The 115,343-nt window shown below is 69.2% G+C and carries 92 protein-coding genes and 1 pseudogene (2 of these 93 cut by a window edge); 55 read left to right on the forward strand and 38 right to left on the reverse strand.

Translation table 11 applies throughout. The features are described 5' to 3' along the window. Both ALI144C_RS19230 and ALI144C_RS19235 read left to right on the forward strand, forming a co-directional pair. Window positions 1-981, forward strand: the 3' portion of a protein-coding gene (locus ALI144C_RS19230) for an MFS transporter (RefSeq protein WP_168211292.1). The gene continues 249 nt to the left of window position 1, outside the view; 981 of the gene's 1,230 nt are visible here — the last part of the coding sequence; its start codon lies off the left edge, out of view; it ends in the stop codon at window positions 979-981. 2 nt (window positions 982-983) lie between these two features. Then, window positions 984-14,600: a hybrid non-ribosomal peptide synthetase/type I polyketide synthase gene (locus ALI144C_RS19235; RefSeq protein WP_076988504.1), complete on the forward strand. Its 13,617-nt coding sequence runs from the start codon at window positions 984-986 to the stop codon at window positions 14,598-14,600. Window positions 14,601-14,708: 108 nt separating this feature from the next. Here the strand turns inward: ALI144C_RS19235 and ALI144C_RS19240 are convergent, their stop codons facing one another. The 7 genes from ALI144C_RS19240 to ALI144C_RS19270 form a co-directional block, all read right to left on the reverse strand. After that, on the reverse strand, window positions 14,709-17,438 hold the full coding sequence (locus tag ALI144C_RS19240; protein ID WP_076988505.1) for a DUF5682 family protein: 2,730 nt from the start codon (window positions 17,436-17,438) through the stop codon (window positions 14,709-14,711). Then, entirely contained in the window at window positions 17,435-18,547 is a 1,113-nt protein-coding gene (locus tag ALI144C_RS19245; RefSeq protein WP_076988506.1) for an ATP-binding protein, read from the reverse strand. The genes ALI144C_RS19240 and ALI144C_RS19245 overlap by 4 nt, the downstream gene beginning before the upstream one ends. A gap of 20 nt (window positions 18,548-18,567) precedes the next feature. After that, a complete protein-coding gene (locus tag ALI144C_RS19250; protein ID WP_076988507.1) occupies window positions 18,568-19,929 on the reverse strand; it encodes a VWA domain-containing protein in 1,362 nt (453 codons plus the stop codon). Continuing rightward, the gene (locus ALI144C_RS19255) at window positions 19,926-21,341 is read right to left on the reverse strand and encodes a hypothetical protein (RefSeq protein ID WP_193441206.1); all 1,416 of its coding nucleotides are present in this window, start codon (window positions 21,339-21,341) and stop codon (window positions 19,926-19,928) included. Before ALI144C_RS19255 ends, ALI144C_RS19250 begins: the two co-directional genes overlap by 4 nt. Next, a complete protein-coding gene (locus ALI144C_RS19260) occupies window positions 21,311-21,817 on the reverse strand; it encodes a hypothetical protein (RefSeq protein ID WP_143230734.1) in 507 nt (168 codons plus the stop codon). Before ALI144C_RS19260 ends, ALI144C_RS19255 begins: the two co-directional genes overlap by 31 nt. A gap of 200 nt (window positions 21,818-22,017) precedes the next feature. Continuing rightward, entirely contained in the window at window positions 22,018-22,344 is a 327-nt protein-coding gene (locus tag ALI144C_RS19265; protein ID WP_237774221.1) for a TetR family transcriptional regulator C-terminal domain-containing protein, read from the reverse strand. Continuing rightward, a complete protein-coding gene (locus ALI144C_RS19270) occupies window positions 22,341-23,216 on the reverse strand; it encodes an alpha/beta fold hydrolase (RefSeq protein ID WP_076988508.1) in 876 nt (291 codons plus the stop codon). Before ALI144C_RS19270 ends, ALI144C_RS19265 begins: the two co-directional genes overlap by 4 nt. 104 nt (window positions 23,217-23,320) lie before the next feature. Between ALI144C_RS19270 and ALI144C_RS19275 the strand changes: the two genes are divergently transcribed. Further along, complete coding sequence (locus ALI144C_RS19275) at window positions 23,321-23,800, forward strand: CGNR zinc finger domain-containing protein (protein ID WP_076988509.1); 480 nt, start codon at window positions 23,321-23,323, stop codon at window positions 23,798-23,800. 80 nt (window positions 23,801-23,880) lie between these two features. Here the strand turns inward: ALI144C_RS19275 and ALI144C_RS19280 are convergent, their stop codons facing one another. From ALI144C_RS19280 to ALI144C_RS19295, 4 genes are all read right to left on the reverse strand, one after another. Then, window positions 23,881-24,978 (reverse strand): HAMP domain-containing sensor histidine kinase, encoded by a 1,098-nt coding sequence (locus ALI144C_RS19280; RefSeq protein ID WP_083753187.1) that lies wholly within the window; start codon window positions 24,976-24,978, stop codon window positions 23,881-23,883. Next, the gene (locus ALI144C_RS19285; RefSeq protein WP_076988511.1) at window positions 24,975-25,628 is read right to left on the reverse strand and encodes a response regulator transcription factor; all 654 of its coding nucleotides are present in this window, start codon (window positions 25,626-25,628) and stop codon (window positions 24,975-24,977) included. Before ALI144C_RS19285 ends, ALI144C_RS19280 begins: the two co-directional genes overlap by 4 nt. Window positions 25,629-25,671: 43 nt before the next feature. Next, window positions 25,672-27,066 (reverse strand): S41 family peptidase, encoded by a 1,395-nt coding sequence (locus ALI144C_RS19290; protein WP_143230735.1) that lies wholly within the window; start codon window positions 27,064-27,066, stop codon window positions 25,672-25,674. A gap of 125 nt (window positions 27,067-27,191) precedes the next feature. Beyond that, the gene (locus tag ALI144C_RS19295; protein WP_076988512.1) at window positions 27,192-27,746 is read right to left on the reverse strand and encodes a TetR/AcrR family transcriptional regulator; all 555 of its coding nucleotides are present in this window, start codon (window positions 27,744-27,746) and stop codon (window positions 27,192-27,194) included. Between the two features lie 82 nt (window positions 27,747-27,828). Here ALI144C_RS19295 and ALI144C_RS19300 point away from each other — a divergent pair, with 82 nt between their 5' ends. Then, window positions 27,829-28,782 carry an NADP-dependent oxidoreductase gene (locus tag ALI144C_RS19300; protein ID WP_076988723.1) on the forward strand — a complete coding sequence of 318 codons (954 nt, stop codon included), beginning with the start codon at window positions 27,829-27,831 and terminating at the stop codon, window positions 28,780-28,782. A gap of 136 nt (window positions 28,783-28,918) precedes the next feature. Further along, a complete protein-coding gene (locus ALI144C_RS19305) occupies window positions 28,919-29,743 on the forward strand; it encodes a DUF72 domain-containing protein (protein ID WP_076988513.1) in 825 nt (274 codons plus the stop codon). A gap of 53 nt (window positions 29,744-29,796) precedes the next feature. Here the strand turns inward: ALI144C_RS19305 and ALI144C_RS19310 are convergent, their stop codons facing one another. Continuing rightward, entirely contained in the window at window positions 29,797-31,212 is a 1,416-nt protein-coding gene (locus ALI144C_RS19310) for an amidase (RefSeq protein ID WP_076988514.1), read from the reverse strand. A gap of 362 nt (window positions 31,213-31,574) precedes the next feature. Between ALI144C_RS19310 and ALI144C_RS19315 the strand changes: the two genes are divergently transcribed. The 3 genes from ALI144C_RS19315 (at window position 31,575) to ALI144C_RS19325 (ending at window position 34,929) form a co-directional block, all read left to right on the forward strand. Next, window positions 31,575-32,318 carry a hypothetical protein gene (locus tag ALI144C_RS19315; RefSeq protein WP_076988515.1) on the forward strand — a complete coding sequence of 248 codons (744 nt, stop codon included), beginning with the start codon at window positions 31,575-31,577 and terminating at the stop codon, window positions 32,316-32,318. A gap of 898 nt (window positions 32,319-33,216) precedes the next feature. Continuing rightward, a complete protein-coding gene (locus tag ALI144C_RS19320; protein ID WP_237774222.1) occupies window positions 33,217-34,101 on the forward strand; it encodes a ParB/RepB/Spo0J family partition protein in 885 nt (294 codons plus the stop codon). Window positions 34,102-34,203: 102 nt separating this feature from the next. Then, window positions 34,204-34,929, forward strand: coding sequence for an SDR family NAD(P)-dependent oxidoreductase (locus tag ALI144C_RS19325; RefSeq protein ID WP_076988516.1), 726 nt, complete (start codon window positions 34,204-34,206; stop codon window positions 34,927-34,929). 61 nt (window positions 34,930-34,990) lie between these two features. Here ALI144C_RS19325 and ALI144C_RS53380 read toward each other — a convergent pair whose 3' ends face one another. Then, the gene (locus tag ALI144C_RS53380; RefSeq protein ID WP_202818994.1) at window positions 34,991-35,941 is read right to left on the reverse strand and encodes a nitroreductase/quinone reductase family protein; all 951 of its coding nucleotides are present in this window, start codon (window positions 35,939-35,941) and stop codon (window positions 34,991-34,993) included. A gap of 8 nt (window positions 35,942-35,949) precedes the next feature. Next, window positions 35,950-36,339, reverse strand: a complete 390-nt coding sequence (locus ALI144C_RS19340; protein WP_168211293.1) for a nuclear transport factor 2 family protein — start codon at window positions 36,337-36,339, stop codon at window positions 35,950-35,952. Between the two features lie 491 nt (window positions 36,340-36,830). Between ALI144C_RS19340 and ALI144C_RS19345 the strand changes: the two genes are divergently transcribed. Genes ALI144C_RS19345 through ALI144C_RS19405 form a run of 13 tightly spaced genes read left to right on the forward strand, consistent with a single transcriptional unit; the run spans window position 36,831 to window position 55,245 of the window. Beyond that, window positions 36,831-38,303, forward strand: coding sequence for a flavin-containing monooxygenase (locus tag ALI144C_RS19345; RefSeq protein ID WP_202818995.1), 1,473 nt, complete (start codon window positions 36,831-36,833; stop codon window positions 38,301-38,303). Further along, window positions 38,300-38,599, forward strand: coding sequence for an acyl carrier protein (locus ALI144C_RS19350; protein WP_076988518.1), 300 nt, complete (start codon window positions 38,300-38,302; stop codon window positions 38,597-38,599). The genes ALI144C_RS19345 and ALI144C_RS19350 overlap by 4 nt, the downstream gene beginning before the upstream one ends. Then, window positions 38,596-39,738 carry a 3-oxoacyl-[acyl-carrier-protein] synthase III C-terminal domain-containing protein gene (locus ALI144C_RS19355; RefSeq protein WP_076988519.1) on the forward strand — a complete coding sequence of 381 codons (1,143 nt, stop codon included), beginning with the start codon at window positions 38,596-38,598 and terminating at the stop codon, window positions 39,736-39,738. Before ALI144C_RS19350 ends, ALI144C_RS19355 begins: the two co-directional genes overlap by 4 nt. Further along, the gene (locus ALI144C_RS55575; protein WP_076988520.1) at window positions 39,735-40,673 is read left to right on the forward strand and encodes a hypothetical protein; all 939 of its coding nucleotides are present in this window, start codon (window positions 39,735-39,737) and stop codon (window positions 40,671-40,673) included. The genes ALI144C_RS19355 and ALI144C_RS55575 overlap by 4 nt, the downstream gene beginning before the upstream one ends. Next, the gene (locus ALI144C_RS55580; RefSeq protein ID WP_076988521.1) at window positions 40,670-42,319 is read left to right on the forward strand and encodes an FAD-dependent oxidoreductase; all 1,650 of its coding nucleotides are present in this window, start codon (window positions 40,670-40,672) and stop codon (window positions 42,317-42,319) included. Before ALI144C_RS55575 ends, ALI144C_RS55580 begins: the two co-directional genes overlap by 4 nt. Further along, a complete protein-coding gene (locus ALI144C_RS19370) occupies window positions 42,316-42,813 on the forward strand; it encodes an SCP2 sterol-binding domain-containing protein (protein WP_076988522.1) in 498 nt (165 codons plus the stop codon). Before ALI144C_RS55580 ends, ALI144C_RS19370 begins: the two co-directional genes overlap by 4 nt. Continuing rightward, the gene (gene fabF, locus ALI144C_RS19375) at window positions 42,810-44,042 is read left to right on the forward strand and encodes a beta-ketoacyl-ACP synthase II (RefSeq protein WP_076988523.1); all 1,233 of its coding nucleotides are present in this window, start codon (window positions 42,810-42,812) and stop codon (window positions 44,040-44,042) included. The genes ALI144C_RS19370 and fabF overlap by 4 nt, the downstream gene beginning before the upstream one ends. A gap of 6 nt (window positions 44,043-44,048) precedes the next feature. Next, a complete protein-coding gene (locus ALI144C_RS19380; RefSeq protein ID WP_076988524.1) occupies window positions 44,049-45,722 on the forward strand; it encodes an FAD-dependent monooxygenase in 1,674 nt (557 codons plus the stop codon). After that, window positions 45,722-46,309, forward strand: a complete 588-nt coding sequence (locus tag ALI144C_RS19385) for a cupin domain-containing protein (protein WP_143230737.1) — start codon at window positions 45,722-45,724, stop codon at window positions 46,307-46,309. Before ALI144C_RS19380 ends, ALI144C_RS19385 begins: the two co-directional genes overlap by 1 nt. Beyond that, window positions 46,306-47,736, forward strand: a complete 1,431-nt coding sequence (locus tag ALI144C_RS19390) for a cytochrome P450 (protein ID WP_143230738.1) — start codon at window positions 46,306-46,308, stop codon at window positions 47,734-47,736. Before ALI144C_RS19385 ends, ALI144C_RS19390 begins: the two co-directional genes overlap by 4 nt. A gap of 52 nt (window positions 47,737-47,788) precedes the next feature. Beyond that, window positions 47,789-49,204, forward strand: a complete 1,416-nt coding sequence (locus ALI144C_RS19395) for an ACP S-malonyltransferase (protein WP_076988526.1) — start codon at window positions 47,789-47,791, stop codon at window positions 49,202-49,204. A 22-nt stretch (window positions 49,205-49,226) separates the two neighbouring features. Beyond that, window positions 49,227-53,978 (forward strand): SDR family oxidoreductase, encoded by a 4,752-nt coding sequence (locus tag ALI144C_RS19400; RefSeq protein WP_076988527.1) that lies wholly within the window; start codon window positions 49,227-49,229, stop codon window positions 53,976-53,978. Between the two features lie 46 nt (window positions 53,979-54,024). Then, window positions 54,025-55,245: a cytochrome P450 family protein gene (locus ALI144C_RS19405; protein ID WP_076988528.1), complete on the forward strand. Its 1,221-nt coding sequence runs from the start codon at window positions 54,025-54,027 to the stop codon at window positions 55,243-55,245. A 21-nt stretch (window positions 55,246-55,266) separates the two neighbouring features. On the opposite strand, the gene ALI144C_RS19410 is transcribed toward ALI144C_RS19405, so the two are convergent. Then, complete coding sequence (locus ALI144C_RS19410) at window positions 55,267-56,415, reverse strand: MFS transporter (protein WP_076988727.1); 1,149 nt, start codon at window positions 56,413-56,415, stop codon at window positions 55,267-55,269. Between the two features lie 440 nt (window positions 56,416-56,855). On the opposite strand from ALI144C_RS19410, the gene ALI144C_RS19415 reads away from it, so the two are divergent. Further along, window positions 56,856-57,437 (forward strand): ClpP family protease, encoded by a 582-nt coding sequence (locus tag ALI144C_RS19415; protein WP_076988728.1) that lies wholly within the window; start codon window positions 56,856-56,858, stop codon window positions 57,435-57,437. Between the two features lie 167 nt (window positions 57,438-57,604). On the opposite strand, the gene ALI144C_RS19420 is transcribed toward ALI144C_RS19415, so the two are convergent. The 10 genes from ALI144C_RS19420 to ALI144C_RS19465 all read right to left on the reverse strand — a co-directional run bounded on the left by ALI144C_RS19420 (window position 57,605) and on the right by ALI144C_RS19465 (window position 70,126). Then, window positions 57,605-58,324 carry a hypothetical protein gene (locus ALI144C_RS19420; protein WP_237774223.1) on the reverse strand — a complete coding sequence of 240 codons (720 nt, stop codon included), beginning with the start codon at window positions 58,322-58,324 and terminating at the stop codon, window positions 57,605-57,607. 119 nt (window positions 58,325-58,443) lie between these two features. Beyond that, window positions 58,444-60,063: an amidohydrolase gene (locus tag ALI144C_RS19425; protein ID WP_076988529.1), complete on the reverse strand. Its 1,620-nt coding sequence runs from the start codon at window positions 60,061-60,063 to the stop codon at window positions 58,444-58,446. Continuing rightward, window positions 60,060-62,927 carry an aminotransferase class III-fold pyridoxal phosphate-dependent enzyme gene (locus tag ALI144C_RS19430; protein ID WP_076988530.1) on the reverse strand — a complete coding sequence of 956 codons (2,868 nt, stop codon included), beginning with the start codon at window positions 62,925-62,927 and terminating at the stop codon, window positions 60,060-60,062. Before ALI144C_RS19430 ends, ALI144C_RS19425 begins: the two co-directional genes overlap by 4 nt. Beyond that, window positions 62,927-63,991: an alcohol dehydrogenase catalytic domain-containing protein gene (locus ALI144C_RS19435; protein ID WP_076988531.1), complete on the reverse strand. Its 1,065-nt coding sequence runs from the start codon at window positions 63,989-63,991 to the stop codon at window positions 62,927-62,929. Before ALI144C_RS19435 ends, ALI144C_RS19430 begins: the two co-directional genes overlap by 1 nt. Before the next feature lie 16 nt (window positions 63,992-64,007). Then, the gene (locus ALI144C_RS19440) at window positions 64,008-65,039 is read right to left on the reverse strand and encodes an extracellular solute-binding protein (protein WP_076988532.1); all 1,032 of its coding nucleotides are present in this window, start codon (window positions 65,037-65,039) and stop codon (window positions 64,008-64,010) included. Between the two features lie 3 nt (window positions 65,040-65,042). Next, a complete protein-coding gene (locus ALI144C_RS19445) occupies window positions 65,043-66,059 on the reverse strand; it encodes an ABC transporter ATP-binding protein (protein WP_076988533.1) in 1,017 nt (338 codons plus the stop codon). Next, window positions 66,056-66,829: an ABC transporter permease gene (locus ALI144C_RS19450; RefSeq protein WP_076988534.1), complete on the reverse strand. Its 774-nt coding sequence runs from the start codon at window positions 66,827-66,829 to the stop codon at window positions 66,056-66,058. The genes ALI144C_RS19445 and ALI144C_RS19450 overlap by 4 nt, the downstream gene beginning before the upstream one ends. A gap of 13 nt (window positions 66,830-66,842) precedes the next feature. Then, a complete protein-coding gene (locus ALI144C_RS19455; protein ID WP_076988535.1) occupies window positions 66,843-67,703 on the reverse strand; it encodes an ABC transporter permease in 861 nt (286 codons plus the stop codon). A gap of 98 nt (window positions 67,704-67,801) precedes the next feature. Beyond that, window positions 67,802-68,824 (reverse strand): ABC transporter substrate-binding protein, encoded by a 1,023-nt coding sequence (locus ALI144C_RS19460; RefSeq protein ID WP_076988536.1) that lies wholly within the window; start codon window positions 68,822-68,824, stop codon window positions 67,802-67,804. A gap of 42 nt (window positions 68,825-68,866) precedes the next feature. Beyond that, on the reverse strand, window positions 68,867-70,126 hold the full coding sequence (locus tag ALI144C_RS19465) for an aminotransferase family protein (protein WP_076988537.1): 1,260 nt from the start codon (window positions 70,124-70,126) through the stop codon (window positions 68,867-68,869). A 251-nt stretch (window positions 70,127-70,377) separates the two neighbouring features. Here ALI144C_RS19465 and ALI144C_RS19470 point away from each other — a divergent pair, with 251 nt between their 5' ends. Further along, window positions 70,378-71,328 carry an alpha/beta fold hydrolase gene (locus ALI144C_RS19470; protein WP_083753198.1) on the forward strand — a complete coding sequence of 317 codons (951 nt, stop codon included), beginning with the start codon at window positions 70,378-70,380 and terminating at the stop codon, window positions 71,326-71,328. 1,250 nt (window positions 71,329-72,578) lie between these two features. Here the strand turns inward: ALI144C_RS19470 and ALI144C_RS19475 are convergent. After that, window positions 72,579-74,021, reverse strand: coding sequence for an NAD-dependent succinate-semialdehyde dehydrogenase (locus ALI144C_RS19475; RefSeq protein ID WP_076988538.1), 1,443 nt, complete (start codon window positions 74,019-74,021; stop codon window positions 72,579-72,581). A 145-nt stretch (window positions 74,022-74,166) separates the two neighbouring features. Here ALI144C_RS19475 and ALI144C_RS19480 point away from each other — a divergent pair, with 145 nt between their 5' ends. From ALI144C_RS19480 to ALI144C_RS19515, 8 genes are all read left to right on the forward strand, one after another. Next, entirely contained in the window at window positions 74,167-74,673 is a 507-nt protein-coding gene (locus tag ALI144C_RS19480; protein WP_076988539.1) for a MarR family winged helix-turn-helix transcriptional regulator, read from the forward strand. A 48-nt stretch (window positions 74,674-74,721) separates the two neighbouring features. After that, the gene (locus ALI144C_RS19485; protein ID WP_076988540.1) at window positions 74,722-75,657 is read left to right on the forward strand and encodes a hydroxymethylglutaryl-CoA lyase; all 936 of its coding nucleotides are present in this window, start codon (window positions 74,722-74,724) and stop codon (window positions 75,655-75,657) included. Then, complete coding sequence (locus ALI144C_RS19490) at window positions 75,647-76,384, forward strand: enoyl-CoA hydratase/isomerase family protein (protein WP_076988541.1); 738 nt, start codon at window positions 75,647-75,649, stop codon at window positions 76,382-76,384. The genes ALI144C_RS19485 and ALI144C_RS19490 overlap by 11 nt, the downstream gene beginning before the upstream one ends. 6 nt (window positions 76,385-76,390) lie before the next feature. Next, window positions 76,391-77,590, forward strand: a complete 1,200-nt coding sequence (locus tag ALI144C_RS19495; protein WP_076988542.1) for a CaiB/BaiF CoA transferase family protein — start codon at window positions 76,391-76,393, stop codon at window positions 77,588-77,590. Beyond that, window positions 77,587-78,381, forward strand: a complete 795-nt coding sequence (locus tag ALI144C_RS19500) for an enoyl-CoA hydratase/isomerase family protein (RefSeq protein ID WP_076988543.1) — start codon at window positions 77,587-77,589, stop codon at window positions 78,379-78,381. Before ALI144C_RS19495 ends, ALI144C_RS19500 begins: the two co-directional genes overlap by 4 nt. After that, on the forward strand, window positions 78,381-79,988 hold the full coding sequence (locus ALI144C_RS19505; protein WP_076988544.1) for an AMP-binding protein: 1,608 nt from the start codon (window positions 78,381-78,383) through the stop codon (window positions 79,986-79,988). The genes ALI144C_RS19500 and ALI144C_RS19505 overlap by 1 nt, the downstream gene beginning before the upstream one ends. Continuing rightward, window positions 79,985-80,953 carry an NAD(P)H-dependent flavin oxidoreductase gene (locus ALI144C_RS19510; RefSeq protein WP_076988545.1) on the forward strand — a complete coding sequence of 323 codons (969 nt, stop codon included), beginning with the start codon at window positions 79,985-79,987 and terminating at the stop codon, window positions 80,951-80,953. The genes ALI144C_RS19505 and ALI144C_RS19510 overlap by 4 nt, the downstream gene beginning before the upstream one ends. Before the next feature lie 229 nt (window positions 80,954-81,182). Next, window positions 81,183-81,491, forward strand: coding sequence for a DUF1540 domain-containing protein (locus ALI144C_RS19515; protein WP_076988546.1), 309 nt, complete (start codon window positions 81,183-81,185; stop codon window positions 81,489-81,491). A 49-nt stretch (window positions 81,492-81,540) separates the two neighbouring features. Here ALI144C_RS19515 and ALI144C_RS19520 read toward each other — a convergent pair whose 3' ends face one another. Next, entirely contained in the window at window positions 81,541-82,881 is a 1,341-nt protein-coding gene (locus tag ALI144C_RS19520) for a putative glycoside hydrolase (RefSeq protein ID WP_237774224.1), read from the reverse strand. A gap of 107 nt (window positions 82,882-82,988) precedes the next feature. On the opposite strand from ALI144C_RS19520, the gene ALI144C_RS19525 reads away from it, so the two are divergent. Beyond that, window positions 82,989-83,984, forward strand: a complete 996-nt coding sequence (locus tag ALI144C_RS19525) for a polysaccharide deacetylase family protein (RefSeq protein WP_237774225.1) — start codon at window positions 82,989-82,991, stop codon at window positions 83,982-83,984. Between the two features lie 155 nt (window positions 83,985-84,139). Next, window positions 84,140-84,472 (forward strand): hypothetical protein, encoded by a 333-nt coding sequence (locus ALI144C_RS19530; RefSeq protein ID WP_076988548.1) that lies wholly within the window; start codon window positions 84,140-84,142, stop codon window positions 84,470-84,472. Between the two features lie 123 nt (window positions 84,473-84,595). On the opposite strand, the gene ALI144C_RS19535 is transcribed toward ALI144C_RS19530, so the two are convergent. Next, window positions 84,596-84,847 carry a hypothetical protein gene (locus ALI144C_RS19535; protein ID WP_076988549.1) on the reverse strand — a complete coding sequence of 84 codons (252 nt, stop codon included), beginning with the start codon at window positions 84,845-84,847 and terminating at the stop codon, window positions 84,596-84,598. A gap of 180 nt (window positions 84,848-85,027) precedes the next feature. Here ALI144C_RS19535 and ALI144C_RS19540 point away from each other — a divergent pair, with 180 nt between their 5' ends. Next, entirely contained in the window at window positions 85,028-85,522 is a 495-nt protein-coding gene (locus tag ALI144C_RS19540) for a CAP domain-containing protein (protein ID WP_076988550.1), read from the forward strand. A gap of 4 nt (window positions 85,523-85,526) precedes the next feature. Here ALI144C_RS19540 and ALI144C_RS19545 read toward each other — a convergent pair whose 3' ends face one another. After that, on the reverse strand, window positions 85,527-86,237 hold the full coding sequence (locus tag ALI144C_RS19545) for a DUF5995 family protein (RefSeq protein ID WP_076988551.1): 711 nt from the start codon (window positions 86,235-86,237) through the stop codon (window positions 85,527-85,529). A 633-nt stretch (window positions 86,238-86,870) separates the two neighbouring features. Between ALI144C_RS19545 and ALI144C_RS19550 the strand changes: the two genes are divergently transcribed. After that, entirely contained in the window at window positions 86,871-87,392 is a 522-nt protein-coding gene (locus ALI144C_RS19550; RefSeq protein ID WP_076988552.1) for a MarR family winged helix-turn-helix transcriptional regulator, read from the forward strand. Window positions 87,393-87,491: 99 nt separating this feature from the next. Here ALI144C_RS19550 and ALI144C_RS19555 read toward each other — a convergent pair whose 3' ends face one another. Together ALI144C_RS19555 and ALI144C_RS19560 are read right to left on the reverse strand one after the other, a co-directional pair. Next, window positions 87,492-88,001 (reverse strand): DUF5994 family protein, encoded by a 510-nt coding sequence (locus ALI144C_RS19555; RefSeq protein ID WP_076988732.1) that lies wholly within the window; start codon window positions 87,999-88,001, stop codon window positions 87,492-87,494. A 331-nt stretch (window positions 88,002-88,332) separates the two neighbouring features. After that, window positions 88,333-88,767: a DUF5994 family protein gene (locus tag ALI144C_RS19560; RefSeq protein WP_143230739.1), complete on the reverse strand. Its 435-nt coding sequence runs from the start codon at window positions 88,765-88,767 to the stop codon at window positions 88,333-88,335. Window positions 88,768-88,998: 231 nt separating this feature from the next. Here ALI144C_RS19560 and ALI144C_RS19565 point away from each other — a divergent pair, with 231 nt between their 5' ends. Further along, complete coding sequence (locus tag ALI144C_RS19565; protein WP_083753200.1) at window positions 88,999-89,727, forward strand: DUF998 domain-containing protein; 729 nt, start codon at window positions 88,999-89,001, stop codon at window positions 89,725-89,727. Between the two features lie 38 nt (window positions 89,728-89,765). Here the strand turns inward: ALI144C_RS19565 and ALI144C_RS19570 are convergent, their stop codons facing one another. Then, window positions 89,766-90,104 (reverse strand): ArsR/SmtB family transcription factor, encoded by a 339-nt coding sequence (locus ALI144C_RS19570; protein ID WP_076988734.1) that lies wholly within the window; start codon window positions 90,102-90,104, stop codon window positions 89,766-89,768. Between the two features lie 145 nt (window positions 90,105-90,249). Between ALI144C_RS19570 and ALI144C_RS19575 the strand changes: the two genes are divergently transcribed. Continuing rightward, a complete protein-coding gene (locus ALI144C_RS19575; RefSeq protein WP_076988554.1) occupies window positions 90,250-91,389 on the forward strand; it encodes an FAD-dependent oxidoreductase in 1,140 nt (379 codons plus the stop codon). Here ALI144C_RS19575 and ALI144C_RS19580 read toward each other — a convergent pair. Both ALI144C_RS19580 and ALI144C_RS19585 read right to left on the reverse strand, forming a co-directional pair. Beyond that, a complete protein-coding gene (locus tag ALI144C_RS19580) occupies window positions 91,386-92,507 on the reverse strand; it encodes a glycosyltransferase (protein ID WP_076988555.1) in 1,122 nt (373 codons plus the stop codon). The two genes, ALI144C_RS19575 and ALI144C_RS19580, sit on opposite strands and share 4 nt — an antisense overlap. Before the next feature lie 43 nt (window positions 92,508-92,550). Further along, entirely contained in the window at window positions 92,551-93,495 is a 945-nt protein-coding gene (locus tag ALI144C_RS19585; protein WP_076988556.1) for a LysR family transcriptional regulator, read from the reverse strand. A gap of 119 nt (window positions 93,496-93,614) precedes the next feature. On the opposite strand from ALI144C_RS19585, the gene ALI144C_RS19590 reads away from it, so the two are divergent. Both ALI144C_RS19590 and ALI144C_RS19595 read left to right on the forward strand, forming a co-directional pair. Continuing rightward, complete coding sequence (locus ALI144C_RS19590) at window positions 93,615-94,487, forward strand: alpha/beta fold hydrolase (protein ID WP_076988735.1); 873 nt, start codon at window positions 93,615-93,617, stop codon at window positions 94,485-94,487. Beyond that, the gene (locus ALI144C_RS19595) at window positions 94,484-96,007 is read left to right on the forward strand and encodes an MFS transporter (protein WP_083753201.1); all 1,524 of its coding nucleotides are present in this window, start codon (window positions 94,484-94,486) and stop codon (window positions 96,005-96,007) included. Before ALI144C_RS19590 ends, ALI144C_RS19595 begins: the two co-directional genes overlap by 4 nt. Here the strand turns inward: ALI144C_RS19595 and ALI144C_RS54470 are convergent. Both ALI144C_RS54470 and ALI144C_RS19605 read right to left on the reverse strand, forming a co-directional pair. Continuing rightward, window positions 95,894-96,202, reverse strand: a pseudogene (locus ALI144C_RS54470) (PAAR domain-containing protein); the annotation flags it as partial. The gene ALI144C_RS19595 and the pseudogene ALI144C_RS54470 sit on opposite strands and share 114 nt — an antisense overlap. After that, the gene (locus ALI144C_RS19605) at window positions 96,199-96,804 is read right to left on the reverse strand and encodes a Pvc16 family protein (protein ID WP_076988558.1); all 606 of its coding nucleotides are present in this window, start codon (window positions 96,802-96,804) and stop codon (window positions 96,199-96,201) included. The gene ALI144C_RS19605 and the pseudogene ALI144C_RS54470, both read right to left, overlap by 4 nt. A gap of 168 nt (window positions 96,805-96,972) precedes the next feature. Between ALI144C_RS19605 and ALI144C_RS19610 the strand changes: the two genes are divergently transcribed. Genes ALI144C_RS19610 through ALI144C_RS19655 form a run of 11 tightly spaced genes read left to right on the forward strand, consistent with a single transcriptional unit; the run spans window position 96,973 to window position 106,936 of the window. Then, entirely contained in the window at window positions 96,973-98,502 is a 1,530-nt protein-coding gene (locus ALI144C_RS19610) for a phage tail sheath family protein (protein ID WP_076988559.1), read from the forward strand. Next, a complete protein-coding gene (locus ALI144C_RS19615; protein WP_076988560.1) occupies window positions 98,499-98,954 on the forward strand; it encodes a phage tail protein in 456 nt (151 codons plus the stop codon). Before ALI144C_RS19610 ends, ALI144C_RS19615 begins: the two co-directional genes overlap by 4 nt. Before the next feature lie 32 nt (window positions 98,955-98,986). Continuing rightward, window positions 98,987-99,451 (forward strand): phage tail protein, encoded by a 465-nt coding sequence (locus ALI144C_RS19620; protein WP_076988561.1) that lies wholly within the window; start codon window positions 98,987-98,989, stop codon window positions 99,449-99,451. Beyond that, window positions 99,451-99,852 carry a hypothetical protein gene (locus tag ALI144C_RS19625; RefSeq protein WP_076988562.1) on the forward strand — a complete coding sequence of 134 codons (402 nt, stop codon included), beginning with the start codon at window positions 99,451-99,453 and terminating at the stop codon, window positions 99,850-99,852. The genes ALI144C_RS19620 and ALI144C_RS19625 overlap by 1 nt, the downstream gene beginning before the upstream one ends. Further along, the gene (locus ALI144C_RS55585; protein WP_168211294.1) at window positions 99,849-100,007 is read left to right on the forward strand and encodes a hypothetical protein; all 159 of its coding nucleotides are present in this window, start codon (window positions 99,849-99,851) and stop codon (window positions 100,005-100,007) included. Before ALI144C_RS19625 ends, ALI144C_RS55585 begins: the two co-directional genes overlap by 4 nt. After that, window positions 100,007-101,149 (forward strand): hypothetical protein, encoded by a 1,143-nt coding sequence (locus ALI144C_RS19630; RefSeq protein ID WP_076988563.1) that lies wholly within the window; start codon window positions 100,007-100,009, stop codon window positions 101,147-101,149. The genes ALI144C_RS55585 and ALI144C_RS19630 overlap by 1 nt, the downstream gene beginning before the upstream one ends. A gap of 9 nt (window positions 101,150-101,158) precedes the next feature. Next, on the forward strand, window positions 101,159-101,641 hold the full coding sequence (locus tag ALI144C_RS19635) for a phage tail protein (RefSeq protein ID WP_076988564.1): 483 nt from the start codon (window positions 101,159-101,161) through the stop codon (window positions 101,639-101,641). A 4-nt stretch (window positions 101,642-101,645) separates the two neighbouring features. Next, a complete protein-coding gene (locus ALI144C_RS19640; protein ID WP_076988565.1) occupies window positions 101,646-102,731 on the forward strand; it encodes a phage tail protein in 1,086 nt (361 codons plus the stop codon). Further along, window positions 102,728-104,596: a VgrG-related protein gene (locus tag ALI144C_RS19645; protein WP_076988566.1), complete on the forward strand. Its 1,869-nt coding sequence runs from the start codon at window positions 102,728-102,730 to the stop codon at window positions 104,594-104,596. Before ALI144C_RS19640 ends, ALI144C_RS19645 begins: the two co-directional genes overlap by 4 nt. Before the next feature lie 9 nt (window positions 104,597-104,605). Beyond that, window positions 104,606-105,004, forward strand: coding sequence for a GPW/gp25 family protein (locus ALI144C_RS19650; RefSeq protein WP_076988567.1), 399 nt, complete (start codon window positions 104,606-104,608; stop codon window positions 105,002-105,004). Window positions 105,005-105,007: 3 nt separating this feature from the next. After that, a complete protein-coding gene (locus ALI144C_RS19655; protein ID WP_076988568.1) occupies window positions 105,008-106,936 on the forward strand; it encodes a putative baseplate assembly protein in 1,929 nt (642 codons plus the stop codon). A 165-nt stretch (window positions 106,937-107,101) separates the two neighbouring features. Here ALI144C_RS19655 and ALI144C_RS19660 read toward each other — a convergent pair whose 3' ends face one another. Beyond that, window positions 107,102-107,497, reverse strand: a complete 396-nt coding sequence (locus ALI144C_RS19660) for a hypothetical protein (protein WP_143230740.1) — start codon at window positions 107,495-107,497, stop codon at window positions 107,102-107,104. 242 nt (window positions 107,498-107,739) lie between these two features. Between ALI144C_RS19660 and ALI144C_RS19665 the strand changes: the two genes are divergently transcribed. The 5 genes from ALI144C_RS19665 (at window position 107,740) to ALI144C_RS19685 (ending at window position 114,311) form a co-directional block, all read left to right on the forward strand. Next, on the forward strand, window positions 107,740-108,636 hold the full coding sequence (locus ALI144C_RS19665; protein WP_168211295.1) for an NADase-type glycan-binding domain-containing protein: 897 nt from the start codon (window positions 107,740-107,742) through the stop codon (window positions 108,634-108,636). A gap of 10 nt (window positions 108,637-108,646) precedes the next feature. Further along, window positions 108,647-109,171 (forward strand): phage tail protein I, encoded by a 525-nt coding sequence (locus ALI144C_RS19670; protein ID WP_076988571.1) that lies wholly within the window; start codon window positions 108,647-108,649, stop codon window positions 109,169-109,171. A 76-nt stretch (window positions 109,172-109,247) separates the two neighbouring features. Further along, on the forward strand, window positions 109,248-110,528 hold the full coding sequence (locus tag ALI144C_RS19675) for a COG1470 family protein (protein WP_076988572.1): 1,281 nt from the start codon (window positions 109,248-109,250) through the stop codon (window positions 110,526-110,528). Between the two features lie 97 nt (window positions 110,529-110,625). Then, complete coding sequence (locus tag ALI144C_RS19680) at window positions 110,626-111,252, forward strand: helix-turn-helix transcriptional regulator (RefSeq protein WP_076988573.1); 627 nt, start codon at window positions 110,626-110,628, stop codon at window positions 111,250-111,252. Between the two features lie 272 nt (window positions 111,253-111,524). After that, window positions 111,525-114,311 carry a helix-turn-helix transcriptional regulator gene (locus ALI144C_RS19685; protein WP_076988574.1) on the forward strand — a complete coding sequence of 929 codons (2,787 nt, stop codon included), beginning with the start codon at window positions 111,525-111,527 and terminating at the stop codon, window positions 114,309-114,311. A gap of 52 nt (window positions 114,312-114,363) precedes the next feature. Here ALI144C_RS19685 and ALI144C_RS19690 read toward each other — a convergent pair whose 3' ends face one another. After that, a protein-coding gene (locus tag ALI144C_RS19690; RefSeq protein WP_076988575.1) for an ABC transporter ATP-binding protein crosses the window boundary here: on the reverse strand, window positions 114,364-115,343 show its 3' portion. The gene runs 130 nt beyond the window's last position; the window shows 980 of its 1,110 coding nt (coding positions 131-1,110); its start codon lies beyond the right edge, outside the window — the gene reads right to left on this strand; it ends in the stop codon at window positions 114,364-114,366.

Raw genomic sequence — 115,343 nt, forward strand, 5'->3', positions numbered from 1 at the left:
GTCGTGTTGCTGGTCTTCGCAGTCGTGTCCCACGCCGCTCGGCTGCAGATGTTGCCGGTGGTGGCGGTGTCGATCGGCCTGTTGTCGACCACCAGCACAGTCATGTTGCGCAGCAGTGTGCCTGACCTTGTCGGTGCGGAGCACCGGCAGCAGGCCAATGGCGCACTCGTGACCGGTCGGGCCGCCGCCATGGTTCTCGGGTTCGCCTCCGGTGGGGTGTTGGTGTCCTGGCTCGGCTACCAGGCGGCGTTCGCCGTCAACGCCGGCACGTTCGCTGTGTCCGCGCTCACGCTCATGGTGCTGGCGCTGCCGTTCGCCAAGCGCGATGTCGAAACAGGCGAGCACACGGGCTATCGCACGCGGTTGCGGCTCACCATGCTCGCTCTCGCAGCGGCGCCCGCTGTGCTGGCGATTGTGGTGATCAGGGCCGTTGACGCGTTCGGTTCGGCGTCACACCAGGTCGGCACCCCGATCTACGCCACCCAGATCCAGCCGGACAACCCGGCGAGCTTCGCCGGGAACTTCTACGCCGCGTGGGCGGTCGGCCTGTTCACCGCACACCTGTTGATGAAACGCCTGCACCGCGAGCCCGGTGAGGTGGGCGCCGAAAAGGCGTTCGTACTGGGGACCGCGCTGATGTCGGCGGCGTTCATCGTCTCGTTCGCCGCCATCCCGCAGCCATGGGTGCTGTTGATCATCGCGGTCGCCGGTGTGGCCGACGGAGTCACCGAGATCACCTACACCACCCGTGTTCAGGCGGAACCGGAACCGGCACGGGGTTACTTCTTCGGATTGACCGCGATGGCGGAGAACGCGGGCCTGGGCATAGGCATCGTCCTGGCGGGCGGGCTGTTGGAAACGTGGTCTCCGGTCGCGGTGGCCGGGTTGATGCACGGCCTGGTCGTCCTGCTGGCGCTGGGCTACCTGCTGCTGGTGCTGGCCCGGCGGAAACCGCGCGTCGACGAGTTGGCAGGGAGCTGACTGTGTCTCTCGACGAACACCCGATGGTGCTCGACGCGGCCGTATTCACCAGGATCGCCGACGACGGCCGCGAGTACCGCGTCGCCTACGTGGTACCGGAACACAACATCACACCCGAACGGGCACGACGCGCAGTTCACGCGCTGGCCGCCGCCGATCCGGATCCGTTGCCGCTGCTGGTTTCCATGGTGACCGCGATCCCGCGGGACGCCCGGGGCGAACCGGACGAGGAGGCGTTGCGCCGCCTGCCTGTGCCGGAGTCGGTCCACCCGCGCGCGGTTCCACTGCCGAATCCGGTGACCGGCCGACTGCACCTCGGGGACATGGTCGACCTGCCCAAGCCCTGGTCGGACGGCCCGTCGCAAAGCCTCACGGACACCTACACCGCCACGAGCGACGGCCCTTCCTCCCGGTGCCAAGGGGAAGCGTTGGCGATCCCCGACGGCGCGCCCGAAACCTTGGTCGACGCGTTGCTGATGGCCGCGCAGGCCGCGCCGGACAAGGGAGTCCGGGTCATCCAGGATGGGGCGGAAACGTTCCTGCCATACCCGAGCCTGCTCACGAAAGCACGGCACACCTTGGGTGGGCTCCGCGCGGCCGGGATGCGCCCCGGTGATCCCGTGATCCTGCACTCCCCCATGATCACTGAGCACATCATCGCGTTGTGGGCGTGCGTGCTTGGCGGCTTCCGTGCCGTAGCGGTAGCTCAGTCGCCCACATACGACACCCGCACGGCCGTCCTCGACAAGCTTGAACACGCCTGGCGGGACTTGTCCGAGCCGGTTGTGTTGTCCGGCGGTGCAACGGTGACCGCATTACGGGACTACGCCGCCGCACAAGGTCTTGCCGATCTGCGCGTGATCGACGTTGCCGAGTGCGCGGCGAGCGAACCGGTCGAGATCCACCAGCCGATGCCGGGCGACGTGGCCATGCTGCAACTCTCCTCCGGGAGCACCGGCCGGTCGAAGGTCATCCAGGTCACGCACCGGGGCCTGATCCGTTACGCCCAAGGCGCGCGTGCGGCCAGCCACATGAGCACCGGTGACGTGTTCGTCAACTGGCTGCCGCTGGATCACGTGGCCGGCGTGGTGATGTTCCATCTCGGTCCAGTCGTGCTCGGCTGCGACAACGTACACGTACCGACCTCGGCGGTACTCGCCGACCCGTTGCTGTGGCTCGATTTGCTGCACGACTTCGCGGCACAGCACAGCTGGTCGCCGAACTTCGGATTCGGCCTGGTGGCCGACGCGCTGGCGCGGCGACCGGGCCGGGACTGGGACCTGAGCGGACTGCGAACGCTGACCAACGCGGGCGAGCAGTGCACGCTGCCGGTGATGTCCCGCTTCGTCGACGCCGTCCGCGAATACGGCGTCGACGAGCACACGGTGGTGCTCGCGTGGGGCATGGCCGAAACGTGCACCGCGGCGACCTACCAGCACTTCGGCCCGGACGCGGTACAGCACGTGCGGCAGACCGAACCGGGTCAGGCGCTGGAACTGATCGACGAGCCTGTCGCAGGCTCGACGACGTTCCTCAGCATGGGGCGCCCGGCACCGGGCATGGAGTACCGGATCGCGGGCCCGGACGGCACGACCGAGCTCCCCGAGCTCCACATCGGACGGCTGCAGGCCCGATCGGAGCGGGTCACCCCTGGCTACTTCGACAACCCGGAGGCCAACGCCGAGGCCTTCCCGGACGGTGACTGGTTCGACACGGGCGATCTCGCGTTCGTCGCGCACGGCTCGGTGACGATCACCGGACGGGCCAAGGAGATCATCATCGTCAACGGCGTGCACTACCACTGCCACGAGATCGAGGACGTGGTCGGCGCGCTGGCCGGTGTGACGCCGAGTTTCGTCGCCGCGTTCGGCGTGCCGGGTCCCGAGGGGGTCGAGCGGCTCGCCGTGGTGTTCGTGCCGTCGGAACCGATTTCCGCCGAGGTGGTCGGGGGAGTCCGCCGCGCGCTCGCCGAGCGGTTCGGCCTCGCCTCGGTACTCCTGGTGGCCGTGGATCAGGATTCCTTCGACAAGACCACGAGTGGGAAGATCCAGCGCGTCGCGATGCGCGCGCGGTTGCAGCGCGGGGAGTTCGACCGCTGGCTGCGCGCGGTCGAACTCGCCGAATCCGGCCCGCACACCATGCCGGACGGCATCTACCGTCCACAATGGAAGGCACGCGCGTTCCGGCGCGGCCGCTCGGCCGGACCGGCACTGCTGGTGACCGAGCACTCCGACCTGGGTCGCGCGTTGCCCGACGGCACAGTCCGGAACTGGCAGGACGCGTTGACCGGCCCGCTGCCGGACCGGATCGTGCTGGCGCCGGGCCAGGAGGTGAGCACGTGCTCGGACAAGGCGCTCACCCTGGTCCACGGACTGGCCGAGCGCGGGTGGACCGGCGAGTTGATCACGGTCGGCCGGGGCCGGTACGCGATCGACGGCACCGAACCCGGCGGCTACGCGGCCGCGCTGACCGAGGCGATCTGCGAAGCCTTCGCACTGGAACACCGGGGAGTGCGGGCCTGGCACCTCGACTTGCCCGGCGGAGAACGGGATCCGGAACTCCTCGCCGACGCGCTCACCTGGTCGCACCGCGAACCCGTGGTGGCATGGCGGGACGTACCGTTGGTGCGCACGCTGACCAAGGTCACGCCGCAGCCGGGGCCGACCGCGCTGCCGCCTGGGTCGGCTTGGCTTGTCACCGGCGGATCAGGCGGTGTCGGCCGTGCGATCCTCGCCGATCTGGGCGTGCGGTTGCTGGTGGTCGGGCGAGCGCCCGCGCGCGACCTGGGTCCTGACGTCCGGTACGCCCAGGTGGATGTCGCCGACGGCGCCGCACTGGAAGCGGCGGTGGCCGAGGCGGAGCAAGCGTGGGGCACGACACTGGCCGGGGCTGTCCACCTGGCCGGGCACCACGAGCTGGCCCCGCTCACCGAGATCTCGACGAGCCGGTGGCGTGCGCAGACCCGGGCCAAAGTGGAGGGTTCGCTGGCGGTCGCGGCGGTGTTGCGAGCCAGACCGGGCAGCCGGCTGGTGGCGTTCTCGTCGCTGCTGTCGTGGTTCCCGGTGGTCAACGCGAGCGCGTACGTGGCAGGCAACCGGTTCCTGGAAGCGCTGTGCGAACACCTGGACCTGCCGGTGCATTGCCTGGTGTGGGGACTGTGGCGGAACACCGGCATGAACAGCGGCGACGATCACGAAGCCGTCAACCGCGGCCGGATACTGAGCTTCTCCTCCGACGAGGGCCGTGCGTTGCTGACGGCGGCAGTGCGCCAGTCGCCCGGAACTCTGCTGATCGGCGTCACGTCCGGCGATCCGCGGGCGCGTCGCCTGCTGCCTCCTCGTGCGCTGGAAGGCGTCCCTGCTCCGGCTGTGGACGTTTTCGGCGTCGAGGTCCCCGTCGGACCGGCTCCGATCCAGGTGACCGAGACCGCGGCCGTGCCGGATCGAGCCGGCGTGGGACGCATCGTGCGGGACACGTTGCGAGAGGTGGTGCCCGGCGGTGTCGCGGCTGACACACCGTTCTACGACGCCGGGATCGGGTCACTGGAGATGATGCGGCTGCACACGCTGTTGCAGCGCGCACTGGACCAGGACTTCCCGCTGACCACGCTGTTCAGCCATCCCACCGAGTCCGCGCTGGTGCGGCACCTGTCGGCCCAGGCCACGCGGACCGCGCCGAATTCGCGACACGACACCGAATCCGACCGCAGGATCGCGGTCATCGGAATCGCCGCGAGGTTCCCCGGTGCATCCACACTGGACCAGTACTGGACCAACCTCCTCGCGGGCACGGTCAGCACGCAGCGGTTCGGCCGGGCGGCACTGATCGCCGAAGGACTGCCGGAGTCTCTTGTGGACGATCCGGCCTTCGTGCCGGTGACCGGCGCGCTCGACGACATCGCCGGTTTCGACGCCGAACTGTTCGCGATCAGCCCCGGTGAGGCGGCGCTGATCGACCCACAGCAGCGGTGGTTCCTGCAGATCTGCCACGAGGCGCTCGAACACGGCGGGTACGCGGGCACGACTGAGCGGGTCGGGGTCTACGCCGGTAGCGGGATGAACCTCTACTCACTGCGCACGTACCTGCGCGAACACCTCTCCGACACCGACCCTGGCGACCAGCTCACCGCGTTGCAGGTGGCGATCGGCAACGAACCGGACTTCCTGGCGTCCAGGGTGTCGTACCGGCTCGGCCTGACCGGACCGGCGATGTCCGTGCGGACCGCGTGCTCGACGTCGCTGGTCGCGGTGCACACGGCGATCTCCGCGCTGCTCGCCGGGGATGCCGACATGGCGCTCGCGGGCGCCGCCGCGATGCACGTACCGCGCCTGGCCGGCTACCGGTACCAGGAGGGATCGATCCTGTCACGGACCGGCGTGTGCCGGGCGTTCGACGCGGAGGCCGACGGCACCGTCGGCGGAAACGGCGTGGCAGCGGTTCTGCTGAAGCCCCTGTCGGCCGCGCTGGCTGACGGCGACACCGTGCACGCGGTGATCCTCGGGTCCGCAGTCAACAACGACGGCGCGGCCAAGGTCGGCTACACCTCGCCGAGTGTGTCGGGTCAGACCGCGGTCATCCGTGCGGCGCTGGCCACCGCGAAGGCCGAGCCGACGACGATCGGCTACGTCGAAGCGCACGGCACCGGCACCCTTCTCGGCGATCCGATCGAAGTCGAGGCGTTGCGGCAGGTGTACCCCGGCCCCCTGCTCGTCGGATCGGTGAAGCCGAACATCGGCCACCTCGACAGCTGCGCGGGCATGGCCGGGCTGATCAAGGCGATCCTGGCCGTGCGCCACGCGACCGTACCCCCGCAAGCCAATCTGCGCACGCCGAACCCCGCCCTGCCACTGGGTTCCATCGTACTTCCCGAGACCGCACGGCCATGGCCGGTCCCGGGTCCGCGCCGGGCCGCGGTGACCGCGTTGGGCGTGGGAGGCACCAACGCGCACGTGGTGATCGAAGAGCCACCGACGATCGAGCGGCACGAGGGAGACGGGCCGTGGATCGTGCCGTTGTCGGCACGAGGGCCCAAGCCGTTGACCGAACTGGCCGGGCGGTTGGCGGAGACCGTGGCAAGCGGTGCCGTGACCGCGGGCGATGTGCTGACCACGCTGGGTTCGGGTCGCCGGAAGTTGCCGCATCGGTTGGTGGCATGGGGTGAGACCGCGGCGGACGCCGCGGACGCGTTGCGTACCGGCGGTTCGGTGACCGGGGTGGGCCGCGATCCGGGCGAGGTGGTGTTCGCGTTCGCCGGGCAAGGCGTGGACTGCACAGGGGCGGCCAAGGCTTTCATGGCCTATCCGGCGGCTGCCGATGCACTACGCCGGTGCGCCGACCAGCACCAGCGGACCTGGGGCGTCGACCTGCTCGGACCGTTGCTCGGCGACGGCCACGAGTGGACCACGGCCACGACACAGCCCGCGCTGCTCGCCTTGCAGCTCGCCCAAGCCGCGTGGCTGTCGTCGCTGGGAGTCGAACCCGACCTGGTGGTCGGGCACAGCGCCGGTGAGTACGCGGCGCTGTGTGTGGCGGGTGCGCTGTCGGTCGAAGACGCGATGCACCTGGCCGGGGTGCGGGGTGCGTTGATCCAGCGGGCGGCCGCTGGCGCGTTGCTCGCTGTCTTCGCGGACGTCGACGAACTGCCAGGTCTCGAACTCGCCGTGCGCAACGCCCCCGGTCACGTGGTGTTCGGTGGCCCGCCCGAGGTCGTCGCCGAGGCGGAGACCGAGTTGGCCGCGCGCGGGATCGAGTGCCGACGGCTGGATGTCGACCGGGCCTTCCACACGTCCACGGTCGAACCGGTGCTGGAGGAGTTGGGCCGCCAGGCCGCCGCGCTGGACTGGCAACCGTTGCGGCTGCCGGTGATGAGCGGACTGGGCGGCCGCGCTCTGCCGGTCGGCACCGTGCTCGGCGCGGACCACGTGCTCAGGCACACGAGGGAGACCAGCGACTACCGAGCCGCTGTGGACCGGTTGACTGAGCAGGGTTGTGGCACGTTCGTCGAACTGGGTCCGTCGGGCGTGTTGTCCGCGCTCGGCCAAGCGTGGCCGGAAAGTACCTGGATTCCGCTGCGGCGCAGGGGATCTGACACAGCTGTGCCCGGAGTCGCCGCGTTGTGGTGCCACGGTGTCGACGTGGACTGGGCCGCGTTCGGCAGCGGACGGCGAGTTCCCCTGCCCACCTACCCCTTTCAGCTGACCCGCCACTGGGTCGACGACGCCACGGAGGCCAGGCCCGTGTCCACCGATCTCACTGACATGGTTCTCAGCCAGGTCCGGGACCTCACCGCACGGTTCCTCGGCGAGAAACCGGAACGGATCGACGCCGACGTCCCGTTCTTCGACCTCGGCGCGGACTCGCTTCTGATGATCAACATGGTCCGCGAACTGGAGGTCACGTTCGGGGTCCGTGTCGCGATGCGCGAACTGTTCGAGGAGGTCGACACCCCGGCCCGGCTCACCGCGACGATCGTCGACCGGATGGACCCGGCCGCGAAGACCGAGCCCGCACCGGCGGAGCCGGAACCCCGCCAGGTGGCCGCCGCTCCCCAACCGGCCGCCACTCCCCTTGCCCCGCTGGCGGTCGCCCCTCCTCCTGCCACACCGGTCCCAGCCGCGCCCGTGGCCCTGGCCGGGCATGAGGCCGTCGTTCGCGAACAGCTCGACCTCATGGGCCGGTTCAGCTCGATCATGTCCGAGCAGCTCGCCGTCCTGTCCGGTCGTCAACTCGCCCCGGCACCGGTGCCGCCCGCTCCGGTCCAGCACGACCCCCAGCCCGAGCGGCACGCTCCCGACTCCGGCAGCCGGTCCGCGGCGCCGCCACCAGCCCCGGTCCAGCTTGGTCCGCGGCCCATGTCCGGGCTGTCGACCGGCATGACCGGCGGTCGCCTGGACGAACGCCAGCAGGCCCACCTCGACGACCTCGTACAGCGCTACACCGCCCGCACGGCCACATCCAAACAGATCGTCCAGCGCTACCGGCGTCCCCTCGCCGACAGCCGGGCCGTTGTCGGATTCCGGCGTGTCACCAAGGAACTGCTCTACCCGATCGCCGCACGCCGGACCCGGGGGGCGTACCTGGAGGACGTCGACGGCAACACCTACGTCGACATCACGATGGGCTTCGGCGCTCTGCTGTTCGGGCACGAGCCGAGTTTCGTGACGGACGCGGTGCGCGAGTACCTGGCGGACGGGATGCGTCTCGGCCCGCGAGGTGAGGAGACCGGACAGGCCGCCGAGCTGATCTGCGAGCTGACCGGACTGGACCGGGCGGCGTTCGCCACCACGGGCACGGAGGCGAACTCCGCCGCGTTCCGGCTCGCCCGCGCGTACACCGGCCGGACGACGATCGTCACGTTCGACGGGTCGTACCACGGGCACTTCGACCCGGTGCTGGGCCGGACCGTGCCGGACGGCGACCGGCTGCGGACTGTGCCGGTCTCGCCGGGCATCCCGGATTCCGCTGTGGCCGAGACCATGGTGTTGCAGTACGGCGACGAAGCCAGCCTCGAGGTGATCCGGCGACACGCCGACCGGATCGCCGCCGTCGTGGTGGAGGCCGTGCCGAGCCGCTACCCCGACCGGCAGCCGGTGGAGTTCGTGCGCGCGTTGCGGGAGCTCTGCGACCACTACGGAATCGTGCTGATGTTCGACGAGATGCTGACCGGCTTCCGGCCCCATCTCCAAGGGGCACAGGGCATCTTCGGAGTCAAGGCCGATCTCGCCACGTACGGCAAGGTGCTCGGGGGCGGTTACCCGATCGGCGCCATCGCGGGCCGGGCCGACATCATGGACTGGGTCGACGGCGGTTTCTGGCAGTACGGCGACGACAGCGTGCCGACCGGGGACACGACGTTCTTCGGCGGCACGTACATCCAACACCCGGTCTCGATGGTCGCGGCGAGGGCCGTGCTGACATGGCTGCGCGACCAGGGCCCTGAGTTGCAGCAACAGCTCAACGCACGCACCGAACGACTCGCCGCGACACTCAACGAGTTCTTCGCCGCGGAGGAGTTCCCGGTCGCGATCCACCACTTCGGCTCGCTGTTCCGGTTCGCGCATCGGGGAAACCTCGAGCTGCTGTTCCACCACCTCGTCCTGTCGGGGGTGCACGTCTGGGAGTGGCGCAACTTCTTCCTGTCGACGGCGCACACCCAATCCGATGTGGACTTCGTGGCCGACGCCGTCCGCAATTCACTGTACGACCTGCGCAGAGGCGGTTTCCTGCCAGGGCGCCCCACGCCCGCTCCCGCACCTCAGGTGACTCTGCCGCGAATCGCCGACAGTGCACCCGGCACGACCGCCGTGGCGCCGACCAAGCCGGACTTCAGCCTCTACTTCTTCGGCGACTACCCGCAGGACCTGGACGGAGACAAGTACGCGGCCATCCTCTCCGCCGCCCGGTTCGCCGACCGGACAGGGATGCACGCGGTGTGGTTGCCGGAACGGCACTTCGACTCGTTCGGCGGCGTGTTCCCCAACCCGTCGGTGCTGGCCGCCGCCATCGCCGCACAGACCAGCCGGGTGCGCATCCACTCGGGCAGCGTCGTTCTCCCGCTGCACGACCCGATCCGGGTGGCCGAGGAATGGTCCGTTGTGGACAACCTGTCCGGCGGTCGCGTGTCGCTCGGCCTGGCCAGCGGATGGCACGCGCGGGACTTCGTGCTCGCACCGGGCGTCTACGGCCGGCACCGGGAGGCCATGTACGAAGGTATGCAGACCATCCGCCAGCTGTGGCGTGGTGAGTCCGTGACCCGCACCGCGGGCAATGGCGAGCCGGTGGACGTACACCTGTTCCCGAGGCCCGTCCAGCGGGAACCCGAGTTCTACACGGCGATCGTCGGAAACCCGGACAGCTACCGGCAGGCCGCGAAAGCCGGGCTCGGGGTGATCACGAACCTGATGGCGCAGAGTGTCGACCAGCTCGCCGGGAACATCGCGCTCTACCGCCGCACTCGCGCCGAGCATGGTCTCGACCCGGCAGGCGGGCGGGTCGTGCTGCTGCTGCACACGTACCTCGGCGCGGACACCAGGGAGGTTCGAGCTGAGGCGTTCGGTCCGTTCTGCGCCTACCTGCGCTCGTCGTTGTCACTGTTCGGCCAGGTCACCAACAGTCTCGGATTCGCGATCGACCTCGAGAACACCGCCGAGGAAGACGTCGAATACCTGCTTTCGCGCGCGTACGAACGGTACTGCGTCGACCGGGCGCTGATCGGCAGCCCGGCTGACTGCGAACCGATCGTGCGCGGGCTCGCCGAACTCGGCGTCGACGAGATCTCCTGCTTCATCGACTTCGGCCTCACACCCGCCCGGATCACCGCCGGGCTGCCGGAGATCAGCCGCCTGCGTGCCGCGTTCACCACGGAGTCCGAGATCCGGCCGATGCGCCCGGCCGAGCGCCAGATCTGGTACCTCGAGACGGTCTTCCCCGACCGGCCGACCTACAACGAGACCATGCTCGTCCGGCTCGACGGCGAGCTTGACGTACCCGCGCTGCGCCAGGCGATGAACGCCGTGGTGGCCAGGCACGAAGGACTGCGGTCGGTGTTCCGCGAGGTCGACGGCGAGCCGAAACGGGTCGTGTTGCGCTCCCGCGAGATCGCTTTGCCTGTCGTCGACGACCTCGGTACCGCTGTCGCCGACGCGGCGGCGCGGGTCGCCGCGGAACAAACCCAGCAAGCGTTCGATTTGGCCCGTGGCCCGCTGTTCGAGCCGTCGCTCGTTCGCCTCGGCGAGCGCAGTCATCTGCTGGTGCTGCGCATGCACCACCTCGTCGTGGACACGTGGTCGGCCGGGATCCTCACCAACGAGATCGGCGCCTGCTACCGGGCAGCGCTGGCGGGGAGCTCGCCTGAACTGGGTGCGGCGCCCGCGCTTCCCTCGTACCCGCCGGTGCCCGAGTCCGCGTTGGCCTACTGGACCGACCTGCTCGCCGGTGCGCCGCGCGATCTGCCGCTCCCCACCGACCGGCCACGGCCCCCCGAGCCATCCGGTCGCGGCGCCTCGATCGGACTGACGGTCGGCAGCACCCAGCTCAAAGAGGTGGCCCGCCGCAACCGGGTCACGCAGTTCATGGTGCTGTTCGCCGCGTTCGGTGCCACCTTGGGCAAGCTCACCGGTGAAACCGACCTGGTCATCGGCACTCCGTTCGCGCATCGGCCGCAAGGCGCGGAACACACGGTCGGGTTCTTCGTCAACATCCTGCCGCTGCGGCTGGGCGTGCCGGACGACGCGTCGTTCACGGACCTCGTCGTGGCCGCCCGCAAGCAGATCCTCGGCGCCCAGGAACACGCTGAGGTGCCGTTCCCGGAGATCGTGCGCGCACTGGGCGGGCCGATCGACCCGTTGCGCAACCCGATGTTCGATGTCGCGGTGGAGTTCGACAACGAGGCTACCTTCGAGCTGGACCTGCCAGGCGTGCGCGCCACGTTGCTCGACGCGGCGGTCGACCGGGCACCCCTGGACCTGACCCTCTTCCTGACCAACCTCGGTGACGAGATCCGCTGCCGGCTCAACTACAACGCCGACCTGTTCGACGCCGTCACCGCACAACGAATCCTGACCACGTTCGAGCAGGTGCTCACGGCGGTCGTCGCCGCTCCGGACCGGCCGCTCGGGGAACTCGCACCAGCCGACCAGCTCGCCGAGTGGCAGGACGGCGGACCGGCACCGTGCGAACCGACGGTCCTGCACTCCGGCCTGTCCTCGGTGGACAGCGTGGCCGTCGTGGACGGCGACACCACGGTCAGCCGTGCTGAGCTCAACCACCGGGCCGCCGCCGTGACCGCCGCACTGGACGTGCCCGCAGGCACTCCGGTGGCCATCCACCTGCCCCGCGGCGCCGACGCGATCGCCGCGATCCTTGGCGTGCTCCGCGCCGGTGCGTACTACGTTCCCCTGGACCCGGAACAGCCACCGGCACGACTCGCCACCATGATCGCGGAAGCGAACGTCACTACTGTCCTGACGCACTCGACACTCGTCGAGGCGCTCCCGCCCGGCCTGCGGACCATCCATATGGACCGGTTGCCGACCGGGGCCGGCACCGAGTCCACAGTGGTGCCGGACGACGTCGTCTACGTGTTGTTCACCTCCGGCTCCACCGGTAAACCCAAGGGCTGCGTCGTTCCGCACCGCGCGATCGCCAACACGATCGGCTGGTTCGTCCGCGACCTCGGCATCACCGAGGCGGACCGGATGTGCTGGTACTGCAGCCCTGGCTTCGACGCGTCGTGCACGGAGGTCTGGCCCGCGTTGCGTACGGGCGCTCCCCTGCACATCGTCCCACCGGAGCTGCGACTCGATCCGGCGCGGCTGCGCGACTGGATTGTCGACAACGGGATCACGATCATGTCCGCGCCCACTCCGGTCGCCGAGCAGCTGCTCGATCTGCCGTGGCCGCCGGAGGTCTCGTTGCGGCACCTGATGACGGGCGGCGACCGGTTGCACCGCCGTCCGCAGGAGTCGACACCGTTCCAGGTGTGGAACATCTACGGCCCCACCGAGGCGTCGGTGGCGTCCACCTGGACAGCCGTGCCCGCCCACGGCGACGGGCCACCGACGATCGGGCGTCCGGTGCCCGGTACCTGGGTTCGGGTGCTCGACGACTCAGGGCGGCAGGTGCCGGTCGGCATGCCCGGCGAGCTGTACGTCGGCGGTGCCCAGCTGGCCAAGGGGTACCTCAACGCGCCCGAGGAGACGGCGGATCGGTTCGTCGATCTGGACGGGAGCCGGGCGTACCGCACGGGTGACGTCGTGCGCTGGCGCTCCGACGGACAACTGGAGTTCCTGCACCGCAACGACGCCCAGTTGCAGATCCGCGGCAACCGGGTCGAGCCGGGCGAGATCGAGTTCGCACTGCGCGACCTGACCGGAGTGCGGGACGCGGCCGTGCGGGGGTTCACCGACGACGAAGCCCCGTGGCTGGCCGCCTACGTCGTGCCCACCGCACCGGACGTGACCGTATCCGACCTCCGAGCCGCGCTGGGCGTTCGCGTACCCGAGTACATGGTCCCGTCCGTTTGGACGTTGCTCCCAGAGCTGCCGTTGAACGCGAACGGCAAGCACGATCGTGCCGCGCTACCCAAACCTGTGCGCGGCGACAGCTCGAACGGCACCGCTCCGGCGAACGAGGTCGAGCGCAGGCTGCACGACATCTGGTGCGCTGAGCTCGGACTCACCGATGTGAGCGTGGACAAGACGTTCTTCGAGGTGGGCGGCCACTCGCTGACCGCGATCCGGGTGGTGAACCGGATCAACGCCGAGTTCGGTCATCCGCTGGATGTGCTGGACTTCCTGCGCGCACCGACGATCACCGCGATCGCGGGCAAAGTCGCCGGTACACAGGTCGAGACCACCGCACCAGTCAGCACCGGACAAGCCGCCACCTACCAGGTCACCAAGCACAGCGACGCGCCGCACGTGCTCACGATCGCGACCCGCTTCGCGTTGCGCGGCCGACTCGACCAAGCCGCCCTGCGGACCGCCCTCACGACATTGGCCACCCGGCACCCACAACTGCGTACGCGCTACGCCAACGACGGCGCGGTCCAGGAAGTGCTGGTCCCGCAACCGGTGGTGCTGCCGGTGGTCGCGGTGTCCGAGGACGAGTTGGACGAGACCGTGCTCGACTGGGCATCCCGGCCGTTCGACCTGCTCAACGCGCCAGGGTTCCGGCCGGTGCTGTTCACCGTGGCCCACGAACGCGCGGAACTGCTCCTGGCGTTCCACCACGGGTTCATCGACGGCTGGTCGATGCCCCAGATCATCAAGGAGCTCGGAGAGCTGTACGGCGGCGGATCCGACCTCGCGGACCTGCCAACGGACTACCTGGACTTCACGCGCTGGGAGCGGGAGCACCTGGCCGCTCCGGACACGCGCGAAGCGATCGCGGCATGGGCCGCGCAGGCCAAGCGGTTGGGCGCGGAACCATTGCTGCTGCCCACCGACCGTCCTCGATCGGACCATCCGAGCCGCGTGGGCGCGGTGATCTCCACGGCGCTGCCGAACACGTTGGCCGACGAGGTGGTGAGAGCGGCCAGCGAGCGCGACACGACACCGTTCGCGGTGCTGCTGGCCGGCTTCGCGGCCTTCGCCCACGAACTGACGGGCGTGGCAGCCGCGGTCCCGCAGTGCGGGGCCGCCAACCGGACGGATCCCCGGTTCGACAACGTCGTCGGCCTGTTCAGCAACTCCTCGTGGCTCGTGGTCCCCGTCGCGGACGCCACCTCGTTCGACGAGTTGGTCACGCGCGCCACTGCCGCGATCCACGAGCGCCTGCGGATCCAGTCGGTGCCGTCCGCCGTGCTCAACGAGGCGCTCGGTGGCTCGTTCGCGAACAACCCGCCACGGGTCTTGTTCAGCATGTTCAACCTCCGCATGCCCGCGCTGGACCTGAAGGGTCTCGAACCAGCGCCCGTGGTGGACATCGACCTGCCCGTGGCGAGGGCCGAGCAGGCCTGGGGGATCCTGCCGACAGACGACGGCCTGAAGTTGCAAGTGGAGTACTCGACCGAACTCTTCGACGCCGACACGGTCAAGTCATGGCAGGCGCACTACCTGGATCTGCTGGGCCGTTGCCTGACGGATCCCCAGGGACGAGCCTGGACGCCGAGGCCGTAGACCTGACCGGAGCTGTATCTGCGTGGTGCCGGTGTGCTCTTGTCCTCCGGGGGCGGCCGTTGTCGTCCTGCCGCTTCGTGCTTTGGTCGCGGCAGGACGACGGCTCGGTCACGTGGCCAGCAGTGCTTCCAGTGCCTGCGCTGTGTCTGGGTAGTGCTTCAGGAGCGTCACTCCATCCGGTGCGGCCTTCCATGAGTCGGTGCAGCCAAGCAGGTGTGCTGTCGCGTCGCACGTCGCCGGGTAGGCGGCGAGCAATGTGGAGCCTGTCCCGGCTGTGGTGGTCTGAACAGGTGTTGGGTCGTGCTGGATGCGCCAGGGCGGGACCCATTCGTCCAGTGCGGGCAACCTCGCGGGGAACAGCCGACCGGCCTCGCGGACGAGAAGCGGGACCAGCTGTGCGCCCCGGGCACGCAATGTGCTGATCAGCGTGGGTAACCACGGCAACAGCAACGGGTCCGGCAGCTGGGCGAAGGCGTTGGACATCGCCTCGACCACGAAGTCCACCAGGCCCGGTGCCGGTTCCAGTGCGTGCACGAAACCGCTCAGGTACTGCGGATAGCTGGGCAGCGCCAAGGGGTTGCCCAGCAACGCGGCACACCGTTCCCGCAGTTGCTCACGAGCGAGAGTGCCGAGTTGGACCTGCGCCGCCCACAGCAGCGCCACCTTCGACGGCTCATCGGGATGGGACTGGGCCACGGCCAGTTCCAGCTGCGTGCGGTCGCAGCCGAGCGACAGCGCCAGGGATTCCATGCTGAACAGGAAGCCCAGCATCGCGGCCACCTGGTCGACGGTCGCGTCCTCCTCGGTGAACGCCGTCGGCAGCAAGGTGCAGTAGTGGGCGTAGCCGGTTCGGACGAACCGCTCGATCCACGACGGCAAAGCGGGTTCGTTGGTGCGGTAGTAGGTCAGCAGACGCCGTACCCGCCGGAGGACCTCCGGCGCGCTGTCGACCGTGCGTTCACCTGACAGCACTTCCAGTGCGTGGGTGCCCAACTCACCAGCCAGGCGTGCGCTGTGGAGGTAGCGGATCGCGTCCTCGACGGCTTCGAGGACCTGCGCCGTGGTGGCTTGCGGGCTGTAGGCGGTGCGGCGCAGCCGCTGCTCCAGGACCTGCTCGATGCTGACGCCCTCGTAGCCCAGTTCGATCAGGGCCCGCTGGTGGGTGCCGAGCGCGAGATCCCAGGACTCCTGGATCGGGCGTTCACCGAGGCGGCGTTCACCCATGATCGGGCGGGCGGCGCCCTGCGGCATCAGGCGACGCAGCATCCACAGCAGGTCGGAGCACGCTTCAAGCTCCGGCTGCGCGGCGATGTCGAGCAGCGCCCGTTGGACGCCGCGTTGCTGGAGCTTCAGGTTGAGCGGGGCGAGCCGGTCGTGCACGTCTCGGGCCAGTGGCGGCAGCGCGTCGTAGCCGACCTGGCCGATCCGGTCGCCGCCCATCATGATCTCGACGAGGCGGCGAACGTCCCGGCGGCCCGGCACCGCCTCCTTCTCGATGCACGTGATCGCCGCGTCCTGGAAGTCGTACGGCGTGGGCCGGGCCCGGTCGCGCATACCGGCCAGCATGATCGACGTCTCGAAGACCGCGATCGCGTCGGCAGTCGAGGCGAGATAACCGTTGCGCCGGGCCGCGCGCACGATCTCCACCGACCAGCCCAGCAACTCGGCCTCGTCCAGCCGGTCGAGCACCGGTGGGCGTCGCAGGAAGCCCGAAAGCTGGTCCGCGGCCGCGACTGGCGCCACAGGGGCGGGCAGGGCCGCCGGCTTCCCGCCCTTCTTCTTGCCGGACTGTCCCGCGAGCTGGAACGGTTTCACCTTGGTGCGGCGGAGGTTCTTGGCCCACTCGGTCGCCGCGATGGACACCGACCCGGCGGCCAGTCCGAACTGGGCCTCGATGGCCGCGTGGCTGGACGGGATCAGACCGTACTGCCACGAACTGGCACTGCGGGGGCTGATCTCGAAGCCGTCGGTACCGTGCACGCCGAACTCGGCGACCCGGCTCGCCGCGTGGAACGCGCCGCAGACGTACAAGCAGTCGTCCGGGTCGGTGCCGGTGGCGGCCAGGTGCTCCCGCATCCGCGTCCACATGTGGCGTTCGCGGTCCTCGTCCACCCGCACCCGGTGCGGATCGCCGGGAGCCAGCCGCCGGAACAGGCTGCCGATCAGGAACATCACCTGGCGGTAGGTGTCGTGGTCGCTGTCGCCGAGCGGGTGCTCGACGTACTGGTGCCACCACTCCGACCAGTGCCGCACCTTGCCGTGGTGCAGCAGGTGTTCCTCCAGTTCGGCGAAGCGCGGCCGCAGGTCGCCGATCTCCACACCGACCGCGTCCCCGTGCAGCGCCTCATCGCCGCTCGACGTGGTCTCCGGTTGTTGCCACTGGAACACGTGGTCGGCGGAGCGGTCCACGAGCACCAGCTCCACCCCCGGGGTGTCCAGCGCGTAGGCGATCGCCTGGTACTCCGCGGATGCCTCGGTGATCGGCGCGACCACCGACAGCGGTGCCCAGTCGGCCGGGAACCCCTCGACCTCGCTGGCGAACGCCTGCACCGCCACGGGGAGGCGGCAGTTGCGCAGCTCGGTCAGCAGCGGCGCCATGTCCTCACACAGCTCCAGGTAGATCACCTTCGGCTGCTTGTCCCGCAGCCGCCGCGCCATCGCCACGGCCGAAGCCGGGGAATGGTGGCACACCGGGAAGATCTCCATCGGCTCCCGCACCGCACGGTCGACGTCGTCGACCATGCCGAGCAGGATGCCTTCCAGCGCGTCCGGTCCGTCGGCGAAGACGGTCGCAGCCCCATGCAGCTGCGTGCGCAACGCTTCGAACACTCCGCTCATGACAAGGTGGCGATCGTGTCGCGGCCGCCCGCCAGGAACTCCGGCCAGAGCCCGCCCTCGTCCTTGCTGCGCGGCTCGACCACGCCGTGCATGTACTTGTTGAGGATCGCCAGGTCCTCCGGTGCCCGTCGGGACAGGGACCCCACGAGCGAAGCCGCCAGGGTATGCGCGGTCAGCGCCCGCTCGCCGAAGAAGTTGCTGTGCAGGATCGCGTCCTCCAGCACACCGATCTGTTCCGCGGTGGACAACGCGGACTCCAGTTTCTCGTCCTCGCTGCCCGCGGCCGCGGCGGCTTCGCGCAGATCGGCGAAGCTGCGCAGCAGCACGTCCAGCAGGGTGGGTGGCACGTCCAGTTCGATCTGGTGGCGGCGCAGGAGTTCCTCGGTGCGGAACCGGACGATCTCGGTTTCGCTCTTCTTGTTCGTCACCACCGGGATGCGCACGAAGTTGAACCGCCGCTTCAGTGCCGACGACAGGTCGTTGACGCCCCGGTCGCGGCTGTTGGCCGTGGCGATGACGGAGAAGCCGGGTTTGGCGAAGACGATGTTGTCGCTGTCCAGCTCCGGTACGGAGATGTACTTCTCGGACAGGATGGAGATCAGCGCGTCCTGGACGTCGCTGGTCGACCGGGTCAGCTCCTCGAACCGGCCGATCGTGCCGGTCTCCATGGCGGTCATGATCGGCGACGGGATCATCGACTCGCGGGACTGTCCCTTGGCGATCACCATGGACACGTTCCACGAGTACTTGATGTGGTCCTCCGTTGTGCCGGCCGTGCCCTGCACCACCTGTGTGGAGTTGCGGGAGATCGCGGCTGCCAGCAGCTCGGCCAGCCAGCTCTTGCCGGTTCCCGGGTCGCCGATGAGCAGCAGGCCGCGGTCGGAGGCGAGGGTGACGATGGCTCGCTCGACGAAGCTGCGGTCACCGAACCACTTCTGTGCGACTTCGCGATCGAGGCCGTCGGAGCGTTCGGCACCCAGTACGAACAACCGCACCATCTTCGGCGACAGCCGCCACGCGAAGGGCTTGGGGCTGTCGTCGACGGACTCGAGCCAGTCCAGTTCCTCGGCGTACTTCAGCTCGGCTGGGGCGCGCAACAGGTCGGACATCTTTTTCGCCTTTCGGGAAGTCAGGAGGTCAGGAAGGTCTTGAGCTCGTGGACGAGCTTGCGGATGTGGCCGGAGACCACCGGCGTGCCCAGGTCCTTGAACCGCTCGCGGAACCACGGGTTCACGCTGCCGCTGCCGGAGCTGTTCACCGAGCCGACCGGGATGAACTTGGCGCCGGAGCGGTGGATCGCTGCCATGCTCTCGAACAGCGGCTCGCACTGCCATTCGTAGAAGTCGGAGATCCACACCACCACGGTGTTGCGCGGCTCGGCGATCTTCGGCTGGGCCAGCGCCATGGCCACCGTGCCGTCGGTTCCGCCGCCGAGGTTGGTGCGCAGCAGCGTCTCGAACGGGTCCGACACCCACGGCGTGAGGTCCAACGCCTGCGTGTCGTACGCGATCAGGTGGACGTCCACCTTGGGCAGCCCGGCGAAGATCGACGCGAGGATCGTGCAGTTGACCATCGAGTCCACCATGGAGCCGGACTGGTCGACGACCGCGATCAACCGCTGCGGCGTGGTTTTGCGCGCGGTGTGCCGGTAGTAGAGGCGGTCGACGTAGAGCCGCTCCTCCTCCTGGCTCCAGTTGGTCAGGTTCTTCCAGATGGTGCGGTCGAGGTCGAGGTTGCGGAACACCCGCTTCGGCGGGACAGACCTGTCCAACGCACCGACCGTGGCCTTCTCCACCTGGGTGCGCAGCACCTCGGCCACCTCGTCCACGAAGCGGCGGATCAGCGACTTGGCGTTGGCCAGCGCGACGCCGGAGAGGTTGTCCTTGTCCCGCAGCAATTGCTCGATCAGCGACATGCTCGGGGTGAGCTGGCCGGCCAGCGCCGGATCGGCGAGCACCTCACGCAGGTGCATGCGCTTGACCAGGTCCGCCTCGAGCGCCGCGAGGTCCGGGCCGATCCGTGGGATGAGGGTGCTCAGATCCGGTGCTCCCGTGCCCATGCCGGTCCCGGTCGGGGCGGCCGCACGGCCGCCACGCAGCTGACCCGGTTGACACCCCAGGGCACGTTCCAGCCAGGCCGCGTCAGCCTGCCACCGCGACAACTGACCCGCGGAGACCGTGCCGGACCCGGTGGCGAACACGTTCAGCAGGACCTTCGACACCAGCGCGGCACGCCGCACCTCAGCCGCCTTGTCGCGATCGCCTTGCGTCTCGGGCACCATCAAACCCTCGAACTCGGCGGCCAGGTCCGGGTGGCGCTGCACGATCGAATCGACGCCGGTCTGCGGGTCGAGCACGGCGGGCGGCAACCCGATGTCCTCGACAACGGCGACGCTCGCCGATTCCAGGGCGTGCTGTTCCTCGTTGTCGAACAGCCTGGCCAGCAGCCGCCAGTACAGGACCTGGCGGCGGTTCTCCTGTGGATCGATCATTTCCGCAACAACCTTCCGGCCCGCTCACGCAGCACGGCCGCCGCGTCGGTGGCGGCTTTCTCCGCTTTGACACCGGCCTTGTCCGTGGTGCCCCCGGCCCAGGCTCCGGCATGCAGCGCCACGGTCTTCTTGCGGGCAGTGGTCTCCACCGCCAATGGCTGGACTCGGAAACTCCCCGCGTCCCAGCGAAGCAGGCCGATGCACGCGGTCGACGCCGCCACCGCCTCCGGCGTGAGCGGCCCAGCGACCGGGACGCGATCGGTGTCCACGGTCACCTGATGCCCGGCGACGGCGAAGCTCACCGTGTCCTCGGACTGCTCGGCCTCATATCCCTCCAGGAAGACGGGCACGGCGATCCGCACCGGATGCCGGTCCAACGGCGCGGTCGGCGCGATGCTCGCTGTGGGCAGCGCCACCCGTGCCGTCGCGAAGGCGTCCGCGGGTTCACCCAGGTGGGCATGCTCGTTGCGCCACAACAGATCCCCCTCGGCGGTGACAGGCATGTCGGTGAGTTCCATCGACCGGCCCTCGCTGACCGCCGCCAGCAACGACAGGTGCGGACGCAGCAGCTGCCAGATCCCGGCGCCGATGATCGTGTCCGGTTTGGGAGCGGACACGCTGGCGCGCACCAGCATCGGTGTGGACCCGTCGGCAGGTTCGAACACCGCGTGCACCTGAGCCTGCGCGGCAGTCGCGTGTTCGTGCAGATCCACACCCAACGGCAGCAGGCGCCCGGTGACCGCGCCGCCGGAGGTCCGAGTCGCGCCAGGCAGGGTCAGCAGCATCGCACGCGACCACAGATCGCCCCAGCGACGCGCGGGAATCCGCGCCAAGGCAGAGCCGGGGCAGGAGGCCGCCAGTTCGGCCGCGAACCCGTCCACCAACGCGGCCAGTCGCCGCAGGCCCGGCTCCGGCAACAGGGCGGAGACCACCGGCGCGGCACCGGAGACCAGGTCGTGGTCGATGCCCTGCCACCCCGCCCGCGCCAGATCCGACAACCAGGTTCTGGCCGCCAGCACCAGGTTCTCCGGCTGGTCACCGCCAAGCGTGGTGACGGCCTCGTCCGCGGCGGCCCGTCCCGTCGCCTGCCGGATCCGCGCCATCACCGCGTCGTGCACCGAGCCGAACAGCGCGATTCGCGCCGCCGCAAGGGAAATGAAGTGTTCCTCGCCCGCGGCGCCCGCCGCCGCCTTGTCCACCGCCTCGGCCACCCTGGCTGCCAAGGGCGATGCCGCCATCGCGTCGGCCAACGCGGCCAACCCGGCGGCCTGGGCAGGTTGCGGCCGTAGCAGACCGGTGACCAATGCCTGGTCGACTGCGGCCACGGCCGCCAACGCCTCGTCGAGCCCGTCGACGGGATCCGCCAACATGTCGGCCCGCATCACGCCACCACCCTGGTCGGCGGGAACCACTGCATCTCCGGCACAGCGGTGGTGGTCGGCGCGAGTTCCAGATAGGCCAGATGCCGCAGGAACTGGCTGAACACGACCGCGGCCGCACTGTTGTCGCCCTGCGGCGGACGGGCCCTCCACATCGCCTGCAGGATGCTCTCCCCCGACACCACGTCCTCAGTCGCGACTTCCACCCGCAGATACCGGGCCACACGCTCCGCGCCGTACTGCACCGCAGCCTCGGTGACCAAGGCACCGATGTGGTTGCAGAAGCTCCCCCGAGCCCCACCACAGGGTCGATTGTTGTTGGTACTGCACGCGAACTCGTAACTGCCCACCGCGACCGACGAAACGTACACCCGCCCCACGTCCGAGCCGCTGGACACCACACCCTGCAGCCGCCCGTCCGCCAGTTCCACGAACGGGACCTTGGACAGCTTGCGAGGGCGCGCGGGCGCCAATACCCGCGCTGTGCTCGAACTTTCCCACTCTGGCACCGCACTGTCTCCTAACCGACACAACCCCACCCCACCGGATCAGCGGGAGGAGGAGAATGTAGCGGCCACCACCGACAATTCTGATCTTGCGAGGTCAGGGCCGTTCCCCGCCGGGGTGTGAGCCACCATTCCGTCCATAGTGGATTCACTGCGGCTCGGCGCACGCCGTGATCGATCCGGGTGGAGTTCCCGGGGGTCGGTCACCCCTCGGCCGGTGCCGGGCGCGCCCGCAACGCGTCGATCGCGGTGTCGATCGCGGTCAGGGCCGCGGTCCTGTCGAGGCCCGCCCTCGACACGAGCGAAAGGCCTTGGACGATGTAGAGCAGGAGCTGAGCCTGAGCCTCGGGACGGGCGTTGTCGGTGACTTCTCCGGTGGCCTGTGCGCGGCGGAGTGCGTCGGTGACGATGTCGACGAACCGCCCATACGAGCGGGTGACGAGTTCCGAGGCCTCGCTGTCGAGCGGCACCAGTTCGGCGGTGGTGTTGCCGACCAGGCAGCCGTGCGGGACGCCCACGTCGGAGATCATTTCGTCCAGGCGAGCACCCGGCCGAGGAAGCCACGCATGTAGCCCGCGACGACGTCCAGGTGGCTCTCCAGCAGGAAGTGGCCACCGTTGATCAGGTGCACCTCCGCGTCCTTGGCGTCGCGGGCGAAGGCCAGCGCGCCCGCCGGGCCGAAGATCTCGTCGTTGCGGCCCCACACAGCGAGCACGGGCACGTCGTTGGTGCGCAGGAATTCGTGCAGCAGCGGATACAACGGGCGACTGTTTCGGTAATCGCGGAACAACGCCAACTGGATCTCGTCGTTGCCCTCGCGGGACACCAGGGCGAAGTCGTGCTCCCAGGTGTCCGGGCTGACCACACTCGGATCGGGCACGCCGTGCACGTACTGCCAGCGGATGGCATCGAGGTCGAGCGCGGTGCGAACAGCCGGTTCGGTCTCGGGTCCGGGGTCGGCCCCGTAGGCCCAGACGTCGGTCCAGAACGACTCGACGAAACCGTCCTCGTAGCCGTTGCCGTTCTGGGTGACGATGGCGGTGATCCGGCCGGGGTGCTTGAGCGCGAGGCGCCAACCGATGGGGGCACCGTAGTCCTGGACGTAGATGGCGTAGCGGTCCAGGCCCACCTGGTCGATCAGCCCGGAGGTGAGGTCGGCGAGGGCGTCGAAGGTGTAGGTGAACTCCCCCACGCCGGGTGCGGCGGAGCGACCGAAGCCGAGGTGGTCCGGCGCGATGACGTGGTAGTCCCTCGCCAGCAACGGGATGAGCTCGCGGAACATGAACGAGCTGGTCGGGTATCCGTGCAGCAGGACGATCGCGGGTGCGCCCGCGGGCCCGGCTTCGCGGTAGAAGATCTCGTGGCCGTCGACGACGGCGGTCCGATGGTGCACCGAGCCCATTTCTAACCCCTTCGAATGATTGATCTGGTTAGCTCGTTGTCATCGAAGCACGAGGTGCACTAACCTGTCAAAGGATTCATTCTGGTTAGAGAGAGCGGCACCCGATGAACACGCTGCTGGACCTGCTCAACAGCAGACCACTGATCAACGGTGAAGAACACGACGCACTCGGTGACCCGGCCGCGGCGAGACACTGGGCACTGGAACACGGCGGCGACGGCAGCCCCACGGAACTGGCGCTGCTGCGCGAGACGCGGGACGCACTGCGGGACGTCGTGTGCGGCGAAATCCCGCCCACGGCGTTGAGCCCCCTGCTCGACGGGGTCAGCCAGGTCCCGGAGTTCACTCCGGACGGTCTTCAGTGGACGATCAAGGCGCCAGCGCACGCCCGGCTGGCCGTCGAGGTCGTCCTCGCCTGGGCCGACACCGAGCAGCAGCTGCCCGGCCGACTGCGCCCCTGCGCCAACGAGGCGTGCCAACTGTTCCTGCTCGACCGCAGCCGCGCCAACCGCGCCCGCTGGTGCTCGATGGCTGTCTGCGGCAACAGGGCAAAAGCACGCCGACACTACGAACGCACCCGCTGAATCGTTCGCGGCAGCCTACAGTGATGCAAAGACCCGTATCGGGCCGATTCCTGGAAGTTGACCACCGGGGCTCGCTGTGCTCAACCGACTGTTGACGGGATACCGAAAACAACGGTCAGCTCCAGCCCTCCGCCGGCGTTCGGGCGAGCCGTCACATGGGCGTTGTGGGCCTGCGCGATCGACGCCGCGATCGACAGCCCGAGTCCGGCGCCGTCACTGCGAGTGCGCGTGTGCAGTCGACGGAATGGTTGGAACAGCTCGGGGATTCGTTCCGCGGGCACGTGGGGGCCGGTGTTGCGAATGGTCAACACCCCCGCCCTTGTCAGTCCTATGTGTACCTCGCCGCCGGGTCGGTTGTACCGGACCGCGTTGTTCACCAGGTTGACCAGGAGCCGGTGCAACAGGACCGCGTCGCCGCGGACCACCACCGGCTCGGCGTTCACCACCATCTCGATCCCGTCCGAAGCGGATTCGGTCGCCGTCTGGGCGACCAGGCTCGCCAGATCGACCATCCGCGGGTTGTCCAAGCCGTGCTCCGCCTCGGCCAGCACCAGCAACGAGTCGATCAGCTGCTCGGTCCGGCGGTTGTGGGTGAGCAGTTTCGCCCGGGTACCGGGGAGGTCGTCGGCGTTTTCCAGTCCTACTTGGATCGCGATGCGCTGGGTCGCCAGCGGTGTGCGGAGTTCGTGCGCGGCGTTGGCGATGAACCGGCGCTGGCTGTCCATCGAGCGTTCCAGGCGGTCCAGCATCGCGTCGATCGTGTCGGCGAGACCCTTGAGCTCGTCGTCCGGGCCGGGCAACGCGATCCGTTCGTCCATGGTGGACAACGACAGCCGCTGCGCGGTCGCGGTGATCCTGCGCAGCGCTCGCAGCATCCGACCCGCGATCCACCAGCCCGTCACGATCGACAGCACAGTCAGCACCACGAGGGTGATCACCGTGACGATCCACTGGGTCTTCAGCACTTCGTCCGGCAGGCTCAGCATGGGTTCCGGCCGCGGCGCCCCCGGCGGGAGCGGCAGGTGCACCACCTGGCCGGTCGGCGCGATCTGCGCGACCTGGTCGTAGAGCCGATCGCTGAACACCAGGTTCACCGCGATCACGAGCACCGTCGACGTGAGCAGGAATATGCTGGTGTACAGCGCGGTCAACCGGAACCGGATCGTCCGCCGCCTCACAGGACGTACCCCGCTCCCGGCACGGTGTGGACACACGGCGGGTCACCGAGTTTCGCCCGCAACCTGCTGATGATCACGCGGACCACGGTCGTGAACGGGTCGGCGTGCTCGTCCCACGCCGACTCCAGCAACTGCTCGGCACTGACGACCGCGCCGTCCGCGCGCATCAGCACCTCCAGCACCGCGTACTCCTTGAGCGACAGGCGCAGAAACCGGCCGTCCCGGGTCACCTGCATCCGTTGGGTGTCCAGCACGATCCCGTGCCGCCGCAACGTCGGCGGCACGGGCGCCTGGCTGCGTCTGCCCAATGCCTGCACCCGAGCCACCAGTTCGCTGTAGTCGAAGGGTTTCGGCAGATAGTCGTCCGCGCCGAGGCCCAGACCGGCGACCCGCGCGGGAACCGACGCCGCCGCGGTGAGCATCAGGATCCTGGTCCGCGTCCCCGCGCGGACCAGGTCCTGGCAGATCTGGTCGCCGTGCACCTCGGGTAGGTCCCGATCCAGCACGAGCACGTCGTAGTCGTTGACCGCCAGCCGCTCCGACGCCTCCGCGCCGTCGTAGGCGACGTCGACCGCCATCGCGTGCCTGCGCAACCCCGTGGCGACCAGATCCGCCAGATCCCGTTCGTCCTCAGCCACCAGTACTCGCATCCACCGGTCCTAGCGGATCCGGTGTTGCTCCGGTGTGAACACCTCAGCGCAGCAGCGAGACGGCCTTGTCGATGCCGGGGTCACGGCCCGCCGACAGGTCGGCCGCGGTGACCGGGGCGAAGTGGTCGGGCGGCACGCCGACGGTGTCGACCTTCTCCCGGTTCGAGCCGATCTCGTGGATCTTGGGCAGGCCGAGCATGCTGCCGTCGTCGAGCACCCACCCCTCGCCGGGTCCGGACACCGCGCCCGCGGTCCGTGTACCGACCAGCGTGCCGAACTTCAGGTCCTTGACAGCACTGGAGAACGCGTCGCACGCGGAGGCACATCGGCGGTCGGTGAGCGTGACCAACGGCAAGTTCAGCAACGACACGGAATCGTCGGTCCGGTTCGGTGTGCACTTGTCCCGCACATCGCACCAGTAGCTGTACGTCCTGCCGTGCACCCACGAGCTGACCAGCTTCTTGACCTCGTCCGGGGAACCGCCGCCGTTGCCGCGCAGGTCGAACGCGACGCCACGCAGCTTCTGCTGCTTGCCGAGGTCGGTGATGGCCTTGCGGACCTTGTCCGCGGCACCGGGCGCGAAGCCCCGCAGAAGCACGTAGGCGATGCCACCGGGCAGCAGCTTCGACTCCACCACCTCCGGCTCGGTCGGCGGCCTGGTCGGCCTGGTCACCGTCAGGTCGTAGTTCTTCGTCTCACCTGTCGACGGCCTGCGCATGGTGAGCTTGACGTGCTGGCCCTCCTTGGCCTCCATCAGCCATTCCACGACACGCGGCACCGCGATGCCGTCCACGAACAGCGGCACGCCGTTGACCGTCAGGATCTCGTCGCCCAGCTTGATGCCCGCCTTGCCCGCGGCACTGTCGGGGAGCAGGTCGACGACGTGTGCCGGGCCGGTCGCCGTGGGATCCGTTTCGCCAGGGCCGCGCGCGTGGGAGGGCATGAAGCCGACGGGGAACGAGTCCTCACCCTCAGTCGGGCGCATCCACATCGCGTGGTTGTCGCCGAGGCTGCCGACCATCGCGCGGATGGTCACCTCAGCGACAGCCTGGTGTGTCTCCTTGGGCAACTGGGCCATGATGTCCTGGTACGCCTTGCTGAACGCCTTCCAGTCGCTGTCCCGTTTGCCGGTCAGCACGGGGGCCGTCGCGGTCGACCGGTCCAGTCCACGTCGTTGCATCTCGCGGGTGAGCGCCGAGAATGCCGGCTGCAGCAGCGAGCGGCTGTCCAGGACCGGGCCGCTGAAGTAGTTGTCGAGGATGCAGTGGTACGCCTGGCCGACCGCGGTGACCGTGGTGGGTTTCAACGGCGGCGGCTGCGGTGGCGGCGTTTGGCACGCGGGTGGTCTCGCGGTCGCGTCCGGGCTGGCGCTCACGGTCGCGGTACCGGCGAACGTCGCGGCGATGGCGACGATCGTGAGTAACTTCAATGATTTCACGGTGGCCACTGTGCTGAGGCCGCTGTTGCGCGGCCGCGAACGATGTCGTTAACGCCGGGATAACGGCCGGTCCGCTACCGGGCAGATCGCGTCGAAGGGGAGCCTGCTCGGCGGCCCAAAGGTGCTCACGGCGTGACTGCCTCGCGCAACTCGGCGGCGGCCTGAGCGATGAGCTCGGACAGGGTCGCGGCCGGGTCGGCCAGCCAGCGGGACGTGGCGCGCCGGGCGATCGCGATCACCACGTCGGCGATGAAGCGTGCCTCGCCGGGCTCGACGCCACGGCGCTCGAGCGCCCGCGCCAGTGCGCCGGCGACGTCGGCGAGTTTGATCAGGTCGCGTTCGGCCAGCGCTGGGTTGGCGGCGATCACCTTGACGCGGCGCAGCAGGAACTCGCGCGAGCGGAAGACCTCGTCGGCGGTCCCCAGCGCGGTCAGCAGCACCTCGAACGGCATGAGGTCCGGGGCGGCCGTCTCGACCCGGGCGACGAGGTGGGCCTCGAGCTCGCTGCCCGCGAAGAGGACTTCCCGCTTGTCGGGGAAGTAACGGTAGAAGGACCGCTCGGTCAGACCGGCGGCGCCCGCGATCTGCGCGACCGTGGTGCGTTCGAATCCCTGCGTCTCGAACAGCTCGAGCGCCGCGCGCTCGAGCCGGCCCTGTGCGTCGGACTCCCATCTCGGCATACCACCAGGATGACAGCAGAGGCTGTCGTCACTCTGCTAGGGTCGATGACAACAGATGCTGTCATCACCGCAGGAGATCGTCATGAAGGCGCTGCAGTTCGACCGATTCGGTTCCCCGGACGCGATCGTGCTCCGTGAGGTGCCCAAGCCGGAGCCGGGACCCGGCCAGATCCGGATCGCCGTGCGGGCGTGCGGCCTGAACCCGGCCGACTGGGCGGTGGTCGACGGCCTCCTCGCCGACCGGTTGCCGCCGCTGCCGCGCGGGGTCGGCTTCGAGATCGCGGGCACCGTCGACGCGCTCGGTGCGGGCGTCGACGGCGTGCAGATCGGCGACGGCGTGTTCGGCCCGGCGACCTTCGACGGTCCGACAGCCGGAGCCGCCGAATACGCACTGCTGACGAACTGGGCGCGCATTCCCGAGAGCGTCACCGCCGAGCAGGCCGCCGCATTGCCGATGGCGGCCGAGACGGCGTGGCGAGCGCTCGACGACCTCGGGGTCCAGCCGGGTGAGTTGCTGCTCGTCCACGGTGCGGGTTCCACCGTCGGCGAGGCCGCGGTGCGCCTCGCGCTGCACCGGGGTACCCGGGTGATCGCCACCGCCGGACCGGCACGGGCCGCCGCCCTGGAAGGGATCGGCGCCCAGGTGACCGGCTACGGCGAGGGCATGGCCGAACGCGTCGCCGCGCTGGCCGAAGGCCGCGTCGACCGTGCACTGGACACCGCCCCGACCGGCGGCCGGATCGACCGCCCCGGCCGGCCCAGCCCGGCCGGTGGCTCACTGCCGACCCTCATCGAGCTGACCGGCGACCCCGACCGCGTCCTCACCGTCTCGGACTTCGCCGCCGCGGCCGAACTGGGCACCCGGATCACCCAGATCGAAATGCGCTACGACCTGCTGGACGAGTTCGCCCGGCTGGCGGGCGAAGGCGTTCTGGCCGTATCGGTCGCCCGCACCTACACCCTCGACCGGATCCACGAGGCCGCCCAGCTCAGCCAGTCCCGCCGGCCCGGCGGAAAGCTCATGCTCGTCCTGTGATCGCCTTGGAGCACTTCACACTCGTCACCGGCCCCGGCCGGTCGCCTGCCGCTGTCTCTCCGCTCCGGCGACAGGCTATCTTCACCCACGATCGAGGGGAGTTGGTCGAGTGGCGCGTCTTCATGTCGGCTGTGCGATGTGGACCCACAAGGCGTGGCTCGGGCGGTTCGTGCCGCAGTCGCTGCCGGCCAAACAGCGTCTGCGTGCCTATGCGGGCTGGTGCAACGCGGTCGAGGGCAACACCACCTTCTACGCGATCCCCGCCCGGGCCACCGTCGAGACGTGGGCGCAGCAGACCGATCCCGGTTTCCGGTTCGTGGTCAAGGTGCCCAAGGTCGTCACGCACGAGCGCCGGTTGGTCGGTGTCGAGAAAGAGATGCGGGCGTTCCTCGATGCGATGGAGCCCCTCGGCGAACGGGCGGTCCTGTGGACCCAGTTGCCCGGCTCGTTCGGCCCGTCGGACGTCGAAGCCCTCGGCCGGTTCCTGCGCAGGCTCCCCACCGACCGCAGGCGCGCCGTGGAGGTGCGTCACCCCGGGTTCTTCACCGACACCGGCTCCGCATCCCGGCTGGAGGCAACGCTCGCCGACGCGAACGCCGAATGGCTGCCCTTCGACACCACGGCCTTCTTCCAGAGCCCGCCGACCAGCGAGGCCGAACAGGACGCGTGGGCCAAGAAACCACGGCTGCCACGACGCACACGAGCACTGACCGACCACCCCATCGTCCGCTACCTGGGCCGCGACTCGATCGAGCAGACAGTCGAAGGATGGCAGGCCTGGACCACGGTGGTCGCCGACTGGCTACGCGCGGGCCGGTCACCAACGGTCTTCGTACACACCCCCGACAACGACGACGCGCCCGCGCTGGCCCGCCGGTTCCACGACGACGTACGGGCGCTCGTGCCCGATCTCGACCCACTGCCCGAGCCCGAGCCGGTCGAACCAGCGACCCTGTTCTGAGCGGCCACCGCACGGCCATTGGTGTCGATTTCGTCAGGCGGTAGAGCCTGTGCCTACGAGCCCGACACCGGTGGTCGCCGTCGCCCAGCGCCGGTGGCTTCCTCGATGGCGTGGGCCAACTGGAGGACGCCGAAGTCGTCGCCAGGCCGTCCCACGACCTGCAGGCCGACCGGCAGTCCGTCGTCGGTGAAGCCGAACGGCACCGATGCTGCGGGCAGGCCGGTCGCGGAGATCGACCAGCAGGCGCGCATCCAGTCCAGGTACGTCTCGCTCCGCACCCCGCCGACCTCGGGCGGGTACGGCAACCGCACGTCGAACGGCGGCACCTGGCTGACCAGGGTGACCAGGAACTCGTTCCGCTCCAAGAACTCCCGCATCCGGTGGTACAGCGCGGTGCGCGCTCGTTCCGCGCGCGCCAGGTCCGCGCCGGTCAACTCCAGCCCGACTCTGACGTTCCACGCCGCGTTCTCTCCCACGTCCGCGGGTCGGTCGCGCAGCGTGTCTCCGAGCATCAACGCGTAGTACCAGGCGCGCCAGACGAGGAACGCGTCCTCGGCGGCTGAGAGGTCGGGGGCCTCCCGGCGAACCGCGCAACCCAGCGACGCCAACACGTCGGGCCCGGGCGCCATGGCCCGGGTCACCCGCGGGTCGACCGGCAGGCCGCCCAGATCATCCGTCCACGCCACCACGACACCGGTGAAATCCCGCCGCAACGACTCTGCGAAACGCTCCGGGGGCACCGATGACGACAGCGGGTGCCGAGGATCCGGCGGACTGAGCACCCGCATCAGCAGCGCCACGTCCGGCACTGTGCGCGCCATCGGCCCCGCCGTCCCCAACGTGAACTGCGGCGCGCGGGACGGCCAACTCGGCACGCGGCCGATCGACGGGCGCAAGCCGACCACGTTGCAGAAGCTCGCCGGGTTGCGCAGCGATCCTCCCATGTCGCTGCCGTCCGCGATGGGCGCCATCCCGGTCGCCAGCGCCACGGCGGCCCCACCGCTGCTCCCGCCGCACGTCCGGCTCAGGTCGTAGGGGTTCAGGGTGGGACCGAAGACCCGGTTGACAGTCTGGGAACCGGTCCCCCATTCCGGCGTGTTGGTCTTGCCCATGGTCACGGCCCCCGCGCCCACCAGCCGCTCCACGACGAGCGAGTCGAAATCGGGCACGAAGTCCGCGTACACGGTCGACCCGTACGTGGTCCTGATCCCCTTCGTCTCGGTCAGATCCTTGTGCAGCACGGGAAGTCCGTGCAGCACACCGAGCGTCTCACCGCGCATCACCGCTTCGTCGGCGCGATCGGCCAGCCGCTTCGCGTGATCGACAGCCAGCGTCACGACAGCGTTCACCGCCGGGTTCACCCGCTCGATCCGGTCCAGGTGCGCGTCAAGCACCTCACGAGCCGAGACCTGCCGACGAGCCATCATCGCGACCAGCTCACCGGCGGACAGGAAACACAGATCGGACATCGCTCGGATTCCCCTCTCGGTGAGGTGACGAGCCCAGTGAGCCGATCCTACGCCGAAGATCACGATGCCCGTGCCGCCGTCAGACGGTGTTGCGCACAGAGTGGCGCTTTGCACGCCCGTGACGTAGTCACATGGCGTGCATACATCTCCCTTTTCGTTCGGAAAATCCTGTTGCCCTATCGGGCCGCACGCAAAGGCGTTACCGGCCCTGTGCGGCATTACCCGGACGGAGCAGGCGGCGAACCATACGGTTGGGCCAACAGGAGAATTCACCGCCCCTGCCGGGCGAACGGTCTGCAGAGGATCTCGGCGGGTCTGTAATTTCCGTACCGGCGAAACGACCCACAGGAGTGAGTTGTCACATGAGCATGGAATCAGGCACCGGCGGGAGCCCCGTCGGCGTGGTGGTCTGGGCGGGCAGCAACCTCACCGACTTCCAGATCAGCAAGCTGCGACACGTGTACGAATCGAAGCGGCTGAGCGGATTCGACGATGACACGGAGCGGCTCGCGCGAGAGATGTTCGACCGCGTCCGGCTCGACGACGCGGACCACGAGAACGAGATCATGAAGAACGCGTTCGGTGTGTCCGGTGTGCAGCAGGCGATGGACCAGGAAATGATCCACGCCGAAGTGACGAGCACGGTCCAGATGATCCTGCTCTCCCGCTTCGAGGACGTCGTCGTCTTCCGGCCCGATGACGGACTCTTCCTGCGCAGGGCCAAGGCGGACGTCGAAGAGGCCTGGATGCCCTTCAACGACCTGGCACAGGTTCGCGACGGGCTACGCGACTCCGGGGCAGCCAACCGGCCGGTGGTCCTGGTGACGATCGGTCACGGCGGTCCACAGGGACACACCCATTTCCCGGCCAAGGGCATGTTGACCCAGCAACAGATCTCCTCCGGCCTCGCGGTACCGACGGACGCGAACACGCTGTACATCCCGCTCCAGTGCTACCCGCAGAAGGCGGTCGAGCAGTGGCGGCAGCTCGGCGGGAAATCGGTGAGCATCAACAACACCGGCAGGTCCGACGACTCCGAGATGAAGCAGTGGATCCACGACCGCCTGGAAACCGACATAGCGAAATGGTCCAGCAACAAACTGTAGACCGCGGCGGTCGGTGGATATCGAACAAATCAGGGTACTTCGATCGATCCTCAATACCGGGATGACAGTGTGCTTGATCGCCACTCGCGATCAAGCACACTGTCATTTCGCGTACGGCCATTCGAGCATGTCCCGGGTATGTCCCGGGTATGTCGTCGTGTGACGAGCGTCCCACACCGCCGCGCCGTCGACTGACCACAAAGGACATGAAGTCCACTACGGACCCGCCATCCCCGGCGCATTGGCTGACAACCTGTCAACCTCCATCCCGTGCGTCCACATATGGCACACAACCGCGACCGCTCCATGATCCCGACTTCCTGTACCGGAAAATGGCACCCGGTGAACCTCCTGTCAAGAAGAGCGGTTCAGGAAGTTTTCCCGAGTTCTCCGGGCGCCTGTCATCGCGTCCGCGCTCTGGCGCGATGCCGCCCCCGGCTTGTACATTGCGAGTGCGGGCCGCTGGGAGGGGATGTTTCCCGACATGTTTCTCCGACTGTTACGCCACCGTGTGACGGTCTCCGTAGTGCCGGGCAACACCTACGCGAGCAGGTACTGGGGTTCGGGGGGCCATAATATTTTCATCAAGTCGGTAAGGTTGTAAAACAACCTTGTGCGCATCCTGTGATCTCAATTGAATCCATCTCGGGATTGTTCGCGCGGGTTCACCTGACCTGCGACATGGCGATGTGTTCGTTGTCATGTGATACGGGGTGATTCAGACTGGGGTGGAGACAGAGGGGAGCTGGTCCAGATTACGTCGAAATACTCAACGCCACATGGTACTGTGCCCGAGTTTTTCGTGGCCTCTTTCGATGAGTTTGTCCGCAAGTTCCCGATTGAGCGGGTCCGACTGGATTCGTTGCGCCCAGCAGATGACTCTCCTCGGATAGGCGGAGTGAGCAACAGACATGCCAGCCTGCTGGCGGAAATGGAGTGCCCATTTCCACCGATCCTCGTCGACAAACGCGAAATGCGGGTCATCGACGGCATGCACCGTGTGCACGCCGCAGCGTTGCGTGGGCTGGAGTTGATCGACGCTCGGCTGATCGTCACCGACGCGGACACGTCATTCTTGTTGTCCGTCGTCGCCAACACCGCACACGGTTTGCCGTTGTCCCTCGCCGACCGGAAGAGAGCGGCGATCCGAATAATCCGGACGTGGGGCGAGTGGTCGGACCGGGCGATCGCCGTGCAGGTCGGGCTGAGCCACAAAACCGTCGGCGCGTTGCGCAGGCGAATCGGCGACAGCGCGCAACCGGTCACCCGGATCGGACGCGACGGCCGCGTCCGCCCCCACACGACGGCCGACGGCCGACGGACAGCCGCCAAACTGCTGCGTGAACACCCGGAAGAACCGCTCAGCAGGGTGGCGCGACTCGCCGGAATCTCGCAGACCACGGTCAAAGACGTCCGGCGTCGCCTGGGCAACGGCGAGGATCCCGTGCGGTGGAACCAATCGAGCGACACAATCATCCCTCATCCACGGCCCAATCATTCTAGCACAATGAATGCCAGAATGTCCTCGGGCGCGGAGTCGAACATCGATCGATGGCGGCACATCCACGATCTGCGTTCCGACCCCTCGTTACGGGCGACCGCGGCGGGACGCACGCTTCTGCGTGCCCTGGAACCGCATATCCGCAACGAGGTCGACTGGGACACGATCGCCGACAGCCTGCCGCCGCACTGGCTCAACACCATCACCGAGCTGGCGAGCCAGTGCGCGGAGAACTGGCAACGCCTCGCGGTGCAACTGGCCGCTCGACGCGATCCGCGCTAATCGCCCTCCGGCACGAAGGCAGTCGCGGGGCGGCCGGCCACGACCACCGCAGGCGTGGCGGTACGGAAGTCGAAACGAAATCGCCTTGAGAAAGGATTACGCATGGCCAGAACGGTGCTTGTGACCGGCGGGGGCAGTGGATTCGGATTTCTCATCGCCGCGCGGTTCGCCAAGGACGGTGACCGCGTCTACATCACCGGGCGGCGAGCCGATGTGCTGGCGCGGGCCTGCCAGGCACTCGGTGAGAATGTGCTTGGTCTGCCGGGCGACGGCGCGGATCCGGAAACCGTCGAGCGCGTGGCCGCCGGTGTCGATGGCGAGGTCGATGTGCTGGTCAACAACGCCGGTGGCCTCAGGGGCCTCGGCGCGCCGCCTGCGAAAGGGCTGCGGGAGGTCCTGACGAGGTGGCAGGCGGACATCGACGCGAATCTCGTCACCGCGGTGCTGATGACCGAGGCGCTCTCGGAGCGGTTCGCCCGCGGTGGCGCGCTGATCCACATCGGATCCGTTGCCGCCGACCAGGGTAGCGGCTCGTACGGCGCGGCGAAGGCGGCGCTGGCCTCGTACAGCGTCGGACTTGCCGGGCAACTGGGGCCGCGGGATGTGACGTCGAACGTCGTGTCTCCCGGCTACTTCCCGGGCACCGAGTTCTTCGGCGACGGCCTGCCACCGGATTTCCACGACCACCTGGTCGCCCAAACCGCGCTCGGCAGGCACGGAAACCCTGAGGAGGTCGCCGACATCGTCTACTTCCTCGCATCGCCGGGGGCGCGGTTCATCACCGGCCAGGTCGTCAACGTCAACGGCGGGGTCCACGCCACCCGGTAGCGGAAAAGGCGTTGGGCCGGACAGTCCCTGTCCGGCCCAACGCCTTTTTTCGATGTGGTGGTCAGCGAAGGTGGTAGACGAGGTCGTCGCGGTCGCGGCGGCCCGCGGTGAAGGTGGATCGCATCTCCGGCGGGTTGGCCGCGCCCAGGTCACGTATCTCGTCCCAGTCGAGGACGACGATACGGCTGGCGAGCTTCCATTCGCCGTTCCTGCGTTCGAACCGGTCGGCGTAGCGACCGGCGAAGGTCATCAGCCGCCGCCCTTCGGTGACCTCCCGCAGCACGTGGTAGGCGATGAAGTAGGTCTCCACCGCGGCCACGTCGCGGTCCAGTTCGATGTGCGAGTTGCCGATGAAGTGCATTGTGGACTCGAACGCCTCGCGCATCTTCGGCACGACGTCCGCGGCGAACGCGTACCCGTCACCCTTGTACATGCCGTGGTCGTCGTACGAGTCCCGGTGGTAGGCCGACCGGATCAGGTCTTCGTCCAGCCGGTCGATGCCCCGGCAGTACCGGGTCATCGCGGCCCGGATCTCGCGCTCGGCGACCAGCTTCTCGAGGTCGGTCATCGGCTGAGCGTCGTCGTGCGGGCCTTCCAGGAACTCGAGGACGACCACCGGGACCTCGCGGTGCTCGTTCTCGACGAAACCCGACATGATCGGCGACTCGACCGCCATGGCGGCGATCAGCCCGTCGCGCTCCGCACCCCGCGCGGTCCTGGCTTTGGCCGTGCGCCGGGCCAGGTCGCCGGAGTCGGCAGGCACCTCGACTGTCACTTGTGGATTCGTGACGAGGTTGCGGTACCAGGCGGGGTGGCTGGCGGCGCCGTACGCGGACGCGATCACCACGATGGCGTCACGGCCGTGGGCGAAGTACGCCACCGGGCAGGTCCGCGGCAGGTTCGTCCGGGCGCCGGTGGTGGTCAGCACGGCGAGCCGGATGCCTTCGGGCACCAGCGGATTGGTGATCCGACCGCCTGTGGCCCGGAACTCCTCGATGATCTCTGTGTTCACGGACGCGGTCATCGGCCCGCGTTCTCGGTTTTGAGGGAGTCCAGCACCAGGATGACCTTGCCGGGATCGACGTACTCCCGCATGGTGGCGATCCGCCCGGCGTGGACGGTGAAGAACGCCGCGAACCCGGCGTCGTAGTCCCGGCCGTCGGTCACCTTGCCGAAGTGCCTGCCGCGGACGACCACGAGGTCGTCCAGCTCGTCGAACGAGGTGATCTCCAGGTTGCGGGTCAGGTAGTAGTTCGAAATGGTGGACATCATCTCGACCACCGCTTCCGGGCTGCGGTAGATCCCGCCGTACGGCAGCTCCGCCGGGATGTTCCATTCCACCGAATCGTCGAGCAGCTTGATGAACTGGTCGATTTCTCCGCGACCAAAGACGTCATAGGCTTGACGCACGACGTCACCGCTGGCACCCAATGGTGGCCTCCGAATCGTTTGTGAATACCCAGCCGGGCTGTGCACGGCCCACCTCGGCGCGGAGTGCGCTCAAAGATGTGGGCAACGTCCGACCAAGCTAACCGAACGGGCGAGTCGACGGAAGGCGCATGCTGCCGCCAGCACCGGCGTGACGTGATCCGTTGAACGCGATCAACAACGAGCGGCCGAGTCAAGTGGGGAATTTACCCAGTTGCCCGCCACCCGACTCGGGGCGCCTGACCACTCGGTTTGCCGCCTTGACAGGCTACATGGCCTTTGCAAACCTTGGTCGTGCCGCTGGACGGCGGTCGCATCGGCCCGCGTATCCCGGGCCTTTCTCCACACAATTCGCACTGGATGGGGGCATGGCGAAATTGTCATCGCCGGACGTTTCTAAATCACCTTCACGCGGGCCGGATTCGAATACAGCTACCACTTCGAGGTTACCGACCGACGTCCACGTTCTGGTCGTGGGCGGCGGTTTCGCGGGAATAGGCCTCACCATCCGGCTCCACCAGGCTGGAATCCGCGACTTTCTGATAGCCGAGCGGTCGGCCGACATCGGGGGAACGTGGCGGGACAACGACTATCCGGGCTGCACGTGCGATATCCCGTCCACGCTCTACTCCTTTTCGTTCGCACCCAATCCGGCCTGGACGTGGTCCTTCGCGTCGCGGGACGAGATCCTCAGCTACCTCCACGAGTGTGTGCGACGCTGGCAGTTGGCCGACCGGATCTCGCTGAACACCGAGGTGTTGTCCGCGAAGTGGGACGACGACGCCAGGCGCTGGCAGGTCGAGACCAGCCGGGGGCCTGTCACGGCGACGTTCCTGGTCGCCGCCACGGGTCCGTTCGACCAGCCCGCGGTACCCGCACTGCCGGGCCTGGACGAGTTCACCGGGACCGCTTTCCACTCGGCGCGCTGGGAGCACGGTCACGACCTGACCGCACGGCGGGTCGCGGTGATCGGCACCGGCGCGTCCTCGGTGCAGATCGTCCCCGCTGTCGCGGAGTTGGCCAAGTCCGTGCAGGTGTACCAGAGAACCCCGGCCTGGGTGATGCCGAAGAAGACACGGCCCGCCGGTGCCCTGCGCCGCGGCCTGTTCCGGGCTGTGCCTGCCACGCAACGGATGCTGCGTGCGTTCCAGTACTGGACGCGTGAGCTGCCCGCACTGGCGGTCGGCGGGAACCGGGTGCTGCTGGCGATGCTGGAGGGCCAAGGCCGGGCCCACCTGCGCGCGCAGGTCCCGGATCCGGAACTGCGCCGCAGGCTGACCCCGGACTTCCGGATCTTCTGCAAGCGCGTGCTGCTGTCCGACGACTTCTACCCGGCCCTCACCCGGCCCCACGTCGAACTCGTCGACAACCCGATCGCCCGGGTGACGGCGGACGGCATCGTCACGGCCGACGGCACGTCACGGCAGGCGGACACGATCATCTTCGCCACCGGCTTCACGGTCACGGATCCGCCGATCACCCACCGGCTGTACGGGCGTGGTGGCGGCAGCCTGGCCGAGACCTGGCGCGCGCAGGGCCGTGCGGCCTATCTGGGCACCTGTGTCAGCGGATTTCCCAACCTGTTCCTGTTCACCGGTCCACACGCCGGCACGTCGCACACCTCGTTGCTGGTCATGATCGAGGCGCAGGCGGGCTACATCACCGACGCCCTACGGACTGCCGTCGCCGGTGCGGTGGAAGTGATCGAGGTCCGGCCGCGGGTTCAACACCGGTTCATGGCCGCCGCCGGGGACGCGGTGGGGCGCACCGTGTCGGTGACCGGTGGCTGCACGAGTTACTACCTCGACGCCGACGGCCACAACACCACCCTGTGGCCGGGCGCCAGTTGGCGGTTTCGCCGCCGCGCCAGACGGTTCGACGCGGAGTCCTACCACTTGGTGCGGCAGGGCACCGAGCCGCGCTTCGTGGAAATGGAGAGAAAATGACGAACACGGACACGGCACTGCGAGCCGAGGTTCGTTCCCGCATCGAGACGTTCGTGCGGCAGGTGTGCGGGTTTCGCGGCGACGTCAACGACGACGTCTCCTTCGCCGAGATCGACATCGATTCGCTCGAACTGGTGGCGTTGACGCAGGAGTTGCAACGCGAGTACGGCGTTGCCCTCAACGACGAGCGGTTGCTCGGCCTCGACCGCGTCGGGCAGGCGGTCGACCTCGTCACCCAACGCATCACGGCGTCGCGCGCCGTGTCATCCGACACGCAGGAACGTGGTGCGAAATGACCTCCTACATCGTCAGCACCGGCCGGTTCCTGCCGGGATCACCGGTGAGCAACGAGGAAATCGACGAGTACCTCGGCGCTGTCGGCCCGAACTCCGCGCTCGTTCGTGACCAGACGCTGCTCAACAACGGGATCAAGACACGGTACTACGCCATCGACCGGCAGCAGCGCACGGTCGTCTCCAGCACGGACATGGCGGTGAACGCGTCCCGCGAGGCGATCGGCCGCGCGGGCGTCACGATCGACGACGTCGACCTGATCGCCTGCGGTACCACCATCCCCGACCTGATGGCGCCCGGATTCGCCAGCATGGTGCACGGCGACCTCGGTGGCCCGGCGTGTGAGATCGTCACCGCTGGAGGCCTGTGCAACGCGGGCATGACCGCCCTCAAGGCCGCCCACCACCAGATCACCGTCGGCGAGAAGCACACCGCGCTGGTGGCTGCGGCCGAATTCCAGTCCCGCACGTTCAAGAACACCCGCTACAACGGCGTGGCACCGGTGTCCGGCGACGGCGCCATGGCACTGGAAATGGCGTTCATGCGCTACATGCTGTCCGATGGCGCCGGGGCCATGGTGTTACGGGATCGCCCGGCTGTCAACGGAACGAGCCTGCGCGTCGACTGGATCAGCCTGACCTCGTTCGCCAACACCGGGCCGACCTGCATGCACTTCGGCAGCGAGTCCGGCGAGACCCGGCAGTCCTGGCTGGACTATCCGGACGCGACGGCGGCCACCGCGGCGGGCGCGCTGGTCATGCGGCAGAACCTGGCACTGCTCCCGCACCTGGTCAAGTGCGGCGTCGACGAGTACGAGCGGCTGCTGGCCGAAGGCCGGTTCGACCCGAGCGCGATCCGCTGGTTCCCGGCCCACTACTCCAGCGAGAAAATGAAGGAAATGGTGCTCACGCAGCTGCGGCGGCGCCAGGTGGACGGACCGCCGCTGGACACGTGGTTCAGCAACCTGCAGCAGGTCGGCAACATCGGCTGCGCGGCCATCTTCGTCATCCTGGACGAGCTGATGACCTCCGGCCTCGTCTCGCCGGGAGACAAGCTGCTGTGCATGGTTCCCGAGTCGGGGCGGTTCTCCATCGCCTTCATGCACCTGACCGCCGTCACGAATGACGAGGTGCGAACTTGACCGGCCGGGCACCGCTGGTCCGGGTCTACTGGTACAGCCAGACCGGCCAGCTCAAGGAGACGGTGGACGCCTTCGTCGGTCCGCTGGCCGACGCGGGCTGGCGAGTGGACCGGCGGCAGGTCGTACCCAAAGAGGACTATCCCTTTCCCTGGTCCGCCAGGCGGTTCGTCAGCGTGCTCACCGAGGCCGCCGACCGGTCCACAGTGTCCGATGTTTCGATCGAGCACGGCGGCGCGGTCGAGGACGACCGAGCCCCGGACCTGGTGGTGTACGCGTTCCAGGTCTGGTACCTGGCTCCCTCGGTCCCGATGCGCTCGGTTCTGGTCCGGTTCGCGGACGAGTTCGCGGGGGTACCGGTCATCGGCCTCACCGCGTGCCGCAACATGTGGTACTCCGCCGCGGTCGCGGTGCGACGCCAGGTGAACCAGGTGGGCGGGCGCTACCTGGGCACGGTGGCCGCCATCGACGACGCCCCACCGGCGGCCACGTTCGTCACGACGCTGCGCTGGCTGCTCACCGGACGGCGAGAGCCGTTCTCCGTCTTTCCCAGAGCCGGGGTCGGACCCGAGCAACTGGCCAGGGTACGAGCAGCGGGCGAAGCAGTCGCCGAGGCCACGGCCGACGCGGGCGGCGCACTAGCCGACCGTGTTCCCGGAGCCCTGCGCCGGAGCGACGCCGCGGTGGTCGACCAGACGATCGCCGCCGCGGACCTGCTGGCCGGTCGGTTCTTCGGTGTCTGGGCCCGGCTGGCCAAGGCCGCGCGGCCGGGTGTGCCGCGTCGACTGGTTCTGGTGGCGTTCCTCTGCTGGCTGTTCGGTTCGGTCCTCTTCGGACTTCCTGTGGTCGCGCTGGTGCGCAAGCTGGCGGGGCGTCGGTTCGACCGGGCACTCCGACGGGCGTTGGCGCCAGTGCTCGCCGCCGAGGCGAAGTCGTGACGGCCCGGTCCGGCCCCGATGTCGTGGTGGTCGGCGGCGGCCCGGTCGGGCTGACGGCCGCGGCGCTCCTGGCCCGATGCGGCGTCACGGTCACGTTGGTGGAGCGCGGTTTCCGGCCCGCACCGCACCCACGGGCGACCGTAGTCAATGTGCGGACCATGGAGATCCTGCGCACGCTCGGCCTGGCCGAGCGGGTTCGGGCCGCCAGCGTGCCGATCCAGTCCGCCGCCACCATCAGCTGGCGCACCGCGCTGGTCGGGCCGGAGGTCGGCAGGCTGGATCTGGTCGGCTCGGCACGGCAGTTGATGGTGAAGGCCGCGCAGAGCCCGGAGCTGCCCGCCATCTGTGCGCAGCACCGGATCGCGTCGATCGTGACCCAGTCGCTGACCAGCGATCCCCGGGTGAACCTGTGGTTCGGTTGCACGGCAACCGCTGTGGACACCGACACCGACGGTGCCGTCGTCACGGTCAACGGACCGGGAGGCACGGAACGGATCCGATCGCGCTACGTCGTGCTGGCCGAAGGGCTGCACGGCGGGCTGCGGGCCGGGGTGGGCATCACGGAGACGGCCAAGTCTCCCCTGGGGCGCCTGCTGGACGTGCACTTCCGGCTGGCACCCTCGGCTGTCGCCGGTGCCGTCGGCAGTGCGATCTACTGGCTCGTCGGGCAGTCGGTCCAGGGAGCCCTGATCACGGTCGACCCGCGCCTCGGTGAATGGCTGCTGGAAGTGCCCGCGATGTCGGCCGCCGACGAGCACCGGCTGTTCGGCTCCGAACTCGACCTGCCCGCGTTGCTGCGGACCGCGCTCGGTGTGGCCGAGACACCCCAGGTGCTGTCGGTCCGGGACTGGTTGATGGCGACGACCGAAGTGGACCGGTGGCGGGACGCGAGCGGGCGGGTGTTCGTGGCCGGGGACGCGGCGCACACCTTCCCCCCGACGGGCGGGTTCGGCATGAACACCGGCATCCAGGACGTGCACAACCTGGCGTGGAAGCTCGCCGCCGTCCTGTCCGGCCGGGCCGGGGACGACCTGCTGGACAGCTACGAGACCGAGCGGCGGCCGGTGGCCGAGTTCAACGCCGCGCAGAGCGAGCACAACGCGATCCAGACCATGAAGTTCTTCGCGGAGTGCACCGGCCCGCTCGCCGATCCGGGACCGGCGGGCACGGCGGCGCGGCAGCGGTTGCGCCCGCTTGTCGAGCAGCAGCGGCCGCACTTCGACTATCCGGGCCAGGCACTGGGTTTTCGCTACCGCGATCCCGGCGACGACGGGCCCGTCGTGCCGGACGTGGTGGACTACCGCGCGGAGCTGGTTCGCGGTGGACGGGTACCGCACCACTGGCTCGACCAGTCGCACAGCACGTCCACAGTAGACATCGACGGCCCCGGTTTCGTCCTGTTCACCGATCCCGCTCAGGTCGAAACCTGGTCGGCCGCAATCGGGTCAGCCCCCGTACGAGCTCAAGGGCTGCCCACGGCACGCACACTCCTCGGGACGTACGCGGCGGCATTGGTCCGCCCTGACGGTCATCTCGTCGACTTGCTGCCCGGCCACGAGCCTGCCGTCGAGGTGGACACGGCACTCCGGTCCGCTCTCACGTCTGTCCACACATTGTCCAGATCCAGCGGGGAGCACACCACATGAGCGACCACGTTCCGGCCGGCCGGACGTTGACCGGCGCGGACCTCGCCAGGCTCGCCGGTGCCGATCGGGAGATCCTGCGCGGCGCACTGGAGGGCGTCGACGAGGACGCACTCGCCGAGCTGCTGGCCACGGCCGAAGGCGACACCGTGCTGAATGCCGTGTTCGCCCGCATGCCGGAGTTCTACACCCACGTCCCGTTCGACCCGCCGGTCGTCGCACGCTGGCACGTGTGCCGCAACAACCCACCAGGTCCGATCCGCCGTGACCTCGTCCTCGGCCCCACCGGTACGTGTGTGGTCGTGCCGACGCCGGATGCCGGGCCACCCGCCGACGTGACCTTCACGCTCGACGCGATCCACTTCCTGCGTATGGCGTTCGGCGCGAGCACCGGGATGGACTTGTTGATGCGCGGCCACCTGGAGGTGGAGGGCGACGGCAATCTCGCTGTGCGGCTGGAGTCGCTGTTCGGCCTCGGCGCCGGGACACCGTCGTGAGCCGTAGACGAGTCGTGGTGACGGGTGTCGGCCTGGTCACTCCGTTGGGCATCGGCACCGACACGACGTGGGACGCCCTGATGGCCGGGATGTCCGGGGCCGGGCCGATCACCGCGTTCGACGCCTGCCGCCTGGACGTCCGGATCGCCGCCGAGGTCCCGGGCTTCGACCCGCTCGACTGGCTCAGCTCCCGCAAGGACACCCGCCGGACCGACCGGTTCTGCCAGTTCGCCGTCGCCGCGGCGGCCATGGCTCTCGAAGGTGCCGCGTTCACCGACCGGTCGGACGTGGCGACCGTGATCGGCAGCTCGATCGGCGGGGCCCGGACGATCATGGACGGCGTCCAGGTGGACGCGAGTACTCCTGCCTTGGTGTCGCCGTACTTCGTGCCGTCGTCGATCGTGAACATGGCCGCCGGGACCGTGGCTCGCATGCACGGGTTCGGGGGTCCTGCGGTGGCGACGTCCACGGCCTGCGCGTCCGGTGCCGACGCCATCGCCCTCGCGTTCGGGCTCGTGCGCGAGGGCCGGGCGAGTGCGGCCTTGGCCGGTGGCACCGAGGCGTGCGTGGTGTCGCCGCTGATCGCCGGATTCGGCAACATGCGTGCGCTGTCGCGGCGCAACGACGATCCTGCGGGCGCGTCGCGGCCGTTCGACGCCGACCGGGACGGCTTCGTCCTCGGTGAAGGTGCTGGCCTGCTCTTGCTGGAGACCGCCGAGTCGGCGATCGACAGGGGCGCGCGGGTGCTCGCCGAGATCGTCGGATGTGGACAGACCAACGACGCGTACGCCATGACCGCGCCCCGCCCGGACGGCCTGGCCGCTGAACGGGCGATGACGCTGGCGTTGCGTGATGCCGGGCTTCGGCCGGACCGGGTGGACTACATCAACGCCCACGGCACTTCGACGCCGCTGCTGGACGTCGCCGAGACTCGGGCGATCAAGCAGTCGTTCGGTGCGCACAGCAGGCGGCTGGCGGTCAGCTCGACCAAGTCGATGACCGGTCACCTGCTGGGGGCGAGCGGAGGTGTCGAGGCCGCGGTGTGCGCGCTGGCCATCGACCGGCACCAGCTGCCGCCGACGATCAACCTCACCCGGCCAGACCCGGACTGCGATCTCGACTACGTGGCCGGCGAGGCTCGCAAAGCCGACGTCGACGTCGCGCTGTCCAACTCGTTCGCGTTCGGCGGTCACAACACTTCACTGGTGTTCCAACGATTCGGAGGATGACGGTCGATGGCCACACTGTCGCAACCACACTCGTCCTGGCCGAGCGTGCTCGTGGTCGGTGCCGGGCCGACCGGGCTCGCGCTGGCCTGCGAGCTGCACCGCGCGAACGTGCCGTGCCGGGTGATCGACGCCGCGATCGAGCACGGCACCCGGTCCAAGGGCATCGCGATCTGGCCGCGGAGCCTGGAGATCCTGCGGGATCTGGGAGTCGCCGACGAGGCGGCGGAGCGCGGGCTGCCGGTGCGCGGGGGCTCCCTGTGGTCGCAGGGGCGGCCCTTGACCTCCTTCGACCTGGCCGGCCTGGATTCGCGGTACGGCTGGGGCCTGGTCCTGCCGCAGCCGGAGACCGAGGAGCTGCTGGAACGCCGGCTGGTCGAGCTGGGCGGGAAGGTCGAGAAGGGCGTGCGGCTGGTCCAGGCCCGGACATCGGTCTCGGGGCTGCCGACGGTCACCCTGGAGAGCGCGGACGGTCAGGAGACCACTGAGGTGGACTGGCTGGTCGGCTGCGACGGCCCGGCCAGCCAGGTCCGGGCCGACGCCGGGATCGCGATGTCCGGCGAGCTGGAGCAGTACGGCTGGCTGCTCGCCGACGTGCGGCTGCGCACCGGGCTGCCCCGGGACTGGATCAACTGGTTCCTGCACGCGAACGCCGTGCTGCACGTGCTGCCCATGCCGGGCGACCAGTGGCGCCTGACGATGACCGTCGGCGCGCAACGGCCCGATCCGGCCGAGTGGCCGATGGCCCGGGTACAGCAGCTGGTGACCGCGCGCAGCCCGGTTCCGATCACGCTGACCTCGCTCGAGTGGCTCAGTGGATTCCGCGTGCGGCAGGGCATCGCGGCGCGCTTCCGGTCCGGCCGGGTCCTGCTCGCCGGTGACGCCGCGCACGTGCACAGCCCGGCCGGGGCGCAAGGCGTCAACGCCGCGCTGCAGGACGCGGTCAACCTGGGCTGGAAGCTGGCCAAGGTGTGCCGGGGCGAGGCCCCGGACGTGCTGCTCGACTCCTACGACGCCGAGCGCAGGCCGGCCGCGTCGCTGACCGTGCTGATGGCCGACCGGATGACCAAGGGAGCCACTCTGAGCAGCCGGTTCGCCCGGTCCGCCCGAGACCGGCTGTGGTCGAACGCGGGGCGACGCGGCGTGGTGCAACGGGCGCTGCCGCCGGTGGTCAGCGGTGTGCGCCAAGGACATCCGGCCGGTCTGGTGCCCGCGTCCGCGCCGAGGCTCGTCGCCCGGCACGCACGTGGTCTGCTGGCCACTGTCGTGGGCCGCCCGTACGTCGGTGCCCGGCTGCCCGACCCGCTGCTGGACGGAAGCGGCCCGGCGACACCGCACCGGTTGTGGGACCTGTGGCCTGCCGGTACTCCGGCGGTGCTGGCCTGGGCGGGCCGGGGCCGACGGTGGGACGAAGTCGACGGGTTCACCGCGCTGTACCGCGCGGTCCCGAGGGACGTACCGGTGATCGTGTTCGACTCGCCGGGTGTGCCCGCCGACGCGATCCCGGACACACCTGCGTGGCAGGTCGTGCCGGATTACGCGGGCGTGGTCCGGCGGTCGCTGCACGCGGGTCCGGACACGGCCGTCGTGGTACGGCCGGATCGATACCTGGGTGGAATCGGGCGCGCCAGCACGCCCGCCGCCATCCGGGCCTACTTCCAGACTGTCGGAGGTGCGTGCTGATGTTGGACGCCGGCGAGGTCGTGTCGAACACGCAGTCGGGCGAATGGGCCAGGGTCCGCACGGAGCGGGCGGGCACCGGCGGGCAGCTGATCGAGTTCGACTACCGGTTGCGGGGCGGCGGCGCGGTCGCGGCCGCGCACATCCACCCGAACCAGACCGAGACCTTCGAGGTCGTCGAAGGCGAGATCACCATTCAGCTGGGCGGCGAGAAGATCCTGGCCAAACCGGGCGTCCGGTACGTCGCGCTGCCCGGTGTCCCGCACCAGATGGTCAACCACACCGACGAGGACGCGATGGTGTTCAGCACGACCTTTCCCGCGCTGCGCATGGACGAGTTGCTGGAAACCGTGTGGGGTCTGGCATCCGACGGCAAGACCAACCGGTGGGGTTACCCCAATCCGCTGCGCGCGGCCGCCATCGCCGACGAGTTCCGCTCGGACTTCGTGCTGGCCTCGCCACCGGCGTGGGTGCAGAACCTCGTGTTCCGGTCGCTGCGGCCGATCGCCCGGCTCCGGTATCCGGGCACCTACGTCCCAGTCAGCCGCAGGCGCCTGCGCCCGGCACCCGAGAACGGAGGCACACGGTGAGCCGCTCCCCCGTCACCACTACCACTCGGGACCGGCCGCCTGGGCCACCCGGCGTGCAGTTGCGGACGGTCCGCGGTCTGATGACCGACGCGCCCGGTTTCCTGACCTCGATGCGGGACCGTTACGGGCCACTGGTCCTCGTACCGCTCGGGCCAAGGACCATGTACCTGCTGAGTGACCCGGAGGCCATCGGTGACGTGCTGATCGCCTCGGCGCCCCGGTTCGACAGCGACATCCTCGGCAACGCCGCGGCCAACGGGAGCGGGCAGGCACCGTTGGCCCGGCTGCTCGGCCGCGGCCTGCTGACGAGCATCGGCCAGCAGCACCGCAAGCAGCGCAAGTTGCTCCAGCCGCTGTTCCACCGGCAGCGGGTCGCGGGCTACGTCGACGCGTTCGCCGACATCGCCGAGCAGCGCGTGGCCGGTTGGACCGACGGCGCGCGGCTGGACATGCTCGCGGAGATGATCGAACTCACCATGGCCGTGGTGACGAGGACGATCTTCGACGTGTCACTGGACAGCGACGTCAGCTACGCGGTGCGCACCGCGCTGCCCCGCAACGACGGGCCGCTGCGGTGGACCCTTGTTCCCGGCGGGGAGGTGCTGTCGCGGCTGCCGTTGCCGTCCAACCGGCAGTTCCTGCGCGGCCGCAACCGGCTGTACACCGTGGTGCACCAGCTGATCGCGGAGCGCAGGAGCAACGGGGCCGACGGAACGGACCTGTTGTCCATGCTGATCCAGGCGCGGGACCAGGACACCGGCGAGCCGATGGACGACGAGCAGGTCCGTGACGAGGTGCTGACGCTGCTGATGGCCGGGCACGACACCACGGCCAACTCGCTGGCGTGGGCGCTGCACCTGCTCGCCACCAACCCGGCGATGGCCGAGCAGGTGCACATCGAGGTGGACCAGGTCCTCGGTGGCCGCCTGCCCGCCTTCGCCGACATGCCCGCGTTGCCGTGGACTCGTGCGGTGTTCGCCGAGGCGCTGCGCATCTACCCGCCGGTGTGGATGGTCGCCCGGCGCGCGCTGGCGGAGCACACCGTGCTCGGCACGCGTGTTCCAGCGAACGCCACCGTGGCGATGAGTCCGTGGGTCGTCCACCGGGACCCGCGGTGGTGGCCGGATCCGGAACGTTTCGCGCCGCAACGGTGGGTCGAGCGCTTCCCGGACGGATCCACCGACAACCTGACCGCGACCGCGCTGTCGCCCGACCGCCCGAGGTTCTCCTACTTCCCGTTCGGTGGCGGTCCGCGGCAGTGCATCGGCAACGAGTTCGCTCAGCTCGAAGGGGCCGTGGTCCTGGCGACCCTCGCCCGCGACTGGCGGGTGGAGCCCGTCGCGGGCCACACCACACACCCGCAGGCCAAGATCATCGTCCGGCCGCGCGGCGGCCTTCCCCTGCGAGTCGTTGCCAGGCATCGCTGACAGTGGCCATTTCGCTGCCATCCCGCTCCCGACACGAAGGATTCGAACGACCATGCCTGCAAGCGAGACCGTGTTCTTCTTCCCCGGTCAGGGGTCCTACCACGCGGGCGCCTTCGCCCTCGCCCGGCGCCGGTACCCGGAGGTCAAGGCCGTGCTCGCGGACATCGACGCGGTGTCCGAGGAGATCTACGGCGAATCCCTGTCCGGCATCCTGTTCACCGACCCGCAACCGGATCTGACCCAGCTGTCGGCCAACTACGACCCCTGGGTCGCCCAGTTGGCGATCTATGCCGCCTGCATCGCGGCCCACCGGGTCCTCGTCGAGCGCGGCGGGCCACCCGACGTGATCACCGGGCACAGCCTCGGTGAGATCACCGCGCTGGTCGCGGCCGGCGCGTACAGCGTCTCGGACGGCGCACGCATCGTCGTCGAACGCGTGCGCGTCATCGAAGGGCTCAACCTGGCCGACGGCAAGATGGTGGCCTTGGCGGTCGACCAGGCACGTGCACGGCAGCTGGTCGACGTGCTCGACGCCGAAGCGGTGTCCGTGGCTGTGGTGAACCACTCCGGCCAGACCGTCTGCAGTGGACCGAGCAGGGACATGGTGCGGCTGCTGGGAATCGCGCGGCTGCTGGGCATCACCGCGACCGAGTTGATCAGTCCGTACGCCTTCCACTCCCCCGTACTGGCCGCGGCGGTACCGGCGCTGGCCGAGCGGATCGCGAAACTGCCGAGGAAACCGCTGACCGTGCCGGTGTACTCGCCGATGGGCCGGTACTACTACGACGAGAACCACGACCTCGCCGCCGAGATCGCCGCGCAACTGGTCCGGCCGGTCTGGTTCGCGGAGGGGATGGACACGCTGTACCAGCGAGGAGCGCGGCGGTTCGTCGAGGTCGGCCCGCTCACGACGCTGGGGCGTCTGGCGCACAAGGCGTTGCCGGACGCGGACGGGCTCGAGACGTTCGCGACGCTGGATGTCGTCCGCGCGGATCAGCTCGCGCTGGACGACACGCTGACCGCTCTGCGCGTGCCGGAACACAGCGAGGTCCTGCGCACTGTCCTCGCCCCGGAACTGACCGTCGACGCGTTCACCGAGTTCTGGTCACGGAACGGAAACGACATCATCGCGGCCGCACGCGCCCGGCTCACCGAGAGCGCCGAACCCGTGGTGACGCAGCCCGCTGCCACCACCGACGCGGTACAGCCGATGGGGCAGCCGGACATCGAGGCCGAACTGCGTGCCCTGTACTCCGATGCCCTGGAGTACCCGGTGGAGGTGCTCACCAGCGACGCGCAACTGGAGGCGGATCTCGGCATCGACTCGGTGAAACAGGTCGAGCTGCTGCGCCGGTCGTTCGACCGGTTCGGCCTGCCCGCACGGGACGAGGCGTTCCGGGTGACGAGCTACGACACGCTCAGCAAGATCAGCGAGTTCATCCACGACAGCATGCGCGCACGGTCCTAGTAGTTGTGACCAGAGGAGTGACGTGGACGAGATAGCCATCGTCGGAATGGGTCTCGCGGTCCCAGGGGCGAACTCACCGGCGGAGTTCTGGCGGGTACGCGGCACCGGCGCGGAGTTGTTCGTGCCGCCCCCGGCCGACCGCTGGAACCGCGCGGCCTTCATCGCCGATGATCCCGGCGCGGAGGACAAGTCCTATCAGGACCGGTTCGGTTTCCTGACCGGCTTCCGGCCCGAGCCGCAAGCAGCCGACGCCTGCGCCGGGATGGAGATGACGACGGCGTGGCTGCGTCACTCGATGACGCAGGCGCTGCGCGGAGTCCGGCGCGACGCGAACGATCGCGTGGTGTTCCCGGTCGCGTACACCCCGGACGGCAACCTGGACCTCGAACAGACCGAGGTGGTCGCGTCCATGCTCGACCGCCTGACCGGCGCCATGGCCGCCGACGGCGTCCCCGCGGCCCGGCGCGAGGAGGTCTCGGCCGCGGCGGCCGCGGTCCTCGGGGATCACTTTCCCCGAGCCACCACCGATCCGGCCCGGCTGTTCCCGGACCGGGTGGCCAGGATCGCCATGGCCGGATTGCTGCCGGACGACACCGACGTGCGGACCGTGGACACTGCCTGCTCGTCGGGGCTGTACGCGATCGCCATGGGCATGCTGAGCCTGCGTCTCGGCCGCTGCGACCTCGCGGTGTGCGGCAGCTCGTTCGCGTTCACCGCGAGGTCCACGGTGATGTTCGCCAAGCTCGGCGGGCTGTCCCGGCGAGGCGAGGTGCGCTCCTACGACGACACAGCCGACGGCGTGCTCTTCGGGGACGGCGCAGGCGTGGTCGTGTTGAAAACGTTGCGCCGCGCGCTGGACGACGGCGACGAGGTCCTCGCGGTGCTGACGTCCGCCGGGATGTCCTCCGACGGGCGCGGCACAGCGATCTACGCACCCAACGGCAACGGTCAGGACATCGCCGTGGCCAGGGCCCTCGCCGGGCCCGTTGGCGCAGCGGACATCGACTGGGTGATCGGGCACGGAACCGGGACACCGACCGGCGACGACGTCGAGCTGCGCACGATCGGCAGGCACTACACCAACGTCCACGTGTCATCGAACAAGTCGCTCATCGGTCACCTGGCCTGGTCGGCCGGGATGGTGTCGGTGATCGAGGCCGTGCTCGGCCTGCGGCACGAACGGATTCCGGCACAGATCCGGTTCACCGCGCCACGGTCGGCGGCGGAGCTGGACGAAGCGGGCATCCGGATTCCCCCCGAGGCCGTCCCGTGGCCGCCACGCGCGGGTCGGCCACGGGCGGCTGCGGTGTCCGCGTTCGGGTTCGGGGGCACGAACGCACATGTGGTCGTACGGGAGCACGCGCCGAACGAGCGGCCCGGCGCGGCTCCGACCGCGCGGGCCCGCGACCGGCGTGCGGTGATCGTCGGCTGGTCGGCGCTGTTGCCGGGCCTGGCCGACCGTGCCGCCACAGTGGACTGGATCCGCGGCACGGGCGACGACCCCGCGGCAAGCTTCGGCGCCGACTACCCGATGCCGCCGTTCCAGCAGGTCCGGCTGCCACCCGGGACGATCCGGATGATGGACCGCACCCAGCTCATGGCCATGCAGTGCGCTCATGACCTGTCGACCCGGCTGTCCGGGCTGTGGGAGGACCACGCGTCGGACGCGGGAGTGTTCGTCGGCCACAGTGGACCGACCCGGGTCGCCATGCTGATCGCGAACCGGATCTACCTGGACGATGTCGTGGACACGCTCCGTTCGGACTCGCGGACCGCGACGCTGCCGGAGACAACCGGCGGGCTGGCCGGGCTCAACGAGGACGTCCGAGGCGCGATCCGGCCGGTCAACGAGGACTCCTACCCCGGCACCATGCCCAACATCATCGCGGCTCGGGTCGCCAACCGCTTCGACCTGCACGGCCCGAACATCGCGCTGGACGCGGGCATGGCGTCCGGACTCGCGGCGATCGACACCGCGGCGCTCTACGTGCGCACCGGTGAGCTCGACCTGGCCCTGGTCACCGGCGTGCACGGCAACACGCTCCCGGAGTTCGCCGCGGGCCACGGGCGCACCGGCGCCGACCTCGCCGAGGGCGCGGTCATGTTCGCGGTGACCACCGAGGATCTCGCTGCTCGGTACGAGCTTCCCATCCTCGCTCACGTCGGCGACCTGGTGACCTCCGCGAACCAGGCGGACCAGGCGGACGATGCCGTGACGATCGAGTGTGCTCCCCGGTTCTCCCGTTACCTCGGGGCATCCGGCGCCCTCGGTGTCCTCGCGGCACTGCATCGCCCACCGGGCCGGGTCTCCGTGCGGTGCTCGGATCCGGCCACTCGGCTCGACCTGACGATCCCCGAGCGTTCACCGGCCGAGCCGACAGAACAGTTGGTGCGGCGCAACGCGGTTCGGCTACGGCCCGCGCCTGCCGAACCCGTCCGCGACCGGGTGCCTTTCCTGCCGTCCGGGCTGGTCCTGCTCACCGACCACCCCGGCCTGGCCGCCGCGCTCCCCCTGCCACCGGACGCCACCGTGTTGTCGACGGCGGCGGCACCAGACCGGCCTGATTGGATGGTCATGCCGGTGCCCGAACCCGAGGCGATCAGCAAGTGGCTGGCGGCGCGGCACGAGCCCGTGCGGCACGTCCGGATCCTCACTCGGCTGGCCGAATCGGACGCGTTACTGGCCTTGCACGATGCCGCTTTCCTCGTCACACAGATGAGCGCAGCGAGCCTCGCTGAGCCGGGGTCGTCGGTGATCGCGTTGCTGCTCGGCGGCCACACCGGAGGAACAGTGGCCGCGCCCGTCGGCCTGTTCACCGGCCTGATCAAGGTCGTCGGGCTCGAGTTGGCCGGGTGCCGGGCTTTCGCGCTCGCCACCACCTCGGCCGATCCCGCGGTGGGAATCCGGCAGGCCGACGCGGAGGGCGGGCTGCGCAGGACGTTCCCGGTCGTTCACTACGACGGCGACACCAGGCTGGTTCCCGGCCTGGTGGAAGTGCCGATCGAGCCGGGTGGGAGCGAACTGACCGCCGAGTCCGTCGTGGTGGCGGTCGGCGGCGCGCGCGGCATCACCGCCGAGGTGACCAAGGAGATCGCGCGCCGCTACCGGTGCCGGATCTACGTACTGGGCAGCGGCAGGCTGACCGACGAGGACAGCCGCGAATGGGCCGCGGCGGGCGGGTCGCGGTCCGCGTTCATCCGGCGGCGGCTGGCCGGGGACCGATCTGTGCCGGTCCCCGCGCTCAACAGGGAGTTCGACCGGCTGGCGAACGCCGAGTCGACCCGGGACACGGTGGCACGCCTCGCCGAATCCTGCGGGGCTGACCGGGTGCGTTACCTGTCCTGCGACGTGACGGACGCCGACGCTGTCCAGGCGGCAGTGGACGAGATCCTGGCGGCATCGGCATCCGTGGACCTGCTCGTCCACGCCGCTGGGCGAAACCGCTCGGCACCGATCGCGGACAAGCGGTTCGCCGAGTTCACCGCGATCCGGGACGTCAAGGTGAAGGGGTACTGGAACCTCAAGCGGGCGTTCGGCGACCGGCAGCCGCGGATCTGGTGCAACTTCGGTTCCCTGATCGGCTACTTCGGACAGCTCGGCGAAGCCGACTACGCCTCCGGCAACGACTTCCTCGCATCCGCGGCGACCGCGGCCGCGGCGGAAGGCGCGCGTGAGTACACCATCGACTGGACGATGTGGACCGGTGCGGGCATGGCAGGCAGTTCCGGCGACCTCGCTGACAGCTACTTCCGGCGGACGGCCCTGTACACCGCCATGAGCAGCGCCGAAGGCGTGCAGTACTTCCTGAGCGAACTGCGGGCCGCCAACACCGAACCCGTGGTCCTCACCATGGGCGCGGCCGACCAGCACACCTTCGGCCAACTGCACCCTGGCCACCTTGTGGGGCAAGGGCGCCCGCGCGGCCGGTTCTACCTACCCGACGGGCAGCCGACGGCCGAGCAGGCGGTCACCTTCGACGTGGTCTTCGACCTCGCCGTGGACGGGTACCTGCGTGATCACCTCGTGCGTGGCGTTCCGACGCTGCCGGGCGCGTTCGTCACCGAGATCGCGGCGGAAGCCGCGGGACGCCTGGTCCCGAACGGGAAGGTGATCGCGTTCGTCGACTCCCGGTTCGAACGGTTCGTGCACGTCCATCCCGACCGTGGCCGGGTGTCCAAGCGGGTCAAGGCGACCGTGCTGGGTGAGACCGACGGCGTCACCGAGGTCGACGTGGTCATCTCAGAGGACGTCCGCTCGCCCGGCGGGGTGCTCCTGGTGCGGGACCGGACGCATTTCCGCACCCGGGTACTGCTTGCCGGCAAGCATCCCGATCCGCCACAGTGGCTACCGTGGTCCGATGCCGTGGCCGACACCGCTGTGACCGAGCCGCTGGCCGCCGGGGACACCACGATCGCACTGACCGGGCCGTTCCACTGTTTGGCCGACATCCGCGGCTCCGCCTGCCGGACGCGCGCGACCTACCGCTTCGCCGAGCGCGCGGACCACCCGCTGGCCGATTCGTTGCTGATGCCGGTGTTCCTGATCGACGGCCTCGCCAGGGTCGGTCTGGCCGCCGGATCGGACGGCGCGGTGCGTACCCCGACCGGCGTCGCGCGGATCGATCTGTACGCCGAGGGCAACGACTGGGACCTGCGCACCCTGCACGGCGAACTCGCCCTGTACGCCCAGGACGACCGGATGGTCGCCCTGGCCCCGGACGGTCAGGTCGTCGCCGGGATCAGCGGGGTCGACTCGGCCGTACTGCGGTGGTGATCGCCATGCGCCCCTTCGAACTCGTCCACACCAAGGAGATCTCCCGATGACCAGCACGACATCCGAGGCAGTGCACCTCGACGAGGCGTTCATGGCCGATCCGCACGCGCTGTACGCCCGGCTGCGCGCCGAGGGGCGGCAGGTGGTGCGGGCGGTGATGCCGAGGGGTCTCCCGGTGTGGCTGGTGACGAGCTACCGGGACGTGCGGGCGGCGCTCGCCGATCCGCGTCTGGCCAAGAGCCACGCCGGAGTGGACGCGGCGATCAAACGGCACACCGGTCCGGACAGTCCACCCCAGTACTTCGAACAGCTCAACGAAACCATGATCACGTCCGATCCGCCGAACCACACCCGGTTGCGCAAGCTCGTGCTGCGGGGGTTCACCGGCCGGGCCGTCGCCGCCCTGCGGCCCGCGATCGACCAGATCGCCACCGGCCTGGCCGACGACATCGCGCGGGCTGCGGGCAACGGGGTCGTCGACCTCATCGAAACCTTCGCCTACCCGCTGCCGATGGCCGTGAGCTGCCAGATGTTCGGCGTGCCCGACGAGGACCGGGCCGACTTCCGCACCTGGGCGAACATCCTCACCTCGGCGGCCGAGCCGGACGAGTTCGAGGCCGCGGCCGACGCGTTCGCCAACTACCTGGCCGGGCTCGTGACGAGCAAGCGGGCCCAGCCGGGCGACGACATGCTGTCGGCCATCGTCGCGGGCGGTGAGGACGACCGGCTGACCGACGCGGAAGCCGTGGCGATGGCGTTCCTGTTGTTGAGCGCGGGCCACGAGACCACGGTGAACATGATCAGCAGCGGCACACTCGCCCTGCTGACCAACGCGGACCAACTGGCCCGGGTGAGCGCCGACCACAGTCTGTTGCCCGGTGCGGTGGAGGAGTTCCTGCGGTGGGAGAGCCCGGTGAACCTGGCCACCATGCGGTACACCACCGAGCCGATCACGATCGCGGGTGTCGAGATCGGCGCGGGTGAGATCGTTCTGCTCGCGCTCGGTGCGGCGAACCGGGATCCGGACTACTGCGAACGCCCGGACGAGGTGGACGTGACCAGGGACATCGCGCCCAACGTCGCTTTCGGGTACGGCGTGCACTACTGCCTGGGCGTCTCGCTGGCCCGGTTGCAGGGCGAGATCGCGTTCCGCACCCTGCTCACCCGGTTCCCTCGAATGTCTCTTGTGGACCCTCCGAACACGCTGACCTGGCGGGACAGCCCCACGGTCCGAGGCCTTACCCACCTACGAGTGCGCCTGGGCTGAAACAACCCCGCGCGGTCGTGCTCACACGGGCACGGCCGCGCGATCCCGGCGCCACGAGTAAGCGCTCACGAGCATGCCCAGCACCGTGACACCCGCGGCGACGAGGTAGACGGTGCGCAGCCCCGGCCCGTCGATGACCACTCCGCCCAGCCAGCCCGCGAACGCCGCCGCGAGCTGCCACGCCGAAGCGTTCACCGCGAGGGCGAGCCGCGGCGCACCGGTCGCGGTCTTCAGCACGCGCGTCTGCATTCCCGGCACACCAAGGAACCCGACCAGTCCGACCACGAACACCAGGACCGCGCTGATCACCGTGCTGGCGCTCGCCGCCCACATGACGAGCAGCACCGCTGTCAGCAGGGCGAGCGAGGCGATCTGCCACGGCATCAGCGCGCGGTCGGCCAGCCAGCCACCGATCAGGCTGCCGACAGCGGCGCCCACCCCGAACAGCAGCAACATGACCGCGATCAGGCCGGGACTGACCCCGCTGAGGTCGGTCAGCAACGGCGCGAGGTACGTGAACACCATCAGCAGGCCCGCGTTGCCGATCGCCGTCACCGCGATGGCCCGCTGCACGTTGCGGTTGCCGACCACTTTGAGCTCCGCCATCGCCGAGGTGCTCTCGCTGGCCACCGCGGGCACCAGCCGCCACGTGAGGAGCAGGCCCAGCGCGCAGATGGCGGCCACGGTGAAGAACGTGGCGCGCCAGCCGAAGCTGTCGCCGACGAACGTGCCGAGCGGGGCGCCGAGGACTATCGCGAGGTTGGTGCCGAACACCAGTTTCGACACCGTGGAGGCGTGCTTCTCGGGCGGCACCGTCGACACCGCGATCACGATGGCGTTCGCGAAGAACGTCGATATCACCAGCGAGGTGATGATCCGCGCCAGGAACAGCACCGCGTAGACCGGAGCGATCGCCGACACCAGGTTGCCGACGATGGTGACGACGAGCAGCGTCAGGATCAGCGGTTTGCGCGGGTACCGGACGGTCAGCGCGGTCAGCACGGGGCCGCCGACGACCATGCCGATGGCATAGGCGGTGACCAGCAGGCCCGCCGTCGGGATCGACACCTGGAGGTCCGCCGAGATGTCCGGCAGAATGCCCGCGATAACGAATTCACCGGTCGTGATGCCGAAGACGCACAGCATCAGGGACACCAAACTCAACGGCATCACAATGTTTATCCTTGTACAGAAGTCCGATGTGTCATGACTCGACCGGAAACGCGCTTCGACACCCCGAAGAATTGCCGCCGACGTGCGGAATACCGCCACCCTCCCGGCGACGAGATCATCGTACGCGCACACCCCATCCATAACGTCGGATCGAAGTCGCGATCCCGATCCGGAACGAGGTAACCAGACAACCACAGACCGTAACCGCTGTCAAGCCGACCACTTCCGCCCACACCAGTGCGATGACCAGCGATTATTGCCGTACGAGCCGTTGTCAAACGGTTTCGCTCAAAGCTTATCCGCTGAGAGCAGATTCGCTTGGCAGCGGCATTGCACGTGCTCGACCGCGCTTTCCACCTTTGCTACATTCGGGATGTACATCACCCACCGCCTGGGAGGAGCGACGTCACGTGGTGTCACCATCGTTGGACGTGCAGATGCCGGTTGCGACCGCGGGGCTCAGCCTGAACGACTCGGTATTCGAAAGGCTGCTCAAAGAACGCATTGTGTTCCTCGGGTCAGAGGTGGACGACGATGTCGCCAACAGGCTCACCGCGCAATTACTGCTGCTGGCGGCCGAGGCCCCGGACAAGGACATCACCTTTTACATAAACTCCCCCGGCGGCTCGGTCACCGCGGGCATGGCGATCTACGACACGATGCAACTCGTCGAACCGGACATCGCCACCTACGCGATGGGTCTCGCGGCATCGATGGGACAATTCCTGCTCACCGCGGGCGCATTCGGCAAGCGTTACGTGCTGCCCAACGCGCGCGTCATGATGCACCAGCCCCTAGCCGGAGTCGGCGGCGTCGCCTCGGACGTGCGGATCCGGGCCGAGGTGTTCGGTCTCTGGAAGAAGGAAATGGCCAGCATCACCGCGGAACGGTCCGGCCATTCGGTCGAGCAGATCCTGGCCGACCAGGACCGCGACCGCTGGTTCACGGCGGCGGAAGCCCGCGACTACGGCCTGGTCGACCACGTGATCAGCGCACCGTCGGCCGTCCGGCCGAGTTGACCCGGCTCCCCCGCTCGCCCGGCCGCGCCCCGTGACTGGCATGGGGAGCGCACTGGGTTTCGTCACCCGATCTCGACGTCGAGCGGGTGAAGCATCATCCACACCGTGCGCCTGTCGCAGGGGTCTCCCTGAGCATCGTCAGCAGCGGGCGAGGTGTGCGTCCCCAGTCAGGTGGTTGGCAGGTAGGAGGCGATGTCTGCGAGTGCGTCCAAGGTTCCGCCGTCGACGTGCCCCGTGGCGGTGTCGGCTTCGGCGACGATCATTGCTGTGCCGTCGGGGCGGGCGTGGTAGTGCAGGCCGGTCATCTTCACGTCTGCCAGGCCAAGGGCCGCCGTGATGCCCAGCGGCCGGATGTCTCCACTGCCGTGGACGTCTTCGACTTCCTTGAACTCCCGGGCGTGTGCTTTCGTCTTGAATCCGACTCGCACGACCGTGACGACTGCGGCGTTGCCGTGGCCATCGCCCACTGCGAGGACAACTCCCCGCATCGATGTGCACGGGGTCTTGGTCAGGAACTCGCGTACCTGGTCAGTGGCGGCCGCAATGCAGTTCATCTCGCGTTCGACCTTGCGTTTGAGCTGCTTGAACTTCACCCTGCTCCACGCCTCGTCGGACCTTCCTCGCTTCGCCGACTCGCGACCTTCGGCGCGTCGGGTGTTCAGCGAGCGGCCAGGCAGTGAGTCCACCGCTCCCCCGCTGTTTCCCGCCAGGGCTTCCGACGTGACCGCGCTGCCGGATCCCCCGCTGAGGGCGCCGCCGAGCCCTGCCGCGCCGCCACCGCCGGCGATGACCGCCGCGGCGGCCGCTATCGCCACCACCCCGCCCTTCGTGCCGCCGATCTTGACTCTTCTGCCGTCTTTCAGCGTTACCCATCGTTCCTCTGGCACACGATTCCCCTCGTCGCCGAACCGCGGCACTCCACCCCGGGACCAACCCGTGCCGCGGCCAACTATTCACACATGGGGACACAGTGCGTAACTGCCGCCGAATGGGTGAACCTCGCCGACTACATGTCCGTAGTGGAGTACACCGCCTTGCCACCGAGGACTGTCAACTGTGGCTTCAGCGAGGCCAGTTCTTTCTCCGGCACGGCCAGCGGGTCCTGGTCGACGACGACCAGGTCAGCCAACTGGCCTGGTACCAGCGAACCCTTGTGTTCCTCAGCGTGTTCGAAGTACGCGGGATTGCTTGTCCACAGGCGGATCGCTTGTTCACGGGTCAGGCGGAGGCTGGGCGGGACCTCGGCCAACGGGTGGGGGCCCGCGCCGACGAAGGTGGCGAGTCCGACGCGCCAGTCGGGGAAGCACACCGGGGCGTCGGAGCTGTCCGCGACGGGCGCTCCGGCGGCAAGCAGGGCGGCTGCCGGGAACGCGTCGTTCCAGCGTTCCACGCCGACCGCGGCGCTGATCGTGGCTCCGCTGTAGGTTCGCATCAGCGAGCTTGTCACCACGCCGATCCGGTGTTCACCCAGGCGGCGGATCGTTTCCGGGGCCAGGAGTGTTCCGTGGATGAGGGCGTGGCGGGCTTGCGGCCACGGGTCTTTCGCCTGTGCTCGGATGATTCCGTCCGCCGCCGCGTCCGCCGCTCGGTCTCCGGTGACGTGGATCTGGGCTTGCAGGCGGTGACGGTGGACTACCTCGATCAGGTCCAGCAGATGGCTGTAGCGGGCGTCGTCGTCCGCGCCGGGGGTGACGAGGTGCCCCGAGGTTCCGTCCGGGTACGGGTCGTGCAGCCATGCCGTTCCGTGGCTGGGGACGCCGTCGGCGAAGAGTTTCACGCCGCCGATCCGCAGCCGGTTGTCGCCGAGGCCGGTGGCCACGCCTGTTTGTCCCAGCATGGTGGTCAGGCGTTCCACCGAGGTCGACGGGGACGGCCAGTCCCAGTGCAGGAGGGCGTTGACCCGCACCGTCGCTCGGCCTTGCTGGTGCAACAGCGTGTAGTCACGCAGGAGCTCCGGCCAGACGATCGGGTCCGTCACGCTGGTGACACCCAGGGTGTTCAGCACGCGCATGCCGTCGACGATCGCGTCGAGGCGTTCCTCTGTGGACAGCGCGGGAATGTGCCGGGTGACCAACTCCCCCGCGGATTCCAGGAGCATGCCGGTGGGTTCGCCGTCCTCGTCGCGGACGATGATCCCGCCGACCGGGTTCGCGGTGTGCCGGTCGATGCCCGCGCGGCGCAACGCGGCGGTGTTGACCAGGATCGAGTGGCGTGACGCGTGGTGCAGCACGGTCGGGACGTCACCGGTCACGGGGTCGATGACGGTGCGGTGCGGGTCGAGGTCCGGGATGTTGACCTCGCGCCAGCCCTCACCGACCAGCCAGCCGCCGCGCGGTGATTGCTTACGCAGCACCGCGTGCAGTGCCGGTACGGCGTCCACTGTGGTCAGGTCGGCGTTGCGGCGGGACTGGCCGAACATGGCCAGGTGCAGGTGTGCGTCGTTGATGCCCGGCAGCACCGCTCGGCCGTCCAGGTCGATGACCTGGGTGTCCGGCCCGATCAGTGCGGTGGCCTCTTCTCCGACGGCGGTGATCCGGTCGCCGGTGATCGCCAACGCGGTCGTCACGGTGAAGTCCTCGTCGACGGTCAATACTTTTCCGCCGCGCAGCACGATGTCCGCGGTCACCAGCCTGCCTCCAGTACTCGGTCCAGTGCCGTGGTCATCTCGTCCGCGTGCGCTCTGGTGAAGGTGAGCGGCGGTTTGAGCTTGAGGATGTTCCAGGACGGCCCGGTCGGGTACACCAGCACGCCTTCCTCCTTCAGCCGCTCGCAGACCACCAGCGTCTCCGGGATGGCCGGTTCCTTCGTCGCGCGGTCAAGGACGAATTCCACGCCGCTGTAGAAGCCCTGGCCCCGGACGTCACCGATGAGCGAGTGGCGGGTGGCCAGTTCGGTGAGCTGGTCCCGCAGATACTGCCCCACGGTCAGCGCGTTGTCCTGCAAGCCTTCCTCGTCCATGACGCGCAGCAGCTCCAGCCCGACCGCACATGCGACCGGGTTGCCGCCGTAGGTGGAGAAGAACCGCCCGGTGCGGTCGAACGCCTCCGAGATCTCCCTGGTGGTCACCAGGGCCGCCACGGGGAACCCGTTGCCCATGGCCTTGCCCATGGTGACGAAGTCGGGCACCACACCTTGGGTCTGGAATCCCCAGAACGCCTCGCCGAGGCGGCCGAATCCCACCTGGACCTCGTCGGCGATGGTGAACACGCCACGCTGCCGTGCCGCGTCGTGGATCGGCGCGAGGTAGCCGGGAGGCAGGACGATCTGGCCACCACCGGCCAGCAGGGCCTCGTACAGGAACGCGGCCGGTTCCACCTCGTCGAACGCGTCCGTGACGTGCCGCGCGTACTTGGCACCGGCGTCGGGGTCGTCGTAGCCGTACGCGCCGCGATAGCGATCCGGTACCGGGGTGGGATGTGTGGTGTCCGGCTTGCCGTAGTGCTTGTAGCGGGACGGGCTGACGTCGGCCACCGTGGTGGTGTAGCCGTGGTAGGCGTCGTCGATGATCACGACGTTGTCACGGCCGGAGATGTAACGGGCCATGCGCAGCGCCAGGTCGTTGGCCTCGCTGCCGGAGTTGAGGAAGTACACCACGTCCAGGCCGTCCGGCAGCGTGGCCGTCAGGGCTTCGGCGTAGTCGGTCAGCACGTCGTAGACGAACCGGCTGTTGGTGTTGAGCCGCCGCAGTTGCCGTGCCGCGGCGTCCACCAGCCTGGGGTGGCAGTGACCCAGGAGTGTGACGTTGTTGAGCGCGTCGAGGTAGCCTCGGCCCGTCTCGTCGTAGAACCGGCAGTCCCTGGCACGGACCATGTTCACCGGCGCGCTGAAGTAGGTCGGGTGGGTGTGCGGGAGGTGCCGTTTCCTGCCTTCCAGAGCCCTTGACGTGACGGACACCCACGGCTCGGCGCCGATCAACGGGCTGGGATCGGGCAGCAGTTCCCGCCACACCGGGGCGTCCTCGTACGCCACCGCACCGGGCACCTGGCGCCACCCGCCAAGCGGCACCACGGACACCTGGACCAGCAGCCGTTCGGACGCGCCGAGCACGCCGATGTGTTGTCCCGCGATCACCTTCCCGCCACCGACCGAAGCGGACAGTCCGGTGTAGATGGTCCAGAAGCGGACACCGGCCGCGGGTTCGTGCCGGAGGACCAGATCAGCGGCCGGGTTGCCGGTTTCCACCGTTCCCGCCAGTGGTGCCGTCACCGGGGTTCCGGCGGCGGCGAACACATCGAGTCCGGTGCGGATGTTCCCGCCGTCGGCGAATCGTGGCTCACCGTAGCGCCCAAGTGCCGGTTGGACACGCACCGCGGCGGATTCCGCGCCGCGCAACGCTGCCGAGTCGCGTGGGTCCGCGTCGTCGAACACGGCGCTACTCACCGACAGGTCGATCGGTGCCAGGTCGAAGTCCACAATGGCCCCACCGGCGTTCGCGGTGAGCCAACCGGTGACGGCATCGGAGGCCGGGTGGGCAGACAACCCGCACGCGTGCCGGAGTGTCGCTGTGCCCACGTACGTGGGGATTTCGGCGAGGGTGCGGACCAGGTCCGCCGCGGCTGGCGACCTGTGGCGTGGATCGCCGTGATCACGGGCCGCGTTGAGCCGGGCGGCCGTCGCGGCAACCGTGGCCGCGCGAACCGCCAGCATCGGGTACAGCAGGTCCAATTCGGCTTCGGTGAGCGGGCACACCTGGTGGTAGGCGGCGGTGAGCGCGGCGGCCAGGCGAAGCGGGTGCGGCTGGCCGCGCATGGCGCTGGCCAGCAGCACGGCGAGGTCGGCGATCCGGGCGGTGTACTGGGCGTCGCCGAAGTCGATCACACCGGTCACGCGTCGTTCACGACCCGGTCCGACCAGGATGTTGAACGCGTTCAGGTCGTGGTGGACCACGCCGTGGGGCAGGGCGGGCAACTCGTCCAGCATCGGCACGAACTCGGTCTCGACCAAGCTGATCGCGGCCCGCAGGCCCGGATCGGCCACCGCGGACAGCGACTCGGCCAGAGCCGTGGGCGCGTGCGGGAACTCCCAGTAGTGCGGCGGCGGCAGTTCCGTGTGCTGCCAGGTGGTGGTCGCGGCGGCCAGCCTGCCCGCCATCGCTCCCACGTCGGCGATCAGCTCGGCGCTGCGCCTGCCGACCTCGGCCAATGGTGTGCCGGGCAGCCACGTGAGCAGCCGGGCGACCAGGTCACCAACCGGGACCACGTCGCCGACGACTTGGGGAACGGGCAGGTCTGGTGAGTGTTCGGCAAGGTGCTGCAGGAGCGCGTTCTGGAACCGGACGGCGCCGAGATCGTCGTTGGCGCAGACCTTGAACACGTACTCCGCGCCAGACCCGTCGGCCACCCACAGGTTGCGATCGGTCTCCCCTGCCAACGGCCGCGTGCGCACGGCGTCGACGTCGAAGCTGTCGCGCAGCACGGCCCGCAGTGTGTCGTCGTCGAGCTGTGGGACGCCTGCGGTGATGCGCTGGTAGCGCTGGTCGATGGCGGACATCAGAACACCACCACCGATCGCAACGCCGAACCGCCGCGCAACGCTTCCAGAGCCGCCGGGAGCTCGGCCAGGTCGATCCGGCCGCTGATCAACGGTTCCAGGTTCAACGTCCCGTCCCGCCAGGCGTCGATCACCCGGGGGTAGTCGCGGCGCACGTCGCTGGAGCCGAACACCGAGCCGACCAGGTGTCGGCCGCTGGCGTACAGCTCACGCGCGGTGAACGGCACCACCGCGTCCGGCGCCCCGACGCCGACGACCACGGTGGTGCCGCCCCGGCGGGTGGCGTCGTACGCCGCCCGGATGGTGCCGGGAATCCCGACCGCTTCGAAAGCCACGTCGAACCCGTCCCCCATCACTCCGGTCAGTTCGTCCGGTGCGGCCACGGCGGTCGCACCCAGAGTCAACGCCAGTTCACGCTTGGCCGCGACCGGATCGACGGCGAGCACCGTGGCGGCGCCGGCGGCGCGGGCGGCCTGGACAACGGCCATCCCGACGCCGCCGCACCCGATCACCACGGCGCTGTCGCCCTGTCGAAGCGCCGCGGTGTTGCGGACCGCGCCCACACCCGTGGTGATGCCGCAGCTGACCAGTGCACCGATCTCGAACGGCACGTCATCCGGCAACGGCACCAGGTTGTGCTGTGTCACCACGATCTCCTCGGCGAACGCGCCACAGCCCGCCTGCGCGGCCACGGGCGAGCCGTCCACCACGAACCGGGGCCGCCGGTAGCCGGGCGTCGTGTTGTACGTGCACAGTTCGGGTTGTGCCCGCTGGCACCACGGGCATGTCCCGCACTGCGGCACCCACGACACCATCACCCTGTCCCCCACGGCGAACCCGGCCACGTCCGGACCGACTTCCAGTACCTCACCGGCCGCTTCGTGGCCGAGCACCACCGGTGGGGCGATGCCGAGCCGTCCGGTGGCAGCGGACAGGTCCGAATGGCACACACCCGCCGCCCGTACCCTGACCCGCACCAGCACGTCGGTGACGTCCATGGTGGACACGTCGTCCCGGATCCCGATCCCGTCCATTCCGCTGTGCTGCAACACCGCGGCCCGCATCAGATTCTCCTTCGGCTCAGCCGGTCTGCCATGTCGTCCAGGCCTGGACGACCCGGCTGTAGTTGCCGGTCCACCAGTCCGCGTTGATGAACACCGTGTCGGCCGCGTGTTGCGGGCCGAGCACGTCGATCTGCCGCTGGATGTCGTTCAGGTCCGACTTCCTGGCAGCGGTGTTGGCGGCGCCCGCACCGGACAGTTCGGCGAACCGCGCGCCCTGCTCCGGCCCGGAGGCGTACTTGATCAGCTCCTGTGCCTGGTCCTTCTTCGGGCTGCCCTTCGGCACCACGAACACGTCCCAGGTCACCGGGATCTTCGTGGGAACGCGTTTCCACTGCGTGCCACCGGCTTTCAACGTGGAGTACGCGCGGGCGCTGACGATCAGCGCCATGTCCGCCTGGTTGTCCACCATGATCTGCTGTTGCTGGCCGTAGGTCTGGGCCAGCGTGAGGTCGCGGCGGATCTTGCCGTACGTCCGCAGCACGCGGTCCATGTCCAGCGGGTAGAGCTTGTCGGCGGGCACACCGTCGGCGAGCAGCGCGGCTTCGAGTTGGCCGGTGGTCGGGTCCTTGGCGTAGATGACGCGTTTGCCGGGGAACTTCACCGGGTCGAAGAAGTCCGCGAGCGCGGTCGGCGGCTTGGCGCCGTAGGTCTTCTCGTTGTACATGAACATCAAGCCGAACAGGGCAGCCGGGACACCGCAGTCGGACAAGGTACCGGGTGGGAAGCTGTCCTTCAGCGGGCCCACGTCGATCTTCTCCAGCAACGTTCCGCAGTGCTCACGGGCCATGAACGCGTCTGTGTCGACGACGTCCCACGTCACGCGGCCCGCTTCCACCATGGCCCGCAGTTTGGCGTTGTCCGACGGGCCATCCAGCACCACCTTGACGCCGGTGTCCTTCTGGTACGGCTCCAGGAAGCCCTTCTGCTGCCCGTCCTGGTACGCGCCTTTGCCGTACGACACGAACGTGAGCGACTTGCCGTCCCCGCCCGCTGTGCCGCACGACGCGACTAACACGGCGACGACGGCCACCAATCCCAGTCGACGCACGACTCACCCTCCTTGAACGCTGGTCTGATGACTCGGACTCCAGCTGGCGATCACCGGCTCGCCCGGTGCGGCGGGCAGCGGGGCCCCGGCCAGCCGCATCGCGGAGCCCTCGGTGCCGCCGTCGAAACGCAGCCCGATCCGGTGGTGGTTGCCCACGTAGACGACCTCGGTGATCACCGCCTTGCGGCGCTGGTGTCCGTCGGGCACGCTGTCCGGCCCGGCGTGCAGGTCCAGTCGCTCCGGCCGGACCACGAACTTGCGCTCGTCGCCGTCCTCGGTGAACACATTGGACTCGCCGAGGAACTGGGCCACGAACAGCGTGGCCGGTCGTTCGTACAGCTCGGTCGGCGTGCCGACCTGCTCGACCTTGCCGTTGTTGAACACGGCGATCCGGTCGGACAGCGTCAGCGCCTCTTCCTGGTCGTGTGTGACGAACAGGAACGTCATACCCAGTTCGCGGTGCATCCGGGCGATTTCCTTGCGCAGCTGGTCGCGCAGTTTCTTGTCCAACGCCCCCAGCGGCTCGTCCATCAGCAGCGCCCGTGGCTGGTACACGACGGCGCGGGCCAGCGCGACGCGTTGCTGCTGACCGCCGGACAGCTGGCGGGGAAGGCGGTCGGCGCAGTCGGACAGCCCGACCAGCGCGAGTGCTTCGTCCACTTTGGTCCGGATCTCCGGTTTGGGCACGGAACGCTGCTGCAGCGGGAACGCCACGTTCTTGGCCACAGTCAGGTGTGGGAACAGGGCGTACTGCTGGAACACCACGCCGAGGTCGCGTTTGTGGGGCTTGAGGCCGCTGATGTCCTTGCCGTCGACGCAGATCGAGCCGCTGGTCAGCGGGACGAAACCGGCGATCATGGACAGGGTGGTGGTCTTGCCGGACCCGGACGGGCCGAGGAACGTCATGAACTCCCCCGGCGCGATGTCCAGCGAGACGTCGTCGACCGCGGGCCGGGGCAGCCCGGCGAACACTTTGGACACACCGGAGATCCGGATGCCGTGGCTTCGGGAAGGGTTCATGCGTCGCTCCGGCGTCGGCGGATGAGTTGGGGCAGCAGCAGGGCCGCGGTGGTGACCACGACGATCAGGCTGGACGCCGCGGCGATGGTCGGGTCGATCTCGAGCGTGATCGAGTCGTACATCTGGACGGGCAGGGTGCGGATGTCCGGGGTTTGCAGGAACAACGCGATCACCACTTCGTCGAACGAGGTGACGAACGCGAACACGAACCCGGAGGCGATGCCCGGCGCCAGCAGCGGGAGGGTGATCCGGCGGACGATGGTCCAGCCGGACGCGCCGAGGCTGGCCGCGGCGACCTCGACCGTGCGGTCGTACCCGGCGAGGCTGGCCGACACGGACGTGATCACGAACGGAACCGCGAGCACGGTGTGGGCCAGGACGAACCCGAGGAGCGTGCCGTTGAGGTGCCAGCGCAGGAAAGTGGCGTAGATGGCGATCGCGACCACGATGCCGGGCACGATCATCGGGGCCATCATGGCCGAGCGCAGCATCTCCCGGCCGGGGAACCGGCCGCGGTCCAGTCCGATCGCGGCGGCCACACCGATGACCGTGGCGAGCACACCGGTCAGCAACGCGGCCTGGACCGACGTGATCACGGAGTCCATCCACTGCGGTGAGGAGAAGAACTCCTCGTACCAGCGCAATGACCATTCCTTCGGCGGGAACTCGAAAGTCTGACCGGCGCCGAGGCTCATCGGAATGACCACAAGCGTGGGCGCAAGCAGCAGCACAGCGACCGCGAGCACCCACAGCCGCAGGCCCCACCCCATATTCTGCTTGGTACTAGGCACGGTCCACCGCCTGGTTCAACGCGGTCGCGGGCCGGGCGACCCGGCTGACCGCGAACAGCACGACGAGCGTGACGACCAGCAGGACAGTGCCCAGCGCGCCCGCGCCGGGGAAGTCCAGCAAATCACCGACTCGGGTCTCGATCACCTGGGACACCAGTGACTGCTGCGGGCTGCCCAGCAGAGCGGGCGTGATGAAGAACCCGAGCGTCACGATGAACACCAGACTGAAGCCGGACACCACACCCGGGAGCGACAGCGGGGCGTAGATCCGCGCGAACGACTTCGGGCGGGAAGCGCCGAGGCTGGTCGCCGCGTCCATCAGCCTCAGGTCGATCGTGCTCATGGTGCTGTACAGCGGCAGCACCATGAACGGCAGCATCACCTGGACCATCGCCACCGTCACACCGGTGACGCTGCCCAGCAGGACGACGCCGTCGATGCCGATGGCGGAGAAGAACCGATCGATCAGCCCACCGCGTTGTTCCAGCAGGTACCAGGCGAAGTTACGAGCCATCACCGACGTCCAGAACGGCAACAGCACCAGCACCGTGAGCACCGCCCGCATGCGGCGGGACACCCTGGTCATGGCGTAGGCGTACGGGTAGGCGATGAGCAGCGTGGCCACACCGACGATCAACGCGGTCCGCAGCGTGCGCAGCAGTACGGTGACTGACACGCCATCGGTGAACAGTGCGGTGTAATTGTCCAGCCCGATCGCTGGTTCGGTGAAGCTGCGCCACACGATGATGGCCAGCGGGTAGAAGAAGAACACCAGGAGAACCGCGATCGCGGGCAGCAGAATCCACCCGGTCGCTGACCGGCGGTTGTGCCGGGTCGAGGTCGCCCCGGCCATGTCCACGGTCTGGCTCAGGCGATCCGCACCCGGCTGACTCGCACCCGGTTGGGCGGCACCGCGCTGGACTGAACTTCGTTGCTCCGAATTCATCGGCGTCATCCCGCCAGCCACTTGCTGAACCGCGCGGTGACCTGGTCGAAATTCTGGGCCCACCACTTCGCGTTGCCGAGCACCACGGTGTGCTTGTGTTCCGGCGAGAACGCGTCGATGCGGCGTTGGACGTCGTCGAACTTCGGCGTGGCGTTCTGGTGCGCCGACTGGACGGAGGCCAGTTCGGAGAACTTCGCCGCCTGCTCCGGTTTGCTGGCGAAAGCGATGAACTTCATGGCCAGGTCGCGGTTCGCCGAGCCCTTGGGCACCACAAGGTCGTTCCAGTTCACCAAAGTCTTGTCCCACACTGTCTCGAACGGCGCGCCCGCCTTGAGCGTCTGGTAGGCCCGTGCCGTCGACACGAGCGTCAGGTCGACCTGGCCGTCCACCATGGACTGCTGCATCTGCCCGTACGTCTTGGCGAACGTGGTGATCGGCTTGATCACGTCGAGTTTGCGCAGTGCGCGTTCGACATCGAGCGGGTACAGCTTGTCGGCGGGCACACCGTCGGCGAGCAGCGCGTACTCCAGCAGACCGGTCGCCACGTCGGGCGGGACGATCCGGCGGCCGGGGAAGCGCACCGGATCGAAGAAGTCCGCGATCGTCGTGGGCTTCGTGCCGGTGAACTTCCTGGTGTCGTACATGAACAGGATGCTGTAGTAGAAGGCGGGCACACCGCATTCGCTGACCGTCTCCGGCGGGAACGCGGTGCGGTCGACCACCGAGAAGTCCAGCTTCTCCACGTACTTCCCGCAGTACTGTTCGGCCGCGGCGGCGCTGGTGTCCACCACGTCCCATGTGACCTTGCCTGCCTCGACCATGGTGCGCAGCTTGGCCTCGTCCACCGGGCCGTCGTTGCGGAACTTCGTCCCGGTCTGGTCGGTGAACGGCTGCTGCCACGCGGTCTTCTGGTTGTCCTGGAAGGAACTCCCAGTGGACACGAACGTGAGTGCCGGTTCGCTCGACCCGCTCCCGCCACAAGCGGTCGCCAGGACCAGAACCAGCGCCAGACAGCCAAGATTCTTCATTCGGCGCACAGCGACCTCCGAAGTCGGCGTTGACTTCCCTCGTCAGTTCCCGGCTGCCCGCACGTGCGTGGACACGACGCGGACCAGGGTGTCGGCTTGCTCGTCGGTGATGACCAACGGCGGCGAGATGACGATGTTGTTGCCCGCGGCGCGGATGATCAACCCGTCCGCTCGCGCTCCGGCCTGCACGCTCGCGGCGTCCCGGTCGAGCTCGATGCCGAGCATCAGGCCGACGCCGCGCACTTCCCGGACGTGGTCGAGTTCGGCCAGCGGTGCGAGGCCGTCCATCACGCGCGCCCCGACCGTCTTGGCTCGTTCCAACAGGCCTTCCCGTTCCAGGATGTCCAAGTTGGCCAGTGCGACGGCGGCTCCGACGGGGTGACCGTTGTAGGTGAAGCCGTGCGAGAACGTGGCGCCGTCGGCCAGGTCGAGCACGCGCCTGCCGATCAGGACCGCACCCATCGGGATGTATCCGCTGGACAGGCCCTTGGCGGTGACGATCATGTCCGGTTCGATGCCGTAGTACTCGGCGGCGAACCAGTGGCCGACGCGACCGAACCCGGTGACGATCTCGTCAAGGATCAGCAGGATGTCGTGGCGGCGCAGGACCTCCTGGACGCGGGGCCAGTAGTCGGCAGGCGGCGGGACCATGCCGCCGACGCCGAGCACGGGCTCGCCGATGAACGCGGCGACGCGGTCCGCGCCGAGTTCGGCGATCTTGTTCTCCAACTCGGTGACCAGCGTGTCGGTGTCGTGGTCGAGACTGTGCGGCTTGCCGAGGAACTCCACGTCCGGCATGAGCGGTCCGAACCCGGCCCGCAGCCGGTCGATCCCCGTCGCGGACAGTGACCCGCCGCCCATGCCGTGGTAACCGGCGGTCCTCGCCAGGATCACGGTCCGCTGTGGACGTCCGGCGTTGTACTGGGCCAGGCGGGCGAGTTTGATCGCCGTCTCATTGCCCTCGGAGCCGCCGTTGGTGAAGAACACGCGCTCGATCCCGGCGGGTGCCAGCTTCAGCAGCCGGTCGGCCAGCCGGATGGCGGGCTCGTTGGAGTAGTCGTTGAACGACGAGTAGAACTCGAGCCGCTCGATCTGGGCGGCCGCGGCGGCGGCGAGTTCCTTGCGGCCGTGCCCGACCGGGCACTGCCACAGGCCGCAGGTCCCATCCAGATAGGACTTCCCGTTGACGTCCCACAGGACCGCGCCCGCACCCCGTTCGAAGATCACCGGGCGGTCCGGTGCGCCGATCGTCGTGTGCGGGTGGATGATGCCGCCCATGTCCATCGCTTCGAGTGTGGTCATGCCCGCCGTCCTCACAGCCTGATCGCGATCGCCCGCGTCCTTGGCGGCCTAGTCTCGACCGCTCTGTTGTCATTGTCAACAGCTGAACCGCCCTTCGATCCCGGATTTCCGCCACCACCAGGCTAAAAGCCCGACGGCGATGTTCCCGACCGGACACGCCGGGTCGCCGGACGGACACCCGACCAGGTCGGTATTAGCACACCAGAACCGCCTGTTGACGTTATCAACATGCCTCTGTCACTCTCTGCGCCATGACACGACTGAGCCGACGCCAGATGATGGTGGCGTCCACAGCCACGGCTTTCGCCCTGTCCGCCACATCCGAGGCAGCCGCCGACACCGCCCCGTGTGGATCCCCGTGTGGATCACTGCCACGGGAGCCGATCCCGGCGCAGGTACCTGCCAGAGAAGGCTTCCTGGACGTGCCCGGCGCACGGTTATGGTTCTGGGACACCGGCGGCCACGGCCCCGCCGTCGTGCTGTCGCACCCAGGCAGCGGCAGCGCGTTGTCCTGGCCGTACCAACAACCCGTGTTCGCCAAGGCCGGGTACCGAGTGATCGCGTACTCACGGCGCGGGCACTACAACTCCACCCTGCCGACGCCGGGGAACCCCGGCGTCGGCGCCGATGATCTGCACGCGTTGGTCAACCACCTCGGACTGCGGCGGTTCCACCTGCTCGGCGCGGCCCTGGGCGGGTACTACGCGACGGACTACGCGCTGCTGCACCCGGAACGGTTGCACAGCCTGGTGATCCTGAGCAGCTTCATGGGCATCTCGGATCCGGAGTACCTGCGGGTGACGGAGTGGCTGCGGCCGCCGGGCTTCTCGGCCATGCGGCACGACTTCCTGGAGCTCAGCCCGTACTACCGGGCCGCCAACGAGGCGGGCGCTCGCAAGTGGCTGGAGATCTCGGACAAGTCACTGGGCGGGCACGACATCGAGAGCCAGACGTTGTCGGCCCCGATCAGCTGGGCGCGCCTGGAAACCCTCCGGGTGCGGACCCTGCTGGTCGGCGGGGACGCGGACCTCTACCTGCCGCCGCCGATCCTGCGGATGATCGCCGCCCACCTGCCGGGCAGCAGCTCGATCGTGTACAGCAAGGTCGGGCACTCGGCGAGCTGGGAACGTCCGAGCGAGTTCAACCGCGACGTGCTGAAGTTCCTTTCCGGCGGCCGGTTCCCGCGCGAAACTTGCCGCTGAGCACCGGGGCGGGTTGCTTGGCCAGCCCGCCACCGCACGTCGGCCAGGCGATTCGCGTCGAGCACCGGCGATCGGTGGGTGGCCTCGCATCGGCGTTCGGTCTCGATCACTCGCATGGCGGCCGCTCCCGAGGAGGAGGGCGCGGCCGCCGCGCACGGTGGCCACGAGCACGGTGGCCAGTTGCCCGACCGGTCCATCACCGACCACCGACGGACGATCCCCAGCAGCGAACGCGTCCCCGGATATCGGCTATCGATCCCCGCCCGGCACCAGCCAGCGGTCGGTTCCCGGAGCAATCCGCCGCCGAGCACCGCAATCAGCCGTCGAGCACCGGGGGGGCGGAGCTCGGCCAGCCTGCCGTCGCATACCGGCAGCTCGGTCCCGTCAGGACCAGCGGAGCAGTCGCGCCCTGCACCAGCGGGCCGGTGGGAGGCACGCCCCGGCGATCGGGTTCCCCGGGGCGATCAGGTTCCCGGGGGCCTGTCACCGCGCGCCCGGGGCCGCATTCCTCACCACCCAGCCGCCACCGGATACGAGCGGGCGCCCCCAAGGCCTGCGGGCCCGCTGCCCGGCACCAGCGGTCCTGCCCAGCACCAGCTGTCGGTTACCGCCGAGCACCAGCGGTCCTGCCCAGCACCAGCGGCCAGTTACCGCCGAGCACCAGGATTCCCGGCGAGCACCAGCGGGACGTTCCCGAAGGAGCCAGCCGCTGAACACCCGGCGGCCTGTCCTCGGCCAACCCCGCCAACGAACATTGGCGGTCAATCCCACCGAGCACGCAATCAACTCCACCGAGCACTCGGTCGACCCCACCGAGCATTGGTGGATCTATCCCCGGCGCAACCTGCCGCCGAGCACCTGGCCGGGTTGCTCGGCGAACCTGGCCCCGAGCACCCGGGGCGGGCTGCTCGGCGAACCCGACACCGATCCCTGGCACCGAGCACCAGTCCTGTCAGGACCAGCGGGCAGCTGCGCCCTCCACCGGCCGACGGTCGCAGCCACCGACCGGCGATCAATCGGCAGGGGGCTGCCGCCGTACACCGGTGGCAGACTCCCCCAGGACACCTGCCCCAGAAACCCAGGGACAACCTGCCCCAGTAGATCTGCCGCCGAGCAGCCAGCAAGAGCCACGCGCGCGCTCATCTCCAACGCTTAACGCCGCGACGTCGACGTTGGTTCCAACCCTATCGAATCCGGCCGCAGACCTTGACAAAGGCACGCCCAGATCGATGAGACGAGCAGCGCCCGGTTCACAGCTTGATCGCGACCGACTTGGTCTCCAGGAACGCCTCGATACCTTCGGCGCCGCCTTCTCGTTCCTGGCCGCTGTTGTGCATGCCGCCGAATGGCAGTTCTGGGCGGACCGGCGTGGGGTCGTTCAGGCCGATGACGCCGAAGTGCAGGTGGTCCATCGCGGTCCAGAGCCTGGTCAGGTCTTTGCCGAAGATGTACGCGGCCAGGCCGTAGTCGGTCGCGTTCGCGCGGCGCACGGCTTCCTCGTCGGTGTCGAACGTGTACACCGGCAGCACTGGGCCGAAGGTTTCCTCGCGGCTGATGAGCATGTCGTCTTCGACTCCGGTGAGGACAGTCGGCTCGTAGAAGGCGCCTTTCAGTTCGGCCGGGCCTGACCAGCGCTTGCCTCCGGTGCGCACTGCCGCACCTCCGCTGACGGCGTCTGCCACGTGCCGTTCGACCTTGTCCAGTGCCGTGTGGTCGATCAGCGGACCGATGGTTGTGCCCTCCGCTGTTCCTTCGCCTACTCGCAGGCTCGCGACCTTCGAGTCGATCAGGGTGAGCAGTTCGTCGTGGACGGACCGGTGCACGAACAGCCGGTTGACGGCTATGCAGCTCTGGCCCGCGTTGGCGAACTTCGCTGCCACCACTCCCGCCGCCGCCGCGGGCAGGTCCGCGTCGGCGAAGACGATCGCGGGCGAGTGCCCGCCCAGTTCCAGCGAGGTTCGGCGTAGGTGTGTCTTGGTGTTGGCCAGCAGGCTGAGCCCGACTTCCGTGGATCCGGTGAAGCTCACTTTCCGCAACCGGGGGTCGGCCAGCAGGGTCCCCGCCACCTCCGCGGGCCGGGAGGTGGTGATCGACTGGAGCACTCCGGCCGGCAGGCCGGTGTCATGCAGGATCCGCACCAGCGCCGTCGCGATCAGCGGCGTCTGCTCCGCCGGTTTGACGATCAACGGCGCCCCCGCCGCCAACGCGAGGCCGATCTTGCGGATCAGCATGCTGGCCGGGAAGTTCCACGGCGTGATCGCCAGCGCCGGTCCGACCGGGGCGGTCACCACCAGGCCTGGACCGTTCGGCGCGGACGGCAGCACGCGCCCACCGGCCCGCCTGGCTTCCTCCGCGCTCCACTCCAGCATCCGCGCACTGCCGAGCAGCTCCCCGCGCGCCTCCGCGAGGGGTTTGCCGTTCTCGCTGGTCAGCAGCGGGGCGAGGGTGTCGAGTTGGCCGCGGATCTCGGCCGCCGCTCGGCGCAGGTAGCCGCCGCGCTCCTCCACGGTCACGGCGCGCCACGCGTCGAACGCCGCGCAGGCCGCGTCCAGCGCGGCTCGCGCGTCCGCCGCGGTGCCGTCCGCGACCCGGCCGACTGGTTCCAGCGTCGCCGGGTCCACGACCTCGAACGATGCACTGCCCTGCCGCCACTGCCCGTCGATCAGCAAGGTCGCCCCGGAGTCCGCCGACATCGCCCAACCCTTCGTCGATCACGCCGTTTCCAGCCTTGGCGGCATCATGCCGCCGCTCTGTTGTTATTGTCAACAGATGAGTTCACCAGGGAAACCCGGCCGGTCGGCGACCACGGACCGGCGTCGAACGCCTACAGTGCAGGGCATGAAGCCCACGCCGAGCGCCTCGTCGGACCCCGCGCCGCCGGAGCGGACCGCCTCCGCCGACCAGCTGCCGATCCACGAACTGCTGTCGTACCGGCTCAGCCGGGTGGCCAACGCGATGTCCCGCAGCGCGGCGCTGCGCTACCGGCGCGAATTCGACGTCAGCCTCGGCGAATGGCGGACCATCGCACTCCTGGGCGCGGACGCCCCGCTGACGCTCAACAAGCTGGCCCGACTGGCCGCATTGGACAAGGCGCAGATGAGCAGGGTCGTCGCCAAGCTCAGCGAGCGCGGCCTGGTGCTGCGCGAACTGGGCGCGGGCCGGACCACCCAGCTCACCCTGACCCGCAAGGGCGCCGCGCTCTACCGCGGCCTCATCGACGCGGCCAACGAGCGTGACCAGGCGTTCCTCGTCTGCCTGACCGAGCAGGAACGCCAGGTGCTCGACACCGCACTGGACAAACTGGGCACCCTCGCCCGGGCGCTCGAGCGCGCCGAGGAGCGATAACCAGGCATGTGTTGACACTATCAACACCTGTCTGACACGCTCGGCACCATGGCTGACCGTGTCACGATCTGCGAGTGCTTCGCCCGCGACGGGCTGCAGCACGAGCCGGACTTCGTCCCGACGGACACCAAGCTGTCCACCATCGGCGCGTTCGCCGACGCGGGCTTCCGCCGGATCGAGGCGACCAGCTACAGCCACCCGGACCGCGTCCCCGCCTTCCGCGACGCCACCGACCTGCTGTCCGCGTTGCCCCGCAGGACGGGGGTCGCGTACAAGGCGACCTGTCCCAATCCCCGTGCGGTGCAACGGGCACTGGCCGATCTGGATGCCGGGCACGGCGCCGACGAGCTGAGCCTGCTCGTGTCGGCGACCGAGGCGCACACCGAGCGCAACCTGCGCACCACCCGCGCCAGGCAATGGGAGAACGTCGCCGAGATGGTGCGGCTGGCCGCGGGCCGGTTCACCTTGGTCGGCGTCATCTCGATGGCGCTGGGTTGCCCGTTCGAGGGGCGGGTGGATCCGGGGAGCGTCGTGGAGGACTTCGCGCGGTTCGCGGATCTCGGCGTGTCGCTGGTGACCGTCGGTGACACGACCGGTCTGGGCGTTCCGACCACCGCGGGGCCGCTGTTCTCCCGGCTGGCCAAGGAGTTCCCGGACGTGCCCGCTGTGGCGCACTTCCACAACACCCGGGGAACCGCACTGGCCAACTGCGTCGCCGCGTTGGACGCCGGGTGCCGGTACTTCGACAGCGCGTTCGGCGGCGTCGGCGGGCATCCGGCGCAGATCGGCTACGGCAGCGGCCTGACCGGCAACACCTGCACCGAGGACCTGGTCAACATGTTCGAGGCGATGGGTGTCGACACCGGACTGGACCTCGATCTGGTGATGGCCGCGTCCGCGCGGTGTGAGGAAGCGCTCGGCCGCCCCCTGCACAGCATGGTCGCGCGTGCCGGGCTCGGTTTGGGGGCGCCGCATGACATCTGAGGAGACAACCGTGCTGTTGCGCGACGACCACGGCCCGGTCCGGGTGATCCGGCTCAACCGGCCGGACAAGCACAACGCCCTCAACACCGAACTGACCAGGGCCCTGCTGGACGAACTGCTCGCCGCGGACGCGGACGGCTCCGTCCGCGCGGTGGTGCTCGCCGGGGAGGGACGCAGTTTCTGCGCGGGTGCCGACATCACCGAGTTCGCCGACCTGACACCGGACAACCAGGACGCCGTGCTGCGCCGCGCGGAACTCACTGCCCGAACGCAACTCCTGCCGCAGCAGTTGAGCAAACCGATCGTCTCGGTCGTGTGGGGCAACGCGCTCGGCGGCGGCGCGGGACTGGCGATCGGCTGCGACATGATGGTCGTGGCGGACGACGTGCGGTTCGGCTACCCCGAACTGAAGCACTCCCTGGTACCGGCGATCGTGATGACCGGTCTGCAACGGCAGATCGGCCGCAAACTCGCGTTCGAGATGATCAGCCACGGCACCCTGCTCGACGCCGACGACCTGGTCAGACTGGGGTTGGCCAACCGCCGGGTCAGCCGGGACAAGGCGCTGGACACCGGGATCGAGATCGCGTCGAAGTGGAGCGAGCCGTCCTCGATGGCGATGGCGGCCACCAAGGACCTGTTCTACCGCGTGGCGGACCTGCCGGTGGACCAGGCCATGCGCGCCGGGCGGGACGTCAACGCGATCATGCGCGGCTTCCGGGGCTGATGACGCGTGCTCCCCTTGTCCGGAATCACTGTTCTCGACTTCTCCCGTGTGCTGGCCGGTCCGATGGCCACGCAGGTCCTCGCCGAACTCGGTGCGGACGTGATCAAAGTGGAGCGTCCCGGCTCCGGCGACGAGTCACGCCAGATGCAACCGGTGCTGCCCAGCGGGGAAAGCGCCTACTACTTCGCGTTCAACCGTGGCAAGCGGTCGGTGGCGATCGACCTGAAAACCGACAACGGCAGGCAGCTGGCCACCGACCTGGCCGGGACGGTCGACGTGGTCGTCGAGAACTTCCTGCCCGGTGGCATGGATCGGCTCGGGCTGGGCTACTCCGAGTTGTCCGCGGCCAATCCCGGTCTGGTGTACGTGTCCTGCACCGGTTTCGGGCAACGTGGGCCGTACTCCGGCCGCAAGGGCTACGACACCGTGTTCCAGGCGTTGTCCGGGTTGATGGCGTTGACCGGGCATCCGGATTCGCCGCCCGCGAAGGCCGGTGTTCCCGTCGCGGACATGACGTCCGGGCTGTGGATCGCCATCGCCGTCCTCACCGGACTGGTCGGCCGGGGCAGCACCGGTACCGGCAGGCACATGGATCTGTCCATGATGGACGTTCAGGTCAGTCTGCTCGCCCTCGCCGCTGCGCGGTTGTTCGCGTTGGACGAGGATCCGCACCGCACCGGTACCGAGCACCCCGGCCGCGTGCCGTCTGCGGCGTTCGCCTGTTCCGACGGCAAATGGCTGCACATCAGTTGCAGCGACCAGCATTGGTTGCCGTTGTGCGAGACAATGGTCGTTCCCACCTTGGCCGAGGATGCGGACTTGCGGCACAACGCCGGTCGGTTGGCTCAACGGGAACGTGTGATGGCCGTGCTGACAGCCGCGTTCGCCCAGCGTCCGCGCGCCGAGCTGGCGACCGCTCTGCGCGCGGCCGGAGTGCCTGTCGGCGAGGTCAACACCGTCCGCGAGATCCTCGCCGACGAGAACACCGTGGGACGGGGGATGGTCGGCGACTTCGAACACCCGGTGGCCGGGTCGTTCCCGGCGTTGCGGACTCCACTTCGGATGTCCGATATGGACGACTATGCCGCGTTGCCGGTGGGGACGCCGCCCCGGCTGGGCGCGGACACCGGCGATGTGCTGCGGGACCGGTTGGGGCTGAGCGACAGCGAGATCGACGCGCTGCGCCGGGAAGGGGCAATCGGATGACACACGGCAACATCGGCGACATCGGCACCGAGGTGCTCCTCGACGTGGTCGACGGGGTCGCCACCGTGGTGCTGAACCGGCCAGCGGCGCGTAACGCGCTCAACCTGGCTATGTGTCTAGCCTTGCGGGACGCGTTCGAACGACTCGACTCCGCTGCGGACGTGCGCGTCGTGCTGCTCCGCGCCAGCGGGCCGGTGTTCTGCGCCGGAGCGGACCTCAAGGAACGCACCGGGCGGGACGCGGCGTGGGTGCGCCGCAGGCGTCAGGCCTCCTTCGCGGCCTACGAGGCGATCGAGCGGTGTGCCAAGCCGGTGGTGGCGCTGGCGCACGGCGCAGTCGTCGGGTCCGGCGGGGAGATCGCGATGAGCTGCGACTTCGTCGTCGCCACGACGGACACGACATTCCGCTTCCCCGAACCGCACTGGGGCACTGTCGGCGCGACACAACGGCTGCAACGGGTGATCGGCCGTCACCGCGCCAAGGAGTTGCTGTTCACCAACCGGATCATGGCCGCCGCCGAGGCACATCAGGTCGGCCTGGTGGCGCGCCTGGTCGAACCGGACGAGCTGGACGCGGCGGGTGTGGCGGTGGCTGCCGAGATCGCCAAGGCTCCCCCGCTGTCGGTGGCCTTGACCAAACAAGCGGTCGACCTCGGCGCGGAGACCGATTTGGACCGTGGCATCCGGATCGAGATGGCGGCGATCGAGCGTAACCTCGCGGACGGCGGCTGGCAGCGGGGCGTCGCGGACTTCAGCGAGGCCACGGCAGCCCGGCGGGATCAGGAGGTTTGATGGAGCTGGCGGGTATCTGTCCCCTCACCACGGACGAAGCCCTGCGCCGTGCCGTGGCCATCGCGCCTGACGTGGAGGCTGTGGTCACCGCGGACAGCCGTGTCACGTACAGCGAACTGGCGGCCGAGGTGGCCCGGATCCGTGCGGCCCTGGCCGCGGCGGGCGTGCGGCACGGGGATCACGTCGGTGTGTGCGTGGGCAACGGGCCACGGTGGGTGGCGTTGTTCCTGGCGATCAGCTCGCTCGGGGCCGTGACCGTGCCGGTCAACACACGGCTGAAGTCCGCCGAACTCGGCTACGTCCTGCGCCAGTCCAAGGTCAGCGTGTTGTTCCTGGCCGACCGGGTGCTGACGGCGGACCTGGCCGGGGTGCTGCGTGCGACGTGCCCCGCGGTGGACACCGGGCTGCCCGATCCAGGCCTGCCCGACCTGCGCCGGGTGGTCGTGATCGGCTCCGACGTGCCCGCCGCGGCGGGTTCGTGGGACGAGTTCCTCGCGGCTGCCGCCGAGCCCGTCGCGGCCGCCTGTTCGCCCGAGGACGTGCTGCTGGTGCAGTACACGTCGGGAACCACGTCGTACCCCAAGGGTGTGTTGCTGACGCACCGGAACATGTGCGCGAACGGGTTCTTCTCCGGCGGACGGGTCGGGTTGCGTGTCGGCGACCGGTTCCACACCGCGCGGCCGTTCTTCCACGTCGCCGGGACCACGCTGTCGATCCTGTCGTGCCTGCAGCACGTGGCGACCGTGGTGGCGATGGAGAAGTTCGAGGCGGGCGAGGCGCTGCGGCTGTTCGAGGACGAGCGGTGCACGCATTTCTCCGGCAACGACACGATCGCGTTGATGCTGCTCAACCACCCGGATCGGCCGAACCGCCACCTGGTGTTGCGCGGGGCGTGGTTGGCCGCGTCGCCGTCGGTCGTGCGGCGCGTGATCGACGAACTGGGCGCGCGGGAATGCGTTGTCGGATACGGGCTTTCCGAGGCGTCGCCGAACGTCGCGCAGTCGGCGTGGTGGGAGCCCGAGGAGATCCGGGCCGCGGCTCTCATGGTGCCCCAGCCCGGTGTCGAGGTCCGCGTGCGGGACGTCTCGTCCGGCGCGGACTGTCCGGTGGGGACGGCGGGCGAGATCGTGGTGCGGGGCTGGAACGTGATGCTCGGCTACCTCGACCTGCCGCGGGACACCGCGGCGGCGTTGGACCCGGACGGCTGGCTGCACACCGGGGACCTCGGCAGGCTGGACGCGGACGGCAGGCTGGAGTTCGCGGGCAGGCTCAAGGAGATCATCCGGGTCGGCGGCGAGAACGTGGCTCCGGCCGAGGTGGAGAACGTGCTGCACCAGCACCCGATGATCCGCCAGGCGGTGGTGGTCGGTGTCCCGGATGACCGGCTGGTCGAGGTCCCGTTCGCGTTCGTCGTGCTCAACGACGGCTGCGTGGCCAGCCCGGCCGAGCTGGTCGACTGGGTCCGGCCGCGTCTCGCCGGGTTCAAGGTGCCCCGCCGGGTGCACCTGGTCGACGGGTTCGAGCAGTTCGGCATGACCGAGAGCGCTAAGGTGCGCAAGCAGCCGTTGGCCGAGCACGCGGTGCGGCTGTTGGAGGCGGGGCGATGAGGATCCGCACGGCGGTGACCGATCTGGTCGGGATCGACCTGCCGGTCGTGCAGGCCGGGATGTCGTGGGTGTCGTCGGCGTCGGCGCTTCCGCTGGCGGTGTCCGCGTCGGGTGGGCTCGGTGTGGTGGCCGCGGGCCCGATGCGGCTGCCGGACCTCAGCCGTGTCATCGACGAGGTGCGGCAGGGCACGGACCGGCCGTTCGCGGTGAACCTGCCGCTGTACCGGCGTGGCGCCGAGGAGGTCATGGACCTCCTGGTGGCCAAGCGACCGCCGGTGTTGATCGCCTCGCAGGGCGGGCCGCGCCGTTATCTGGCGCGGTTCCGTGACGCGGGCACGATCTGCTTGCACGTGGTGACCAGTGTCGAGCACGCGCGGAAAGCCGCCGACGCGGGCGTGGACGGCCTGGTGGTGGTCGGCGCGGAGGCGGGCGGGCACCCCGCGCCCAACCAGGTGTCCACGCTGGTCGTCGTCCGTGCGGTCACCACGGCACTGCCGGAGTTGCCGGTGATCGCCTCCGGCGGCCTCGCCGACGGGGCTGGCCTGGCCGCGGCACTGGCCATCGGCGCGGGAGCCGCGCAGTTCGGCACCCGGTTCCTGCTCAGCACGGAGGCCAACGTGCACCGCGCCTACCAGGACGCGGTGCTGCGCGCCGGGATCGACGACACCCGCCTGGTCGGCCGTGACCTCGGTCCGGTCCGCACGCTGGTCAACGAGTTCGCCTCGCGGATGGCGAAACTGGAGGAAACCGGAGCCGACCTGGAGACCCGGCGAGCCGAATTCACCAAGTCGACTCTGCGGATGGCCGCGTACGAGGGGGACGTGGTCCACGGGAAGGTCGAGGCCGGTCAGTCCGCCGGATTGATCGGATCGGTGCTGCCCGCCGCCGAGATCGTCCGCAAGCTCGCTGCGGAGTACGTCGCCGCGGTCACGCGCCTCCCCCAGCCTGAATTCTTTTCGGTTTGACGCCAAAACTTATGGGAACCGCACCGCTCTCACTGTTCAACGGATCGGAAGAACAGTAATTCGACCAGGTGTCCACGGAGTATCGACATTCGCTCTGACCTGCGGCGACAGCCACAAAGGACATTAAAGGATAGGCTAGCCTAAAACGCCGTCGAATTGCAGCCCGACACTTACGGTGGCATCGTTGAAACCGCTGGCGACATTCCCACCACGGAATACAGGAGCGGATATGACCACCCTCGAGAACCCGGCGATGCCAGCCGTCCACGAGTGCACAGTGAGCGGCTGCTCGTACAACCACGACGGATGCCACGCCTTCGCCATCACCGTGCGCGGGGACAACGGCGCCGCCGACTGCGGCACGTTCATCCCGCTCAGCACCAAGGGCGGCTTGGACAAGGTCGTGGCGCAAGTGGGTGCGTGTTCACGTACGGACTGCGTGCACAACGCGTCCCTGGAGTGCACCGCACAGGGCGTGCGCATCGGGCAGGGCTCCGGCGATCACGCCGCGAACTGCCTGACGTACCAAGCACGCTGATTCTCCTTCGCCGCCGATGGCTCGGGCGCGAGCCACCGGCGGCGGCGCGCTACGCGGCCAAGCTGGCCGGGTCGTAGCGACAACTCGCGTTCCACAGCAGGAACGACGGCGCACCGCTCTGCCGGGACGCCTCGATCTGGGCCTTCACCTCGGCCACGCCGTACGTCTTGCGCAAGCTGAACGCCTGGAGCCACGGAATCACCTGCGCGCCGCCGTCACGGGCCTGGGCCACGAAAGCGCTCACCGACTTCGCGGTGATGTCGAACGGCTGCGATTCCGGCTGTGCCACTCCGTACTCCCCCGGTCCCCAGTGTGACGGGTAGACCATCGGGGACACGTAGTCCACTGTGCGTGACATCGCCGGGATGTCCTGTGCGACCGGGCCTGGCCTGGACGCCGCGATGCCGAAGACGGAGGCGCCCACGAACGCCCCGCGCGCGTGGACCTCGTCCCTGCTGCGGGCCAGGAAGTCGATGATCGCGTTCGACGGCGTCCCGGTGAGGCCCGGTGTCCGCATCTGCTCCAGCGGGCCCTCCGGCCGCCGGACGTAGTCGTAGAGGATGTCGTCGAACCCGAGCCCGGCCGCTTCGACCGCCAGGTCGATGTTGTACCGGACGACCTCCGCGTTGGCGTAGTTCGTGAACGCGAACTGGCCGTAGGACCCCGACCAGGGCGTGCCGCCGGTCGTCTGGATCACTCGGTCCCGTTGGCCGGAATCCCATGAGGCGCGTGCGAGGATCGGGTCGCGGAACGCCACGATCCGGCCGACCACGCGCAAACCGGCCGCGTGTATCTGGTCCACGGCCGCTTTCGCGTCGTAGTGCTTGCGTGTCGCGCCGATCTGCCTGCCCAGCGGTACGGCGGAGTCGTAGCCGACCTCGCCGCTCTCGTCCTTGATGTCGAGTTGCACGGCGTTGATCCGGCCTTCCCGGCCCATCTGCAGGACTGGTTCGCGCAACTGCGGCGATGCCCAGGCCAGCGCTGTCATGTGCACCGCCCGCATGCCCGGATGGCGTGCCTGGATGGTGACTTCCTGAGTGGCGTCGTTGCCCACTTTGTCGTGTGCTCTCACCCGTACCTTCCCCGGCGCGGGTGACAGTTCGAGCGAGAACTTGCCGTCCGCCGCGATCGGCACCGGTTTCTCGTTCACCGACACCGACTCGGCTCCCTTGGCCCGTCCTGACAGGACGACCGGCTTGCGCAGATCCTGGACGTGCGCGGCGTCGACGACCAGCCTCGGCGGACCGTCGTCCACGGCGCCCGGCCGGCTGAACTCGCTGCTCGACATCAGCGAAACGGGAGACGGGACCATGATCGCCACCAACAGGGCCGCGGCGACCACCATCACCAGGCCCACGGTACCTCTGCGCCGCCACTTCGAATCGTCCACTCGGCACTCTCCTCGATGTCAACCGCCGCATGACCCACCATCACATTCCCATCCAGGCGAACGCCAATCCAAAGTCATTCGTTCGTGTTTCCAGGTGGCCGTGAACCATGCCGTTGCCCGACGGTGAAGCCATGATGCGCAAGACGATCCGAACGCTCCTCGCGGCAAGCCTGCTTCCCCTCGCGGCGTGCGGGGCCGAGCATTCGACTGTCCACAACACACCGCCGACACCACCGCCATCGAGTGCGGTCGCGACAACCGAGGCCATCCAGCGGCAGGTGGACGCGAACGAACTCGGTGACGTTCCCGTCCTGATGTATCACCGGATCACCGAGAAGCCCACGAGCGTCTACGACCGCACGCCTGAGGACCTGCGGGCCGAGCTGGAACGCCTGGCGAGCGAGAAGTACGTGCCGGTGACTGCCGCCGCCTACGTGACCGGCATGATCGACATCCCGGCTGGCACGCACCCGGTGGTCCTGACCTTCGACGACGGCGATCCCACCCAGTTCGCACTCACCCCACAGGGTGAACCCGCCCCGCGGACCGCCGTCGCGATCATGCGGGACGTCGCCACCCGCTATCCGGAATTCCGCCCCGTGGCCACCTTCTACGTCAACGGCAACCCGTTCGGCGACCCCGGCGGTACGAGAACCCTGCCGTGGCTGCGCGGCCACGGCATGGAGATCGGCAATCACACACTGACGCACGCGAACCTGCGCCAAGCGGGCAGCGCCGGAGCGCAACGTGAGATCAGCCGGGGCGACCAGGCCATCCGGCAGGGCGCTGTCGGCGCGGACCCCGTCACGATCTCCCTGCCGTTCGGCATCCACCCGTCGGACCCGGCGCTCGCCCTGTCCGGCGGCAGCGACGGCGTGCGGTACCACTACCGCGGTGTCTTCCTCGTCGGCGCGAACCCGGCGCCGTCACCGTACAGCCCCCGGTTCGATCCACTTCGGATCCCGCGGATCCGATCCCAGGCAAGCACCGGCAAGGAAGCGCAGTTCGGCTCGACAGCGTGGTTGGACAAACTGGCTGCCGCCCCGGCCAACCGCTTCACCTCGGACGGTGTACCGAACCGGATGGCCGATCCGGGAAAGTGAGTATTCGTCCACTTGTGACACCGTGCGACGATTCATCCCGATCCGATCACACTTGTGCACGGCGAACACACCAATCGTGGCACCTGCTTCGGGTATCCCACCGACGAAGCGGACTCGCCCGAGTCCGCTCGGCCCGAAGAACGGAGTTCCAGATCATGCGCAAGTTCCTGTCCGCCGGTGTCCTGGCCGCCGCGACCACCCTCGCCCTGCTGCCCTTCACCGCGCAGGCCAGCCCTGACGACGACGGCCACGACTCGAACTCGGGGTGGACCCACGTCAAGGAATACGACGACCTCGTGGACTGCCTCGGCGCAGGCATGACAGGTCAGTTCGAGGGGGACTGGGAAAACTACACGTGCCACCTCAACGTGTCCACCGTCCAATGGCACCTCCTTGTAAGCGACCACGAGGGTGACGACAACGGCGACAACAACGGTGACAACGGCGGTGACAACGGTGGCGATGAGGACAACGGTGACAACGGCTGACCGATCGCTTGGCTCGCGCTGATCACGTGCCCAAACGTGTGCCCGGCGCACGTCCGGTGATCAAGCGTGTGCCAATCGGGGGGACGCCCTCGCCCGTGTGAGTGATCTGCGGGCGAGGGCCATTCACACGCCCGCGGGGCTCTCCGGCTCTCGGTCGTTGTCCGCCGCACGCCACAATCGCCTGAGCAGGTACAGGCACCCGGCCGCGAGGCATTGCCCCGGCGTCACCGACGGACCTGCCAACGCCATGTCAGCTCCGGCCAGCAGGAGCAGGCCGTGCACCACGATGATGGCGTAGGCGGCGGCCAGCGCGCGCGGCAGTATCCCGAACGCGGTTCCGCGACCTTCGCCTTTCGTTTCCCGGTAGAGGCTCATCTGGCGTCCTGTGGCGAGTCCGGTCACCGCTCTTGGTGGTCGAGATCGAGGTACCCACCGCCGAGCCCCGCAAACGCCACTCACCCATGTGGACGTCCTCTGTGGAGCGACCGGCTAGACCGGCCACGGACGGGAACTCCTTGCCTACGAGGAAAAAACGAGTAGGCACAGGAGGACACCGTGTCACGAACCACAAAGACCACCCGCGTACTCGCGACCGGGGCTGTGCTGGCCGCCGGGCTGCTGACCGCCCCCGCCGTGGCCGCCGACACCGAGTCCACCAGGACCGCCCAGGACGAGGTCGTGCACCTGACCAACGCCGAACGCCAGAAGGCCGGTTGCCCGCCGCTGACTCCCGTCGCCACGCTGAACCAGGCCGCCCAGGCGCACACAGCGGACATGGCGGCACATGGCTTCATGGACCACACCGGCTCGGACGGCAGTTCGGTGGCGAACCGGGTCGAGAACTCCGGCTACACCGGTTGGCGCTCCGTGGCGGAGAACGTGGCGGCCGGGCAACCGACGGCGGCGGCCGTCGTCTCCGAATGGATGGCGAGCTCCGGCCACCGCACGAACATCCTGAACTGCGCGCTGAAGGACATTGGCGTGGGCTACGCCACATCGCCGGCCAAGGCCTACGGCACGTACTGGACCCAGGACTTCGGCACCCGTTAGGACCTCACGAGGGTGGCGGGACGACCGGCGTCAGCAGAACCATGCTCGCCGCCGTGACGGTCGTGACTATGCCGGTCAACGTCATGGTGTACGAGGGTTCGAAGGACTGCTGCTGCCATAGGGTGACCGCCGAGCCCCAGGTGACATCTCTGGCACGGGCGATGCTGAACGACGACAGGATGTGTTTGAGTTGTTCGGCATCGGCCGTGGCCAGCCTCGCCAGCGCTGGTTCGTATTCGGCCCGGACCTCGGCCTCCGCCTGTTCCAGGAGGTCGTTCACGGTCAGGTAGTCCGCGTGCACCGGTTTCGTCGACGGGGTGGTGTGCCGCTCCTTGCAGGTGGCGTTCACCGCCAGGGCGAGGTCGTGGTTGATGTGGGCGTTCATCCCGGCGAGCGCGAACTGCAACGGCCAGATGGTTCGGTTGTGCCGCGCGTCCAGCAAAGGTTTCCACGCGGCGGGTGGTGACGCCTTGGCGGTCGCGGCGTCGACGGCCTTGAAGTACAGACCGGCGAAGATGATGTCCATTCGTTCGAGGAACTGCGGGTCCTTGAAGGTCCCTTCGACGATGTGCTGCCCGACGAGCTCGGTGACTCGCATGTACATCCGGTTGAAGCACGCGACACCGTCGCGTGGGTCCAGCTGTTCGTCGATGGTCCGCATGCGCTGGATCACCTTTTCGATGGTGTCCGGCACCTGGACCGGTGTGTGCGTCATGCGTGCTCCTGGGTTGGAGTTCTCGCGGCGATGTCGCGCGGCTGAACAAGAACTCTTGGATGGTGCCGCCATCGGCCGGACCGCCTCAAGGGGGACGAGCCCTCTTCACCCCTGGCGTCACCCGTCAGCGAAACCGCTGTCGCACACCGTTACTCGTTGGTGAGAACTGGTTTTGTGGACATCTTGAGGACAGTTCCGGTCGCGTGGACGGCCACGACCGCCCTGGCAGATGTCGCCGACTGCCCGGCGCGGCACGGCTCGCGCCCTGTCCGCGTTCTCGGCCGTGGGCGGCGAACTGACCGGGTTGGGCCAGGACGCCGTCTGGCTCTGATTCACCCGCCGCGGTTGGCAGGAAGATGTCGTCCGCGCGCACAGTCCACAGCCACAGGGTGGTCTCCCCGGGTGATCCGGACATTTCGCCTGCGCGGGCCGGTCGGTCGCCTCCCGGACACGAACCCGCGTCGGGCACCATTCGTTGCCTCACAAGCTTTACCTGCGACAACCTTCTCACGGCCGGACGCCGACCGTCCTGAATGGATCATCAACGGGTGCGCGGCGCAACGTTCGCCGTCTGCCCGCGTCGCGACGATCGGACCGAGCGGTGCTCGCTCGTCCGCGAGTATCATCGGGCGAATGCCAGACACGAGCACGTCTCGGCTGCCAACGGAAACCGAAGTCGGGACGTGGCGGTCTTTCCTACGGGCATATGCCCAGGTCACCCGGCATTTGGAAGTCGAAATGCGGGCCGGGGAGAAACTGTCGCTCGCCAGTTGCGTCGTGGTGCTCGAACTGGCCGAGGCCACCGGCCACCGGATGCGGATGACCCAGCTCGCGGAGGCGGCGTTGCTGTCCCGGTCGGGAGTGACGAGGGTCATCGACCGCCTTGAGCGCGCCGGTTTGGTGGTGCGTCAGCGGCACGACGGGGACCGGCGCGGCGTGACAGTCGAACTGACCGAGGGAGGCGCCTCCCGGGTCGACGACGTCAAAGGCTCGCACCTCGCGCTGATCATGCGGCACTTCGTCGCGGTTCTCGAGCCCGACGAGCTGGCCCTGTTCGGAACCCTGTGCGAGCGACTGGCTGACACGCGGGCCCACACACCCGCACTGGAGTCCCAGAACGCCCCGTCCACCGTGCCCGCCGACAAAGTGCTGTGAGCGAAGTACTTCCCAGTGTCCTGTCCGGACTGTGGGGGTGCGCCGACATCTTCCCGGTCCGATAGCGATCCGCGGCAGCCGACTTCGGCGCGTCGCTGCTCAGCTTCCGCCGTCGCGAGGCCCCCCGCGTGGCACGGGAACAGCGCCATCCGGAGCGCGACCGCCACCACCAGCGGCCAGAATCCGTTCCGCTCCACCGCGCGTCCCGGGACGCGCGGCTCTCATCAACGCGGCCTGTGCGGTGTTCTCGCTGGCGTCAGGCGGGACGACCAGCAACGTCTTCCGCCGCCAGCTGTGTCCTGATACGAAGACCGTGTGCGGATCGAGCGAGCTGACGCCTTCGAGGCGGACCACCTCACCGTCGATCACTATGCGCCTGGGCGCGTCACCCCATGCCTCCATGTTGTAGGCCACCTTGCTGACCGGGCCCACCTGGTCGGTCACCCCGGCGATCATGGCGGGGAACTCAGCCAGCGGATCCATCGACCGGGGCCACCAGCCACCGTCCACCGCCCCCGCGGGAGACGACGGCGGCTTCAACGTCAGCCGCAACGGCACGCGTCTGGCAGACGAACGTCCTGGTGCGCGCCGCTCCCACTGTGGGTTCATACCGAAACTCCCGTCCGGCCACATCACGGCCGGTACTTCTTCGCCAGGAGGAACGGCACGGACATCAGGACAGCACGCGTCATCGGCGTACCCGAGTGGGCACCTTCTTCGTCCGCCTTCAGAGTGAAGGCGCACCGAGGTAGCTCGATTGGCCGCTATGGCCGGCGGGTTTGGCGAGACGCGTACGGTCCTGGCCTCGTGCCGGACTCCCATCCCCGACCATGAGCAGGTCGGCGTGAGCGCCGCCGAAAACGTTGCGAGCTTGACCGCTCACACACGAGAAGCTTCCGACACCGCCAACAGTACACGCAGTCGACCATGATCGGGCGATTCACAGCGGAGAGAACCGGCCGTGGCCGAACACACCGCAACCAGCGAGGATCTGACGGGACAGCCCCTTCTGGGTGCACGCCGCGGCCAGCGCGCCGTGTCCGATGTGCTCGGCGGCGTCCGGCGGGACGACCATCAGGCACAGCATGCTGCTTGTCACGCTGGTGATCCTGAGGCTGTACGGATCAAGGCCGATGAACCCCTCGAGCCGGGCGGTGCCGCGGTCGACCGTCAGGTGCCTGGCCAGCTGGCCCCACGTGTCGGGGTTGTACCGGATTCGCCTGACCATGCCCAGCCGTGGTGTGAGCGCGCGGATCAGGGCCGGTAGTTCGACCGCCAGGTCCGGCGAACGGGGCCACCAACCGCCGTCGAATCCGCTGGACGCGGCGCCGTCGGCCTTGATGACGAGCCGCAGCGGCCTGGGTGGGCTGACCATGTTCGGCTCCGGTCCGCGGTCCGCCGGGTCACGGCCGCTGTTGGGGATCGCCCAAGGCGACGCCGACCCGACCGCGGACGTCCGGAAACCTTCGGTGATCTCAGTGTACGCCGCGGCCGGGCACACCGCTGCCGCGTCCCGCCGCGGACCCGGCCACCTCCTTTGTCCTAAAAGGACTGACGGCAGGGGTTGATCCGCTCCGCCCCGCGGCGCCGTCCACGGTAGATCCGCATGGCGTATGATGCTGGTACCCGGCCGGACGCCGGACGGGAGGCAGCGGCGAAAGCCGCGCCGTCCGCCGCTGATGCCAGTCACCGCACGGGGAAGCGAATGACGACCAGTCGCCGATCAGCGGACCGCGCCGTGGTGTTCGTCCGGCTGACACTGGCGCTCCTCGGCGGTGCGTTGCTGGTGACCGGTTACCTGACCACCGCGCTGGGCGGACAGGTGAACCCGGTGACCGACCCGGTGAGCGACTACGTGTTCCACGGTGCGGGCGGCACGCTGTTCATGGTGGCCGTGGTGCTGTTGATCGTCGCCGGGCTCGTCCTGCAGGCCGGGATGAACGGTGCCCGGATGCCGCGCAACCGCGTCACCGGCGTGCTTTTCGGGCTCTGGTATACCGGATTGCTGCTCTGTGTGGTGTTTCCCGGCGACCAACTGGCCACCGACCAGACCCTGTCCGGGCAGCTGCACCGGGTTGGCGGGGCGATGCTGTTCATCTGCCTGCCGGTGGCGTGCTGGATTCTGGCCCGGGGGCTGCACCCCGATCCGCGGTGGGTGGGCTTCGCCTCGTGGATCCGCCGATTCGCCGCCACGGTCCTGGCTTGCGCGGCGATGTTCGGCGTCGCGCAGCTCGTGCCGTGGCTGCCCAAGGGGCTGCTCGAGCGCGTCGCGTTGGGCGCGGAACTCGCACTGCTGGTCGCACTGGCTCTGGCCGTACGGCGGGCAGCACGATGACGGGATCGGACCCACAGTGCGCGACGGGTCTGTCGTGGTCAGTCCTCCTGCCCCAATCGAGCGGACCTGTCGAACTCCGCGGCGAGCAGGTCGAGCAGGCCGGGGAACCGGTGGTCGATCGCCGCTCGCCGTAACCGGACACCCTTCTTGTTCCCGTAGTCGACCTCGCAGAGGAGGCCGGCGTCACACAGCGTCCGGAAGTGGTGGGTCCGGGTCTGCTTGCTCACCGGGAGGTTGAAGGAGTGGCAGGTGCGTTCGCCGTCGGCCCGGTCCGAGGCCAGTTCGATCATGACGGCGCGCCTGTGGGCGTCGGCGAGGGCGCGCAGGACGGTACCCAGGTCGAAGTCGTCTCCAGGCACCGCACTCGTCTCCGGCATCACGCCACCCCTCCCGCAGGTACGACTTGAATCGTACCTCGACTTGTGCTCCCCTTAGGTACGAAATTCCTCGTACCTAAGCGGGCGCACGTTCGAAGGCGTCTGGGGTCTCGCCTGCCCCCTCGTGACATTCAAAGGTTGTGACATGGTTTCTCCTGGTGTGCTGATCGTCGGCGCCGGTGTCGCCGGCCCCGCACTGGCTCATTGGCTCGCGCGTCGCGGGTGGCGGCCGACGGTCGTCGAGCGGTCGAAGGAACTGCGGTCCGGCGGCAGCGCGGTGGTCCTCAGGGGCCCGGCACTTCCAGTGGCGGACGCGATGGGCATTTCGCCGCGGCTGCGTGAACTCAGGACACGCGCGACTCACGTATCGCTCCTGGACGACGGCGGACGACGGATCGCGCGGTTCGCGCTGAACCCGGACCCGTCGCGAGCGGTGGAGGTCACCCGGTCGGATCTGTCCACAGTGCTCAACCGCAGAGCGGCCGATGACGCCGAGTTCGTCTTCGACGACACGATCACCGCCATCGAGCAGGACGAGTCCGGCGTCGACGTCACGTTCCGCCGGGCCGCGCCCCGCCGGTTCGACCTGGTGATAGGCGCCGACGGCAGCCACTCCGCGGTGCGGAGACTGGTGTTCGGCCCGGAACGGGGCTTCACGACCGACCTCGGCATGCACGGGGCGACGGTGCCGTTGTCGCCCGGCGCGATCGACGACCCGAACGAAATGATCGTCCTGGGCGCGCCGGGCCGGATGCTGGCACTCCATCCGTCACGGGACACGCCGCTCGTGAACTTCACGTTCCGTGCGGTGTGTCCCGCGCACGGGTACGACCGCCACGACCTCGCGCTGCGGAAGCGGATCGTGGCCGAGGCCTACGCCGGCGTGGGTTGGCGAGCACCGGAGTTCATCGCCGCCTACCGGGAGCACCCGGCGCCCTACTTCGACCCGCTGACCAACGTACGGCTGGCGAGGTGGTCCCGAGGCCGGGTAGCCCTGCTCGGTGACGCGGCGTCCGCCGCGGCATTGCTCGGCGACGGATCCAGCATGGCGATCACCGGAGCGCATGTGCTCTCCCAGGCACTCGCGGCTCATCCGGATGACCACGCACGCGCCTTCCGCGTCTACGAGGCGAAGCACCGGCAGGAGGTGGAAAAACGCCAGCGGCGCGTCGGCCTGCTCGCCTCGCTGATGGTTCCACGAACCCGCTATGGCCTCGCCGTGCGCAACGCCGTCGCCCGTGCCGCAGGCTTCAGGCACAGTCGGTCGCCACAACGCACGACCTAGTGGCCCGGCACGCGTTGACGTGCTGTCAAACTTCGGTACGCATCGAGCAGGCGGTCCACCGACGCGTCGATGGGGTACCGCCGACCGGCCTCGGCGTGGTCGACGCGGGACGCCCTCACCTCGTCGGGGTGTTCGATCCAGTAGTCGATGCGGGCGGCCAGCTCGCGCGGTGACCCCGCGGCGAACCGGAACCGCTCCGACCGAGCCAGCCGCGCGGTCTCGTCCGTTGCCGACTCGGCGATCAGGCAAGGCACCCCGCAGGCCATCGCCTCCAGCACGCTCATGCACTCGACCTCGATCTCGGCGGTGTGCACGTAGAGATCAGCCGTGGTGTAGTGCGAGATCAGTTCATGGGGTGGCAGGCAGTCGAAGTGCACCGGATTGGTCAGGCCGCGTGCCTGGTCACGCAGCCGGTTCCGCAGTGGGCCGTCGCCGAGCACCACGAGTCGGATGTCCTTCTCGTGCCGGGATCGCCGGACCGCCTCGATCAGCACGTCGTGGCGCTTCTCCGGCGCCAGCCGGCCGACCGACAGGATCACGAACCGATCGTTCGCGGGCCGCGACCGCGGGCGGTACTCCTCGGGAATTCCGTTCGATATCACGGTGGTCGGTGTGCGCAGGCCATGTCTGCGCACCTCGGCCTGGCCGAACGCACTCGGACAGATCACATGATCACAGCGGTTGTACACGCGACGGACCAGCAACCGGCTGAGCAGATCCGCCGCGGCCTGGTCCCGTACCCCGATGTTGCGCAGTATGTGCTCGGCCCGGACGTGGAAGGTGGCAACCGTGGGCACACCGGCCTGCTTCGCCACGGTGATCCCGCGCATCGCCAGCAGAAACGGGGTGTGCACGTGCACGAGGTCGGCATCGGCGACCGCCCTGGCCAGCGTCCCGCGGTCGGGCCAGGCGAGCGGCGTGCGCATCTTGGTGATGATCGACTGGGCGAGCGGCACTTTCAACTCGGGCAAGGCGATCTTGCCCGGATACGGCGCTCCGGTGGACACAACAGTCACCGTGTGCCCGCGATCGCGCAGCCGCTCGGTGAAACGCCTGGTGGAAATCACCGCGCCGGTCGGTGCGTCGTCCCAGGCGTCCAACAGCATGGCGATGCGCATGGTCGCAGTGTCGCAGGCGGTCGCGCACCTCGCGCACCGGAACTCAGGACGTACCCACCTCGGCGGCGGCCGGGTTCCTGGCCAGCAGGTCGTCGAGCCGACTGCCGACGTGCGCGCAGTTCTGCCTGACGACGGATAGATAAGCCGCGAGCACAGGCGAGGAATCGCCTGCCCGGAACGACATCCGCAGATCCGGCATCCTGAACCGGGGCTCCACGTCGCAGAACCAGATGTCGCTTCGGGTGATGAGACGCATCCGGTTGGGGCCGAGCCCGACACCGGCGCAGCAGGCGGCGAGTCCGGCGATCGTGTGGACGTCGCGTGCCATCGCGGCACTGTCGAGGACGGCCGGATCCGCCTCGAACACCGTTCGCAGGTAGGACGCGGCCGCGTCCGCGCTGACCACGAGTGGCTCCTTGGCCAACTGTTCGACGTCGACGGACGGCCGCCCGGCGAAGGGATGCGCGGTGGAGACCACGGCCACCAGGTGGTCCGCGCCGATGGGCACGGTGATCAGGTCCTCCACTCCGGCACCACGCGGGTTGCCTCGTCCCACGGCGACATCGAGTTCCCCGGCGAGCAGCGCGGCCACTGCGGCGGGACTGTCCAGTTCCTGGAGGGTGAGCCGGACATCCGGGTGGGTCCGGCGGAAGCGGCCGATCACGCCCGGCAGCGGGGCGAGCAGCGCGGAGCCGATGAACCCGAGCCGCAGCCGCCCGGTTTCCCCGCGCGCGGCCCGGCCCGCGTCGACCCGGGCTCGGTTCATCTCCGCGAGCGCACTGCGTGCCCTGGCGAGAAAGGCCGTCCCCGCGGCGGTGGGGAACACACCGCGCGCTGTGCGGTCGAACAGCCGCTCGCCGATTTCCCGTTCGAGCGCGGCGATCTGGGTCGACAGCGGCGGCTGGGCGATGCCGAGCGACGCGGCGGCGCGGCCGAAGTGCTGGTGTTCGGCGAGCGCCAGGGCGTAGCGGAGATGACGGGCTTCCACCCCGCGATGATACGTCTGAAGTATCACGGAGGCCCCTGTCAGATATCAAGGTAGATAACGTGGGTGCCGGTGGTGTGACCTGGGCCCGTCACACGATCACCACTGCCGAAGGGGCCCACGTGAGCCGTCCGTCCTCGTCCGAGACCTTCGTCCTGCTGGTGCACGGTGCTTGGCACTCCGCAACGCACTGGACCTCGACGCAGCGCTTCCTCGCCCGTCACGGCCTGGCCAGCGTCGCCGTCGACCTGCCGGGAGCCGGGCTCGACGCCCCCGTGCCCGCCGGGTACTTCCAGCCCGGCCAGCCCGGGTTCACCAGCGAGAAGTCCGCGCTGTACGACGTCACCCTGCGCGACGCCACGGACGTGGTGTTCGATGCGCTGGTCAGCGCCCGCACGCGGTACCGGCACGTGGTCCTGGTCGCACACAGCGCAGGGGGCGCCGCGGCGTCGGCCGCCGCGCAGCAGGCCCCGGAACTCGTCGACCGGCTGGTGTACCTGTCCGCGTTCGTTCCCGGCGGCAGGCCGCGGTTCGCCGACTACATCAGCGCCAAGGAGAACGCCGGTGCCGTCCAGGTGCCGCCGGTCGCCGATCCGGCGGAGATCGGCACGTTCCGGATCAACCCGCTGTCGCCCGACCCGGCCGTGACCGGCGTGATCCGCCAGGCCTTCCTCAACGACCTCCCAGATGACCTCCCCGCGGGCGCCCAGGACTCGTGGCGGCACTTCCTGCACCCCGACCACCCGTACTCGAGCTTCAGCACGCCGGTCACGCTCACCGCCGAACGCTGGGGGCGGCTGCCGCGCTCCTACATCCGGTTGACCGACGACCTCGCTCTGCCGCCCGCGACCCAGGACCTGATCATCTCGGAGGCCGACCAGGTCACGCCGGACAACCCGTTCCAGGTGCGGTCCCTGCCCGGCGGCCATTCCCCGTTCGTGACGCGTCCCGAGGCGTTGGCGACACTGTTGACCACCGTCGCACTGCAAGCATGACCACGCCGGCACAAGGACTGCTCCTGCCGATCATCCTGTCCGGCACCTTCGTCCAACTGTTCAGCGTGACGGTCATGCAGGTGGCCGTCGTCGATGTCCGCCAGGATCTCGGCGCCGGAGCGGGTGCGAGCCAACTGGTTCTCGCCGGGTACACCCTGACCTACGCCTGTTCGCTGATCGTGTCGGCGCGGCTGGGCGACCGGTACGGATATCGGCGGATGTTCATCGCGGGCATGGCGGTGTTCACCGTCGCCTCGGTCGGTGCCGCCGCGGCCCCGGCGGCCTGGGTGCTGGTCGCCGGTCGGCTGGTGCAGGGGTTCGGCAGCGGGCTGATGGCTCCGCAGATCCTGTCGATCATCCAGTCGGCGCTACCGGTTCACCGCAGGCCCGCCGCGTTGAGCGCCTTCGGCGCCACCATGGCGGCGGCCTCGCTCGCGGGCCCGGTGCTCGGCGGCGTGCTGATCGAACTCGACCCGCTGGGTCTGGGCTGGCGGGCGGCGATGCTGCTGACGGTCCCCATCGGGATCGCGGCGCTCGTGCTGTCGCCCACCTTGCCGTCCGTCCCCGGTGGCCGTGCGACGAAACACGTCGATCCGGTGGGGGCCAGCCTGAGCCTGTCGGGGTTGGCGTTGCTGGTCTTTCCCCTCACGATGGGGCGCGACGCGGGGTGGCCGTCGTGGACATGGGTGAGCTTGGCGCTTGCCGTGGTGTTGTTGGCAGGGTTCGCGGTTTCGCAGCGCAAGGTGGCTGATCCGCTCGTTCACCCGTCCACGTTGGCGCAACCGGCGACGAGGTGGGGGCTCGGTGTCGTCCTCGTGTTCAACGCGGGCGTGCCGTCCTTCACGCTGCTGCTGTCGATGCACCTGCAGGGCGCGTTGGGCTGGAGTCCATTGCAGACAGGGCTGAGCGTCACCCCGTACGCCGTCGGTGCGTTGGCCGGGAGCGGGATCGCGACCAGCTTGGGCAGGCGTTTCGGCGCGGGGGCGCTCACGGCGTCCGCTCTCGCGATGGGATTCGTGTCGCTCGTCGTCCCGGTGACCATCGGTGACCCCGACTTGTTGTGGGTGTACTGGACGGCGTTGTGCCTTGGCGGGGTCGGGTTCGGAGTGTTCACCGCTTCGGCGTTCACCCAGATCGTCGCCAGGGCCCCTGCCGAAGCCGCCACGTCGGTCTCAGGACTGCTGCCGACCGCGCAGCAATTGGGCGGGACGCTGGGTGTCACGTTCGCCGGTATCGCGTACGCCGGGGGCGCGTTGTGGCACGCGATGATCTACGAGGCGGTGGCGTTCGGGCTGGCCGCGCTCAGCACGATCGGCCTGGCGAGGCTAGGCGAGCACCGTTCCGGTGGCGATGATCGCCGAGGTCGGCTCGGGGACGGGGTCGTTGCACGTGGTGACCTGATCGCCGGATCGGGCAAGGGGTTTGCCGTTGACGAGAACGGTCGGGTTGCCCGCGACCAGTGTTCCCCGGTTCGTCGGCGGTGTTTCGAACTCCCCGCCCGGCGGCACGTGGACGGGTGAGTTGGCCGCCGCGCTGCCGACGACCGCGGCCGGAGCGCCCTCGATCAGGACGTTGCCGCTGCAACCGTCGACGATCTTGCCGTCGAACGGCAACGGCACCGGCGTCGGCACCGGCCCGGTCGGTGACGGCACCAGCACGATGTGGACGTCGACACCGACCACCTGGTCGCCGAGTTTCGCCGCGGGCATGGTCATCGGTCCGGCTCCTCGCGGATCCGTGACTTCGGTTTCGGCACGGCGGCAGCAGGCGGTTGCGCCCGCGGCGGCCGGGCGACCCCCAGATCGAACACACCCGGCGCGGCCGCGACCGGCTCCGGGGTGGCCGGACCGACCGACACGGTGACGACCACGTCGAGAGCCGGTCGCGGCGGGACACCGCACGCCAGCCAGAAGTCCGGCGGCACAGCGGGACAGCCGGGGTTGGCGACCTCGATCGGCACTGCCTCGGCCTGTTCGGGCAGGAACTTCGACGGGATGGCGTCGAGCGGGCCCAGGGTGGCGAGGACGTCGCCGAGCAGATCGTGGCCGCGCGACGGGCTGTCCGCCCACGCGGTGACCAGATAGGACAGTTCGTAACGGCGCGGCGCCACCCGGCGGCCGGTGACGCGGCCGGTGCTGTCCCTGATGTCCTCCCACCCCCCGGTCCGCCCGCGCAGGTCCTCCCGTACCCGGTGCAGGAACAGCTCCACCGCACGCCCCCGCGACCATGAACCGGGCACGTCGAACGACACGGCGACACCGGCTCCCAGACCGGCCGCCAGCACAGCCTCCAGCGCGGTGTCCACCCAGCTCAGCATCGCTCCAGTGTGGACCGGCCCGCGGTGCCACCGGCAGAGCCGGGGAGGAAGACCACCGGGCCGACGAGCTCTTCCCGATCGGGCACGGCCGCTGCGCCATCTCCTGTTCTCCGCGAATCCACTGGGCTGCAAGGTGAGTGTGTCAGCCACGCACGCCAAGGAGGCCCGATGCCGTCCTACCTGTCACCCGGCGTCTACGTCGAAGAGGTCTCGTCGGGCTCGAAACCGATCGAGGGCGTGGGCACCGCGGTCGCCGCCTTCGTCGGGTTCGCGCCCAAAGGACCGTTGCAGGAACCGGTTCTGGTGACGAACTGGACCCAGTACACCCAGACCTTCGGGGAGTTCTCCGACAGCTGCTACCTGGCGCACGCGGTCTACGGCTACTTCATCAACGGCGGCGGCGTCGCGTACGTCGTCCGGATCGGCAGCGGACCGGCTGTCCAGAACGGCAAGGACGTCCCGGTCGCCAGGGTCGAACTCCCGACGACCGGGCCGGGAAAGTCACTGGCCCTGCGCGCGCTCACCGCCGGGGTCGGCGGCAACTCCGTCAGTGTCGCGGTCGAGGACGCCAGCGAACCGACGGACGACAACTTCAAACTCGTCGTCCGCCGGGGCGGCAAGGAAGAAGTCTTCGACAACGTGACGGTCCGCCGTGGACCGGCCAACGTGGTGGCCGCGCTGCGTCGCTCCGAACTGGTCACGACCGAGGAAGACGTGAAGGGCGGGGCGTTGGCCAAGCCCGACAAGGGCACCGGTATCTCGCTGAGCGGCGGGGGCACGCCGGACGTCAAGCTCGACTCCGAGTCCTACGTCGGCAACGCGGCCGACCGGACCGGGTTCGCCGGTCTGGAGGCGGTCGACGACATCACCATGCTGTGCGTGCCAGACCTGATGAGCGCGCGGCTCGCCGGTGCCATCGACGACGACGGAGTCAAAGCCGTCCAGCTGGCGATGATCGCGCACTGCGAACTGATGGCCGACCGGGTCGCCGTGCTCGACCCGCCGCCCGAACTGCGGCCGCAGCAGATCAAGCACTGGCGAATCGAGACGGCGGGCTACGACTCGAAGTACGCCGCGCTGTACTGGCCGTGGCTCAAGGTGATGGACCCCGGCCGGGGCAAGCCGATCTTCCTGCCGCCGAGCGGGCACATGGCCGGGGTGTGGGCACGCAGCGACGCGACCCGGGGAGTGCACAAGGCACCGGCGAACGAGGTGGTGCGGGGCGTGCTCGACCTGCAGAGCACCCTGACCCGCGGCGAGCACGACCAGCTCAACCCGAACGGGATCAACTGCATCAAGTCCCTGCCGGGTCAAGGAATCCGGGTCTGGGGCGCCCGGACGCTGTCCAGCGACGCGGAATGGCGCTACCTCAACGTACGGCGGTTGTTCAACTACATCGAGAAGTCCATCCTCGGCGGAACCAACTGGGTGGTGTTCGAACCGAACGACGAGTTCCTCTGGACGGCGGTGCAACGGATCATCAGCATGTTCCTGCGCCGGATCTGGCGCAGCGGCGCGCTGTTCGGCCAGACACCGGAACAGGCCTTCTACGTCAAGTGCGACGCGGAGAACAACCCGGCCGAGAACAGGGACGCCGGGATCCTGACCGTCGACATCGGTGTCGCACCGGTCAAACCCGCCGAGTTCGTCGTCTTCCGGCTCTCCCAGTTCGCCGAGGGCGCGGAGCTGGCCGAATGACCACCGCGCCGCCAACCGTGTCGCCGGTGGTCAGCGCGGCGCGGTTCTGGGTCCGCTGCGACACCTGGGCCACCGGGCTCGGGTTCTCCAAGCTGGCCGGGTTCACCACGGAGGTCGAGTTCCAGGAGTACTCGTACACCAACCGCAACAGCAACGTCCACACCAAACAGTTCGGCAGGCCGCTGCCCCCGTCGGTGACGCTGGAGCGCGGCCTGGACGCCCCCGGGTACAAGAAGTTCTTCGACTGGCACACGCAGGCGCGCAAGAACGACCCGCAGGCCAAGCTGCCCGCCCTGTTCACGATCATGAGCGCCTCGGGGCATCCCGCGCTGTCGTGCGTGCTGGAGAACGCGTGGTGCTCCAAGCTGGACATCGACCCGGCCGAGGCAGGCGGATCCGCGGTCGTGCGGATGAGAGTGACGATCGTCTGTGACGGCATCCACCTGTCCTGACCGGCAGGACGAACCCAGGAAAGGACAGTGCCATGGCAGATCCCAAACAACAGCCGCAGGTCGTCTCGGCCGCCAGGTTCGTCATCGACTTCATGGGCAGCCCGATGGGCCGCATCGCGTTCTCCGAACTGACCGGGATCAGCTCGAAAGTCGCGTCGTCGGAGTACATCTACAACGACGACACCGGCAAGACCGTGAACACCAAGCAGTTCGGCAAGACCGACCCGCCGACGATCTCCCTCAAACGAGCGCTCGACGCCGCCGGAAGCAAGCAGTTGCTGCTCTGGCACGCCCAGGCACGAGAAGGCGATCCCCAAGCGCGGGTGGACGGGACGCTGACCGTGATGGACGCGTCGGGCGGCTCCGACAACAAGATCGTGTACAAGCTCCAGGGCGCGTGGTGCTCGGAACTGAACATAGCCGGGATGAAAGCGGGGTCGTCGGACGTCGCGACGATCGAGTGCAAGATCGCCTGCGAATCGATTGCGACCGCGTGATGACGGCGATCGACCAACGCCAGGACGCCGTTCTGCGCATCGAGTTCCCCTTCGTACTACCGCGCGGTTTCGTCGACGAGAACGGCGTGCTGCACCGGGAAGGCACTCTGCGGCTGGCGACGGCACGCGACGAGATCACCGCGCAGAACGACACCAGGGTCCAGCACAACCCGAACTACCTCACCGTGCTCCTGCTGTCCAGGACGGTCACGGCGCTCGGCACGCTGCCCACGGTCGACACACTCGTCGTGGAGTGCCTGTTCGCGTCGGATCTGGCGTTCCTGCAGGACCTCTACCGCCGGGTCAACCAGGGCGGGCACACCGAGGCCGATGTCGCCTGCCCGTCGTGCGGGCACGAGTTCCGGGTGGACGTCGCCGGTGATGCCCCGGGGGAACGGTGACGTACACGGCCGACGGCCTGTGGCATGACGTCGTGTACGTCGCCTATCACCTGCACTGGCAGCCCGCGGCGATCCTCGATCTCGACCACCGGACCCGCGAGACGGTGATCGCGCGGATCGGTGACATCCACGCCGAGTCGGGAGGGACAGGCTGATGGCATGGCGATGGCGGCGGCGCAGGCGCAAGCCGCTCCCGGACGTGCCCCGGCGCAACTGGGCGCGCCTGCCGGTGTTGGACACCACGATCGGCGGCGCGTCGGACCTCTTGACCCACAAGGGCATTGTCGAACCGGACCAGCCACGTCCGGTCCCGCACCATGACACGGGCCCGGCAGGTCAGGCCGGTGGGATCGTCCGGCCACATCCGGTGCTCGACCCCGAACCGGACCAGCCGGACGGCATCGTGGGGGAACTCCCGGAGTCCACCCGTTCCCTGCCCGTCGTGCGACAGCACACCGAGGCACCGCTACCGCTGATCCGGACGTCCGCGCAGACCGTGGGCGCACCGCAGCAGCCCGCGGAACCGTTCCACAACATCACCGAGTACGACCGTCTGATGGCCCAGTACGAGAACCTCGACGCCGAAGCAATCGCCGCCGCGATCAGCATGTCCTCGGTCGCCGAACCGCCTCCCTTCGCCCCCGCCCCGACGCCCGTCGGTCCCAACCGCTCGTTGCACAGGCCAACGCTGGCCCAGAGCCGCAGACTGGGACTGACAGCCAAGAACCGCGCGAGTGCCGCCAGGGTCGCGCAACCAGAGGTTCCCCAAGAAGTCGAGGAAGACAAGGACGAGCCGGGCCGCGCCGCTCTGCCCCCGGGCGAACTGGTCTACCGCGCCACCCCGTGGTCGGCGCCGACCAGCGACGGCGCCGTGCCGTTCGCACTGTTGGCGGCCGTCACAACCGCTCCCGCCGAGGCCCCGCCGCCGGATATCCCCCCGCCTCCGGACAACTTCGGGCCAAGCTTCGGCAGCGAACCGGCAGGACCGTTGGCGGCACAGGAATGGAGACTTCCCGGCATCACGGACCTGCCGCCGATCGAAACCAACGCCGTGCCAATCGTTCCTGACACGCCACACCCTGACACGTCACACGCTGACACCGCGCTCCGAGGTGACATACAAGCCCTCCGTGCGACCGTCCAGACGTTGACCGCCCGACGGGAACCGGACGATCTCACCGACCCGGAGACCGTCAGCGCGCTGGCGGGCCGGTTGTACCGGCACATCCGCGACCGGCTGCGCACCGAGTTGCTGATCGACCGCGAACGGCACGGCACGCTCGCCGACCACTGGTAGGAGACCCGAATGACCGTCCCCACAGGACAACCGACGTCCACGCAGCAGCTCGCGGCGCTCAGCGGCCAGGTCGGGATGACCCACCGGTTCGTGGTCGCCATCGACGAAGGGGCATACGACCTGGGATCATGGACGAAGGTGACCGGGTTGTCCGTCCGCTGGGACAAGCACACCTATCGGCCGGGCTCGGCCAACGCCGAGACGATCATGCCGGGAAACCTGACCTACACCGACATCACGCTGTCACGGGCCGCCTGCGACGACTCCAAGAAAGTGCAGTCCTGGCTCGTGGCCACGACCAGGACGAACAACCGCCACAGCGGCGCCATCCACATGGTCGACCACGACAACAACTACACGGTGACGTGGCAGCTCAAGGAGTTCTTCCCGATCGGGTGGCAGATCACCGAGTTCGACGCGTCCAGTGCCCGACCGGCACTGGAGACGCTCACGCTGGCGCACAACGGTTTCCTCAACGACGAGGCCAGGTAGCCGGATGTCCGCGCCTGCCTTCGGGCTGACCATCTGGTTCGACGTCTCGGTGCTCGGCCTCGGCCCGGCCGACGACCACCAACTCGGGCAGTGGTCCAGCTGCACGGGTCTCGGTGTGGAGTTCGGCACCGAGGAGTTCGGCGAAGGCGGCCGGTACGACTCCCCCGCCGTGCTCCCCGGCCGGATCAAGTACACGCGGATCACCCTGCAGCGCGCGGTCAGCACGGCGGACTCGCCCAGGGTCCAGCGGTGGCTCGAACGCGTCGCGGCCCAGTGGGTCAACTCCGGCAGGTCCGCGGCCGAGTTCGCCGGTGTCGAACTGGTCATCAAGCTCCGCGACAGCCCCAGCTCCGACGGTCCGGTGATCCAGGAGTGGCGGCTGCGCAACGCCATCCCGGTGTCCTGGAACGGACCGGCGCTCTCGGCCACCGGCGGCGGCGTCGCCACCGAACAACTCGTGCTGGTGCACCAGGGCTTCCTCACCACCAAGACGGACGACTCCGCCGCACACGCGACCGGCGCGGACGGCAGGCTCCGGCTCGCGAGCGCGACCGACGCGAGCAAGAAGATCGTGTTCCAGTACACCCCGGAAACAGTCAAGCTCAGCCGCAAACACGAGGTCAGAAGCCTCAGCTCGAACCCGGCCACCGAGCTGAACCTGACCAGACCGGCGCGGCTGGGGATCAGCCTCGGCCAGTTGCGCGTCGACGGCGCCGCCCAGGTTCGGACCGCGATCGGGTTGCTCAGCGAGTGGATGCAGCCCGTCTCGTCGCCGCCGCTGTCCTCGTCATCGCCTGGCCAGCCGTCGGACAGCGAGTCCGGGTCGGACGACAAGTCGTACCCGGCCCTGCAGCGGCTGCGCCTCACGCTGGGCTCCACCGAAGACGGCATCATCCAGGACGTGATCCTGACCAGCATGGACGTGACCTACGACCGGTTCACATCGGCCGGGGACCCGTGCCGCGCCCAGGTGGCTCTGAACTTGGAGGAGTTCAGAGCGGCGGGTGGCGGCGAACAACCGGCGGCGGCATCCACCACAGGGGACACGCCCGCACAACGACTCGCCGACACCCGGAAGTCCCCGACATGACTGCCACTCCGGACCAGTGGGCTCCGGGATCGCTCACCACCGTGCTGCCGGGCGTGTACGTCGGCGAGGAGCAGCGGTTGCTGCCGGGCGCGCTGACGCGGCGGATCGTCCGGTTGACCGTGGACAGCAGGCTCGGCCTGCCGGACATGTTCGAGATCACCTTCTCCGTCGAACGCGGCGCGGGCCCGGTCACGGCCGAGTTCCCGATCGGCACACCCGTATCGATCAGCGCCGCACCGCCGACGCGGCCGCAGTCGGCGGGATCGTTGATGTCCGGTGAGGTCACCGCACTCGAAGGGTGTTACGCCGCGACAGCGACGCTCACCGTGCGCGGGTACTCGGGCGACCACCGGCTGCAACGGGCCACTCGGTCACGCACCTTCCTGCAGATGACCGACGCCGACATCGCCCGCAAACTCGCCACGGAGGCCGGGCTGCCGATCGGCGTGGTCGACGAGACCTCGACGGTCCACGACCAGGTGGTGCAGTTCAACCAGACCGACTGGGACTTCCTCTCCGCCCGCGCCGCCGCGCTCGGCTTCGACGTCGGCATGGCGTACGGGAAGTTCCAGTTCCGGCAGGTGCCCGCCGCGGGCGCGGCGAGCGTCGAACTGGACTTCCCGGCCACCCTGCGGACCTTCAGCCCCCGGGTCACGGCGGGCAACCTGTGCCCGGAGTACGAGGTCCGCGTGTGGGATCCGCTGACGGCCACCGTGTCCGACGAACGCACCCCCGCAGCGACCGAATCGGTGCGGCTGCCAGACCCCGCACCGGCCGCGCTCGGTGCGCTGTTCAACAAAGCCGCGCCGGACCCCGGCGAACCGAACCCGTTGGGTCCGCTGCCCTCGCAGCAGGCCCGGATCGCCTTCAACTCCCCGGCTGTGAGCGCGCAGGCGGCGGCGCAGGTGTCCGTGCGTGCCATGTCCGATCGCACCGCGGGCACGGTCGCCGAGGCGCACGGCGTGGCGCTCGGCGATCCGCGGCTCGCGGCAGGCGTGCTGATCGACGTCAGCGGGGTCGCGGCGGCGTTCGCCGGGCACTGGTTGCTGTGCCGTGTCCAGCACGTCTTCGACGAAGAGGGCTATCACACCCGGTTCGAGGCGGGAGGTCACCAGGACCGGTCGCTGCTCGGCCTCGCGACACGGGGAACCTCCAGATCCGCGGCGTTGACCGGGCTGGTGTGCGGGATCGTCACCAACCTCAGCGACTGGGACGAGAACGACGAGACACACCACCGCGGCCGGGTGAAGGTCGCGCTTCCCTGGCTGTGCCCCACCTTCGAGACCGGGTGGGCACCGGTGGTGCACCCGGGAGCGGGCCAGGCCACCGGAACGGCCTTCCTGCCCGAGATCGGCGACGAGGTCCTGCTGGGGTTCGAACTCGGCGACCCGAACCGGCCGTACATCCTCGGCGGTGTCGTCAACGAGCGCAGCACCTACACCCTCGGCGGGCCGTCGGTGCAGAAGATGGGCGAGGCGGCGGCCGTGGTACGACGCGGGATCGTCTCACCGTCCGGGTCGATGCTGGCCTTCCACGACGAGTCCACGCCCGGTCAGACCACGGGACCACCGCAGGCCGCGGAGATCACGCTGGCCACCCAGGGCGGTTCGCTCGGGCTCGTCTTCGACGAGGTGGCCGGGACGGTGACCCTGCGCTGCGACCCGCGACCACCCGCCAGCAAGCAGGAACCCGGGAACCTGGTGATCGAGTGCGGCGCGGGCGGCACGGTCGAGGTCCGCAGCGGTCCGGACGGGACGGTCACCGTGGACGGCGGCGGTGTGCTGAACCTGACGGCACAGCAAGCGGTCCGCATCCAGAGCGCGGGCGAGGTCGAGATCAAGGGACAGCTCATCAAGCTCAACTGAGGAGCAACCATGGCGCAGCCGACAGCGGCCATCAACTACCCGCTCGAAGTCACCGCGAGCGGCGACTTCGCCATGGCGGCCGGGTCCCGCCGGCTGGAGCAGTCGATCCGGCTCATCCTGGCGACCTACCCCGGCGAACGCCCGATGCGGCAGGACTTCGGCAGCAGGCTGCGCGACTTCGTCTTCGAACTGTGCACATCGGACAACGCGGCGGCGCTCGCCGGCGAGGTCCGGCGCGCGGTGGCGAAATGGGAACCGAGGGTGGAGTTGACGAAGGTGCGGGTGGTCCAGGACACGTCCGTGCCGGGCCTCGTCCACCTGGACGTCGAATACCGCGTCGTGGCAACGGATGAGGTGCGGGAGCTGACCGTTCCCTTCCACTTCAACCCCGACAGCGACGGGAGCTGACCGATGGCGCTGCCAGCACCGAATCTCGACGACCGGCGCTACGAGGACCTCGTGGCCGACGCGGTGGCCATGGTGCGCCGCACCTGTCCGGAGTGGACCGACCAGAACCCGTCCGATCCCGGGATGACGCTGATCGAGACGTTCGCCTATCTGAGCTACCAGTTGATCTACCGGCTCAACCAGGTCCCCGACCGGGTCAGGCTGAAGTTCCTCGACCTGATCGGCCTGCGGCTGCACCCGCCCACCCCGGCGCAGGCAGGCGTCACGTTCTGGCTGTCCGCCCCGGCGAGCGCGACGCTGGTCGTGCCTGCCGGAACCGAGGCCGGGACGCTGCGCACGGACGCCGAACCCCCGGTGGTGTTCTCGACGGTGGCGGACCTGCGGATCATCCCGTGCGCGGTGCTGGCGCTGTTCAGCAGGTACGCGTCGACCGAACACACCACCCGGCACCCGCTGCCCTCAGTGCCGGTCGCGGTTTTCACCGACGAGCCCGTGCCCGGCGACACGCTGCTCGTCGGGCTCGACACCGCGGCACCCCGATGCGCTGTCCGGCTGGACGTCGACTGCGAGATCGCTGGCCTCGGCGTCGATCCGAGCCGCCCGCCCTTGGTCTGGGAAGCGCACACCGCCGACGGCTGGGTCCCGTGCGACGTCGGCACTGACGAGACCGGTGGGCTCAACCGGCCCGGCGCGGTCGTGCTGCACCTGCCACCGGACCACGCCGAAAGCGTGTTCGAGGAGGTCAGGGCAGGCTGGCTACGAGCCAGGGTGGTCTCGCCCGCACACGACACACCCGGGTACACCGCGTCGCCGATCCTGCGGGGACTGTCCGGGTGCACCACCGGCGCGACCGCCGACGTGGTGCACGCGGAACTGGTGGCGCAGGAGACGATCGGTACCGCCGACGGCACACCGGGCCAGGTCTTCGCCCTGCAGTCCGGACCGGTGCTCGGCGGACTGAGCGACCCGGTGGTCGAGACCAGTTCCGACACCGGGTGGGACCGCTGGCACCTGGTCGTCGACTTCGCCGCGAGCGGACCCGCCGACCGGCACTTCATGCTTGACCCCGTCGCCGGTGAAATCCTCTTCGGACCGGCTGTGCGCCTGCCGGACGGCACCTTGAGCCAGTACGGCGCCGTCCCGCCACGCGACGCCGTGGTGCGGGTGCGTGGCTACGCGATCGGCGGCGGTGCACGGGGAAACGTAAGCGCGCGGACAGTCCGCACGCTCCGCACGTCGGTTCCGTTCGTGGCGGCCGTGGAGAACCGCCACTCGGCACAGGGTGGCACCGAAGGCGAGACCCTCGACGAGGCCGCGGACCGAGGTCCGCTGCTGCTGCGCACCCGCAACCGGGCGGTGACCGCGGAGGACTACGAGTTCATCGGCCGCAAGGCGGTGCCGGAGATCGCCCGGATCCGGTGTCTCACCGGCAGTTCCGGTGAAGCCCGGGTCCTGGTCGTGCCCGCGGCGGCGGATCCGGACGGCCGGATCAGGTTCGCGGACCTCGTACCGGACCCGCAACTGCTGGCCCGGCTCGCCGAACACCTCGACGAGGTACGCGTGATCGGCACACGGGTGGTCGTCGAACCACCGCGCTACCGCGGCATCACGGTGGTCGCCCGGCTGATCGCCAAACCACGGGCACCACTCGACCGGGTCCGTGACGACGCCCTCGGCGCGCTGTACAACTACCTCAACCCGCTGTGCGGCGGGCCATCTGGCCACGGCTGGCCGTTCGGCCGGACAGTCCGGCCCGGCGACGTCTACCCGCTGCTGCAGGAGGTCCGCGGGGTGGCGTGCGTCGAGGACCTGCGGCTGTTCACCGCGAACCCCGTGACAGGGGAACGCGGCAACGCCGAAGGGAGGATCGAGCTGTCCGCCAACAGCCTCGTGTTCTCGTTCGAGCACCAGGTCCGAGTCGAGGCCCGCTGATGGTCGTCTGCGGCGACTGCGGGCAGCAGAACAGCGACGCCGACTCCTTCTGCGGCAGGTGCGGGCAGTTCCTCGAGTGGAACAGCGAGCGGGTCCCGGTGACCGTCGCACCGGAAGTCGTCGAAATCGCGGAAGTCGAGGCACAGCAGGCACAACCGGGCCTGCTCAGCCGGATGCGGCGGGCCGCCGTGGACATCGTGGCCGGTCCGCCGATCTGGGAGCCGGTCGCGCCGGGAGCGGGGCCAGGCGGGCCGCCCGGCCCACCTTCCCGGACGGCTCCTCCGTCGAGGGGCGCAGCGGCACCGCCCCCACCTCCTCCGCCCGGCAGGCTGGTGGCGCCGCCTCCCCCGCCACCACCGCGAGGCGGCCCCGCAGCGCCACCCCCGCCACCTCCACCGCGAGGCGGGTCAGCACCGCCTCCACCGCCGCCGCCACCTCCGCCGCGAGGCGGACCAGAGGCGCCCGCGGCACCACCTTCGCCGGGCAAGTCAGCTGCACCGCCACCTCCACCGCCGCCAGGCAAGTCAGCGCCGCCACCCCCGCCTCCACCACGCACGCCATCGGCGCCACCTCCACCCGGCAGGACAACGGCGCCAGATGCCCCTGCTCCACCCGACCCGACTCGGCTTGGCGAACTGCCACCCCAACCCACACCAACCCCGCCATCACCGCCGCGCCCCGCTCCCCCGATGCCCGATCAACGCATGCCTGCGCCGCCCGATCGGCCTGCGAACAAAGCCGCGCCGATGGCGCTCCAGCCGCGTGCAGCGGAACCACCGGCCACCGAAAGACCGAACTCAGTCGTGCCGCCACCGCTGACAGCCGCGCTCGCTGTCCCCGTCACCTTGCCGGAACCGCCGCCGGAAGTCCTTCCCCAACCCGCGCAGCCGCCGTCCCCCAAGGTTCCCGTCGCGCCGCCCAGACATCGGCCCAAGCCCGGCGAGCTCGTGTGTGGGCAGTGCGGGACCGGCAACCTGGCGAGCCGGAAGTTCTGTTCCCGGTGTGGTGAGTCGCTGTCGTCCGCTGTTGTCGTGGGGACGCCGTGGTGGCGGCGGGTTTTCCGGCGCCGGGTCAAGGTGCTCGAGCTGGGCGGCAGGCCCTCGAAGCCCGGGGAGGGGCGCACGAGCCGGGCGTTGCGGGGCACGTTCCGCAAGGTTCGGGTCATCCTCAGTGTGTCGCTGCTGGTGTTCGGTCTGCTCGCCGCGCTCTACCCACCGGTGCGGACGTTCGTGGTCAACGAGTTCCAGGCGCTCAAGACGAAGGTCAGTTCGCTCGCGGACGACGCGCTGTCGCCGATCCGGCCCGCCACCACCTCGGCGACCGCCCAGACCGCGGGCCACCCTGTCCAGGCCGCGTTCGACACGTTCAAGAACACCTACTGGGCCGCGCCGTGGTCGCTCAACCAGCCGCCGGTCATCACCGTTCAGCTGGCTCAGCCCGTCGAGCTCCGCATGGCGATCGTCACGTCCGGTGCCGCGGGCGAGTACACCGCGCACGGCCGCCCGTCCTCGCTGAAGGTGTCCTACTCCAACGAGAAGTTCACCGTCGTGTCCCTGAAGGACTCTCCGCAGCCGCAACAGGTCGAGCTCGCCGACGGGCTGGGCGCGACCAGTCTGCAGATCTCGGTGCTCGCGGTCTACGGCACGCAGCCCGTGGCCGACGTGGCGATCACCGAGATCGAGTTGTTCGGGCTCGCGTGAGGGGAGATCCGTGTACGACACGCCCGCGGTGGGGACGCCGTACCCGATCGGCGAGTTGTTGCCCGCCGTGCTGCAGGAGGACGACCTGGCGATGCGGCTGACCGCGGGCCTCGACCGGGTGATCGCACCGGCCATCGCCGCGCTCGACTGCCTGGACGCCTACCTTGACCCACGGCTCGCGCCGGTGGACTTCCTGCACTGGCTGGCTGAGTGGGTGGGGGCTGCCGTCGACGAGCACTGGCCGGTCGAGCGTCGCCGTGCGGCCGTGTCACAAGCGGTCTCGTTGCACACCGCGCGGGGTACTGTCGCCGGGTTGCGCACGCACCTTGAAATGCTGACCGGGACACGCGTCGAGATCGTCGAGAGCGGCGGCGTCACGTGGTCGCAGTCGCCGGACACAGCTGTCGACATGGGACCGGCGAACCTTGTCGTGTTCGTCGACGCCGACAGCACCGTGGGTCACGGCGAACTCGACGAGATCGTGGCGGCGGCCAAACCGGCGGGCGTCGCGCACCGGGTGGAACTGCGCGATTAGGCCACGCCCGTCGTGCGCGGTTTCCTATCCACGCTGCCCTCCCCCGCCATGGGCCGCTCGGTGGACAGTGGTCGGCATGACCGTGCTGGTGACACTGGACGACACACCGACCACCGTGACGCCCGGAGTCGTGGCCAATCGTGCGCTGGTCGTCCACAACACCGGCACCCTGGTCGCCCAGTACACCTTGGAAGTGCTGGGCGACGGCAAGAACTGGATCAGCGTCACGCCGCCGTCGGTCAACCTCCTGCCGGGCGGTCAGGCCACCGCGCAGGTGAAGCTGGCGCCGCCGCGGTCATGGGAGGTCAGCGCCGGTCCGGTGCCGTTCGCCGTGCGGGTCCGTGACCGGGACACCGACCTGTCCGTTGTGGAAGAGGGAACGATCGAGGTCGAGCCGTTCGTCGAACTGGTGGCCGAACTCGTGCCAACCCAGCGCCGGGCCCGCAGGCACGGCCGGTACCGGCTCGCGGTGGACAACTCCGGCAACACCACGACCGTCGTGGCCGTGCACGCCGCCGACCCGGATGACGCGCTGGAGCTGACAGCACGTCCCGACGTCGTCCGGACCACGCCAGGGACCACCACCATCGTCGGCATCGACGCGGCACCACGGCGGCGCTTCCTGCGGGGTGCGACCAAAACACTGCCGTTCCAAGTGCTGCTGACCACCGACACCGAGGAACCGATCAGCACGGACGGCGTGTTCCTTCAGGACCAACTGATGCCCGCGTCGCTGCTGAAGGCGGCCGCACTGCTGGTGGTGGCCGTGGGTGCGCTGATCGCGTGCTGGTATCTCCTGCTCAAACCGAAAGTGTCCTCAGTGGCGACCGACCAGGTCCTGCCCCAGGCACAGACGCAACAAAGCCAGCCGAGCACGACGACCACGCCCGCGCCGTCCACCGCCGGTCAGCCGACCGGCAACCCACCGCCTCCTCCTGCTGCGAAACAACAACAGTCCACCACGCAGACCACGGTGTCGACGACAACGAGCGCACCGTCCACAACCACCACTACCACGCCCGCACCACTCCGGTTCCGGATACCCACGTCGACCGGTTCGGGCAAGGAAGCTTCCTTCTCCTTCGCCGGGCCGCCGGGCAGCAGGCTCGACCTCGGGGACATGATCCTGCAGAACCCGATGGGCGACAGCGGGCTGCTGCGGATCTCGATCGGCGACGATGTCGTACTCGAGACCGAACTGTCCACATTTCGTGATCGCGAGGTGCACTACACCTATCCGCTGCGCGTCGAGGACGGCGTGCCGGTCGTGGTCACGATAGGCTGCCGGACACCAGGCACGGGTGCCACGGGATGCACACCGGCTGTGTCGTTCTCCGGCCAACGCACGAACGGGTGACCCTTAACTCTTCCGTGTGGCCCAAGGGACTTTCCCCAGTGTGCGAAGCGGCGCCGCCCCGGCAGTCTGCTCCTATCCCCCACCACGAGGAGCGACCGTGACCACACGTGTTCCTGTCTACGCGCACGCCGCCGATCTGCTCACCCGGGCGGGACTGGAAGGCCATCTGCGGTTCCAGCCCGAACTGCGGCTGGTCACCGAGGACGAACTGGACGAGGGCGTCGTGGGCATCGTCGCGGCGGAAGCGGTCGACGACGCGACCACCGTGCTGCTCAACGACATCCACGGGCGCGGGTGTGAACGGATCGTGCTCGTGATCGGGACCGTGGACGACGCCGGTCTGCTGGCGGCGGTCGAGGCCGGTGTCCGCGGGTTCATCGGACGGGCCGAGGCCACCCCTGCGCGGTTGGCGGAGCTCGCGGCGAAGGTCGCGTCCGGTGAGGCGACACTGCCACCGGACCTGCTGACGCGACTGCTCAAACAGGTCTCACATCTGCAGAAGGGGGTGACCGCCGTCAGTCGCGTGCCGTTGACCGGTCTGTCGGCCCGTGAGGTCAAGGTGCTGCGTCTTGTCGCGGATGGACTGGACACCGACGAGATCGCCCACGACCTGAGCTATTCGTCGCGCACGGTCAAGAACATCCTGTACGCCGTCACCAACCGGTACCACCTCAGAAACCGCTCACATGCCGTGGCGTACGCACTGCGGCACGACCTGATCTGAGCAGGCGTCGGACGCGCGTTCGTCTCAGCGCGTGTTTCCTCTGTCCGATCGCGATAGCCGGGCCGGATGCGGTCCCTGACGCCACCGCCGAAAAGCCAAAAGACAACCAGTATTCCGGCCTTCGGCGGCGACGCCAGGAACCACCCCGATCCCGCCTCTCATCGACCAGACAGAGGAAACACGCGCTAGGCTGGACGACTGGGCTGTCGGCGGACCCGTGGGTTGTCGTCGTCGTGCCCAGTGCGCGGTGACGATGGAGGGCGGGGTCGGCGGTGCCTGACAGCGGGGGCGGACAGGTCGGTTGTGGACAGGTCGGTTGTGGACGGCAGGACGGGCAGTTCGTCGGCAGGGACGCCGAGCTCGCGCGGATGTCCGAGGTCTGCGCGGCGGTCGTCCGCGGTGTCCCGCAGACGGTGTGGGTGCGTGGGGAGGCGGGGATCGGGAAGACCCGGTTCGCCCGGCAGGCCGTGCTCGGGCCGGGCACGCCGCCGTTCACCGTGCTCGACGCGACGGCGGACGTGGCCGAGTCGGTGCTCGAGTTCGGGGTGGTCGAACAGATCGTGCGCCGGGCCGACCCGGCGTCCCTGCGATCGGCGCCGCTGCTGTCCGACCGGATCCCGTCGGACGCGAGCCCGTTCGCGGTCGGCGCGCAGCTGCTGCAAGTGCTCGGTGCGATGCAGTCGTCGGGTCCGGTCGCGGTGCTCGTCGACGACGTGCACTGGACCGACACGAGTTCCGCGCAAGCGCTCGGTTTCGTGCTGCGCCGCACCAGGGCCGACCACGTCCTCACGGTCCTGCTCAGCCGCCACTCCGCCGAGCACGACCCGAAAAGCCCGCTGCACCAGCTCGAACGATGCTGTCCTGACGCCGTCACCATCGAGCTCGACGGGCTGACCAGTCCGGACGTGCGCGCGATGGCGGTGGCGGCGCGCGGGTACGACCTGCCCGACCGGTCGGCGGAACGGCTCCGCGCGCACACAGGTGGCAACCCGCTGCACGTCAGAACCTTGTTGCACGAGCTGCCCGAGGACGTCCTGGGCGGCGAGCACCTGGCGCTGCCGGCGCCGCGGTCGCTCGTCACGGCTGTGCGGTCCACACTGGAACGGCTGCCCGATCAGACCCGTGCGCTGGTGGAGGCGCTCGCGGTGCTGGCCGAGGTCACCCCGCTGGCCCGGGCGGCCTACGTGGCCGGGATCGACGACGCCGCCCGCGCGGTCGGCCCCGGCCTGGACGCCGGGCTGCTCGGCTGGACGTCCCGGGAGCCGTCGAGCCCGCTGTGCATCGACCACGGATTGCACCGCGAGGCCATCTACGACGTCATCCCGCCCGAACGGCGGCAGGTGCTGCACCGGCGCGCGGCCGAGATCGCCGACCCGGTGAGCCGGTGGGGGCACCTGGTCGCCGCGGCGACCACGGCCGACCCGGATCTGGCCGCCGGGCTCGACGAGGCGGCCAGAGAGGCTGGAGAGTGCGGTCAGCACATGCTGGCCGCGCGGTATCTGCGGTGGGCGGCCGACCTGTCGGTCAGCCGCGCGGACCACGAACGACGGATGCTGACCTCGTGCGTGCAGACCCTGCTGGGCCCGAACCGAAGTTCCGTGCTCGCCCGGCGGGCGGACATCGAACGGTGTGCGCCGACGGCGTTGCGGTCGCTGACGTCGGGCCTGGTCGCGTTGTTCGCCGACGGGGACCGGGCGACGGCCACCAGGCACCTGTCCAGTGTCCTCGATCATTCCGACGACGCCGAAACGTGGATCACGGCGGTGGCCGCGGCCGGGCTGGCCGGAGCGGCCGTGTGGGCGGGTTCGGCGGACGAGACCATCCGCGCCGCACGGCTCGCGCTGAGCCTCGGTGGTCTGCCGGTCCGGCTGGCTGATTTCGTCCGGGTGTTCCTCGCGGTGGCCAGGTGCCGGGCGGACGGCATGGCGGCTGGTCTGGCGGAACTGGCCCATCTGCCGTTGAACGCCATCGACGTGCCGCCCGAGCACCTGGACTCGCTGACCTGCCGGGGTGCGATCCGCGCGATGCTGGGACACTTCCCGGCGGCGGAGCTCGACCTGCGAACGGCGGTGCGCAGGCACCGGGCGGGCATGCACACCATGGGCGGCACCACGTCGCACTCGTACCTGGCGGCGATCCACTACGCGCGGGGCGAATGGGAGGACGCGTCGATCCTGGTCCACCAGGCCCTGTCGCTGGCCGACCCCGACGAACAGCCCCACCACCGGGTGCTGCGGCACATGGTGGCCTGTCTCGTGCCCGCCGGCCGTGGCGAATGGGCGGCCGCGAACGCTCACGTGAGCACGGCGTGGGCGACCGCACACCGGTTCGCGAGCCCCCAGGACAACCGTTACGCGGCGATCGCCGAGGCAACACTGCACCAGGCCCGGGGCAGGCCGGCGGCCATGCTCGCGGCGCTGCGCAAGATGACCCACACCGACCCTGGCTCACGAAACGACACGCACGCGTGGTGGGGACTGTGGTGGCGGCCGCTGCTGATCGAGGCGCTCGTGGGCACCGGCCACCGATGTGAGGCGGCCGAGCACCTGACCGAGTTGCGGGGTCTGGCCGCCGACGCCGAATACATGGCGCCCACCATCCTGCGCTTCGACATCGCACTGTCCGACGGCGCCGGGCCGCGCCAGGCACAGGACCGGGTGGCCGAACTGGCCGAACACGCGCCTCGGCATTCGTTCCTGCAGGCGTTGCTGGAGGCGTGTTTCGGCAACCGGCTCGCCGCGACAGGCCACCCCGCGGAGGCGACGCGGTACCTCACCGCCGCCCAGCACCGGTTCGCCAGCCTGCGCGCCACCCCGTTCGAGCAACGAACCCGCATGGAGATCGACCGGCACACACCAGCGGCACCGCCCAGCGGGCCGCAGCTGCCGGGGTTATCCCGGCGGGAGAGCCAGATCGCCCACCTCGTGCGGCTCAACCACACGAACAGGGAGATCGCCGCCCAGCTGTACGTCACGACCAAGACCGTGGAGTACCACCTGGCCAACATCTTCCTCAAACTGGGCATCACCAGCCGCCGTCAACTGCGTGACCAGTCGTGAGGCATCGGGGAACTTCCCGGGCGTCCCATGCTGGTGGTGCCTTCCCGGCACGTCACGGGCCGAGCGCCTCGGTGATGGAAGCCGGGCCTGCCAACGGGTCGTCGACCCGCATGCCTTCGCCGCCCTGTTCGACCAGTTCCGCACGGACCTCGTGCGGGTGGATCCGCCCGGCCCTGATGTCCTCGGCGAAGTGGCAGGCCGCCCGATGGCCCGGCGCGATCTCCCGCAGCACCGGTCGTTCGGTGTCGCATCGCTGCTGCTGCCGCCACGGGCACCTGGTGTGGAAACGGCAGCCGCTCGGTGGGTTCGCCGGTGACGGGAGGTCTCCGGTGAGCAGGACGCGTTCGCGTCGGTCCTCGAGGACCGGATCGGGCACCGGCACCGCCGACAGCAGCGCCCGGGTGTACGGGTGCAGCGGCTCGGCGTACAGCTGGTCCGATGTCGTCTCCTCGACCAGTCCACCGAGGTACATCACGCCGACCCGGTCGCAGATGTGCCGGACCACGGCCAGGTCGTGCGCGATCACCAGGTAGGTCAGGCCGAACTCCCGCTGCAGGTCCTCCAGCAGGTTGATCACCTGGGCCTGCACGGAAACGTCCAATGCGGACACCGGCTCGTCCGCGACGATCAGCTCCGGCTCGACCGTGAGCGCACGCGCGATCCCGATCCGCTGCCGCTGGCCGCCGGAGAACTCGTGGGGATACCGGCGCAGCGACGTGCTCGGCAGGCCGACCGAGGACAGCAGCGAACGCAGGCGTTTCGTCGTCGCCTCGCGGCCGGTGTCCAGCCCATGCGCCCGCATTCCCTCCACCAGGAGGGATTCGACCGACTGCCGGGGGTCCAGCGACGACATCGGGTCCTGGAACACCATCTGCATGCGGCGGCGCATGGTGCGCAGCCGTTCGCCGCGCATCGTCGACAGGTCGATGCCATCGAAGACCACGCGGCCCGCGGTCGGCGGGGTCAGCTTGAGCATGGCGCGCCCGAGCGTCGACTTGCCGCAGCCGGATTCGCCGACCAGCCCGTAGGTCT

Source organism: Actinosynnema sp. ALI-1.44 (assembly GCF_001984155.1).
Classification (GTDB): domain Bacteria; phylum Actinomycetota; class Actinomycetes; order Mycobacteriales; family Pseudonocardiaceae; genus Kibdelosporangium.

What these genes read in the sequence shown, in the direction of transcription:
- ALI144C_RS19650 (WP_076988567.1), top strand. Translation starts at nt 104,606, where the DNA reads ATGGCGCAGCCGACAGCGGCCATCAACTACCCGCTCGAAGTCACCGCG.
- ALI144C_RS19605 (WP_076988558.1), bottom strand. Translation starts at nt 96,804, where the DNA reads ATGCTGAGCTGGGTGGACACCGCGCTGGAGGCTGTGCTGGCGGCCGGT.
- ALI144C_RS19675 (WP_076988572.1), top strand. Translation starts at nt 109,248, where the DNA reads ATGACCGTGCTGGTGACACTGGACGACACACCGACCACCGTGACGCCC.
- ALI144C_RS19265 (WP_237774221.1), bottom strand. Translation starts at nt 22,344, where the DNA reads ATGATCTCCGACGTGGGCGTCCCGCACGGCTGCCTGGTCGGCAACACC.
- ALI144C_RS19405 (WP_076988528.1), top strand. Translation starts at nt 54,025, where the DNA reads ATGACCAGCACGACATCCGAGGCAGTGCACCTCGACGAGGCGTTCATG.
- ALI144C_RS19640 (WP_076988565.1), top strand. Translation starts at nt 101,646, where the DNA reads ATGTCCGCGCCTGCCTTCGGGCTGACCATCTGGTTCGACGTCTCGGTG.
- ALI144C_RS19450 (WP_076988534.1), bottom strand. Translation starts at nt 66,829, where the DNA reads ATGGGGTGGGGCCTGCGGCTGTGGGTGCTCGCGGTCGCTGTGCTGCTG.
- ALI144C_RS19465 (WP_076988537.1), bottom strand. Translation starts at nt 70,126, where the DNA reads ATGACCACACTCGAAGCGATGGACATGGGCGGCATCATCCACCCGCAC.
- ALI144C_RS19620 (WP_076988561.1), top strand. Translation starts at nt 98,987, where the DNA reads ATGGCAGATCCCAAACAACAGCCGCAGGTCGTCTCGGCCGCCAGGTTC.
- ALI144C_RS19645 (WP_076988566.1), top strand. Translation starts at nt 102,728, where the DNA reads ATGACTGCCACTCCGGACCAGTGGGCTCCGGGATCGCTCACCACCGTG.
- ALI144C_RS19480 (WP_076988539.1), top strand. Translation starts at nt 74,167, where the DNA reads ATGAAGCCCACGCCGAGCGCCTCGTCGGACCCCGCGCCGCCGGAGCGG.
- ALI144C_RS19435 (WP_076988531.1), bottom strand. Translation starts at nt 63,991, where the DNA reads ATGCGGGCCGCGGTGTTGCAGCACAGCGGAATGGACGGGATCGGGATC.
- ALI144C_RS19380 (WP_076988524.1), top strand. Translation starts at nt 44,049, where the DNA reads ATGGCCACACTGTCGCAACCACACTCGTCCTGGCCGAGCGTGCTCGTG.
- ALI144C_RS19565 (WP_083753200.1), top strand. Translation starts at nt 88,999, where the DNA reads ATGGCGTATGATGCTGGTACCCGGCCGGACGCCGGACGGGAGGCAGCG.
- ALI144C_RS19510 (WP_076988545.1), top strand. Translation starts at nt 79,985, where the DNA reads ATGAGGATCCGCACGGCGGTGACCGATCTGGTCGGGATCGACCTGCCG.
- ALI144C_RS19305 (WP_076988513.1), top strand. Translation starts at nt 28,919, where the DNA reads ATGTGGACCCACAAGGCGTGGCTCGGGCGGTTCGTGCCGCAGTCGCTG.
- ALI144C_RS19295 (WP_076988512.1), bottom strand. Translation starts at nt 27,746, where the DNA reads ATGCCGAGATGGGAGTCCGACGCACAGGGCCGGCTCGAGCGCGCGGCG.
- ALI144C_RS19515 (WP_076988546.1), top strand. Translation starts at nt 81,183, where the DNA reads ATGACCACCCTCGAGAACCCGGCGATGCCAGCCGTCCACGAGTGCACA.
- ALI144C_RS19430 (WP_076988530.1), bottom strand. Translation starts at nt 62,927, where the DNA reads ATGTCCGCCATCGACCAGCGCTACCAGCGCATCACCGCAGGCGTCCCA.
- ALI144C_RS19325 (WP_076988516.1), top strand. Translation starts at nt 34,204, where the DNA reads ATGGCCAGAACGGTGCTTGTGACCGGCGGGGGCAGTGGATTCGGATTT.
- ALI144C_RS19275 (WP_076988509.1), top strand. Translation starts at nt 23,321, where the DNA reads ATGAACACGCTGCTGGACCTGCTCAACAGCAGACCACTGATCAACGGT.
- ALI144C_RS19580 (WP_076988555.1), bottom strand. Translation starts at nt 92,507, where the DNA reads ATGCGCATCGCCATGCTGTTGGACGCCTGGGACGACGCACCGACCGGC.
- ALI144C_RS19535 (WP_076988549.1), bottom strand. Translation starts at nt 84,847, where the DNA reads ATGAGCCTCTACCGGGAAACGAAAGGCGAAGGTCGCGGAACCGCGTTC.
- ALI144C_RS19475 (WP_076988538.1), bottom strand. Translation starts at nt 74,021, where the DNA reads ATGTCGGCGGACTCCGGGGCGACCTTGCTGATCGACGGGCAGTGGCGG.
- ALI144C_RS19560 (WP_143230739.1), bottom strand. Translation starts at nt 88,767, where the DNA reads ATGGTCAGCCCACCCAGGCCGCTGCGGCTCGTCATCAAGGCCGACGGC.
- ALI144C_RS19555 (WP_076988732.1), bottom strand. Translation starts at nt 88,001, where the DNA reads ATGAACCCACAGTGGGAGCGGCGCGCACCAGGACGTTCGTCTGCCAGA.
- ALI144C_RS19415 (WP_076988728.1), top strand. Translation starts at nt 56,856, where the DNA reads ATGCCGGTTGCGACCGCGGGGCTCAGCCTGAACGACTCGGTATTCGAA.
- ALI144C_RS19610 (WP_076988559.1), top strand. Translation starts at nt 96,973, where the DNA reads ATGCCGTCCTACCTGTCACCCGGCGTCTACGTCGAAGAGGTCTCGTCG.
- ALI144C_RS19410 (WP_076988727.1), bottom strand. Translation starts at nt 56,415, where the DNA reads ATGCCGTTGAGTTTGGTGTCCCTGATGCTGTGCGTCTTCGGCATCACG.
- ALI144C_RS19660 (WP_143230740.1), bottom strand. Translation starts at nt 107,497, where the DNA reads ATGGCGTGCGTGGTGGAGGCGGGGGTGGCGGCGCTGACTTGCCTGGCG.
- ALI144C_RS19310 (WP_076988514.1), bottom strand. Translation starts at nt 31,212, where the DNA reads ATGTCCGATCTGTGTTTCCTGTCCGCCGGTGAGCTGGTCGCGATGATG.
- ALI144C_RS19350 (WP_076988518.1), top strand. Translation starts at nt 38,300, where the DNA reads ATGACGAACACGGACACGGCACTGCGAGCCGAGGTTCGTTCCCGCATC.
- ALI144C_RS19240 (WP_076988505.1), bottom strand. Translation starts at nt 17,438, where the DNA reads ATGAGCGGAGTGTTCGAAGCGTTGCGCACGCAGCTGCATGGGGCTGCG.
- ALI144C_RS19530 (WP_076988548.1), top strand. Translation starts at nt 84,140, where the DNA reads ATGCGCAAGTTCCTGTCCGCCGGTGTCCTGGCCGCCGCGACCACCCTC.
- ALI144C_RS19490 (WP_076988541.1), top strand. Translation starts at nt 75,647, where the DNA reads ATGACATCTGAGGAGACAACCGTGCTGTTGCGCGACGACCACGGCCCG.
- ALI144C_RS19525 (WP_237774225.1), top strand. Translation starts at nt 82,989, where the DNA reads ATGCCGTTGCCCGACGGTGAAGCCATGATGCGCAAGACGATCCGAACG.
- ALI144C_RS19385 (WP_143230737.1), top strand. Translation starts at nt 45,722, where the DNA reads ATGTTGGACGCCGGCGAGGTCGTGTCGAACACGCAGTCGGGCGAATGG.
- ALI144C_RS19500 (WP_076988543.1), top strand. Translation starts at nt 77,587, where the DNA reads ATGACACACGGCAACATCGGCGACATCGGCACCGAGGTGCTCCTCGAC.
- ALI144C_RS19545 (WP_076988551.1), bottom strand. Translation starts at nt 86,237, where the DNA reads ATGACGCACACACCGGTCCAGGTGCCGGACACCATCGAAAAGGTGATC.
- ALI144C_RS19370 (WP_076988522.1), top strand. Translation starts at nt 42,316, where the DNA reads ATGAGCGACCACGTTCCGGCCGGCCGGACGTTGACCGGCGCGGACCTC.
- ALI144C_RS19285 (WP_076988511.1), bottom strand. Translation starts at nt 25,628, where the DNA reads ATGCGAGTACTGGTGGCTGAGGACGAACGGGATCTGGCGGATCTGGTC.
- ALI144C_RS19300 (WP_076988723.1), top strand. Translation starts at nt 27,829, where the DNA reads ATGAAGGCGCTGCAGTTCGACCGATTCGGTTCCCCGGACGCGATCGTG.
- ALI144C_RS19655 (WP_076988568.1), top strand. Translation starts at nt 105,008, where the DNA reads ATGGCGCTGCCAGCACCGAATCTCGACGACCGGCGCTACGAGGACCTC.
- ALI144C_RS19270 (WP_076988508.1), bottom strand. Translation starts at nt 23,216, where the DNA reads ATGGGCTCGGTGCACCATCGGACCGCCGTCGTCGACGGCCACGAGATC.
- ALI144C_RS19575 (WP_076988554.1), top strand. Translation starts at nt 90,250, where the DNA reads ATGGTTTCTCCTGGTGTGCTGATCGTCGGCGCCGGTGTCGCCGGCCCC.
- ALI144C_RS19315 (WP_076988515.1), top strand. Translation starts at nt 31,575, where the DNA reads ATGAGCATGGAATCAGGCACCGGCGGGAGCCCCGTCGGCGTGGTGGTC.
- ALI144C_RS19250 (WP_076988507.1), bottom strand. Translation starts at nt 19,929, where the DNA reads ATGATCGATCCACAGGAGAACCGCCGCCAGGTCCTGTACTGGCGGCTG.
- ALI144C_RS19470 (WP_083753198.1), top strand. Translation starts at nt 70,378, where the DNA reads ATGACACGACTGAGCCGACGCCAGATGATGGTGGCGTCCACAGCCACG.
- ALI144C_RS19550 (WP_076988552.1), top strand. Translation starts at nt 86,871, where the DNA reads ATGCCAGACACGAGCACGTCTCGGCTGCCAACGGAAACCGAAGTCGGG.
- ALI144C_RS19460 (WP_076988536.1), bottom strand. Translation starts at nt 68,824, where the DNA reads ATGAAGAATCTTGGCTGTCTGGCGCTGGTTCTGGTCCTGGCGACCGCT.
- ALI144C_RS19485 (WP_076988540.1), top strand. Translation starts at nt 74,722, where the DNA reads ATGGCTGACCGTGTCACGATCTGCGAGTGCTTCGCCCGCGACGGGCTG.
- ALI144C_RS19445 (WP_076988533.1), bottom strand. Translation starts at nt 66,059, where the DNA reads ATGAACCCTTCCCGAAGCCACGGCATCCGGATCTCCGGTGTGTCCAAA.
- ALI144C_RS19630 (WP_076988563.1), top strand. Translation starts at nt 100,007, where the DNA reads ATGGCATGGCGATGGCGGCGGCGCAGGCGCAAGCCGCTCCCGGACGTG.
- ALI144C_RS19625 (WP_076988562.1), top strand. Translation starts at nt 99,451, where the DNA reads ATGACGGCGATCGACCAACGCCAGGACGCCGTTCTGCGCATCGAGTTC.
- ALI144C_RS19635 (WP_076988564.1), top strand. Translation starts at nt 101,159, where the DNA reads ATGACCGTCCCCACAGGACAACCGACGTCCACGCAGCAGCTCGCGGCG.
- ALI144C_RS19455 (WP_076988535.1), bottom strand. Translation starts at nt 67,703, where the DNA reads ATGGCCGGGGCGACCTCGACCCGGCACAACCGCCGGTCAGCGACCGGG.
- ALI144C_RS19355 (WP_076988519.1), top strand. Translation starts at nt 38,596, where the DNA reads ATGACCTCCTACATCGTCAGCACCGGCCGGTTCCTGCCGGGATCACCG.
- ALI144C_RS19595 (WP_083753201.1), top strand. Translation starts at nt 94,484, where the DNA reads ATGACCACGCCGGCACAAGGACTGCTCCTGCCGATCATCCTGTCCGGC.
- ALI144C_RS19570 (WP_076988734.1), bottom strand. Translation starts at nt 90,104, where the DNA reads ATGCCGGAGACGAGTGCGGTGCCTGGAGACGACTTCGACCTGGGTACC.
- ALI144C_RS19615 (WP_076988560.1), top strand. Translation starts at nt 98,499, where the DNA reads ATGACCACCGCGCCGCCAACCGTGTCGCCGGTGGTCAGCGCGGCGCGG.
- ALI144C_RS19395 (WP_076988526.1), top strand. Translation starts at nt 47,789, where the DNA reads ATGCCTGCAAGCGAGACCGTGTTCTTCTTCCCCGGTCAGGGGTCCTAC.
- ALI144C_RS19245 (WP_076988506.1), bottom strand. Translation starts at nt 18,547, where the DNA reads ATGTCCGACCTGTTGCGCGCCCCAGCCGAGCTGAAGTACGCCGAGGAA.
- ALI144C_RS19505 (WP_076988544.1), top strand. Translation starts at nt 78,381, where the DNA reads ATGGAGCTGGCGGGTATCTGTCCCCTCACCACGGACGAAGCCCTGCGC.